General features: G+C 59.1%; 100 protein-coding genes and 1 tRNA gene (1 of these 101 running past the window's edge). 58 read left to right on the forward strand and 43 right to left on the reverse strand.

Annotation, left to right across the window (positions count from 1 at the left end):
* Positions 1 to 406 precede the first annotated feature (406 nt).
* The 3 genes from WG29040_RS00005 to WG29040_RS00015 form a co-directional block, all read right to left on the reverse strand.
* Positions 407 to 2089: an amidohydrolase gene (locus WG29040_RS00005; protein WP_003445976.1), complete on the reverse strand. Its 1683-nt coding sequence runs from the start codon at positions 2087 to 2089 to the stop codon at positions 407 to 409.
* Positions 2090 to 3523 (reverse strand): MFS transporter, encoded by a 1434-nt coding sequence (locus WG29040_RS00010; RefSeq protein WP_003445975.1) that lies wholly within the window; start codon positions 3521 to 3523, stop codon positions 2090 to 2092.
* A 183-nt stretch (positions 3524 to 3706) separates the two neighbouring features.
* The gene (locus WG29040_RS00015; RefSeq protein WP_003445970.1) at positions 3707 to 4597 is read right to left on the reverse strand and encodes a LysR family transcriptional regulator; all 891 of its coding nucleotides are present in this window, start codon (positions 4595 to 4597) and stop codon (positions 3707 to 3709) included.
* 113 nt (positions 4598 to 4710) lie between these two features.
* On the opposite strand from WG29040_RS00015, the gene WG29040_RS00020 reads away from it, so the two are divergent.
* The 5 genes from WG29040_RS00020 to WG29040_RS00040 all read left to right on the forward strand — a co-directional run bounded on the left by WG29040_RS00020 (position 4711) and on the right by WG29040_RS00040 (position 11895).
* Positions 4711 to 6438, forward strand: a complete 1728-nt coding sequence (locus WG29040_RS00020; RefSeq protein WP_010657190.1) for an acyl-CoA dehydrogenase family protein — start codon at positions 4711 to 4713, stop codon at positions 6436 to 6438.
* Between the two features lie 93 nt (positions 6439 to 6531).
* Entirely contained in the window at positions 6532 to 7719 is a 1188-nt protein-coding gene (locus WG29040_RS00025) for a CaiB/BaiF CoA-transferase family protein (RefSeq protein WP_003445966.1), read from the forward strand.
* A gap of 27 nt (positions 7720 to 7746) precedes the next feature.
* Complete coding sequence (locus WG29040_RS00030) at positions 7747 to 9306, forward strand: 3-hydroxyacyl-CoA dehydrogenase (RefSeq protein WP_003445956.1); 1560 nt, start codon at positions 7747 to 7749, stop codon at positions 9304 to 9306.
* Positions 9299 to 10501 (forward strand): 3-oxoadipyl-CoA thiolase, encoded by a 1203-nt coding sequence (locus WG29040_RS00035; protein WP_003445947.1) that lies wholly within the window; start codon positions 9299 to 9301, stop codon positions 10499 to 10501. The genes WG29040_RS00030 and WG29040_RS00035 overlap by 8 nt, the downstream gene beginning before the upstream one ends.
* 68 nt (positions 10502 to 10569) lie before the next feature.
* Positions 10570 to 11895: an OprD family porin gene (locus WG29040_RS00040; RefSeq protein WP_127195321.1), complete on the forward strand. Its 1326-nt coding sequence runs from the start codon at positions 10570 to 10572 to the stop codon at positions 11893 to 11895.
* A gap of 637 nt (positions 11896 to 12532) precedes the next feature.
* Here the strand turns inward: WG29040_RS00040 and WG29040_RS00045 are convergent.
* The 4 genes from WG29040_RS00045 to WG29040_RS00060 all read right to left on the reverse strand — a co-directional run bounded on the left by WG29040_RS00045 (position 12533) and on the right by WG29040_RS00060 (position 17612).
* Positions 12533 to 13894, reverse strand: coding sequence for a cytochrome c (locus WG29040_RS00045; RefSeq protein ID WP_003445938.1), 1362 nt, complete (start codon positions 13892 to 13894; stop codon positions 12533 to 12535).
* A gap of 3 nt (positions 13895 to 13897) precedes the next feature.
* Entirely contained in the window at positions 13898 to 15520 is a 1623-nt protein-coding gene (locus tag WG29040_RS00050) for a GMC family oxidoreductase (RefSeq protein WP_127195322.1), read from the reverse strand.
* Positions 15513 to 16043: a sugar dehydrogenase complex small subunit gene (locus WG29040_RS00055; RefSeq protein ID WP_127195323.1), complete on the reverse strand. Its 531-nt coding sequence runs from the start codon at positions 16041 to 16043 to the stop codon at positions 15513 to 15515. The genes WG29040_RS00050 and WG29040_RS00055 overlap by 8 nt, the downstream gene beginning before the upstream one ends.
* Positions 16044 to 16211: 168 nt before the next feature.
* Positions 16212 to 17612: a PLP-dependent aminotransferase family protein gene (locus tag WG29040_RS00060; protein ID WP_127195324.1), complete on the reverse strand. Its 1401-nt coding sequence runs from the start codon at positions 17610 to 17612 to the stop codon at positions 16212 to 16214.
* Positions 17613 to 17724: 112 nt separating this feature from the next.
* On the opposite strand from WG29040_RS00060, the gene WG29040_RS00065 reads away from it, so the two are divergent.
* Positions 17725 to 18177, forward strand: coding sequence for a carboxymuconolactone decarboxylase family protein (locus WG29040_RS00065; RefSeq protein WP_037001808.1), 453 nt, complete (start codon positions 17725 to 17727; stop codon positions 18175 to 18177).
* Between the two features lie 858 nt (positions 18178 to 19035).
* On the opposite strand, the gene WG29040_RS00070 is transcribed toward WG29040_RS00065, so the two are convergent.
* Both WG29040_RS00070 and alr read right to left on the reverse strand, forming a co-directional pair.
* Entirely contained in the window at positions 19036 to 21138 is a 2103-nt protein-coding gene (locus tag WG29040_RS00070) for a TonB-dependent siderophore receptor (RefSeq protein WP_127195325.1), read from the reverse strand.
* Between the two features lie 252 nt (positions 21139 to 21390).
* Entirely contained in the window at positions 21391 to 22620 is a 1230-nt protein-coding gene (gene alr, locus WG29040_RS00075) for an alanine racemase (RefSeq protein ID WP_177412910.1), read from the reverse strand.
* Positions 22621 to 22799: 179 nt separating this feature from the next.
* On the opposite strand from alr, the gene WG29040_RS00080 reads away from it, so the two are divergent.
* Entirely contained in the window at positions 22800 to 23474 is a 675-nt protein-coding gene (locus WG29040_RS00080; RefSeq protein ID WP_127195327.1) for an MgtC/SapB family protein, read from the forward strand.
* 18 nt (positions 23475 to 23492) lie between these two features.
* Here WG29040_RS00080 and WG29040_RS00085 read toward each other — a convergent pair whose 3' ends face one another.
* Together WG29040_RS00085 and WG29040_RS00090 are read right to left on the reverse strand one after the other, a co-directional pair.
* A complete protein-coding gene (locus WG29040_RS00085; RefSeq protein WP_127195328.1) occupies positions 23493 to 24779 on the reverse strand; it encodes an amidohydrolase in 1287 nt (428 codons plus the stop codon).
* Between the two features lie 211 nt (positions 24780 to 24990).
* A complete protein-coding gene (locus WG29040_RS00090; RefSeq protein WP_003445906.1) occupies positions 24991 to 26364 on the reverse strand; it encodes a PLP-dependent aminotransferase family protein in 1374 nt (457 codons plus the stop codon).
* 125 nt (positions 26365 to 26489) lie between these two features.
* Between WG29040_RS00090 and WG29040_RS00095 the strand changes: the two genes are divergently transcribed.
* The 10 genes from WG29040_RS00095 (at position 26490) to ycaC (ending at position 37945) form a co-directional block, all read left to right on the forward strand.
* Positions 26490 to 27776, forward strand: coding sequence for a hydroxymethylglutaryl-CoA reductase, degradative (locus WG29040_RS00095; RefSeq protein WP_003445902.1), 1287 nt, complete (start codon positions 26490 to 26492; stop codon positions 27774 to 27776).
* Between the two features lie 146 nt (positions 27777 to 27922).
* Positions 27923 to 28381: a hypothetical protein gene (locus WG29040_RS00100; protein WP_003445900.1), complete on the forward strand. Its 459-nt coding sequence runs from the start codon at positions 27923 to 27925 to the stop codon at positions 28379 to 28381.
* Positions 28378 to 29751 (forward strand): tripartite tricarboxylate transporter permease, encoded by a 1374-nt coding sequence (locus tag WG29040_RS00105; RefSeq protein WP_003445898.1) that lies wholly within the window; start codon positions 28378 to 28380, stop codon positions 29749 to 29751. The genes WG29040_RS00100 and WG29040_RS00105 overlap by 4 nt, the downstream gene beginning before the upstream one ends.
* A gap of 229 nt (positions 29752 to 29980) precedes the next feature.
* On the forward strand, positions 29981 to 31018 hold the full coding sequence (locus WG29040_RS00110; protein ID WP_003445896.1) for an isopenicillin N synthase family oxygenase: 1038 nt from the start codon (positions 29981 to 29983) through the stop codon (positions 31016 to 31018).
* 14 nt (positions 31019 to 31032) lie between these two features.
* Positions 31033 to 31854 (forward strand): MetQ/NlpA family ABC transporter substrate-binding protein, encoded by an 822-nt coding sequence (locus WG29040_RS00115; RefSeq protein WP_127195329.1) that lies wholly within the window; start codon positions 31033 to 31035, stop codon positions 31852 to 31854.
* Positions 31851 to 32597: a methionine ABC transporter ATP-binding protein gene (locus tag WG29040_RS00120; protein ID WP_003445891.1), complete on the forward strand. Its 747-nt coding sequence runs from the start codon at positions 31851 to 31853 to the stop codon at positions 32595 to 32597. Before WG29040_RS00115 ends, WG29040_RS00120 begins: the two co-directional genes overlap by 4 nt.
* Positions 32594 to 33259, forward strand: a complete 666-nt coding sequence (locus WG29040_RS00125; RefSeq protein ID WP_003445889.1) for a methionine ABC transporter permease — start codon at positions 32594 to 32596, stop codon at positions 33257 to 33259. Before WG29040_RS00120 ends, WG29040_RS00125 begins: the two co-directional genes overlap by 4 nt.
* A gap of 161 nt (positions 33260 to 33420) precedes the next feature.
* Positions 33421 to 35235 (forward strand): gamma-glutamyltransferase, encoded by a 1815-nt coding sequence (ggt, locus tag WG29040_RS00130; protein ID WP_127195330.1) that lies wholly within the window; start codon positions 33421 to 33423, stop codon positions 35233 to 35235.
* 1022 nt (positions 35236 to 36257) lie between these two features.
* Positions 36258 to 36911, forward strand: coding sequence for a hypothetical protein (locus tag WG29040_RS00135; protein ID WP_010657178.1), 654 nt, complete (start codon positions 36258 to 36260; stop codon positions 36909 to 36911).
* 407 nt (positions 36912 to 37318) lie between these two features.
* The gene (gene ycaC, locus WG29040_RS00140; protein ID WP_003445884.1) at positions 37319 to 37945 is read left to right on the forward strand and encodes an isochorismate family cysteine hydrolase YcaC; all 627 of its coding nucleotides are present in this window, start codon (positions 37319 to 37321) and stop codon (positions 37943 to 37945) included.
* Between the two features lie 93 nt (positions 37946 to 38038).
* On the opposite strand, the gene WG29040_RS00145 is transcribed toward ycaC, so the two are convergent.
* The 3 genes from WG29040_RS00145 to WG29040_RS00155 all read right to left on the reverse strand — a co-directional run bounded on the left by WG29040_RS00145 (position 38039) and on the right by WG29040_RS00155 (position 40292).
* Entirely contained in the window at positions 38039 to 38977 is a 939-nt protein-coding gene (locus WG29040_RS00145) for a transporter (RefSeq protein ID WP_127195331.1), read from the reverse strand.
* A 136-nt stretch (positions 38978 to 39113) separates the two neighbouring features.
* Positions 39114 to 39812: an arsenical resistance protein ArsH gene (gene arsH, locus WG29040_RS00150; RefSeq protein WP_127195332.1), complete on the reverse strand. Its 699-nt coding sequence runs from the start codon at positions 39810 to 39812 to the stop codon at positions 39114 to 39116.
* 9 nt (positions 39813 to 39821) lie between these two features.
* Positions 39822 to 40292 (reverse strand): arsenate reductase ArsC, encoded by a 471-nt coding sequence (locus WG29040_RS00155; protein ID WP_010657175.1) that lies wholly within the window; start codon positions 40290 to 40292, stop codon positions 39822 to 39824.
* 338 nt (positions 40293 to 40630) lie between these two features.
* Here WG29040_RS00155 and WG29040_RS00165 point away from each other — a divergent pair, with 338 nt between their 5' ends.
* Positions 40631 to 40894, forward strand: coding sequence for a hypothetical protein (locus WG29040_RS00165; protein WP_010657174.1), 264 nt, complete (start codon positions 40631 to 40633; stop codon positions 40892 to 40894).
* A gap of 76 nt (positions 40895 to 40970) precedes the next feature.
* Here WG29040_RS00165 and WG29040_RS00170 read toward each other — a convergent pair whose 3' ends face one another.
* The 4 genes from WG29040_RS00170 to WG29040_RS00185 all read right to left on the reverse strand — a co-directional run bounded on the left by WG29040_RS00170 (position 40971) and on the right by WG29040_RS00185 (position 45308).
* Positions 40971 to 43373, reverse strand: a complete 2403-nt coding sequence (locus WG29040_RS00170) for a TonB-dependent receptor (RefSeq protein WP_127195333.1) — start codon at positions 43371 to 43373, stop codon at positions 40971 to 40973.
* A gap of 114 nt (positions 43374 to 43487) precedes the next feature.
* Positions 43488 to 44429: a FecR domain-containing protein gene (locus WG29040_RS00175; RefSeq protein ID WP_127195334.1), complete on the reverse strand. Its 942-nt coding sequence runs from the start codon at positions 44427 to 44429 to the stop codon at positions 43488 to 43490.
* Positions 44429 to 44929 carry a sigma-70 family RNA polymerase sigma factor gene (locus WG29040_RS00180; protein WP_003445866.1) on the reverse strand — a complete coding sequence of 167 codons (501 nt, stop codon included), beginning with the start codon at positions 44927 to 44929 and terminating at the stop codon, positions 44429 to 44431. Before WG29040_RS00180 ends, WG29040_RS00175 begins: the two co-directional genes overlap by 1 nt.
* Positions 44930 to 45221: 292 nt before the next feature.
* Positions 45222 to 45308: transfer RNA gene (locus tag WG29040_RS00185), tRNA-Leu, on the reverse strand.
* 343 nt (positions 45309 to 45651) lie between these two features.
* On the opposite strand from WG29040_RS00185, the gene WG29040_RS00190 reads away from it, so the two are divergent.
* From WG29040_RS00190 to WG29040_RS00200, 3 genes are all read left to right on the forward strand, one after another.
* Complete coding sequence (locus WG29040_RS00190; RefSeq protein WP_003445865.1) at positions 45652 to 46698, forward strand: DMT family transporter; 1047 nt, start codon at positions 45652 to 45654, stop codon at positions 46696 to 46698.
* 69 nt (positions 46699 to 46767) lie between these two features.
* The gene (locus WG29040_RS00195) at positions 46768 to 47355 is read left to right on the forward strand and encodes a DedA family protein (protein WP_003445864.1); all 588 of its coding nucleotides are present in this window, start codon (positions 46768 to 46770) and stop codon (positions 47353 to 47355) included.
* A gap of 231 nt (positions 47356 to 47586) precedes the next feature.
* The gene (locus WG29040_RS00200; protein ID WP_003445863.1) at positions 47587 to 48123 is read left to right on the forward strand and encodes a DUF4174 domain-containing protein; all 537 of its coding nucleotides are present in this window, start codon (positions 47587 to 47589) and stop codon (positions 48121 to 48123) included.
* A gap of 211 nt (positions 48124 to 48334) precedes the next feature.
* On the opposite strand, the gene punR is transcribed toward WG29040_RS00200, so the two are convergent.
* Positions 48335 to 49258 (reverse strand): DNA-binding transcriptional activator PunR, encoded by a 924-nt coding sequence (gene punR, locus WG29040_RS00205; protein WP_003445862.1) that lies wholly within the window; start codon positions 49256 to 49258, stop codon positions 48335 to 48337.
* Positions 49259 to 49375: 117 nt separating this feature from the next.
* Between punR and punC the strand changes: the two genes are divergently transcribed.
* Both punC and WG29040_RS00215 read left to right on the forward strand, forming a co-directional pair.
* Positions 49376 to 50557 carry a purine nucleoside transporter PunC gene (punC, locus tag WG29040_RS00210; protein ID WP_010657170.1) on the forward strand — a complete coding sequence of 394 codons (1182 nt, stop codon included), beginning with the start codon at positions 49376 to 49378 and terminating at the stop codon, positions 50555 to 50557.
* Positions 50558 to 50614: 57 nt separating this feature from the next.
* Complete coding sequence (locus WG29040_RS00215; RefSeq protein WP_003445860.1) at positions 50615 to 51151, forward strand: hypothetical protein; 537 nt, start codon at positions 50615 to 50617, stop codon at positions 51149 to 51151.
* Between the two features lie 90 nt (positions 51152 to 51241).
* Here WG29040_RS00215 and WG29040_RS00220 read toward each other — a convergent pair whose 3' ends face one another.
* Complete coding sequence (locus tag WG29040_RS00220; RefSeq protein ID WP_127195335.1) at positions 51242 to 51937, reverse strand: pirin family protein; 696 nt, start codon at positions 51935 to 51937, stop codon at positions 51242 to 51244.
* Between the two features lie 258 nt (positions 51938 to 52195).
* Here WG29040_RS00220 and WG29040_RS00225 point away from each other — a divergent pair, with 258 nt between their 5' ends.
* Positions 52196 to 54673 (forward strand): UvrD-helicase domain-containing protein, encoded by a 2478-nt coding sequence (locus tag WG29040_RS00225; RefSeq protein WP_127195336.1) that lies wholly within the window; start codon positions 52196 to 52198, stop codon positions 54671 to 54673.
* Positions 54674 to 55138: 465 nt separating this feature from the next.
* Here the strand turns inward: WG29040_RS00225 and WG29040_RS00230 are convergent, their stop codons facing one another.
* On the reverse strand, positions 55139 to 55417 hold the full coding sequence (locus tag WG29040_RS00230; protein WP_003445856.1) for a DUF1652 domain-containing protein: 279 nt from the start codon (positions 55415 to 55417) through the stop codon (positions 55139 to 55141).
* A gap of 258 nt (positions 55418 to 55675) precedes the next feature.
* Here WG29040_RS00230 and WG29040_RS00235 point away from each other — a divergent pair, with 258 nt between their 5' ends.
* The 4 genes from WG29040_RS00235 to WG29040_RS00250 all read left to right on the forward strand — a co-directional run bounded on the left by WG29040_RS00235 (position 55676) and on the right by WG29040_RS00250 (position 59472).
* Entirely contained in the window at positions 55676 to 56494 is an 819-nt protein-coding gene (locus WG29040_RS00235; RefSeq protein WP_003445855.1) for an AraC family transcriptional regulator, read from the forward strand.
* 49 nt (positions 56495 to 56543) lie between these two features.
* Complete coding sequence (locus tag WG29040_RS00240; protein ID WP_127195337.1) at positions 56544 to 57950, forward strand: FAD-binding oxidoreductase; 1407 nt, start codon at positions 56544 to 56546, stop codon at positions 57948 to 57950.
* A gap of 30 nt (positions 57951 to 57980) precedes the next feature.
* Entirely contained in the window at positions 57981 to 58322 is a 342-nt protein-coding gene (locus WG29040_RS00245; protein ID WP_010657167.1) for a cupin domain-containing protein, read from the forward strand.
* 70 nt (positions 58323 to 58392) lie between these two features.
* Positions 58393 to 59472 carry a polyamine ABC transporter substrate-binding protein gene (locus tag WG29040_RS00250; protein WP_003445852.1) on the forward strand — a complete coding sequence of 360 codons (1080 nt, stop codon included), beginning with the start codon at positions 58393 to 58395 and terminating at the stop codon, positions 59470 to 59472.
* On the opposite strand, the gene WG29040_RS00255 is transcribed toward WG29040_RS00250, so the two are convergent.
* From WG29040_RS00255 to WG29040_RS00275, 5 genes are all read right to left on the reverse strand, one after another.
* Entirely contained in the window at positions 59473 to 60447 is a 975-nt protein-coding gene (locus tag WG29040_RS00255; RefSeq protein WP_037001812.1) for an NAD(P)-dependent oxidoreductase, read from the reverse strand.
* 20 nt (positions 60448 to 60467) lie between these two features.
* Entirely contained in the window at positions 60468 to 61763 is a 1296-nt protein-coding gene (locus WG29040_RS00260) for an MFS transporter (protein WP_003445850.1), read from the reverse strand.
* A 64-nt stretch (positions 61764 to 61827) separates the two neighbouring features.
* Positions 61828 to 62781 carry a sugar kinase gene (locus WG29040_RS00265; RefSeq protein ID WP_127195338.1) on the reverse strand — a complete coding sequence of 318 codons (954 nt, stop codon included), beginning with the start codon at positions 62779 to 62781 and terminating at the stop codon, positions 61828 to 61830.
* A complete protein-coding gene (locus WG29040_RS00270) occupies positions 62774 to 63556 on the reverse strand; it encodes a sugar phosphate isomerase/epimerase (protein WP_010657164.1) in 783 nt (260 codons plus the stop codon). The genes WG29040_RS00265 and WG29040_RS00270 overlap by 8 nt, the downstream gene beginning before the upstream one ends.
* Before the next feature lie 82 nt (positions 63557 to 63638).
* Positions 63639 to 64664 (reverse strand): LacI family DNA-binding transcriptional regulator, encoded by a 1026-nt coding sequence (locus WG29040_RS00275; protein ID WP_003445845.1) that lies wholly within the window; start codon positions 64662 to 64664, stop codon positions 63639 to 63641.
* Positions 64665 to 65390: 726 nt separating this feature from the next.
* Between WG29040_RS00275 and WG29040_RS00280 the strand changes: the two genes are divergently transcribed.
* The 8 genes from WG29040_RS00280 (at position 65391) to WG29040_RS00325 (ending at position 76205) form a co-directional block, all read left to right on the forward strand.
* Positions 65391 to 66833 (forward strand): serralysin family metalloprotease, encoded by a 1443-nt coding sequence (locus WG29040_RS00280; protein ID WP_127195339.1) that lies wholly within the window; start codon positions 65391 to 65393, stop codon positions 66831 to 66833.
* Positions 66834 to 66890: 57 nt separating this feature from the next.
* Positions 66891 to 67283, forward strand: a complete 393-nt coding sequence (locus WG29040_RS00285) for an AprI/Inh family metalloprotease inhibitor (protein WP_127195340.1) — start codon at positions 66891 to 66893, stop codon at positions 67281 to 67283.
* 122 nt (positions 67284 to 67405) lie between these two features.
* A complete protein-coding gene (locus WG29040_RS00290) occupies positions 67406 to 69130 on the forward strand; it encodes a type I secretion system permease/ATPase (RefSeq protein ID WP_127195341.1) in 1725 nt (574 codons plus the stop codon).
* The gene (locus WG29040_RS00295; RefSeq protein WP_127195342.1) at positions 69127 to 70449 is read left to right on the forward strand and encodes an HlyD family type I secretion periplasmic adaptor subunit; all 1323 of its coding nucleotides are present in this window, start codon (positions 69127 to 69129) and stop codon (positions 70447 to 70449) included. Before WG29040_RS00290 ends, WG29040_RS00295 begins: the two co-directional genes overlap by 4 nt.
* 13 nt (positions 70450 to 70462) lie before the next feature.
* On the forward strand, positions 70463 to 71812 hold the full coding sequence (locus WG29040_RS00300; protein WP_003445837.1) for a TolC family outer membrane protein: 1350 nt from the start codon (positions 70463 to 70465) through the stop codon (positions 71810 to 71812).
* Positions 71813 to 71828: 16 nt separating this feature from the next.
* On the forward strand, positions 71829 to 73676 hold the full coding sequence (locus WG29040_RS00305) for a polyurethanase (protein WP_127195343.1): 1848 nt from the start codon (positions 71829 to 71831) through the stop codon (positions 73674 to 73676).
* 1264 nt (positions 73677 to 74940) lie between these two features.
* On the forward strand, positions 74941 to 75771 hold the full coding sequence (locus WG29040_RS00320) for an undecaprenyl-diphosphate phosphatase (RefSeq protein WP_003445828.1): 831 nt from the start codon (positions 74941 to 74943) through the stop codon (positions 75769 to 75771).
* A gap of 35 nt (positions 75772 to 75806) precedes the next feature.
* Entirely contained in the window at positions 75807 to 76205 is a 399-nt protein-coding gene (locus WG29040_RS00325) for a DUF1294 domain-containing protein (protein ID WP_003445827.1), read from the forward strand.
* A 4-nt stretch (positions 76206 to 76209) separates the two neighbouring features.
* Here WG29040_RS00325 and WG29040_RS00330 read toward each other — a convergent pair whose 3' ends face one another.
* Positions 76210 to 76554 carry an MmcQ/YjbR family DNA-binding protein gene (locus WG29040_RS00330; RefSeq protein ID WP_127195346.1) on the reverse strand — a complete coding sequence of 115 codons (345 nt, stop codon included), beginning with the start codon at positions 76552 to 76554 and terminating at the stop codon, positions 76210 to 76212.
* A gap of 8 nt (positions 76555 to 76562) precedes the next feature.
* Entirely contained in the window at positions 76563 to 77471 is a 909-nt protein-coding gene (locus tag WG29040_RS00335) for a LysR substrate-binding domain-containing protein (protein WP_003445825.1), read from the reverse strand.
* A 126-nt stretch (positions 77472 to 77597) separates the two neighbouring features.
* Between WG29040_RS00335 and WG29040_RS00340 the strand changes: the two genes are divergently transcribed.
* On the forward strand, positions 77598 to 78209 hold the full coding sequence (locus WG29040_RS00340) for an FMN-dependent NADH-azoreductase (RefSeq protein ID WP_003445824.1): 612 nt from the start codon (positions 77598 to 77600) through the stop codon (positions 78207 to 78209).
* 170 nt (positions 78210 to 78379) lie between these two features.
* On the forward strand, positions 78380 to 79411 hold the full coding sequence (locus tag WG29040_RS00345; protein ID WP_003445823.1) for a hypothetical protein: 1032 nt from the start codon (positions 78380 to 78382) through the stop codon (positions 79409 to 79411).
* Positions 79412 to 79429: 18 nt separating this feature from the next.
* Here the strand turns inward: WG29040_RS00345 and WG29040_RS00350 are convergent, their stop codons facing one another.
* Together WG29040_RS00350 and WG29040_RS00355 are read right to left on the reverse strand one after the other, a co-directional pair.
* Positions 79430 to 80617 (reverse strand): MFS transporter, encoded by a 1188-nt coding sequence (locus tag WG29040_RS00350; protein ID WP_127195347.1) that lies wholly within the window; start codon positions 80615 to 80617, stop codon positions 79430 to 79432.
* 342 nt (positions 80618 to 80959) lie between these two features.
* Positions 80960 to 82546, reverse strand: coding sequence for an ABC-F family ATPase (locus WG29040_RS00355; protein ID WP_003445814.1), 1587 nt, complete (start codon positions 82544 to 82546; stop codon positions 80960 to 80962).
* 610 nt (positions 82547 to 83156) lie between these two features.
* Here WG29040_RS00355 and aroE point away from each other — a divergent pair.
* The 4 genes from aroE to WG29040_RS00380 all read left to right on the forward strand — a co-directional run bounded on the left by aroE (position 83157) and on the right by WG29040_RS00380 (position 87884).
* Entirely contained in the window at positions 83157 to 83972 is an 816-nt protein-coding gene (gene aroE, locus WG29040_RS00365) for a shikimate dehydrogenase (protein WP_127195348.1), read from the forward strand.
* A 56-nt stretch (positions 83973 to 84028) separates the two neighbouring features.
* Complete coding sequence (locus WG29040_RS00370; RefSeq protein ID WP_127195349.1) at positions 84029 to 85465, forward strand: MFS transporter; 1437 nt, start codon at positions 84029 to 84031, stop codon at positions 85463 to 85465.
* Between the two features lie 134 nt (positions 85466 to 85599).
* Positions 85600 to 86295 (forward strand): hypothetical protein, encoded by a 696-nt coding sequence (locus WG29040_RS00375; protein ID WP_127195350.1) that lies wholly within the window; start codon positions 85600 to 85602, stop codon positions 86293 to 86295.
* 332 nt (positions 86296 to 86627) lie between these two features.
* Entirely contained in the window at positions 86628 to 87884 is a 1257-nt protein-coding gene (locus tag WG29040_RS00380; protein WP_003445808.1) for a hypothetical protein, read from the forward strand.
* A 202-nt stretch (positions 87885 to 88086) separates the two neighbouring features.
* On the opposite strand, the gene WG29040_RS00385 is transcribed toward WG29040_RS00380, so the two are convergent.
* A complete protein-coding gene (locus WG29040_RS00385; RefSeq protein ID WP_127195351.1) occupies positions 88087 to 88623 on the reverse strand; it encodes a GNAT family N-acetyltransferase in 537 nt (178 codons plus the stop codon).
* A 156-nt stretch (positions 88624 to 88779) separates the two neighbouring features.
* Between WG29040_RS00385 and WG29040_RS00390 the strand changes: the two genes are divergently transcribed.
* Positions 88780 to 89547, forward strand: a complete 768-nt coding sequence (locus WG29040_RS00390) for a transporter substrate-binding domain-containing protein (protein ID WP_029612844.1) — start codon at positions 88780 to 88782, stop codon at positions 89545 to 89547.
* 97 nt (positions 89548 to 89644) lie between these two features.
* Positions 89645 to 89998, forward strand: coding sequence for a hypothetical protein (locus tag WG29040_RS00395; RefSeq protein WP_127195352.1), 354 nt, complete (start codon positions 89645 to 89647; stop codon positions 89996 to 89998).
* 66 nt (positions 89999 to 90064) lie between these two features.
* Here WG29040_RS00395 and WG29040_RS00400 read toward each other — a convergent pair whose 3' ends face one another.
* Positions 90065 to 90511 (reverse strand): SRPBCC family protein, encoded by a 447-nt coding sequence (locus tag WG29040_RS00400; RefSeq protein WP_127195353.1) that lies wholly within the window; start codon positions 90509 to 90511, stop codon positions 90065 to 90067.
* 207 nt (positions 90512 to 90718) lie between these two features.
* The gene (locus tag WG29040_RS00405; RefSeq protein WP_010657041.1) at positions 90719 to 91648 is read right to left on the reverse strand and encodes a LysR family transcriptional regulator; all 930 of its coding nucleotides are present in this window, start codon (positions 91646 to 91648) and stop codon (positions 90719 to 90721) included.
* A 131-nt stretch (positions 91649 to 91779) separates the two neighbouring features.
* Here WG29040_RS00405 and WG29040_RS00410 point away from each other — a divergent pair, with 131 nt between their 5' ends.
* From WG29040_RS00410 to WG29040_RS00460, 10 genes are all read left to right on the forward strand, one after another.
* Positions 91780 to 92055, forward strand: a complete 276-nt coding sequence (locus WG29040_RS00410; protein ID WP_127195354.1) for a DUF2798 domain-containing protein — start codon at positions 91780 to 91782, stop codon at positions 92053 to 92055.
* Positions 92056 to 92270: 215 nt separating this feature from the next.
* Entirely contained in the window at positions 92271 to 92960 is a 690-nt protein-coding gene (locus WG29040_RS00415; RefSeq protein WP_003445792.1) for a GntR family transcriptional regulator, read from the forward strand.
* 23 nt (positions 92961 to 92983) lie between these two features.
* Positions 92984 to 93661 carry a DUF2848 domain-containing protein gene (locus tag WG29040_RS00420; RefSeq protein WP_127195355.1) on the forward strand — a complete coding sequence of 226 codons (678 nt, stop codon included), beginning with the start codon at positions 92984 to 92986 and terminating at the stop codon, positions 93659 to 93661.
* A 7-nt stretch (positions 93662 to 93668) separates the two neighbouring features.
* Positions 93669 to 95009 carry an amidase gene (locus WG29040_RS00425; protein ID WP_127195356.1) on the forward strand — a complete coding sequence of 447 codons (1341 nt, stop codon included), beginning with the start codon at positions 93669 to 93671 and terminating at the stop codon, positions 95007 to 95009.
* Between the two features lie 177 nt (positions 95010 to 95186).
* Positions 95187 to 96494: an MFS transporter gene (locus tag WG29040_RS00430; protein ID WP_010657038.1), complete on the forward strand. Its 1308-nt coding sequence runs from the start codon at positions 95187 to 95189 to the stop codon at positions 96492 to 96494.
* 245 nt (positions 96495 to 96739) lie between these two features.
* Entirely contained in the window at positions 96740 to 97093 is a 354-nt protein-coding gene (locus WG29040_RS00435; RefSeq protein WP_127195357.1) for a hypothetical protein, read from the forward strand.
* Positions 97094 to 97252: 159 nt separating this feature from the next.
* Complete coding sequence (locus WG29040_RS00440) at positions 97253 to 98290, forward strand: zinc-dependent alcohol dehydrogenase family protein (RefSeq protein WP_003445776.1); 1038 nt, start codon at positions 97253 to 97255, stop codon at positions 98288 to 98290.
* Positions 98291 to 98556: 266 nt separating this feature from the next.
* Positions 98557 to 98871, forward strand: coding sequence for an acid-activated periplasmic chaperone HdeA (gene hdeA / locus WG29040_RS00445; RefSeq protein ID WP_003445774.1), 315 nt, complete (start codon positions 98557 to 98559; stop codon positions 98869 to 98871).
* A gap of 199 nt (positions 98872 to 99070) precedes the next feature.
* Positions 99071 to 99577 (forward strand): hypothetical protein, encoded by a 507-nt coding sequence (locus WG29040_RS00450; RefSeq protein ID WP_003445772.1) that lies wholly within the window; start codon positions 99071 to 99073, stop codon positions 99575 to 99577.
* 422 nt (positions 99578 to 99999) lie between these two features.
* On the forward strand, positions 100000 to 101148 hold the full coding sequence (locus tag WG29040_RS00460; protein WP_003445769.1) for a PQQ-dependent sugar dehydrogenase: 1149 nt from the start codon (positions 100000 to 100002) through the stop codon (positions 101146 to 101148).
* 113 nt (positions 101149 to 101261) lie between these two features.
* Here the strand turns inward: WG29040_RS00460 and eco are convergent, their stop codons facing one another.
* Positions 101262 to 101744 carry a serine protease inhibitor ecotin gene (gene eco, locus WG29040_RS00465; RefSeq protein ID WP_003445767.1) on the reverse strand — a complete coding sequence of 161 codons (483 nt, stop codon included), beginning with the start codon at positions 101742 to 101744 and terminating at the stop codon, positions 101262 to 101264.
* 184 nt (positions 101745 to 101928) lie between these two features.
* On the opposite strand from eco, the gene pgm reads away from it, so the two are divergent.
* Complete coding sequence (gene pgm, locus WG29040_RS00470; RefSeq protein WP_010657036.1) at positions 101929 to 103569, forward strand: phosphoglucomutase (alpha-D-glucose-1,6-bisphosphate-dependent); 1641 nt, start codon at positions 101929 to 101931, stop codon at positions 103567 to 103569.
* Positions 103570 to 103635: 66 nt separating this feature from the next.
* Here pgm and WG29040_RS00475 read toward each other — a convergent pair whose 3' ends face one another.
* The 4 genes from WG29040_RS00475 to WG29040_RS00490 form a co-directional block, all read right to left on the reverse strand.
* Positions 103636 to 105507, reverse strand: coding sequence for a DUF3857 domain-containing transglutaminase family protein (locus WG29040_RS00475; RefSeq protein ID WP_127195358.1), 1872 nt, complete (start codon positions 105505 to 105507; stop codon positions 103636 to 103638).
* Positions 105508 to 105670: 163 nt separating this feature from the next.
* Positions 105671 to 106153: a YbaK/EbsC family protein gene (locus tag WG29040_RS00480; RefSeq protein WP_003445761.1), complete on the reverse strand. Its 483-nt coding sequence runs from the start codon at positions 106151 to 106153 to the stop codon at positions 105671 to 105673.
* 77 nt (positions 106154 to 106230) lie between these two features.
* Positions 106231 to 107241, reverse strand: a complete 1011-nt coding sequence (locus WG29040_RS00485; RefSeq protein ID WP_003445759.1) for an NAD(P)-dependent alcohol dehydrogenase — start codon at positions 107239 to 107241, stop codon at positions 106231 to 106233.
* A gap of 54 nt (positions 107242 to 107295) precedes the next feature.
* The gene (locus tag WG29040_RS00490) at positions 107296 to 107592 is read right to left on the reverse strand and encodes a helix-turn-helix transcriptional regulator (protein ID WP_010657033.1); all 297 of its coding nucleotides are present in this window, start codon (positions 107590 to 107592) and stop codon (positions 107296 to 107298) included.
* Positions 107593 to 107784: 192 nt separating this feature from the next.
* Between WG29040_RS00490 and hemB the strand changes: the two genes are divergently transcribed.
* Together hemB and surE are read left to right on the forward strand one after the other, a co-directional pair.
* Entirely contained in the window at positions 107785 to 108759 is a 975-nt protein-coding gene (gene hemB / locus WG29040_RS00495; protein ID WP_003445756.1) for a porphobilinogen synthase, read from the forward strand.
* Positions 108760 to 108849: 90 nt separating this feature from the next.
* Positions 108850 to 109614 carry a 5'/3'-nucleotidase SurE gene (gene surE, locus WG29040_RS00500; protein ID WP_127195359.1) on the forward strand — a complete coding sequence of 255 codons (765 nt, stop codon included), beginning with the start codon at positions 108850 to 108852 and terminating at the stop codon, positions 109612 to 109614.
* Between the two features lie 8 nt (positions 109615 to 109622).
* Here surE and WG29040_RS00505 read toward each other — a convergent pair whose 3' ends face one another.
* Complete coding sequence (locus WG29040_RS00505) at positions 109623 to 110558, reverse strand: LysR family transcriptional regulator (protein ID WP_003445752.1); 936 nt, start codon at positions 110556 to 110558, stop codon at positions 109623 to 109625.
* A 474-nt stretch (positions 110559 to 111032) separates the two neighbouring features.
* Between WG29040_RS00505 and WG29040_RS00510 the strand changes: the two genes are divergently transcribed.
* On the forward strand, positions 111033 to 112328 hold the full coding sequence (locus WG29040_RS00510) for a Wzz/FepE/Etk N-terminal domain-containing protein (RefSeq protein WP_003445751.1): 1296 nt from the start codon (positions 111033 to 111035) through the stop codon (positions 112326 to 112328).
* Here WG29040_RS00510 and modC read toward each other — a convergent pair.
* From modC to alkB, 4 genes are all read right to left on the reverse strand, one after another.
* Positions 112320 to 113408, reverse strand: a complete 1089-nt coding sequence (modC, locus tag WG29040_RS00515) for a molybdenum ABC transporter ATP-binding protein (protein WP_127195360.1) — start codon at positions 113406 to 113408, stop codon at positions 112320 to 112322. The genes WG29040_RS00510 and modC overlap by 9 nt on opposite strands.
* A gap of 2 nt (positions 113409 to 113410) precedes the next feature.
* Positions 113411 to 114091 carry a molybdate ABC transporter permease subunit gene (gene modB, locus WG29040_RS00520; RefSeq protein WP_003445736.1) on the reverse strand — a complete coding sequence of 227 codons (681 nt, stop codon included), beginning with the start codon at positions 114089 to 114091 and terminating at the stop codon, positions 113411 to 113413.
* Positions 114092 to 114859 carry a molybdate ABC transporter substrate-binding protein gene (gene modA, locus WG29040_RS00525; RefSeq protein ID WP_127195361.1) on the reverse strand — a complete coding sequence of 256 codons (768 nt, stop codon included), beginning with the start codon at positions 114857 to 114859 and terminating at the stop codon, positions 114092 to 114094.
* Positions 114860 to 114980: 121 nt separating this feature from the next.
* A protein-coding gene (gene alkB / locus WG29040_RS00530) for a DNA oxidative demethylase AlkB (protein ID WP_127195362.1) crosses the window boundary here: on the reverse strand, positions 114981 to 115343 show its 3' portion. The gene runs 294 nt beyond the window's last position; the window shows 363 of its 657 coding nt (coding positions 295-657); its start codon lies beyond the right edge, outside the window; its stop codon occupies positions 114981 to 114983.

Here is a 115343-nt window from a genome sequence, read left to right on the forward strand (position 1 = left end):
TTGTGGGAGCTGGCTTGCCAGCGATGCAGACAATTCGACATGACTGCCGGACCGCGGTGCTGCCATCGCGGGCAAGCCCGACTCCCACAAAGGGTGGAGTGGTGCGGCTCCCCGGTACCTGTGGGAGCTGGCTTGCCAGCGATGCAGACAATTCGACATGACTGCCGGCCCGCGGTGCTGCCATCGCGGGCAAGCCCGGCTCCCACAAAGGGTGGAGTGATGCGGCTCCCCGGTACCTGTGGGAGCTGGCTTGCCAGCGATGGCGGTGAGGCCACCGCGGGGTAATCCAGGTTGTGTGCAACGCCCAGGCTTTGTGGGAGCTGGCTTGCCAGCGATGCAGTGATGCCACCGCGAGGTAGTCCAGGTTGTGTGCAACGCCCGGGCTTGGTGGGAGCGGCCAGTAATATCAGTCGTGAGCCTGGTACACGGATTTACCCTCGACGATGGTTTCCAGCACTTTGATGTCCTTGATGTTCATCGGGTCGACTGTCGCAATGTCGTCCGACAGGACCACCAGGTCTGCGTATTTGCCGACCTCAATCGAGCCGCGCTCCTGCTCTTCGAAGTTCTGCCGGGCCGCGTTGATTGTGGTGGCGCGCAGGGCATCGGCCACCGGTACACGCTGCGCGGCACCCAGCACCTTGCCGCCGGTGGTCACCCGGTTCACCGCCGACCAGATCAGGCGCATCGGCTCCATCGGCACGATGGGGGTATCGGTATGGATGGTGTAGCGCAGGCCTCTGTCCTGGGCGGAACGGGCGGGGCTGATGCGCTCCGCGCGGTCCTTGCCGATGAATATATCGCGATGGCGGTCGCCCCAGTAGTAGGTGTGCAGCACGAAGAACGAAGGAATTATATTGAGTCGCTTGACCTCGTCGAGCTGATCTTCGCGCATCATCTGCGAGTGGATGATCACTTGCCGAGCATCCTCCCTCGGGTAGGTTTCCTGGGCCTTGCGATAGGCATAAAGCACATCGTCGATCGCCGCATCGCCATTGGCATGGATCATCATCTGGCGCCCGGATTTGTGCACGGCCAGCACCCGGGCTGCCAGCTCCTCACGGCTGAAACGGGGGAAGCCGCGGTAGGTCAGGTCGTTATTGAACGGGGTGTGGTAATGCTCGCTCAGGTAGCCTGTATAGCCTTGAATTGAACCGTCCGAAAACTCCTTGACTCCGCCGACCTTGATCATGCCGCTGGGCAGCGCAACTTGGTCCACCGCGTCCATGGTTTCCAGGCTGCTCCAGGTCATCACCCGGATAGGCAATTCTTTGGCCTGCACCGCATCTTCAAGCATTTTCAGCAGTGCCGGGGTGGTGCCGGCGCCGTGATTGGCGGTGGTCACGCCGTGGGCGGCATACCACTGGCCGGCAAGACGGATGCCTTCCCGTTGCAGGGGCTCGGTCAGGGCCGGGCGCAGTTTGCCCACCAGGGCCAGGGCCGACTCTTCCAGCACGCCATTGGGCTGGCCGTCGGCATCCTTGCGGATCACCCCGCCCGGCGGGTTGGGGGTACTGGCGGTGATGCCGGCCAGGGCCAGAGCGGCACTGTTGGCGACCGTGAGATGCCCCGAGACATGGGTGATGTAAATCGGCCGGGTGCTGGACACCCGGTCGAGATCGGCACGGGTCGGGTGGCGCTTTTCGGCCAGCAGGGTGTCGTCATAGCCGGCGCCGCTGATCCAGTCCCCGGGGCCGACCTTGGCCTGCTGGGCCTTGAGGCGCGCGACGATATCTTCGATGTTGCGCACATCGCCGATGGGCGGGCTGTTGAGGTCGGCGACAAAGGTCCCGGTGATTTTCGAACTGGCAAAATGACTGTGGGCATCATAGATCCCGGGGATCATGGTCTTGCCGTGCAGATCCACCACCCGGGTGTCGGGCCCGATGTAGCGGGCGAGGGCGTCGGACTCGCCCACCGCGAGGATTTTCCCGTCGCGCACCGCAACGGCCCGGGCCGTACTGTTGTCCTTGTCCACGGTCAGTACATTGGCATTGGTATAGACCACCTGGGCGTCGACTTTGGCCGGATCGGCGCTGGCGTTGACGGTCAGCGTGGCGAGCACTGCAAGCAGATAGTTGGCGTTCATTCAAATCCCCGGTGTATGGGTGGCTGCGATGGGTGTCAGGACATTTTTTGCCCCGGTGTCTGTCGCCGTACGCGGCTGCGACCGGGGTGCCGGGCCGCTATCAAGTGCCAGTTCATCGGCATCGGCCTGCTCGGCCGTCGACAGTTCTGAGGCCGTATGGCCAATACGCTTGAGCAGCATCAGCATGCACACCAGCGAAACCAGGGCGTAGCAGGCCGAGGCAATCGCCACGCCTATGATGCTGCCGGTGGAGTTGAGAATGCCCTGGGCCAGCACCGGGGTCGCACCGCCCACCAGCAATGAGCACAGTTGATAGGAGACCGACAGTCCGCTGTAGCGCACCTTGGTCGGGAAGGCCCGGGCCAGGATGCCGCCCACTGCACCGTAAAACATCGAATGGGGAATGGTCGCCAGGCACATGCCGAGCACGGCGATCCAGTAGATTTTGGTTTCCACCGCGAGGAACATCGCCGGCATCAGCAACAGCTCCGGGATCACCATAAAGGCCACGGCCTTGCGCATGTCGATCTTTGACACCAGCACCGCGCCGAACGGCTGGACCAGGAACTGCACCACCAGAGAAATGATGATCACGCTGAGAAAGGTGCTTTGGGCGTAGCCCAGTTCCTTGGTGGCCCAGGACAGGGCAAAGGTACTCTTGAAGTAAGTGACATGGATGATCGGCAGGACGCCGGCACACAGCAGCACAATCCGCCAGTGGTCGCGCAGCACGGCCACAACGGGCAGTTTGACGGTCTTCTTTTGTTCCATCAGGCGCTTCATGTCATCCGACTCTTCGAGCTTGAGACGAATCACCATGCCGACGATCACCAGTGCTGCGGAGAGCAGGAACGGAATGCGCCAGCCCCAGAGCATGAAGTCCGAGACCGGCAGGGCGCTGAGGGCGAAGAACACGATGGTCGCCAGCAGGTTGCCGGCGGGGGACCCCTGCTGGGCGAAAGCGGCATACAGGATGCCCTTGCCCTTGGGCGCATTCTCGCTGGCTATCAGAATGGCACCGCCCCATTCGCCACCCACCGCGATTCCCTGAATGACCCGCAGCACCACCAGTGCGATCGGGGCCCAGATACCAATTTGCAGATAGGTGGGCAACAGGCCGATGCAGGTGGTGGCCACGCCCATCATCACCAGGGTGATGACCAGGGTGGTCTTGCGCCCGATCTTGTCACCCAGGTGACCGAAGATAATGCCGCCTATGGGGCGCGCGATAAACCCGGCCCACAAAGTAAGAAACGACAGCATGGTGGCGGTGCCGGGGTTCAGGTCGGCGGGAAAGAACACTTTGCCGAACACCAGAGCAGCGGCAATGCCGTAGGCGTAAAAGTCATACCACTCGATGGTCGTACCGATGAACGAGGCCACTCCGGCCTTGCGGGCTCTTTTGTGGGCGGCAACTTCCTGGGTGGCATTCATAGTTTTTTCCTGCTCATTATTATTGGTCTATGTCCTCTCCCGAACACCTGGAGAGGCTTGCACGGCACATCAGCCTCCAGGCGGGCGAGGAGGTCTGATGGCTGGAGCCTATACAGGCAGAATTGAAAAAAATAATGATTAAATTTTATTGTTTGATACGTGATTTCGTATCGTCGAAAGGCTTTAGCGGCAGTTCTGTTGCTGGGCCTTGAACAGCTCCAGCAGGCTTTGTGCCGCCGCCGAGGGCAACGTGGCCTGGCGAATGGCATGAATTTCGGAGTGCGCGCCGCTGCCGTTGATTTGGCAATAGTGCACCCCCTGTTTCCAGGTTGCAGCCAGGGTCTGGGGTACCAGCGCCACGCCCAGGTTGTAGGCCACCATAGACACCACGGTTTGCCAGAGCCGGGTTTCATGGCGGATTCGCGGACTGAAACCGGCGGCCACGCAGTGGGCAATGATCAGGTCGTGATAGTGGGGAGACACGTTGCGCGGGAACAGAATGAAATCTTCGTCCGCAAGGTCCTGCAGATCGATTCGCTCCTGACCCGCCAGCCGGTGCGAGTCGGGGAGGCAGCACAGGAACGGCTCGCGCAGCACCGGCTCGCAGCAGATGCTTTCGGGGAATTTGCTGCGGTGCACGAAGCCGATATCGATCTGCCCGCGCTGCAAGGCCTGGACCTGCTCGGCACTGTTCATTTCCATCAATACGATTTCGGTGTCGGGGTGCTGCTGCTCGAAAATCCTGACCGCCTGTGGCAGGCCGCGATGCAGGATCGAGTTGACGAAGCCGACACTCAGGCGCCCGACAAAACCCTGGGCCGAGCGCCGGGTCAGGTGCCTGGCCTGTTCGGCCCGCAGCAGCAGGTAGCGGGCTTCGTCGAGCAGCACCTGACCGGCATTGGTCAGACTCACTGACTTGTTGTTGCGGTTGAGCAACTGAATGTCGAGCTGGCTTTCGAGCTTTTTGATGTCGAAGCTCAGGGCTGGCTGGGAGATAAACAGGCGGGCGGCGGCTCGGCCAAAATGCAGCTCTTCGGCCACAGCTACAAAGTAACGCAGTTGCTTGAGATCCATGGGGATTGGCCTCGGCTTACGATAATTTTTGGTTATCGTAGTTGATTAACTTTGTATTAGATACTTATCGATGGCGACCCTACTCTTGGACCACAAGAATCAGGAGAACTGCCATGGATACCCAGCCAGACCGCGCCTACGACCCCTTGAATATCCCCGACAGCCGGGGGCTTAACCTGTTCGATTGCGATGCCGGGCTGGCCGCGCTGCTCAAGGTGTATCTGCCAGCCGCGGTCTATGACCACTGGCTGCCGACCTGGCGCAAACTGGGCGCCAGAGCCGGTGGCGAACTGGATCTGCTGGCGCTGTCGGCCGACAAAAATCCGCCGAAACTGTTGCCCCGCACCCGCCGTGGTGAAGACCTGCAAAGCATCCAAAAACACCCGGACTTCGTCGCGCTGGAGCGGGTGGCCTACGCCGAACTGGGCCTGGCTGCCATGAGCCACCGTGAGGACGGCACACTGGCGCTGTCGAAATACGCGCTGACCTACCTGTTTGTACAGGCCGAGTTCGGCCTGTGCTGCCCGGTGAGCATGACCGATTCCCTGACCCGCACCCTGCGCAAGTTCGGCTCCCCGCAACTGCAGGCGCGTTACTTGCCGTCGCTGGTGTCCCAGGATTTCGACAGTCTGTTCCAGGGCGCCATGTTCATGACCGAGCAGGCTGCAGGCTCCGATGTGTCGCGCACTGAAACCCGGGCCCGGCAGATCGATGGCGAGTGGCAGTTGTTCGGGGAAAAGTGGTTTTGCTCCAACCCCGATGCTGACCTGGCCATGGTGCTGGCCCGTCCCGACGATGCGCCATCGGGCATGAAAGGGGTCAGCCTGTTTCTGCTGCCCAAGCTGCGCCCGGACGGCTCGCGCAATGCCTACCGGATTCAACGGCTCAAGGACAAACTTGGCAGCCGCTCCATGGCCAGTGGCGAAATCACCCTTGAGGGCGCCACGGCGTATCTGATCGGGGAGGTCGGGCGCGGGTTCCAGCAGATGGCCGACATGATCAACATGTCGCGTCTGTCCAACGGCGTACGTGCGGCCGGGCTGATGCGCCGGGGTATCAACGAGTCGCTGTACATTGCCCGTAACCGCCGGGCTTTTGGCCGGCACCTGATCGAAATGCCCTTGATGCAGCGCCAGTTGCTGAAAATGATGCTGCCCACCGAACAGGCTCGTTCGATGTTCATGCAAATTGCCACGCTGCTGCCCAAGGCCGATGCCGGCGACGAGGCCGCCCGCAAATGCGTGCGCATCCTCACGCCGCTGATCAAATTCCGCGCTTGCCGCGACGCCCGCCGGGTCACCGGCGATGCCATGGAAGTGCGTGGCGGTGTGGGTTACATCGAAGAATGGAGCGATGCCCGACTGGTACGCGACGCCCACCTGGGTTCGATCTGGGAAGGCACCAGCAATATCGTGGCGCTGGATATCGCCCGTGCCGTGACCCGCGAGCAGGCGCTGGAACCCTTGCAGCTGTTTCTCGCCAACCTGCTGGCCGAAGCGCAGTTGCCTGCGGCCAGCCAGCGTCTGTTCGAGGGCGTGCTGCAACGCACCGTTGCCAGAGTGGCCGAGGTGGCCCATGAGCAACGGGACGAGCAGGTGCGGTTGGCGGGCAGCGCGCTCTATCACATTGCCACGGCGATATTCATGGCCTGGGAAAGCAGCCGGCAGGCGGGTGATTACCGGCGTCTGGCTCTGGCGCACCTGTTGCTGCAACACAAGCTGTTGCCACGGGACCCGCTGAGCCCGGAGCCGGAAATCGAGGCCGGCCTGCTGGCGCGTCTGGCCAATGAAAGCCCGCTGACGCAAGCCGACGCCCTGCAGCTGTTACCCAAAACCCTGTAGGAGCGAGCTTGCTCGCGAGCATTTGGAAATACCGCGCAAAATCTCGTTTCTACAGGAAATCAGATTGAATTCGATATTCATCAGAGCGTATCTATGAGCACTCCCAAAGGGGCCCTCGACGGCCTCAAAGTGATCGACCTCAGCCGCGTACTGGGCGGCCCTTATTGTTCTCAGGCGCTGGCCGACCATGGCGCCGAGGTAATCAAGCTGGAACCCTTGAGCGGCGATGAAACCCGCGGCTGGGGCCCGCCGTTCGAGGGTGACGACGCGTCCTATTTCCGCGGGGTCAATCGCAACAAGCAGGGGATTGCAGTGGACTTGTCCCGCCCCGAAGGCATCGGGTTGCTGATGCAATTGCTGGAGGACGCCGATGTCCTGATCGAGAACTTCAAACCCGGTACCCTCAAGCGCTGGGGAATTGATTACGCCGATGTCCTGAGCCAGCGCTTTCCCGGGCTGATCCACTGCGCGATCTCCGGTTTTGGCGGCGACGGCCCGCTGGGCGGCCTGCCAGGTTACGACGCAGTGATCCAGGCCATGGCCGGGCTGATGAGTGTCAACGGCGAAGCCGATGGCGGCCCGTTGCGCATTGGGCTGCCTATCGTCGACATGGTCACCGGGCTCAATGCGCTGGCGGGGGTGCTGCTGGCGCTCAATGAACGTCATCGCAGCGGTTTGGGCCAGTCGCTGGACATCACCCTTTACGACTGCGGTGTGTCATTGCTGCACCCCCATGTGCCGAACTATCTGGCGGCCGGCAAGGTTCCGCAGCGTACCGGCAATGCCCACCCCAATATCGCGCCCTATGACAGTTACCGCACCGCCAGCGAGCCGATTTTTCTGGCCGTGGGCAACGATCGGCAGTTTGCCAGACTGTGCGAACAACTGGGCGCCGGGGACTTGCCACAAGACCCGCGTTTTATCGACAACGGCGCCCGTTCGGTGCACCGCGAGGCCTTGAAACAGGCGCTGGAAAAGCTCCTGGCCCGGCACGACGGGGCGACGCTGGCGCCGCAGCTGATCCAGCTCGGTGTGCCCTGCGGCTCCATTGCCACCATCGACACCGTGGTTGCGCACCCGCACACCTTGCATCGCGGTCTGCTGGTGGAGATCGGTGACTATCGCGGCATTGGTTCGCCAGTGAAGCTCTCGCGTACCCCGGCCACCTATCGCAGCGCGCCTCCGGCCCTGGGGCAGGACACCCGCCAGGTGTTGCAGGGCATGGGGCTGGACGCGCAGATGATCGAAAAACTTTATGCCGCGGGCATTGTGCGCGGCTGATTCCTTACCAATACCGGAGTCCTGCGCATGCAATTACAACAACCCATCGGTCTGGTCGGCACGGGCGCCATGGGCCAGGGCATTGCTCAGGTCATGGCTCAAGCCGGGTTGAAGGTATCGCTGTTCGATACGCGCCCGGGTGCTGCCACCAACGCCCGGGAACAACTGGCGTCGACCTTCGCCATGCTCCGGCAAAAAGGCCGGATCACCCCCCAGGCGGCCAGCGCGGCGCTGGATCGGGTACAGGTGGTCAACAGCCTGCAGGAACTGGACGATTGCCAGGTGGTAATCGAGGCCATAGTCGAGGACCTGGAAGCCAAGCAGCAGCTGTTCCGGCAACTGGATGCGCTGCTCGATCCGGCGACACTGCTGGCAAGCAACACCTCGTCTCTGTCGATCACGGCAATTGCTTCGGTCTGCGCGCATCCGCAGCGGGTGGCTGGGCTGCACTTCTTTAATCCGGTGCCCCTGATGCGCATCGTCGAAGTGATTGGCGGTATCGCCACCGCGCCGCAGGTGATTGATCAGTTACAGGCGCTGGTGCGCCATGTCGGCCACTGTCCGGCGATCTGCAAGGACTCGCCGGGCTTTATCGTTAACCACGCCGGACGGGCATTCGGTACCGAAGCGCTGCGTATTCTCAGTGAAGGGGTGGCGCCGCCGGGCCTGATTGATGCGGTGCTGAGGGTCGGCGCCGGGTTCGCGATGGGGCCGTTCGAATTGCTCGACCTGATTGGCCTGGATGTCAGCCTGCCGGTGATGGAATCGGTATATCGCCAGTTTTATCAGGAACCGCGCTACCGGCCCCATCCGCTGTTGCACCAGATGCTGGCGGGCGGGCACCTGGGGCGCAAGAGCGGGCAGGGCTTTTATCGTTACCAGGGCAAGGCGGGTGCGCCACGCTTTGCCCAGCCGGTACCGGACTGCAAGCAGATCCCGCCCGTGTGGGTGGCAGGTGATGATGAAACCGGCAAAATCCGGCTGCTGAGGTTGCTCGAGCAACTGGGGGCCAGGATCGAGCATGGTCCGCAGCCATCTGCCGAGGCCCTGTGCCTGCTGGCGCCCCTGGGTGATGACTGCACCGAGTCGGCCCTGCGCCATGGCACCGATCCGGCGCGCACGGTGGCGGTCGACACCTTGCTGGAACTGGATAACCTGCGATGCCTGATGCCCACTCCGGTGACCCGGGTCGATATGCAACACGTCGCCCACGCCCTGTTCAGTGCCGATGGCGCCACGGTGGTGGTAATCGGTGACAGCTGCGGTTTTATCCTGCAGCGCACCCTGGCTTGCATCGTCAATCTGGGTTGCGACATCGCCCAGCAGGGCATTGCCTCGGTGGCTGACATTGATGGCGCGGTGCGCCTGGGTCTTGGTTATCCGCAGGGGCCACTGGCCTGGGGCGACCTGCTGGGCGTCGGGCGGGTGCTGCAGATTTTGCAGCGCATGCATGCCTTGACCGGCGACCCGCGTTATCGCCCCAGCGGCTGGTTGCGGCGCCGGGCGCGACTGGGAATCGCGCTGTGCCAGACGGAAAACCCGCTGCCCGCAGCCCACCTTGTTCAGCAGGAGATAAATCATGCTTGAGGCTTATGTTTACAGCGGTTTGCGAACGCCTTTTGGCCGCCATGGCGGCAGCCTGTCGGCGGTGCGCCCGGATGATCTGGTGGGTGAGCTGCTGGCCCGTCTGGTGCAGACCTCGGGCCTGCCCGTGCAAGCACTGGAAGACGTGATTCTGGGCTGCACTAACCAGGCCGGCGAGGACAGCCGCAACCTGGCGCGCAATGCTTTGCTCAGTGCCGGCTTGCCCATGACGGTGCCGGGGCAGACGGTCAACCGCCTGTGCGCCAGTGGTCTGTCGGCAGTGATCGATGCCGCCCGGGCCATTACCTGTGGTGAGGGTCGCTGGTATCTGGCGGGCGGGGTAGAGAGCATGTCTCGGGCGCCACTGGTTATTTCCAAAGCCGAGACTGCGTTCAGTCGCAGCCAGGAGATCGCGGACAGCACCATCGGTGCCCGTTTCGCCAACCCCCGGCTGGTACAGCGTTATGGCAATGACAGCATGCCGCAGACCGGCGACAACCTTGCCCGGCTGTACGACATCAGCCGCGAGGAGGCCGACCGCTTCGCCGCCGGCTCCCAGTCCCGTTATCAGGCGGCTTTGCTGGCAGGGGTGCTGGACGACGAAATCATGGCTGTAGACGTGCCTTCTGCGCGCAAGGGTGAGTCCCGTCAGGTAAGTGTCGACGAGCATCCACGGGCCCAGTCCGACTTCTCTGCGTTATCGCGGCTCAAGCCCCTGTTTGAGGGCGGGGTGGTCACTGCAGGCAACGCTTCGGGAATCAACGACGGCGCGGCCGCTCTGGTGCTGGGCAACCGAGAGATTGGCCTTGCCCATGGCGTGGCGCCGATGGCGCGGATTCTGTCCTCGGCGGTGGTCGGGGTAGAGCCACGGATCATGGGGATTGGTCCGCACCAGGCGATAGTGGTGGCGTTGCAGCGGGCCGGTATCGGCCTGGAGCAAGTCGATCTGATCGAAATCAATGAAGCCTTCGCGCCACAGGTGCTGGGGTGCCTCAAGGCCCTGGAACTGAGTTTCGACGACCCTCGGGTCAACCCCAACGGCGGGGCAATTGCCATGGGCCATCCGCTGGGCGCATCGGGTGCGCGGCTGGTACTGAGTGCCTGCCGTACCTTGCAGCGTCAGCAACAGCGTTATGCGGTGGTCAGCCTGTGCGTAGGTGTCGGCCAAGGCGTGGCGATGGTGATCGAGCGCGTGTGATTTTTTCGCAATACCCTCGAACCTAAAATAAAAACAGGGCGTGTAACCGCCCAAGGGAAAACTTTGCCATGAATACACCTTCACCCCTGTCCTGCCTGGTTCTGGGGACCTTGAGCTGTGCGGTCGGCCAGGCCGCACACGCCGACTTTGTCAGCGACAGTCATGCCAGCCTGGGCTTGCGCAATCTGTACTTCAGCCATGACTTTCGCGACCAGCGCGGACCGTCCGGGCAGGCTAAAACCGAGGAGTGGGCCCAGGGTTTCATGCTCAATTTCACCTCGGGGTTAACCCGGGGGACCCTGGGGTTTGGCGTGGATGCCCTGGTGCTGCAAGGCCTGACCCTGGACAGCGGTGCAGGCAGGCATCGCGGCAGCAGCATGATCCCGGACGATGGCCAGGGGGTTGCCAGTGACTGGAGCCGTCTGGGCCTGACCGGCAAGGTGCGGCTGGGGCAAACCGAAGCCCGGGTGGGTACTCTGCAGCCCAAATTGCCGGTACTGGTGGCCAACGACGGCCGTCTGTTGCCGCAAACCTTTGAAGGTGTACAGCTCACCAGCCATGACCTCGACAACCTGACCCTTACGGCCGGGCGTATTGAACAGGCCACCGGGCGCGGTTCAAGTGACCGCACCGGGCTGGCCGTGGCGGGCGGAACGCGCCAGAGCAATGACTTTGTGTTTGCCGGCGCCGATTACAAGGCCGGCCGCGATCTGCTCCTGCAGTACTACGCGGCCAACCTGGAGAACTACTACACCCAGCAGTTTTTCGGCTTGCAGCATACCTGGGCACTGGGTGAAGGGCAGTCGATCAAGACCGACCTGCGTTACTTCGACACCGGGTCGAGCGGGGCGAACGGCAGCGGCGGTGGTCGTTCTGACGGCTATCGGGTGGGGGGCTATACCCGCGATGGCAGAGGTGAAATCGACAACCGCACCTGGAGTGCGATGTTCACCTGGAACCTGGGTGGCCATGGGTTGACCGGTGGTTATCAAAGCGTTTCGGATGCCAGCAACTTCGTGCAGCTCAATCAGGGCTCATTGCCCGACAAGGGCGCGGGAGGTGCGAGCCTGTACCTGTTTACCGATCGCTTGCTGACCAGTTTCAACCGGGCCGGTGAGAACACCTGGTTCGGGCAGTACGCCTATGATTTTTCCACTGTTGGTGTCCCGGGTTTACGGGCGTCGATGGTCTACCTCAAGGGCGACGGGATCCGCACCGTTTCAGGGGATGAGCACAAGGAATGGGAACGCGATCTGTTGCTCGATTACGTGATCCAGGAGGGGACGTTCAAAGGGCTGGGGCTCGGGGCGCGGTATGCAACATTGCGTTCGCAGGCGGCCCCCGATCAGGACCAGACCCGATTGATTCTCAGCTATAGCCTAGCGTTGTTCTGAACGTAGGCGCGAGCTTTGAGGGAGCGGCCAGTAACCTGTAGGAGCGAGCTTGCTCGCGAGCTCTTTGTTGCGGTGTTGAAAAGCTCGCGAGCAAGCTCGCTCCTACAGGTTGTATACAACGCCCGGGCTTTGTGGGAGCTGGCTTGCCAGCGATGCAGACAATTCGACATGACTGCCGGACCGCGGTGCTGCCATCGCGGGCAAGCCCGACTCCCACAAAGGGTGGAGTGGTGCGGCTCCCCGGTACCTGTGGGAGCTGGCTTGCCAGCGATGCAGACAATTCGGCATGACTGCCGGACCGCGGTGCTGCCATCGCGGGCAAGCCCGGCTCCCACAAAGGGTGGAGTGGTGTGGCTCCCCGGTACCTGTGGGAGCTGGCTTGCCAGCGAAGCAGACAATTCGACATGACTGCCGGACCGCGGTGCTGCCATCGCGGGCAAGCCCGGCTCCCACAAAGGGTGGAGTGGTGCGGCTCCCCGGTACCTGTGGGAGCTGGCTTGCCAGCGATGCAGACAATTCGACATGACTGCCGGACCGCGGTGCTGCCATCGCGGGCAAGCCCGGCTCCCACAAAGGGTGATCTGTGGGAGCTGGCTTGCCAGCGATGGCGGTTAGGCCATCGCGAACAAGTTTGGGCTTAACCCCGGCGTTTGCGACGTGCTCGCCATACCAGCAGCAGGATCAAAACAATGACGCCGGCGGCAATCGCGCCCTGGGCCAGTGCGGCCAGGTGCGAGACGGGGCCGCCTGCGCGGGTTTGCTTGACCTGGGCGGCGCTGACTTTGACCTGCGGGTTGCCGTAATGCTCGGTCAGCCAGGTGGCCAGTGTCGCTACCTGCTGGTCACTCAGGGTCTTGGCGAAACCTTGCATGCGGATGTCCTGACCGTCAGCGCCACGTTTCACGCCTTCCAGAATCACCATGACCAGGTTGGCCGGATTACTGCGTCCGACCGCCGTGTTGTGCAGCAACGAGGGCAGGGCGCCTTCAAAGCTGCCCTGGGCCTGGGCCTGGTGACAGGAACTGCAGTAGGCATCGTAGATCTGCGCGCCGGTCATTTTGTCGCCATCAGCCGGCAACTCTACGCCACGGATGCTGTTCAGCTCGTCGGTGGCTTGGCCAAGGGCATACACCGGTTTGCTGTCAGCCGGGTTGTGCTGAGCAGGCAGGGCCTTGAGGTAAACGGCAATGGCCTTGAGGTCGCTGTCGTTCATGTACTGCAGGCTGTGATCCACCGCTTCGGCCATCGGCCCGGCAGCTTGTGCCTTGCCCCGGGCTTCGCCGGTTTTCAGGTACGCCACCAGCTGCGCGTTGTCCCAGCCACCGATACCGCTGTTGAGGTCGGAGGTGATGTTCGGCGCGTGCCAGGTCCCTACATCACCACCGGCCAGCTCTTTGGACGAAACTTCGGCCATCAGCAGATTGCGCGGGGTGTGGCAGGTGCTGCAGTGGGTCAGGCCCTGAACCAGGTAGGCGCCACGGTTCCACTCGGGGTCGCGGCCGGTATCGGCAACGAAGGTGCTGTTGTCGAGAAACAACAGGTTCCACGCCGCCATGGACAGGCGAATGTTGAACGGAAACGGCAGCTCGGTGGCTTTGGTCGGGCTGTCCACCGGCTCCACGGCGTTCATGAAGTAGGCGTACATATCCTTGATGTCTTCATCGCTGACTTTGGCGTAAGCGGTGTAAGGCATGGCGGGATAAAGATGCTGGCCGTCGGCACGCACACCCTTGCGCAGGGCATCGCTGAACTGCTCCAGGCTGTAGTTGCCGATACCCGCCGTTTTCGACGGGGTGATGTTGGTGGCGATGATTTCGCCGATCGGCGTAGGCAGCGCCAGACCGCCGGCAAAGGGTTTGCCACCGGGCACGCTGTGGCAGGCGACGCAGTCACCGGCGGTGGACAGGTACTGGCCACGTTTGATCTGTGCGTCATCGGCAGCATTGACGTTGAGTGCCAGCAGCATCAGCGCGCTAAGGGAAACAAGATTCCAGTTCATGGCTCAACCCCGTCCCTGTTCAGTGGCAATGATCCGGTTCGGCAGGATGTGTTGCGCAGTGCGCAAGGTCAGTGCCGCAGCGGTCAGGGTCGAGTTCATGGTGGCGGAGGTCGGCATCACCCCGGTGCTGCAAATGAACAGGTTGTCGTGGTCGTGGGTACGGCCATAGCTGTCACAGACCGAAGTCTTCGGGTCGATGCCCATGCTCATGGTGCCGGTGATGTGCTGGTTGTTGGCAAAGCTGCCTTCGGCGCTGTAGCGCAGATTGGTCCCGCCCATCATTTCGGCAATCCGGGCGAAGTCTTTGTGGGACCGCGCTGCACCCTTGCGGGTGTATTCGTCGATGGCGTAGTTGACCTTGGGTTTTGGCAGCCCCAGCTTGTCTTTCTGGTCGCTCAGGCTGATGCGGTTCTCAGGGTTGGGCAGTACTTCCAACACGTCCTTGAGGCTCATTTCAAAGGCGGCGCGGTGACGCAACTGCTTCTCGAATTCGGCACCGTAGACCCCGGCCGTGATCAGCGCGTCAGTGGCGCTGTTGACCCGGGAAATATTGGTGAAATCCAGGCGATACGGGGCGTGCTCAGAGCGGAACTCGCCATCGCGCATGGTATTGATCGAGCTCGGGCTTTGCGGGCCGCGACCCAGCCACAGTTCTTCATCGGCATCGAAGGTCAGCGAGGTGCTCGGGTGGTCCATCAGGTTGCGACCCACCATGCCCGAGCTGTTGGCCAGGCCGTTGGGGTACTTGTCGCTGGCAGACATCAGCAGCAGTTTCGGGCTTTCGATGCCGTTGGCCGCGAGGATGAAAGTCTTGCCGGTGACTCGGTGCGACTGTTTGTCCGCGTCGAAGTAGTGCACGGCCACGATATGGCCCTTGTCATCATGTTCGATGCGGTAAACCACGGCGTTGACCTGCAGTTGGGCGCCTGCGTCCACTGCGGTCTGGATCGCGATGCCGCCATGGTATTGCGCGTCAATTGGGCAGATCGGCTGGCAGCTGTTGTTGCCACAGCAGGCCGGGCGACCGTCATAGGTGCGGCTGTTACGGGCCGTGGTGTTACCCACTACCGGGAACGCCGGGGCCAGGCGTTCGCGGATGCGGCGCATGGCGTAGGGTTCGGTCACGGGCTCCATCGGGAACGGCTGGCTGCGGGGTGAACCAGTGTTTTCGGCGCCTGACACGCCCCAGATCTCTTCCGCTTGCTGATAGAAAGGGTCGAGTTCTTCGTAGCTCATGGGCCAGTCGACGCCCAGGTTGTAGAGGGTCTTGATCCGCATGTCGCCGGGTACCAGGCGCCATGCCTGTGCTGCCCAGTGCCAGGTGGTGCCGCCGACGCCACGGATGTATTCGGCCGGGTACGGGTAAGGGCCGCCCTGGACCAGATAACCGTTGTCAGTGGGCTTGTAGATCGGGTGTGGGGCAATGTCGCTACAGGTGTAGGGCGACATCCAGTCACTTTTACGTGTCGAGTTGCGGAACGCGGCCACCACACGCCCGCGATCGATAGGACCGCCGGCTTCGAGAATCAGTACCGAAGCGCCTTGCTTGAGCAGGTGAGTGGCAGCCATGGCGCCGCAGATACCCGAGCCGATGATGACGATGTCCGCGGACAGTTGATCAGACATTGTTCACCTCTTTTTTCAATTCGACTGTCGGGTTGCGAGCCCAGCTTCCATAAGCGCCATAGGCATAGGTCGGTGGCTTGAGCACGTCAGCCACGATCTGCGCATTGAGTGCATGCTCGTACGCCAGGCAACGGGCCTGGGCGCCGCTGCCGACTACGCCCATGAACCAGGCCATGGCCACTTTGCGCGGCACGCTGGCCAGGGAGGATTTTTCGTCGTCCAGGGTCTTTTGCAGTTGCATGGGATCAATCTGGCGTTGATTGATCAGTGCCAGCAGCTCTTTGGCCGCCTGGGGAAAACCGGGGTCTTGTTCAACCAGGGCGTTGTACAGCATGCCGGCCAGCACCGGATCGAGGCTTTGACGCCCGGCGATGATCGCTGACAGCGCCACAAAGGCACCCTGTTCTGGCGTGTCGACCGTTTCGGCCAGGGCGAAGGGAATCAGGGACGCGGTATAAGCAGTCAAGAGCCCTTGCAGCAGCACGCGCCGCGTAGGCTTCTTCAGTTCATTCAGGCAATTCATGGTATTTCCTGTCGTGGCAGGTTTTCGTTATAGGAGTGAAGCTTGCGCAATCAGCGAAGTGATGGCGCGGGGGGACGCTGGCGGTGGTTAGTCGCCAGCGGTAGGGGGAGGCAAGAATAACAAATGTTTAGCTAACTATCTTTAATTCTTTCAGTGCCCTGGCCGCTGCTACATAAGTGCCAGAATGCGCTGGCCCAGGGCTTCGGCGCTGGCTTGTGACGGGATGTTGGCAAAGCCGAGCAGAAGAGCCGACTGAGGTGTGCTCTGCAGGCTCCATTCGCTCAGTGCTTCGGCGAACAGGCCGTGCTGGCGCATGCGCTGTACCAGTAACCGGTCTGGTTGCGGATCTGCCAGGCGCAGGATCAGATGCATGCCTCCGGGGTTGGCATCAATCCGGATGTGTTCGCCCAGCACTTTGCTCAGCCCGCTCACGGCCATGGCCCGGCGTTCGCCATAGAGTTTGCGCATGCGCTGGATATGCCGGGCAAAGTGACCCTGGCTCATAAAGGCCGCGACGATGGCCTGGGTCAGTGGCGGGCAACCGCTGCGAAAAACCTGGCTGATGCTTTCGAAACGCTGGATTTGCGCTTCGGGTACCACCAGATAGGCCAGGCGTAGCCCGGGGAACAGCACTTTGCTGAAGGTGCCGCTGTAAATCACCCGGCCATCGCGGTCCAGGCTTTTGAGTGCCGGCAGCGGGCGACTGCTGTAGCGGTACTCGCCGTCGTAATCGTCTTCGACAATCCAGGCCTGTTGCCGGCTGGCCCATGCCAGCAATTGCAGGCGGCGCGGCAGTGCCAGGGATACACACAGCGGGCTTTGATGGGCCGGCGTGACAATGGCCGCCCGGTATCCCTGGCCCATGTCGTCGGGCAGGGCCATGCCGTCCTGATCCACAGCGGCGGGGACCGCTTGTATATCCAAGGCTTCGAGCAACTGCCGAGTGGGCGGATACCCCGGGTCTTCCACCAGCACCAGCTCCCCCGGTTTGAGTAAGGCATGGGCGATCAGCGACAGGCTGTCCCGATAGCCGGAGGTGATGAACACCTGGGACGGCGTGCAGCTAATCCCGCGGGCAACCTGCAAGTAACCGGCAATGGCGGTGCGCAACGATTCCAGGCCCTGGTCCGAAGGCAGGGCCATGTCCTCGATGGTGGCGCTGCGCACGCACCGAGCACTGATCTGGGCCCAGGTTTTTCGCGGGAAAACGTCCAGCGCCGGCAGGCCCATTTGAAAGGGCATGATTGCCGTTTGCCGGGGCAGGGCCGGGCTGGCGGCGGCAAGGGCAGGTAGCGGTCCGGGATTGAGGCTGATCCCCGGTGTCACGACTGTGCCTGCCTGACCTCGCGCCTGCAGATAGCCTTCGCCGGTCAGCAGTGAATACGCGCTGTCCACAGTGCCTCTGGCCAGGCCCAACTCCTTGGCCAGAGCCCGTGCTGCGGGTACCCGTTCACCGGGTTTCAGCGAGCCGCTGGCAATGGCCGTGCGCAAATGCTCATAAAGTTGACGGTAGATGGGTTCGCTGGAGCCCGGGTCCAGGGGGGAAATGCGCGGCGCGGTGGTTTTCATGGTCTGCCTGAAGGAATCATGGCCTATGGATAAAGACGATTCTTGGCTCTTTTGGGCAGGGCCAAGAATCGGCACTATGGCCCCACCTAATGTGCCACTGCAAGGACAGTTCATGAGTCAGCGTATCGATTACTCCAAGGCGTCACCGGAGGGCAACCGGGCATTTGCCAATGTCTATGCCTGTGTGCAAAACAGCAGCCTGCCCAAAGCCCTGATCGACCTGGTGTATCTGCGGGTTTCACAAATAAACGGCTGTGCCTACTGCATCGATCTCCACTCGCGGGATTTGCTCAAGCACGGCATGGCCGTGGAAAAACTGGTGCTGGTGCCAGTGTGGCAGGAAGGGGGGGAGTTGTTCAGCGCACGGGAACGGGTTGCATTGAGATGGGCTGAAAGCGTCACCCGGGTCGAGCAAACCGGCGTTGGCGATGCGGACTATGAACGGGCAACCGCCGAATTCAGCGACCAGGAACTGGCAGACCTGACCTATGCCATCGGCCTGATGAATGCCTTCAACCGCTTCGGTGTGGCCTTTCGCATGACCCCGGCAGCGGCCCGGGGTTGATGCCATCGCTGGCAAGCCAGCTCCCACAGGAGAAGGGATGCCTTCCATTAGTGGCAAGCCAGCTTCCACAGGAAGAGGGATGTCTTCCATCAGTGGCAAGCCAGTTCCCACAGGAGGATGGATGTCTTCCATCGCTGGCGAGCCAGCTCCTACAGGAAGAGGGATGCCTTCCATCAGTGGCAAGCCAGCTCCTACAGGAAAAGGGATGCCTTCCACCAGTGGCAAGCCAGCTTCCACAGGAAGAGGGATGCCTTCCATCAGTGGCAAGCCAGCTTCCACAGGAAGAGGATGCCTTCCATCAGTGGCAAGCCAGCTTCCACAGGAGAGGGATGCCTTCCACCAGTGGCAAGCCAGCTTCCACAGGAAGAGGGATGCCTTCCATCAGTGGCAAGCCAGCTTCTACAGGAGAGGGATGCCTTCCATCAGTGGCAACCAGCTCCCACAGGAAGAGGGATGCCTTCCATCGCTGGCAAGCCAGCTTCCACAGGAAGAGGGATGCCTTCCATCGCTGGCAAGCCAGCTCCTACAGGAAGAGGGATGCCTTCCATCGCTGGCAAGCCAGCTTCCACAGGAAGAGGGATGCCTTCCATCGCTGGCAAGCCAGCTCCTACAGGAAGAGGGATGCCTTCCATCAGTGGCAAGCCAGCATCCACAGGAGAGGGATACCTTCCATCGCTGGCAACCAGCTCCTACAGGAAGAGGGATGTCTTCCATCAGTGGCAAGCCAGTTCCCACAGGAGGATGGATGTCTTCCATCGCTGGCAAGCCAGCTCCTACAGGAAGAGGGATGCCTTCCACCAGTGAGAACTGGCTTGTGTGGGAGCCGGCTTGCCGGCGATGGGGTCGGCCAGGCCTTTCTTAGAACTTCCAGCTGACCGACGCCGTCACGTTGCGCGGATCGCCATAGTTGCTTTGGCCGTAGCGCACGCTTTGCAGGTACTTGCGGTTGGTGAGGTTGTCCAGGTTGAGCTGGGTGCTCCAGTGTGCATCGATGTCGTAGCTGGCCATCAGGCCCACCAGCGCGTAGGCCGCCTGGTTGGCCGCCGGGGCATCGTCGTTCTCGATTTTGCTTTGCCATTTCAGGCTGCCACCCACCTTGACCTTCGGCGCCATCGGCAGTTTGTAGGTCATGGATGAGGTCAGGGCATTGCGCGGGATGAATTTGCGCCCGCGGTCATTGTCGGCATCGGTGATGTACACATAGGTGTAGCCGCCGCTGATTTGCAGGCCCGGCGCCAGTTCCCCGGACGCCTCAAGCTCTATCCCGTCGCTCTTGTAGGACATGCCGTCATACAGATACCCGCCCAGCGCCGGATTAAAGCCGGCATAGGTGGCCACGTTGTCCTGCCTGGTGTGGAATACCGCCGCGCTGACATCCAGTTTGTTATCCAGCAAATGGCCCTTGATGCCCGCTTCGTAACTCTTGCCTTGCAGCGGGTCGATCACTTTGCCCTGGGTGTTGAGGTAGTACTGGGGATTGAATATCTCGGTGTAGCTGGCATACAGCGAGTATTGCTCGGTCAGGTCGTAAACCACGCCCGCATAGGGCGTGACCTTGCCATGGATGCTCACATCCCGGGCCGAGCCGTAGTTCTCGCCGTCGCTGTCGGCGCTGAGCATGCGCGCCCCGATGATCAGGTGCAGATCGTCGGTCAGGCTCAAACGTGTGCCGGCATAGACACTTTTCTGCCGGTCGGTGTAGTTCGAGGTATCAGCGGCATTGGCGATGTTGTAGGTGGGCTTGGGAATTACCCCGTTGAGGGCATCTTGCAGCGAGACGTCGGTGTAGTACGACGAGGAGCCATACAGCGAGGTCTCCTGGGTGCGCGAGCGGGCCACGTTGGCGCCGAAGGTCAGTTGGTGTTCACGACCGCCGAGGGTAAAAGGCCCGCTGAAGGAAATGTCGCCATCCAGCTCGCGGGTCTTGTCCTTGTAGTTGGAGGCAAGACCGGTGAACCCGGTGGCCGAGCCGCTGTTGCCATACACGTAGAACATGTCGGTGTCTTCGCGGTGCTCCATGGCGGTCAGGGTCAGCGTCGACTTCCAGTCATTGGCGAAGCTGTGTTGCCACTCGGCAAAGGCGCGGGTGGTATGCACGTCCCAGTACACCCAGGGTTGGGCGATGCTGGAACGGGTGCTGCTGTAGTGCAGCGCCTTGCCGCTGGCATCGGTCAGCGGCAGCGCGCCCCAGCTGGCGCCGTTGGCATTGCTCTTCTGGTCTTCGATGCCCAGGGTCAGGGTGTCGCTATCGCTCAGGTCGAAGGCCAGCAGGCCGCTGAAAATATTCTTCTCCCGGGAGTAGCGGTCGAGGTAGGAATTGCCCGTCTCGTTGGCATAAATCACCCGTCCACGGACATTTCCCGAGTCGGTCAGCGGCCCTGAGACATCGAGGTCGACGCGGCGCTTGTCCCAGGACCCGGCACTGACACTGACCTTGGCTTCGGTGTCATAGGTGGGGCGCTTGCGCACAAAGTTGACCGTGGCCGAGGGGTTGCCGCTGCCGGTCATCAGGCCGTTGGCGCCGTGCAAAATGTCCACTTGCTCATAGGGCGCCATGTCGATATCGCCCACCAGCACCCCGCCGTTCAACGGCATACCCATGCCGTCGTACTGAAAGTTGGTGATGTCGAAGCCGCGGGCAGTGAAGTAAGTACGATCGGTCTCGATCTTCTGCACGTTGACCCCCGGGGTGCTGCCCAGCACGTCGCGGATACTGTTGAGTTTGAAGTCATCCAGTTGCTCGCGCTTGATGCTGGTCACGCCTTGAGGGGTTTGCCCGGCGCTGAGGTTCAGGCGGGTGGTGCTGGCATTCGGCCTGGCCTGATAACCCTGCGGTGCGTCTTCACCGTCGCCGGTGATGCTCGTGGTGGGCAGGTCCAGGGTGTCGGCAACGGCACTGTTGAGAATGCCCAGGGCGATCAGGGTGAGGGCTGACGTGGGCAGGGTGAACATTTTGCGCATGATCTGCGAATACTCCGGGCATGGAACTGCGTAAACGAGAATGGGTTACAAATTTTTACATTCTCGCAAATAACAATCAATGCCATTTACCAATCTTTACGATTCGCGTTTACCGGAGGGGCGGTCATGCTGCGGTCTACCCAACGGTAGGAGCGAGCTTGCCTCGCGAGCTTTTTGTACGTGGCGCATAAATCGCCAAGAGCTCGCGAGGCAAGCTCGCTCCTACAGGTTCAGGGTTCAGGGTTCAGGTTGTTATTGGTCGATCAGGATCTTCGGGTTGGAGTTGCCCCATACGGTGTACAGGTCGGCCAGCAGCGCGCCGTTGATGTCTTCGACCTCTGCCTGGCTGATTTGCGCCTTGCCCTGTTGGCCGAACAGCACCACTTCATCACCGCTTTTCACGTCCGGGGCATCGGTGACGTCAACCATAAGGGTGTTCATCGATACCTTGCCCACCACCGGCACGCGGTGGCCGTTGATCAGCACAATGCCTTTGTTGGTGAACGCACGACGGTAACCGTCGGAGTAACCGACTGTGATGTTGGCCAGTTTCGAGTCACGACCCAGGGTGTAGGTGCGGTCGTAACCGACGGTATTGCCCTTGGGGTAGCTATTGACCGAGGCCACGTGGGACTTGAATTGCATCACCCGTTTGTAATCTGTGTGGGACGGTACGGTGTCACCGAACAGCGCGCCGCCGGGGCGGACCATGTCCAGATGCGACTCCGGCACTTCCAGGGTGGCGAACGAGTTGGCCGCGTGCAGGGTGATTTTGCTGCGATCGAGCCCGGCGACGTTCATCAGCCACTGCGCCTGCTGGTTGAAAGCCTTGAGCCCGGCGCGCACGTCATCGGCATCCTCGACGGCGAAGTGGGTCATGATCGCCCGTATTTCAAGGTTCGGCACTTTGGTGATGGCCACCGCGTCACGGCGCCCCTGGGCGGTGGTCATTTCCACGCCGTTACGGCTCATGCCGCTGGAGTTCAACCCCAGATGGACCACCAGCGGGCGACCGTGTTGCTCGGCAATCAGGCTGGCCCTGACCGCGAAGTCGAGGTTGCCCACCAGTTCTTCCATGTTGTACGGCAGCGCTGCTTCCAGCTCGCTGAGGGCGGCGGTGCGTACGCGGATCAACTGGCCCTTGAAGCCGCTTTCGCGCACCACACGGGCTTCTTCGTTGCTGGCAACCCCGACACAGGGAACGCCCATGGCAATCACCGACGGCATCAGCAGACCGATACCGTGACCGTAGGCATCGGCCTTGAGCACGGCGCAGATTTTCGACTTGCCATCCAGAGTGGCTTGCAGCACCCGGATATTGTTTTCAAAGGCAGCCTTGTTGATTTCGACCCAGGTATTGCTGTCCTGGGTACTGACCTGTGCCACACCATCGGTCATCGTCAGGGGCGGGGCGGCGAAGGCCGGGTTTTGCAGCAGAGCCATACCCAGAGAGAGGGCGAGCAGGGTGCGAGTGAAGGGCATCATCAGCGTTTCCATACTTTATTTTTAGGGAGGTAATAGGGCGGGGCGATACTAGATTTGACGCTGGCTAAAGTCACTCCCCTGGCCGCGGATCTGTCTCATTGTGTCGTGATGCCGATGATCTGTGGCCGATCCCCAAAGCTTGGCTATGCTCGAAAGTTTGCGGGGGGACGCGGGCGATGATTTCAGATCCGGAGATGTGTTTACGTTTGTTATTGGCGGCCTTGCTGGGCTGTCTGATCGGGCTGCAACGGGAGCATCTGTTCTGGTCCGCAGGGTTGCGTACCCACATGCTGGTGTGTACCGGCGCCTGCCTGTTCATGATGGTCTCGGCCTTTGGTTTCCAGCAGGCCCTGACCATGCCCGGTACCCAGCTGGACCCTTCGCGGATCGCGGCACAGGTGGTGACCGGCATCGGCTTTTTGGGTGCGGGCTCAATTTTGCAGCGTGGTGCCGTGATCAGGGGCCTGAACACCGCGGCCAGCTTGTGGGCAGTGGCCGCCATTGGCCTGGCGGTGGGTGGCGGGCTGTATACCTTGTCGGTAGCGGCCGCAGCCTTGATCCTGGCGATTCTGGCAATTCTCGGGCCGCTGGAGCGCAAGTACCGCGATTACCTGAAGGTGCATGTGGTCAGGCTGGTGGCGCCGACCGCTACGCTGACAATGAGCCGGCTCAAGGAGGTACTGGGTGCCCGGGCCGATAACATCAAGCATCTGGTGACTGAGCGGGGGCCGGTGCATGACACGGAAATCGTCACCATCGAGTTCAGGAACACGTCCCGGCTGGAGTACAACGCCATCGTCAACGACATCCTCGGCATACCGCAGGTTACTGAAGAGCAGTCTGTTCAGTAGCCTGCGGTTTTGCAGCGGTCACGACTTGCTGTTGGCTCGCCCCGGATAATTGAGCACGAACTGCACGTGCGCCTTTACCCCTGTGGCCAGGGTCGCGTCATCGGCGGTGAAGTAGGGGCTGTGATTGTTGGGGGCCGAGGCCATGTCCTGGTCTGCGGGAGTGGCCCCCAGAAACACGAACAGCCCCGGGACCTTTTGCGCGTAATACGAGAAGTCTTCGCTGGGCGACAGCGAGGCGGGCAGCCGCTCAACCTTGCCCGGTGCTGCCAGCTCCAGTGCCGGCACCATGGCCTCGGTCAGGCCCGGGTTGTTGACGGTTACCGGGGTATGGTTGAGCAGCAACAGATCGCCCCGGGTCTCATAGGCACTGGCAATGCCCTGAACCAGTGGCGGCATTTTTTTCAGGATGGTGTCGCGGATCGCCGGGCTGTTGCTGCGAATGGTCCCGGTGAGCTCGACTGACTGCGGGATGATGTTGCTGGCCGAGCCGCCATTGATGGTTCCGACACTGACCACGGCCATGCCCTGGCTCAGATCCGCACGGCGGCTCACCAAGGTCTGCAGACCACCAATGACGGCGCTGCTGGCAACAATCGGATCGGCTCCGCTCCAGGGTGCCGAGCCATGGGTTTGTTGACCGTTGAGGGTAATGCGGAACTGATCGCTGCTGTTAAGCACCGTGCCGGCCTTGTAGTACAGGTGCCCGGTGGGGTAGCCCGCCATAACGTGAACCCCAAATATGGCTTCAACCTTGGGCGCGTCCAGTGCGCCGTCACGGATCATGGCCTGGGCACCGATCAGCGTATCGGTCTGCGAGTCATCCACATCGGCGGCACCTTCTTCGGCCGGCTGGAACAGGAACACCACGGTACCGGCCACCTGGTCCCGATGCTCGGCCAGTACCCTGGCGGCACCCAACAGCATGGCGGTATGGGTGTCATGACCACAGGCATGCATCACCGGCACGGTTTTGCCCAGGCGTATGCCGGTGGCTTTACTGGCATAGGGCAGGTCGTTCATTTCCTTGACGGGCAGCGCGTCCATATCGGCACGCAGTGCAACCACCGGCCCGGGGAGGCCGCCCTTGAGCACACCGACCACACCTGTTTTACCGACCTGGGTCCGCACTTCGATCCCCAGCGCCTTGAGCCGATCGGCCACCAGCGCAGCGGTTTTAACCTCCATATTGCCCAGTTCGGGGTTCTGGTGAATGGTGTGGCGCAGATCGATGACGTCCTGGTTGACCGAGGCAACCGCCGGGTCAACCCAGCTCAGGTCGGCGGCCTGGGTGGTGGTGGCAGTCATTGCGCTGATCAATGCAAGGTATAAGAGGCCAGGTGGTAGCGGCATGGGCATGCTGTTCACTTCTTGTTGTTGTGGATCCGCTCAGGGTATGTGGTTGCCCTGACGGGTTCAAAGGCAGCCGGCCGATAGTGTTCGATTACCGGGCATTGGCGCCGGGCCACCATCGTTGCCATCGCGGGTTAACTCGCTCCTGCAGGGGCCGCGATGTTGCTCAGGTGTCTTTGAATACGGCCATCAGCAAGGGGTCATTCAGGTACGCCACATTGAGCCGGGTCCAGGGGTTGATCCGCGACTGCTCGGGGGAAAAGATGTGCCCCGGGGCGATCATGAAACCCTTGGGCAGCAGCTGCCGGGTCAGCTCCCGGGCATCGTCGATGTGCTTGAACCTGGCCCACAGGTAGAGGCTCTGCTCCGGACGGCAGAATACTTCGGCGCCGATCTCGTCGAGCATCTGCAGGCCGGCCGCCGTCGCAGCCTTGAGCCGCTCCTGCAGGCGGATCAGATGCCGCAGGAAATGCCCCTCGGTCAAAATCACATCCACCGTGCGCTCGCAGAACTCCGATGAGCTGGTATGCAACAGCATCTTCAGGTCACCCAGTTCGTCTATCAGTTCCTTGCTGCCGGCGATGAAACCGACCCTGAGCGCCGCCGAGACCGATTTCGAAAAGCTGCCCACATACAGCGAGTGCCTGAGCTGATCCAGTGCCGATACCTTGATGGCCGAAGCCGGCTTGAAGTCGGCCAGTGCATCGTCATCCACCAGAATCAAGTTGTGCGCCTGGGCCAGTTGCACCAGGCGATGGGCGATGCCTGGCGAGATATCGGAGCCGGTGGGGTTGTGCCCCACCGATTGAATGAAGAACAGCCTGGGCTTGTGCAGGCGCAGATGCTGCTCCAGCACTTCGATGTCCGGCCCTTCGGCTCGCCGCGGTACCGACAGCATGCGCGCACCTTGCAGTTGCAGCTTGCCGAACAGCGGGTAGTAGCCGGGGTCTTCCACCAGCACCGTATCGCCGGGGGCAATGAAGCGCCGGATGATCAGGTCCAGTGCGTGATTGGCGCCATGGGTGGTGACGATTTGCCGGGGTGTGGCGTTAATCGAATAGCTGGCCAGTTTCTGCACCAGATGCTGGCGCAAGCCGGCATTGCCCAGGCGGTTGCCATAGCGAAACAGCGTGCTGACGCCGGTGCGCATGATCTGTCGGGTGAATTTGTCCAGGCGCATATCCATCAGCCATTCCACCGGCGGGAAGCCCTCACCCAGGGGCGAATGCCCCGGCTCGCGGACAAATTGCTGGCGCATCAGCCAGACGGTGTCCATGGCCCTGGCGTAGGGCAAGGGTTCGTCGGCTTCGTGGCTGGCAAGCGCCCCCTGACGCACGAAAAATCCCTGCCCGTGGCGGGCTTCGACCAGCCCCTGGGACGCCAGCGATTCGTAGGCATTGATTACCGTGTTTTTCGAATGGCCGAACAGGCGCATGCATTCGCGCAGCGACGGCAACCGATCCCCTGCGCGATAGGTTCCATTGCCGATTTGCTCGCACAACGAAGCAGCCAGTTGCTGGGGGAGTGTCAGGCGCGTCATGGTCCGGAGTCCCTGAAATCAGAGGAGGGTACAGCTTGGGTACTGTTTGTCCGAACTGTACCTTTTACCCGGGGCCAAGGCGAATTAGGGTGCAGGTCAAACAATAAAGACCACAGGATTTGTTTATGAGCCTTGATTCGCGCCTTCCGATGTTCCGCAGCATGACCCCGTCCGCGCGTCTGGGGCACTTGCAAGAGGTGCTCAAACTGAGCGCCGAGGACGTTGCCCTGCTCAGCGATGCGGGTGCACTGGCGCTGGAAGTCGCCGACGGGATGATCGAAAACGTCATAGGGACCTTTGAACTGCCCTACGCGGTTGCCAGCAATTTCCAGATCAATGGCCGCGATGTGATAGTGCCGATGGTGGTGGAAGAACCTTCGGTGGTGGCTGCGGCGTCCTTCATGGCGAAACTGGCGCGCGAGGCCGGGGGCTTTCAGACTTCAAGTTCGCTACCGCTGATGCGGGCCCAGGTACAGATTGTCGAGGTTCCGGACCCGTACAACGCCCGGCTGAGTCTGATGCGGCGCAAGGACGAAATCATCGAGCTGGCCAACCGCAAGGATCAGTTGCTCAACAGGCTCGGCGGCGGTTGCCGCGATATCGAGGTGCATACCTTCGCCCAAAGCCCGCGCGGGCCGATGCTGGTTGCCCACTTGATCGTCGATGTACGCGATGCCATGGGCGCCAACACCGTGAACACCATGGCCGAGGCCGTGGCTCCGTTGATGGAAGAGATCACCGGCGGCAAGGTGCGGCTGCGGATTCTTTCCAACCTCGCCGACCTGCGTCTGGCCCGGGCCCAGATCCGCGTGGCACCGCAGTTGCTGACCACGGCTTCGTTCAAGGGCGAGGACGTGATTGAGGGCATTCTCGATGCCTACAATTTTGCGGTGGTTGACCCTTACCGCGCCGCCACCCACAACAAAGGCATCATGAACGGGATCGACCCGCTGATCGTTGCCACGGGCAATGACTGGCGGGCGGTGGAGGCGGGTGCCCACGCTTATGCCTGTCGCAATGGTCATTACGGCTCCCTGACCACCTGGGAAAAAGACACCGCAGGCAATCTGGTGGGCACCCTGGAAATGCCCATGCCTGTGGGCCTGGTGGGCGGCGCCACCAAAACCCATCCGCTGGCCCAACTATCGTTGCGCATCCTGGGGGTGAAGACTGCCCAGGAACTGGCCGAAATTGCCGTGGCCGTAGGCCTGGCGCAAAACCTCGGCGCATTGCGGGCGCTGTCTACCGAAGGCATTCAACGTGGACATATGGCCTTGCACGCCCGCAACATCGCCCTGTCTGCGGGGGCCCGTGGCGAAGAGGTGAGCTGGCTGGTGGCACAAATGGTCGAGGCCGGTGATGTGCGTGCCGACCATGCGGCCACCTTGCTCAAACACAAGCGCGGGCTGTAGGACTGCCCCGCCAACCCTGTAGGAGCGAGCTCTTGGTCGCCGGGTTGAAAAAGCTCGCGAGCAAGCTTGCTCCTACAGACAAGATGGCCCCTGCCGGGGTAGGCGCCATCTCTTCATCTCCATAACAATAAAAGTGGGAGAACTCTTTGAAACCCGAACTCTACGAAGTATGGGGCGACACGGTCGATGCCCGTCACCTGGTGTACGCCATTGGCATTGGCGCAGTGGTCAGCCTCAGCGCATTTTTCGTCGCCCAGCACTTTCTGCTGATGTGGGTGGAGTCGGCGCAGATGGCACGGGCCTACGCCATGCTGGTGGGCATCCTCGGCTGTCTGGCAGGCGGGGCCATCAGTGCCACCCTGTTTAAACCCAAGCGCCATGTGGTGGAGCATCAGGCTGACCCGGCATGGCGCGCGCAAGTGCTGGTGGAATTGCAGAACGAGTTCGGCGACCTCGGGCGGCTCGCTGACTTGCCGCCAGAAACCGTGGCCGAGCTTCGGGAAATGGACCTCTACGATCTGTTCGCCAACTATGAAAAGGACCTGGCTGCAGCCCCGGTCGCTGATGCGGCCAGTGGCCTGAGTGTCAGTGGGAGCCGGTCATGATCGCGCCCTTGCTGGAGCAGATTGTTATCGCCCTGGGCATGGGCATTTTGGGCGCGGTGATTTTTGCCGGTATCGGGCTGATTTCCGGCAGCGATGAAACCACGACCCTGGCCCCTTTGACCCTGCTGGTGGTGTTGCTCGGAGTTCCGGCCCCCGGCGTGCTGACCTTTTTTCTCGCCGGCGCCGTGGCCAAACACATGACCCACGCCGTGCCCACTGCACTGCTGGGTATCCCCGGCGACACCCTGGCCACACCGCTGATGCGCGAAGCCAACCTGTTGCGCAAGCTCGGGGTGCCGCATATCGCCTTGCGCAAGATGATCTCGGGGGCGGTGATCGCCGCCTTGATCGCGGTGCCGATGGCCGTGTTGTTCGCGGTGATGCTGGCGCCGTTCGGCGATGCCATCAAGCGCAGTGCACCGTGGATTTTCCTGGCGGCGGCCATCGCCATTGCCTGGTTTTCCAAGGGCCGGCTGGCGGCCGTACTGGCCTTGATTCCCTTTGTGCTGATCATCCTCGGTTTGCAAGCCCTCACCGGGCAATTCGGGGTCAAGCTCAGCGTCAGTTACTTTCTGGGCATTGCCATAGGCCCGTTGATCGCGGCCCTGTTCGCCTTGCTTGCACCTGACGAGCGCCGCAGCATGCGTCGCAGCGAAGTGCGCACTTTCTCCCTGTCACCGGATGTCAAAAGCGCCGGTGGCTACTTCCCCAATCCGTTGAAGGTGCTCGACAGCCAGCAAAGCCGCTGGACCGCCATCACCGCGGTAATTTCCAGCGCCACCTTTGTCTTCAGCCCGGTGGCCATGACCGTGATTCTGGGAGAACTGGTCGGCTCCAGAATCAAGCATGTCTACCATCGCCTGACCACGGTGATCACTGCGCGCAACGGGGTGACGGAGTCGACCTACATCGCCGAAGCGCTGATCCCGCTGATTGCCTTCGGGCTGCCCCTCAGCCCGGTGGCGGCGGGCCCGGCAGCACCGCTGTTCAATGCACCGCCACGCTTTACTGTGGACTCGGCCACCGGTGAGGTGCACAACCTGCACACGCTGCTCAGCACCTGGGAGTTTTTCGGCTACGGCATGCTGGCGGTGATCGTTGCGATTCTGATCGCCTATCCATTCACCATGAACTACGCCTACCGTGCGGCTTCCTGGGTCACGCGCAAGATCAGCCACGAGGCGGTAATCGCCACCTTTGTGGGGCTGATACTGGTGATCGGCATTTGGGAAGGCGGCTTGCTGGGGCTGCTGGTGATCGTCACCGTGGGGCTGCTGGGCGGGTTCCTCTCGCGTTTTCTGGGCTTCAACATCGGTGTGCAGTTCATGGGCTACTACACCGCCGTACTGACCGTGCCGGCGCTGCTATGACTCTGTAGAAGCGAGCTTGCTCGCGAGCTCCTGGTCTTGAAATAGCTCGCTCCTACAGGTTGGAAGGGCAAAAAATCATAAATTCGAAAAGCCCCGCCCGGGGCTTTTTTTATGCCTAAGGTAATGCGAATAAGTTATTGGCTGACTCTTTTTAAGATCGTTTAGCTTTAAGTTATCGCCGGTTACAAACCGCTAAACGTCTTTTTGTTGATTCTTGGGGGAGTAAGCCATGCCGTATACACGGGACATTAGCGCCTTGCCGATTCTGGATCTGTCTTTGCTGGACGGTAGTGCGCTCCAGCGTCAGGGGTTTCTTGACGATCTGCGCCATGCCGCGCGGGATGTCGGTTTTTTCTATCTGACCGGGCATGGCATCGACAGCGGGTTGTTGCAGCAGGTACAGGCCAGCGCCCGGCAATTTTTTGCCTTGCCGGAGAGCGAAAAAACCGCGGTGGGCATGATCAATTCACCGCACTTTCGCGGCTACAACCGCGCCGCTTCCGAGATCACCCGGGGTCAGCCCGATCTGCGTGAGCAGTTCGATGTGGGCGCCGAAAGAGCAGTGCTGCCCAGCGCTGACAACAGCCCCTGGTGGGCTCGCCTGCAAGGCCCTAACCAGTGGCCGGCGGCGCTGCCCGAACTGAAACCGTTGCTGCTTGACTGGCAGCAAGCCATGACCGGCATGTCACTGCGGTTGCTGCGGGCCTTTGCCGAGGCGTTGTCGCTGCCGCAGGACGCTTTCGACCGCTTGTACGGCGATAAGCCCAATGAGCATGTCAAGTTGATGCGCTATCCGGGACAGGCGCCAGAGCAAAGCAATCAGGGGGTGGGGGCGCACAAGGATTCGGGCTTCCTCAGCTTTCTGCTGCAGGACCGCCAGGGCGGTCTGCAAGTGGAGATTGAAGAGGGGCGCTGGATCGATGCACTGCCGCTGGACAACACCCTGGTGGTGAATATCGGTGAGCTGCTGGAGTTGGCCACCAACGGCTATCTGCGTGCCACGGTGCACCGGGTGGTGTCACCGCCCGTGGGCAGTGAGCGGCTGTCGATTGCATTCTTCCTCGGCGCGCAACTGGATGCCGTGGTGCCGCTGTATCCATTGCCCACGGTATTGCTGCGTGAGGCGCGGGGACCGGTCAGCGATCCGGATAACCCGTTGTTCCGTGATGTGGGCTGGAACTATCTCAAGGGCCGCCTGCGCTCGCACCCTGATGTTGCCCGGCGCTACTACGCCGACGCCCTGATTCCCAACGCGCTGAGCGCTTGATTAAGGACTGCACCATGTTCAAAAAAACTGGCTTGACCCTGGCTGTGCTTGGCGCGTTGCTGACTTCCTTCGGTGCCCTGGCCCAGGAACCGTTGCGGGTGGCGGTGGACCCGGTACCCCATGCGCAAATCCTGGCGTATGTACAAAAAATCGATCCGCAGTTGAATCTGAAGGTGATCGAGATCCCCAATGGGGTGAACTCCAATGAGCTGCTGGCCCATGGTGAGGTGGATGCCAACTATTTTCAGCATCTGCCGTATCTGAAAACCCAGGAGCAGGCCCTCGGGCAAAAATTTGTGGTGGCCGCCACGGTGCATATCGAGCCACTGGGGATTTATTCCCATCGTCACAAGACCTTCGCCGAGGTACCGCAACAAGGTACGGTCGCCGTGCCTAACAACGTCACCAACCTCAGTCGCTCACTGTACCTGTTGCAGGACAACGGGCTGATCAAGCTCAAGTCCGGTTTCAATGACCCGGCCACCGATCAGGCGACGCTCAAGGACATTGCCGAAAACCCGAAACAGCTGAAGATTCTGGAAATCGAATCGCCGCAGATTCCCCGCGCCCTGGATGATGTGGACCTGGCGGTGATCAACGGCAACTACGCGCTGGAAGCAGGCCTGGTGCCGGCCAAGGATGCGCTGGGGCTGGAGAAAGCCGAGGGTAACCCCTACGCCAATATTCTGGTGACCGTCCCGAAACTGCAGGACGACCCGCGAATCAGACAACTGGCCAAAGACCTGACTTCCCCAGAGGTTGCCAAGTACATCAACGACACTTTCTCGGGCTCGGTGCTTGCGGTCGCGGTCGCGGTCCCGGACAGCAAGCCATGATTGTCGTCGAGCAGTTGAGCAAAACCTACGCGCCCGGGCAGCCGCCGGCGCTGGATCAGGTGTCGCTGAGCATTGCCGATGGCGCGATTTTCGGGATTCTCGGGCGTAGCGGGGCGGGCAAGTCGACGTTGCTGCGGTGTCTCAATCTGCTCGAACGCCCCAGCTCCGGGCGCATTCTGCTGGATGGTGCTGACCTGACGGCCCTGTCTGACGCTGAACTGCGCCGCCAGCGTCAGCGCATCGGCATGATTTTTCAGGGTTTCAATCTGCTGCACTCACGCAATGTCTTCGACAACGTGGCCGTGCCCCTGGAGATTGCCCGGGTGAGTAAAGAGCAGCGCCACAGCCGGGTCCGCGAGCTGCTGGATCTGGTGGGCCTGAGCGACAAGGCACAGGCGTTTCCATCGCAGCTGTCCGGCGGGCAAAAACAGCGGGTCGGTATTGCCCGGGCCCTGGCTGGACGCCCGGCTTACATCCTGTCGGATGAAGCCACCAGCGCTCTGGACCCGGAAACCACGGATTCGATTCTGCAATTGCTGCGCAATATCAACCGGCAATTGGGGGTGACCATCGTGTTGATCACCCACGAACTGGAGGTGGTCAAGGCCATTTGCGACAGCGCAGTGTCCCTGGCCGCCGGACGCATAGTGGAGAGCGGCAGCCTGGTGCAGTTGCAGGCTGACCCGTCGTCAAAACTGGGGCGTTTACTGGCTCCGGGTCTGCAAGTGGTGAGGGCAGGATGAAAACGGACTGGCATGACATTCTTCAATTGTTGCTCACCGCCACTGGCGAAACCCTGTACATGGTGCTGCTGGCTGCACTCTTCACCGTGCTGATCGGCCTGCCGCTGGGGGTGCTGCTGTTCATCAGCCGTCGCGACGGGTTGTTTCCCTTGCCACGGCTTAACCGGGTGCTGGGGGCGGTGATCAACCTGGGGCGCTCGTTGCCCTTTGTGGTGCTGCTGATTGCCCTGATTCCGCTGACCCGGTTGCTGGTGGGCACCACCCTGGGCAGCACGGCTGCGGTGGTGCCGATCACCATCGGGGCCTTTCCGTTTTTTGCCCGGATTGTCGAAAACGCGCTGGATGAAGTGGACAAGGGCCGGATCGAAGCAATCCTGGCGATGGGCGGCCACATTGGCCATGTGATTTTCAAGGTGCTATTGCCCGAAGCGCTGCCGGCCTTGTTGGCGGGCATTACCCTGACCCTGGTGATGCTGATCGGCTTTTCATCCATGGCCGGGGTCATTGGTGGTGGCGGCCTGGGTGACCTGGCGATCCGTTATGGCTATCAGCGCTTCAATAATCAGGTGATGGTGGCCACGGTGGTGGTGCTGGTGATTCTGGTACAGAGCGTGCAAAGCCTGGGTGACGGGCTGGTGCGGTCACTGGCCCATCGGCGCTGAAGGATCGAGGGCAGGCAGTCTCAGGCCATAATTTTTTCTTTGCCAGGCTGGCGATGTGATGCAGGATCACGTCCAGCCGTACCTCTCAAGTCGCGACTTTTGAGGGTTTGCGTTCAGGCCGTTGGGCCGCGCATTACCAAGCAAGGAAGAAGGAAGCCCTTTTGACCATTACCCTGTGTGCTAAAAAAAATAATCTTTATGTGATTGGTTTGTCGGCTCTGGCCCTCTTGATCGGGGGGTGCCGCAGCGAGAATCCGGGGCTTGAAAAAACCTCCGGATTGCCGCCCGCCCCCGAGATTGCCTCTGGTTATCGCAACGATATGGTTCCTGTGCATGCGGCGCGTCATATGGCTGCGGCAGCGAACCCGCTGGCAACCGCGGCGGGTCAGCAGATGCTGCGCAAAGGCGGGTCTGCGATCGACGCGGCCATTGCCATGCAGGCGGTACTGACCCTGGTTGAACCCCAGGCCAGCGGCATCGGCGGCGGTGCTTTCATCATGTATTGGGACGGACACAAAGTGCAGGCCTTCGATGGCCGGGAAACGGCACCGGCCGGCGCCGACGGGCGCATGTTCCTCAATCCGGCCGGCCAGCCGATGGCCTTTGCCGACGCCCAGATCGGTGGGCTGTCGGTGGGCGTGCCTGGAGTGCTGAGGGCGCTGGAAATGGCCCATGCCCAACATGGCAAATTGCCCTGGAATGAGCTGTTCCAGCCTGCGATCCAATTGGCCAGAGACGGTTTTCCGGTGTCTCCCCGTTTGCACGCGCAAATCGCCTCTGACAAGTTCATCGCCCAGTCGCCGGCACTGGCCAAATACCTGCTCACGGCCCAGGGTCAGCCCTTGCCGGTGGGCACGTTGCTGAAGAATCCGGAACTGGCACTAACCCTCCAGGCCATTGCCGATCGGGGCGTGGATGCGTTCTATCAGGGCGCCGTTGCACAAGGGATGGTTGATCAGGTCAACGCCCATCCCAACCCGGGTTCGTTGTCGTTAGCCGATATCAGTGGCTACCGGGCCAAAGAGCGTCACCCGGTATGTGGTGATTACAAACAGTGGCGTGTGTGCGGCATGCCGCCGCCTTCTTCCGGTGGCGTTGCCGTGTTGCAGACACTGGGCATTCTTGATGCCTTGCAACGCAAATCTGCCGCCCTGGACCTGGCCACCATGCCTCCTGTTGGTCTGCAGCCGACGGCCACTGCAGTGCACCTGATGGCAGAGGCCGAGCGTCTGGCCTATGCCGACCGTGCGCAGTACCTGGCGGACAGCGACTTCGTTCCGGTGAACGTTAAAGGCCTGACCGACAGAGCCTATCTGGAGGCCAGGGCGACCCTGATCGGTGACAAGAGCATGGGCCGTGCGCAAGCCGGTACACCACCGGGAATCAACCTCGCGCTGGCGCCTGATCGCTCGCCGCTGCGCATTTCGACTTCGCAAATAGCGGCTGTCGACGATCAGGGGGGCGCCATTTCGATGACCACCTCGGTTGAATCGGCGTTTGGTTCACATGTCATGAGCAACGGCTTCATTCTCAACAACCAGCTCACTGACTTTTCCTTTGTTGCGGATGAAAACGGCAAACCGGTTGCCAACCGTATCGAGCCGGGCAAGCGACCACGTTCTTCAATGGCGCCGACCCTGGTGTTTGATCGCAACACCGGCGCCCTGGTTGCCACCATTGGTTCCCCTGGCGGTTCGCAGATCATCGAATACGTGAACAAGGCGGTGGTGGGGCTTGTGGACTGGAAGCTCAACCCGCAGGACGCCATCGGGCTGCCCAACTTTGGCAGTCGCAATGTGGGCACCGAGGTCGAGGCCGGACGAGTCAGCCCGGCACTGATACAGCAGTTGAAAGATCGCGGGCATGAGGTGTCCGCCATCGAAATGACCAGCGGGACCCAGATCATCGTTCGTGATCAGAACGGCTGGGCCGCCGGTGCCGATCCCCGCCGCGAAGGGACAGCATTGGGCGATTGAGGCTGGTGACTGACACACCGCCATCGCCGGCATACCACCCACTCCACTGTAGGAGCGAGCTTGCCTCGCGATGACGCAATGTCAGCGCCGGGTGTATTGACTGACCCACCGCCATCGCTGGCAAGCCAGCTCCCACAGAGGAGGGGTGATAGCAGCATTTGTAGGAGCGAGCTTGCCTCGCGATGGCGTAATGTCATTGCCGGGTGTATTGACTGACCCACCGCCATCGCTGGCAAGCCAGCTCCCACAGAGGAGGGTCGATAGCAGCATTTGTAGGAGCGAGCTTGCCTCGCGATGACGCAATGTCAGCGCCGGATGTATTGACTGACCCACTGCCATCGCTGGCAAGCCAGCTCCCACAGAGGAGGGGCGATAGCGGCATTTGTGGGAGCGAGCTTGCTCGCGATGGCGCAATGTCATTGCCGGATATATTGACTGACCCACCGCCATCGCTGGCAAGCCAGCTCCCACAGAGGAGGGGCGATAGCAGCATTTGTAGGAGCGAGCTTGCCTCGCGATGGCGTAATGTCAGCGCCGGATGTATTGACTGACCCACCGCCATCGCTGGCAAGCCAGCTCCCACAGAGGAGGGGCGATAGCAGCATTTGTAGGAGCGAGCTTGCCTCGCGATGGCGCAATGTCATTGCCGGATGTATTGACTGACCCACCGCCATCGCTGGCAAGCCAGCTCCCACAGGTTGGTCGCGGCATGCGGCACCATGGCCACCTGCACAAAGCCACGACTGCCTCATAAACCCGGGGTCAATGAACTGGGGGGGGATTGGGTAATTTGCCAAGGCTTCCAGGTCTGCATCGGAGTGCGATCTGCCGGACGACATTCAGATTACACTCCGATGCGACCTCCCGTGAGGGATCGGGCAGTTAGCGACAGGCTGTCGTTGGCGCTGGTTGTTCTATGGGAACCTTCATATCTGATTGAAGCTTGATTGCAATGATCTGCACTGTTTTCTACAGGTTTATTTGCATGCAGGGATGGCGTAGTTAACGGAGTAGGCATAACGATGATTGTGGTTGTTGAAGGTATCAGCGCCAGCGGGAAAACCACCTGGTGCGCCCAGCATGGAGGGCAGCATGTCATCCCTGAAAACGGCCGTTTTGAGAACGAGCCGGACCGGATAAAAGATCCAGCCGGTGCAGCGGCTTTTTGGGCAGAGCGAAACGTGGATCGCTGGCAAACGGCGCTGGCCATGGAGGCCGCTTATTCATGGGCGGTGTGTGACAGTGACCCCCTCAAGCTCCACTACATTTGGACTCTTTGGCAGATCGGCGAGGCGAGCGAACACGACTGGCGAATAGAGCTGGAGGCCACAAGAGAAACGATCGCCCAAGGACGTATCGGCTTTGCTGACTGTTACATTGTCGGTCCCATAGATCCTCGGCTCGCACGCGAGCGAGCCAGGTCCGACACCACCCGCCGCCGGAGCAAGTTCGAGCTGCACGTGCGCCTCCAGCAAGCTCTGCTTGGCTGGTACTCAGCTATGGATGAAGTGCTCCCCGGCAGAGTGCGATTCGGGTTTCCTACACAAATGCCCACCGTGAAAAGCCTTGATGGAAGATATGCGGTGGCGGCCTTTGATCAAATGATCGCACTGCTTCCGCGATCCGGTTTGTTGTTCCAGGCACCCATCAGCAGCACATCATGTTCAGTGCAGTAGCCGCAGAGTTGTGGTTGCCCATGCACCGGGCAATATCAGTGCGAAAAGGTTCAGGCGATGGGGCGACTGACTCATTAGGCATGCTTGCTTGCGGGATCACCTTTTGCAGGTGAGTCGCAGAAAGATAGCCCAGGTTTTGAGCATGTAACCCATGCACGCAGGCCTCTGGCCGACTGCAGCCAGTCACTATGGCTTGCAATCGTCCAGATGCTGGCGAGTAGGCTAAGGTTCACACGCGCGATGACTCGTTATCAGCTGCCGCCCGAGCGCTACATCGGAGTTCGGGAGGTGGTCAGGCATCACGAAGAGCTGGACTCCAAGGGTACGCAAGACACTAACGTACTCACAGGAAACTAACTTTACCGTGGAGGCTGCCTTGGCTTTCACAGTGGTCTAGGAGAAATCGAATGTCTGTCAAATACAAACGTCTGGACAAAGATCAAGCTGCCGTATTGTTAGTCGATCATCAAACAGGCCTGCTGTCTCTGGTGCGTGATATTGACCCCGACAAGTTCAAAAACAACGTATTGGCATTGGCCGATCTTGCCAAGTACTTCAACCTTCCTACGATTCTGACAACCAGTTTCGAAGACGGTCCCAATGGCCCGTTAGTCCCTGAGTTAAAGGCAATTTTCCCTGATGCGCCTTACATCGCCCGTCCAGGGCAGATAAATGCCTGGGATAACGAAGACTTTGTAAAAGCAATCAAGGCTACAGGTAAAAAACAGCTGATTATTGCTGGGGTTGTTACCGAAGTGTGCGTCGCGTTCCCGGCACTTTCTGCGCTGGAGGCAGGCTTTGACGTGTTTGTGGTCACAGATGCTTCCGGAACATTCAACGAAATCACCCGGCACTCGGCATGGGATCGTATGTCCAGCTCTGGTGCCCAATTGATGACCTGGTTCGGTCTGGCTTGTGAGCTACATCGAGACTGGCGCAATGATGTGGAAGGACTGGGGGCGTTGTTTTCAAACCACATTCCTGACTACAGGAACCTGATCACTAGCTATACCAAGCTCACCACAGCCAAGTAAATCAATCGTCAGTGGGTTCCAATGGGCCCACTGACGCCAGATACTCAGAATCGCCAAGCCAACCGCCCCGAAGCAGACAGTTACGCAACACGATTAACCAGGCAAAGGTATGGCCAAAGATAACCAGGTGTTCCAGCCCTCCGGACGGTTCTTTGCATCAAACTCGTAGTAGCCTTTGAGGTTGACGTACCAGAGGTCTTTGCCAACCTTGAAGAAATGCCCGGCCTGAGGCCCTACGGCGCTGACTTTTGATTTGAAGTCGCCCAGGGTGGCACCGCTGCCGCTATCCCCTGTGATCTGATTGAAGAAGTAGCCAACCACGCCCAACTGAGTCTGGCTTGTGATGAAGTGCGAAGCACTCCAATCCAGGTGGGCGTCGATGCCATTTTTATAATGGGTGTCCGGGTTCTTCCAGTTGTAGGTCATGCCCGCCACAACGGAAAACTCGTTGGTTTTGTCGAAGTAGGTGTAACCACCGCCGGCGTCCAGCGCGGCATGGCCGAGCCCGATGTTCACCAGGCGGTCAGGGTCATAGGCACCGACCGGCAGGTTACCCATGCTGTACGCCATGAGATTGTGCACGCCATGGTTCCACTTCAGGGTACCCAACAAGTAAACGTCGCTTGCACCCTTTAAACTGTCGTCCGTGCCACCGGAAAAACTTTTGCCACGGGGGCCGCTCAATGTTGCATCAACGCTGGCTTCGGACCTTCCAACGGCGGCTACCATCGAGATCGCCGCTTGAGCCCCGAGCAACGGCTCGGCGAATGTGTAGGTGGGACTGGCAAATAACAAATCAGCTTTCGCATCCAGCCCAAGAGTGGTTCGGCCGCCCCTGGGAAATGGCTTGCTGCCGCCATCGCTGGCGTTAACGTGGTAATAGACCAGTGGCAGGCTCCAGCCCGGGGCAGTGGGCGCCGCCGCTAGTGTGCCGAATTGGCCCGGTAGCCAGAAACTGATGCCACCGTCATCAGCGTGGGCGGTGCAAGCAGTAAGTAGGGCAATAAAGCCAATCAGTCTGTTTGTTGTCATCAGGGGGCTCTTTCAGGCGAACGATGATGATTCTTACGAGTAGAGCAATCGAGTCAGAAACGCACTGAGAAGTAGCGTAGGCCAATTTGCGTTTTTCGCCGCTGGCTTGCGTGAAGGGCCGCAACTGGCCGACCTCTTAGATTGAGCGCTGGTTGACCCTGGCCATCAACTGCTCGGCCGACTCCTTACGCTCTGAATAGCGATCCACCAGAAACTCCTGTCGGTCGCGAAGCAGTACGGTAAATTTCACCAGCTCTTCCATCACGTCGACAACGCGGTCATAAAAAGGCGAAGGTTTCATCCGCCCCTCTTCGTCGAACTCCATGTAGGCCTTAGGTACCGAGGACTGATTGGGGATAGTGAACATACGCATCCAGCGCCCCAATACGCGCAGTTGATTGACCACGTTGAACGACTGCGAGCCTCCACACACTTGCATCACCGCCAGGGTTTTGCCCTGGGTGGGGCGAACTGCGCCGAGCTCCAGCGGAACCCAGTCGATCTGCGCCTTGAACACTGCCGACATCGCGCCGTGGCGTTCCGGAGAACACCAAACCTGGCCTTCCGACCACAACACCAGATCACGCAACTCCTGCACCTTGGGATGATCCACCGGGGCGTCATCAGGCAACGGCAACCCCGATGGGTTGAAGATGCGTGTTTCAGCACCAAAGTGCTCAAGCAAGCGCGCGGCTTCCTCCACGAGCAAGCGGCTGAAGGAGCGTTCGCGGGTCGACCCGTAGAGCAACAAGATGCGTGGTTTGTGCGATGCCGGCGTAGAAGGCCGAGAGCCGTCGAACAGAGTCAGGTCCAGATTGGGCAGATGTTCAGACATACATTTTCCTTAAAGCACGCCGATCCGATCGAGCTCGGTTTTGAGCTCGTCGCGGCTGAGGCGGTTGAGGGGCAGTTCGAGAAAGGCTTTGCAGCGTCGTTCGATATGCGCCAGCGTGGCGCGGAAGGCAGCATCAATCGCAAATTCATCACCCGTCACTTCGGACGGATCTTCCAGACCCCAATGGGACTTCAGTGCCGGGCCGAAATACACCGGGCAGCTTTCGCCTGCGGCTTTGTCGCAGACGCTGATCACGATATCCGGCGGGTGGCCTTCGAAGGCGTCGTTACCTTTGCTGTACAAACCGTCGATCGAGATGCCGGCCTGCTGCAAGGTAGAAAGGCTGCGAGGCAGCACTTGGCCCTTGGGCAAACTCCCGGAGCTCACTGCCTCGAAACCCTGCGGTGCCAGGTGATTGAACAGGGCTTCTGAAAGAATGCTGCGGCAGCTGTTGGCCGTGCACATGAACAGGATTCGCATGGGTTTATCCTTCCGCTTCAGGCGGACGTCAGAGGCTGAGGCGCCGAGCCAGGGCACAAAGGGTGATCGACTAAACCGGGAAGGTCAGCAGAGCACCGCCCTTGAAGTCATTACTTCAAGGCTCGAAACATATGGATAAACGAATATATGCATTTCCATATATTATGGCAATACATGAATGTATGCGCCTGCGCATCTCCAGAGCTTGAGCGTCCATTTTGGTCGAACCCACACCTTCAGGAATGGCTGCTGTTGAGCAGGTATTAACGCATCAACGTTGGCCAGGATGGCGCGGCCTATCGGCAGGCGCTGTACGCCCGGGCGCTCAAGGTGTTGGCGTGAAGATCGATGCGGCGAAGTGGGGCGGGGTGCAGTTGATCATCCTGGCCCTGATGGCTGGCAGCGCGTGGGCCGCATGGGCATGGCAGGCCAACGCTTATGAACGGCGACTGGCCGCCAAGGACGCCGCCCTCCAAACAGAGCGCACAAATCTGGCCAACGCCGCGTTAGTGCCGGGCGAGCAGGGCAAGCGCTTTGCCCTTGAGCAGTGGCTGGCAGCCCGTGACCAAGCACGTTACGCAATGAGCTTGCAAGGTGTCTAGAGAATACGGGGCGGTTCAGCGTCCGGATGACAACACCTGCCCAAGCAGGATGTTGTCATTCTCAGAAGTGCGTAGCTTACATGCTCCACTTCATGGTCACGGCCACGTTACGCGGGTCGCCGAAGATGTTTGCGCCCGCCGGGTTACTGATGCTCTGGTAGTAATGCTTGTCGAACACGTTGTTCAGGTTGGCTTGCACCTTGAGTTTTTTGTTCACGTTGTAGCCGGTCATCAGGTCGACGATGCTGTAGCCGCCCTGAGATACGCCGTAGGTTGTGTATGTGCTGCTCTGGCTGCGGAATGAACCGCCGATCGACCATTTTTCGAGATCGCCCGGCAATTGATAGGTGGTGGACAGCTTAAGCAGGTTGTATGGCGTGTCGCTGTCGAAGCGACCGCTGCCGCCCTTGACGTTCTTGGCGCCGGCATAGGTGTAGCCCGCCGAGGCCTGCCAGCCAAGGGCAAGCATGCCTTGCAGTTCAAGGTCAACGCCTTTGGTTTCCACTTCGCCGGAGGCCACGGAGCAGGAAGCAACACCCTCGGCACAGGCATCAAGCCCTTGGGCGAGGTTCTCCTGGTTCAGTTGGAAGTAGGCCAGGCTGGCGTTCAACGCACCGTCAAAGTACTCGCCCTTGATCCCGATTTCGCGGTTGGTGCCGGTGACCGGCGGCAGCAGGCTGCCCTGGAAGTCCACGTTCGCTTGCGGCTGGAAGATTCTGGTCCAGCTGGTGTACACCGAGTAGGTATCGTTGATGTCGTAGATCAAGCCGGCGTAGGGGGTGTATTCCCGCGTCGCCTTGTAGTCGGCGCCGAATGTGTAATCGCCGGAAATAGTGTTCTGTTCGTATTCGTACCAGTCCAGGCGTGAACCGAGGATCAGTTTTAGGTCGTCGCGCAGATGGAAGCGTACGGTGGCGTAAGTGCTGTATTGATCGACCTTGCCCTTGCGTGACCAGTTGTAGTTGATAGCCGGTTTCTCTACGCCGTGATAGTCGAAGTTTGATGGATCGAGCACGATATTCGGGTCGTTGAGGAAACCACCGCCGGGGCCATCGTCGGTTTTATCATTTCGATAACTGCCACCGAGCACCAGTTCGTGGGTCGCACCAAGCAGGGTGAAGGGGCCGGAAACGTAGCCGTCGACGCTTTTTTGCGTGTGCTGGTAGGTGTAGCGGCCCACGTTCAGGTTCAACTGATCTGCACTGGGATCCAGTCGATAGAAACTGGTGCCCAGCATGTCCAGGTCGCCTCGCAGCCACGTGGTATTGAGGCGCAGTTTCCAGTCGTTGTCGAAGCGGTGCTCAATTTCGGCAAATGCGCTGGTGTTTTTCTTGTTCCAGTAGGTCCAGTTCGGGCTCATGCGCGTCGAACGGGATATTGGCAGGAACGTGCCATCGGCACGGGTCGGAATGCCTGACCAGTCGGCCCCCGGGTTGTCCTCACGGTTGTAATACGCTCCGAGGGTCAGGGTAGTGGCTTCACTCAGGTCAAACTCGGTGATGCCGTACAACAACTGGCGCTTGCTGCTGTAGCCATCGGTAAAGCTGTCTTTGTCCTGGAAGGCACCGACTACGCGGCCCCTGATCGAACCGCTGGAATTGAGGGCACTGCTGGCATCGATTTCGGTGCGATAGTTGTCCCATGAACCGGCACCCAGGGTGACAGAAACTTGCGGCTCGACAGTGGGCCGTTTGCGGATCAGGTTAAGGGTGCCGGACGGGTTGCCGGCACCGAGCATCAGGCCCGACGCACCGCGCACAACTTCAACCCGGTCGAACATCGCCAGGGTCGAGGTGCCAAGGGTGTCGCTATCATACGCGACTGGCAGTCCGTCGATCATAATGTTGTCGATGGCAGAACCGCGGGAATAGAACTCAGGGCGCTCACCACCGGTTTTGCGCATGGTCAGGCCTGGGGTGTATGTCGAAATGTCCTCCAGAGACTGCATGTTCTGGTCATCCATGCGTTGGCGAGTGATTACCGTGACCGATTGCGGCGTCTCGCGCATGGAGGCCGCCAGTTTGGTCGCGGTACTCATGGAGCTGGTAGTGTAGGAACCGGTGTTTTCGCTGACTGAGCCCAGGGCCTGGCCGGAGATGGTTGTAGCGCCCAATTGCAGCTCATCACTCTTGGGCACGGGCACCAGCACATAAGCACCATTAGCCTGGCGTTGAGCCTGCAAGCCACTGCCCGCGAGCAAGCGTGCCAGGCCTTCGTCGGTGCTATAAGTGCCGCTCAATCCCGGTGTGGTCATGCCTTGGGTCTGCTCGGCGTTGAACGACAGCGTGACATTGGCCGCTGTCGCGAACAGGCTCAACGCCGCGCCGAGCGAGCCCGCATTGATTTGGTAAGTGTGGGTCTGGTTTTGCGCCAGCGCATGGGTTGGCGCCAGGCTCAAGGCCGAAAATACACCAAGCGCCACAGCCAGGTGAACGGCATGCGCAAGCGGCCGGGCGGCGTTGAGGGTGAATCGTGACATACAGGTTTCCTTCCGTTGGCAGGGCAGGCAAGCAGTCGTAAACGCTGCTTTCTGTACATGGCCGAACGAAAATAGGAATCGGCAACCCGGGATGGGAATAATTCGCAAAAAACTTCAGGCCGCTTCGACACTGGCCCAGTAACGCGTCACGAAACGTACGCTGACCGGCAGGGATTGGCTGAGGTTTTCCAGAATGGTATCGGTGTCGTCGATACGGAATGCACCACTCAACCGCAGGCTGGCAACGGACGGGGCACAGCGCAGCACGCCGCGACGGTAACGGCTGAGCTCGGCGATAAAATCCCCCAGGCGCCACTCGATGACAGTCAACATGCCTTGGCTCCAGGCACCGACACCTGCCGGGGAGGGGGTCACGGCGCTGATCTGGTCGCGGTCGAAGTGGGCCTGCTGGCCGGCATTCAGGCACTGAACCCGTGAAGGATGATTCAGAGGGCGTAGCTCTACCGCCTTATCCAGCACGCACACATCGGTGAACGTCGGCCCGCAACGCACGACAAAACGCGTGCCCAGGGCACGCACCGAGCCTTGGGGGGCTTCGACTATAAACGGGCGACTATCGCTGGCTGTGTCTACCAGGATTTCGCCGCGGTGCAGGCGGATCAGACGCAAGTCGGCGCTGAAGGCAATGTCTACGGCGCTGTCGGTATTGAGGTCCAGTTGGCTACCGTCGTCCAGACGCATGTGCCGACGCTGGCCGGTGGCGGTGCGTTGGTCGGCAAGCATCGCCTGGTAGGGCAGATGCTCGGTGGCCAGCCAGCCACTGCCGCCCACGGCGAGCAACAGTCCAAGGGTCTTGAGCACAGCGCGGCGGCGGGCCTTTACCCCGGCCAGCGTCGGCAGTGACACGTCTGCGGGCAACCGAGCCCATTGGCTTTGCAGTTTTTCTACCCGTGCCCACGCTCGCGCGTGCTGTGGGTTGGCGGCCAGCCAGTGGCGCCAGGCCTGTTGATCGGCCTCTGTGGGCGGCATGCTGTTAAGGCGCACATACCAGGTGGCTGCGGCTTCGAGGGTGAGCAGATCCAGGGGCGCAGCCATCAGTCTTCCGTAAGCAGCAGGCAATGGGTCATTGCGCGGATCACGTGTTTCTTGACGGTGGTCACCGACACGCCCAGGCGTTCGCCAGTGGCCACATAACTCAGGCCTTCCAATTGCACGGCGAGGAATATCTGCCGCGTACGCTCGCCCAGGCCATCAAGCATGGTGTCGATGGCTACCAGGGTTTCGAGAATCATCAGGCGTGTTTCAGGTGAGATATCCAGCGGTTCCGAGCGCAGGGCCAGGACTTCGAGGTAAGCCTGCTCCAAGGCGCGGCGACGGAATTTGTCGATCATCAGTGCCCGGGCGATAGCGCTCAGGTAGGTGCGCGGTTCGCGAATCTGTTCGACGTCGCGGGAGGTCAGCAGACGCACAAAGGTATCCTGGGCCAGGTCTGCTGCATCGGCGGCGTTGCCCATGCGGGCGCGCAACCAGCTTTTGAGCCAGCCGTTATGTTCGCTGTACATTAGATGCAGGGCATAATAATCGGGAGCAGGCATGAGAGGACAAACCAATAGCAACAATTGATAATGATTAGCATTATCCTTGTTGCTCCAGATTTGCGCAATGTCGGTGCTAATGGAACGCCAAGCAGGCTCCAGACCACGGCTTTAAAAGGCTTCCAGCTCTGATTGCAAATCCGTTGTAGTGGACATGAGTTATTTCGGGTTTGTGTTCATTCGGCAGGACGCCAGGGGAGGGGTAAAAAAGGAATTGCGCAGCGGTTTGAATTTTTGCGGTGCAAAAACAAAGGGCCTGCACGAAGAATCTCATGCAAGCCCTTGATTTGTTTGGTGCCCGAAGCCGGAATCGAACCGGCACGTCCTTTCGAACGGGGGATTTTAAGTCCCATGCGTCTACCAATTTCGCCATTCGGGCGGTAGCGCTATAAAGCGGGTCAGGAAGGAAGGTGCTTCGGGATCAAAGTACTCAAGAGCCTGCGTGACAGGTGGACGAATATATAGAGCCTGCACCGATGAGGCAAGTTGGTTAGTGCTGATTGAGTGAGTTTTTTTTGCTCCTTGGCTTAATAAAACCGTCGAAAAATCATAGGGCTAGGTAACCAGTGGGGGTTTGAGGGGGGATATGGCTCGTCCATTGCCAGAAAGCCGTGGGTACCAAGGGGTAATGCCAAGTGCTGCCGCTGGCTGCTGCTGATTCAGGTCGCGTTGCCTGCGCGCTGGTCTAGGCTGCTTGCACGACTGAAACAGAAGTGGATGTGATGAATACAAGTGTGATTTATGCCTTGGCGGCGGCGGCGCTGTTCGGGGCCAGTACCCCGCTGGCCAAGTTGCTGGGCACAGAAATCCCGCCAGTGCTGTTGGCCGGGCTGTTGTATCTGGGCAGCGGCACAGGCCTGGTGTTGCTGCGTTTGCTTCGCGATCGGGGCTGGAAAAGGTCCGGGCTGAGTGTCAGCGAATGGCCGTGGTTGGTCGGGGCGGTTGTGTTCGGCGGGATTCTTGGCCCGGTCGCACTGATGGTGGGGCTGACTCTGACCAGTGCCGCCACGGCGTCATTGATGCTCAATCTGGAACCCGTGCTGACTGCCGTGCTGGCGTGGGTAGTGTTCAAGGAAAATGCAGACCGCAGGATTGTCGTGGGGATGCTGGCAATTATTGCCGGTGGCATTGTTTTGTCGTGGCCGTCCGGCCAGGCAGCGGGTGTCGCGCAATCCTGGCTTGGGCCCTTGGCCGTGGCGTTTGCCTGTTTGTGCTGGGCGGTGGACAACAATCTGACACGCAAGGTATCGGCTTGCGATGCGCTCTTTATTGCCGGGGTAAAAGGGTTGTTTGCAGGGCTGGTCAACTGCGCGATCGGATTGACCCTGGGGGCCAAAATCCCGCCTCTGGTGGCGCTGACGCCCACTTTATTGATCGGCTTTCTGGGCTATGGCGTGAGCCTGGTGCTGTTTGTGCTGGCCTTGCGCGGACTGGGTGCGGCGCGCACGGGGGCGTACTTCTCGACCGCGCCTTTTCTGGGCGCTGCGATTGCAATTGTGCTGCTGGGGGAATCAGTCTCGCTGCTGTTCTGGCTGGCCGCCGCGTTTATGCTGTTCGGGGTCTGGCTGCACCTCACCGAGCGGCACGAGCATATGCATCAACACCAGCCGCTGCAGCACACCCATCGCCATACCCACGATGAGCACCATCAGCATGAGCATGCCGAGGATGTACCGCCGGGTGCCGCCCACAGCCATGGGCATGTGCATTCTCCCGTTCGGCATAGCCATCCGCACTTTCCGGATATTCACCACAGGCACCGGCACTGACTGGCTGCGTGTTAGATTGCGCCGGCTGGATGCAGCAATACTCTCTTCCAATGGAGCTACAGAGTGCACATGTTTGAACACATCGATTTCAACTACTTGCTGGCGACCTATGGTTACCTGGCCATCTTTATCGGCTGTTTGCTGGAAGGTGAAACCATCCTGATTCTGGGGGGCATGGCAGCCCATCAACATGTGCTCAAGCTGTTGCCGGTCATTATGTATGCGAGTCTGGCCGGGATGCTGGGTGACCAGTTGCTGTTCTGGACCGGTCGCTACTTCGGTGCCCGGCTGTTGCCCAAACTGCACAAGCATCAAGCCGCCATCGAGCGGGTGACGCAGTTGATCAACAAGTACCCTACGGCGTCGATTTTCTCCGTGCGCTTTCTGTATGGCATGCGTCTGGTGGGGCCGATGGTCATTGGTGCAAGCCAGGTTTCACCGGTCAAGTTTACCTGCATCAACCTGGTGGGCGCGGCGGTATGGGCGACGCTGTTCGCCAGCGGCGGGTACTGGGCCGGAGAGTTTCTCGAGGGCTTGCTGGGGGATCTCAAACCCTATCGTTTGCCGATTGCCCTGGGCGTTATCGTATTGATGGTGGTGGTCGCCCTGGTGCGTCACTTTAGGGCGAAAAACCGGTCGCCGGCCAAATCGCTTTGAGCCTTGGGGCGCCAGGTTTCTGGTTGCCGGGCATGGCTTGTGATGAGCATTTCGCCATGGGCGACAGATCCGGATGCTGTTGCAAAAAACAGGCTTGAAAGGCAAAGTCCGGGTACCCGGTTGCGTGATCAAGCCCGTGGCCTACGCTTTGAATGACAAGCTCAACGCCACGGGTTTCAAGGTATTGGCAGCACACCCACGAACCCGGTCCGCTAATAAAAGGAGTTCTGGATGTTTATCCGTTTATTGATCCTTACCGGCCTGCTGGTGACTGGCATGGCGCAGGCTGTTGAAGTTCCAAGCCCCCTTGAACAGGATCGCGGCAAATTTCGCCCATTGATCATCGTCGCTCGTACAGAAGTCGATCCAACCCTGACCACACTCAAGCAAGCGCTGGCCGATCCGGCCAATCAGAAGGGCTTCGAAGAGCGCAACATGGTGCTCTATACGATTGTTGGCATTACCGGCAAACGTGATGGCAAAGACCTTGAACCCCAGAGCACGATGTCGCTGATTCGCGGACTCAAGCCGGGGATGATTATCGACAAGGCCAAAGTGATTCTGATTGGCAAGGATGGCGAAAAGAAGCTCGAAACCGAGGGTGATGCAAACCTCGCTGAGTTGTTCAAAACCGTAGACGCCTTGCCCGCTGCCGAAAACCAGATTCAGGCCCAGGCCGAGGTGGTGACGCCGGATAAAACAGCGCCGGCCGGCAAGCCGGGCAAGGCTGCAAAACCGGTCAAGGCTCCTGCACAGCTGGATGATTGAGGCCTGTTAAATCAGGGCCAAAAAAAGGCCCGCTGAGGGGAGCGGGCCAAATGGGATTCACAAAAGGAGTGGATCCAATCTAGGCCAGTCGATGTGAAAGTGGCGTGAAAAGCATGTATGCAAAACGCAATTAATTCTCAATTTATGACGATTTCAGATCCGGCCTGCACGGCCCTGATGATGGCCCGGGCTCAGCCCCCGGCCTGTTCGTTCATGACTCCTCAGCGCCCGCATCATTAAGCCATTCCTGGCTCAGGGTGGGCGTGTCCCCCAAATATTCCAGCAACCAGTTCATCGCCGGAGAATGATTGTTCTGTACCCAGGCTAAGCATGAGGGGCTGGCCGGGAAAGGGCGTTGCAGATGCAGTGCCTGCAATCGGCCTTGCTCGATCAGGGGCTGGGCCAGGTGGGCAGGCACCATGCCCACGCACAGTCCATCGCTAAGGCAGGCCAGCCCCGTAGTCCAGTCGGGCACCATCATCCGGCGCTGGTTATCCAGGGTCCAGGTGTCACGTTTGGGCAGGTTGCGCGAGGTATCGTCCATGCACAGTGAAGGGTAGGGGCGCAGTTGCTCATCGCCGAGCAAGCCGTCAACCCGGGCCAGTGGATGCTGCGGGCTGACCACGCACAGCCAGTGCAGAAAGCCCATGTCGCGAAAGGCAAAACTGCCTGCCACCGGCACTGCCCTGGTGGCGCCGATGACCAGGTCGGTACGCCCATCCACCAGCGCATCCCACACTCCGTTGTATACCTCGTACTGAACAATCAGCTCCACATCGGGAAAGTGCCGATAAAAGTCGATCACCATTTGCCGGCAGCGCGGGTGTTTGATGATCGAGTCCACGCTCACCCGCAACTGGCCGCTCCAGCCATTGGCGACCTGTTGGCACAGGCGCCGGGTGCCGAGCATTTTCTTCATCACATCACGGGCTTCTTTGACAAACACCTGTCCGGCCGGGGTCAGCTCGACATCGCGATGGCGACGCACAAACAGGGGTACGGCCAGCCACTGCTCCAGTTGGCGCACTGTGTAGCTGATGGCCGAAGGCACACGGTGCAGCTCCTGGGCGGCACCGCTGAAGCTGCCGTGGCGGGCGACGGCATCGATTACGTCCAGCGAGTATTCAGACCACATGGCTTGCCTTCAAAATTATTGATGTCATTAGGCAATTATTATCGCTTCACAAGCAAATGTGCAGATGGATAATGCACGCCAGTCAACAAATTGTTTGATGGCAAGTTTTGGAAGCCCATGAAAAACTCTTTTGGTTTTACCTGTTACCTCGCGGGGCTCAGCATGCTGGGCTACCTGGCCATGGATATGTACTTGCCGGCCTTCGGCACGTTGCGCAGCGAGCTGGGGCTGTCTTCCGGCGCGGTTGGCGCCAGTCTCAGCATCTTTCTGGCCGGTTTTGCCTTTGGCCAATTGCTCTGGGGACCGCTGTCTGACCGTCTGGGTCGCAAGCCGGTGCTGCTGGCGGGGCTGTCGATGTTTGCCCTGGGGTGCCTGGGGATGTTGTGGGTCGATAACAGTGTGTTGCTCCTGAGCCTGCGGTTTATCCAGGCGATCGGCATCTGCGCGGCGGCTGTGACCTGGCAAGCATTGGTAATCGATCGCTTCCCGGCCGATAAAGCCAATCGGGTATTTGCCAGCATCATGCCGTTGATGGCCTTGTCGCCTGCGCTGGCACCGCTGTTGGGGGCTGTGGTGCTGAGCCATTTGGGCTGGCAGGCGATTTTCAGTGTGTTGCTCGGTTTGGCGGTGCTGTTGATAGTGCCGACCCTGTTGCTCAAAGAAAAAGCCCGCGCCCCGGCAACAATCGTCACCTCTAAAGTGAGCTATTGGCAGCTGCTGCGCTCGCCCGGTTTCAGCGGCAACGTGATGATCTTTGCCGCCTGCTCGGCCAGTTTCTTTGCCTGGTTGACGGCTTCTCCTTTCATCCTTGGCGATATGGGCTACAGCCCCAGTGATATCGGCTTGAGCTACGCGTTTCCGACCCTGGCCTTCATGATCGGCGGTTACAGCTGCCGCAGTGCCTTGCAGCGGATCAAGGGCCACACGCTATTGCCGTGGCTGTTGCTGGCGTATTGCATCAGCATGGTGGGCCTGTACTGCGTTGCCACAATGACCGAGCCGACCTTGACCACGTTGCTTATCCCGTTTTGTTTGATGGCATTGGTCAACGGCGCGAGCTACCCCATCGTCGTGGCCCATGCTCTGATGCCGTTTTCGGAAAATTCGGGCAAGGCCGCCGCTTTGCAAAACACCCTGCAACTGGGTCTGTGTTTTCTCGGTAGCCTGCTGGTGTCGGGTTTTATCACCGAGCCCCTGCAGATCACCGTTGAGGTGATGTTGGCCACGGCTCCCCTGGCTGTGTTGGGGTATCTGATCCAGCGCCGCAAATCACCTGCAGCGAGCTGTGTCACAGGCTGAACTTTGTAATGGACGGCTCTATCCAACAGTGTTCGAGACATTGCCCGGGCGCTGCGGATGAGCAAAATAATTACGTCGCACAGTGAGTTACAGATTCAGAGCGAGCACGATGCCAAAATGTTCGGCTCGCCCAAGGACCGGCTGGATTTCTACCGGCGTGAAATCCAGTACGAGACCAGCATCCTGTCCCACCGCACCGATGCGTATCTGGCGGCCCAGTCATTTCTGGTGATCGCCTTTGCATCCTGCATGGCTAACCTCAACCCGGAGTGGGGCAAGTTTTTCACCCTCACAGTACCGCCCATGCTGGCGGTGCTCGGGATACTGATCTCACTTAATGCGTGGCCGGGGATCCGGGCGGCCTACGACATCATCGATCACTGGCACTTCAAACAGAGCGAACTGCTCAGCAGTCAGCCGGTCATGGGCATGGCCTACGATGAATCACCGTTGTTTTGCGAGATGGAGTCCACCCACAAGGGGTATAAAAAATCCTTGATGTTTTCCGTGCGCTCGCCTTGGTTGTTCGCCTGTTTCTGGCTGGTGCTGGGTGCATTTTCTCTCTACATCCAGATCGACAATCCCCTGAGCTGAAGCCTGTCGCCGGCACGGCCGGCGCAAGCGTGCAGGCTATAAAAAAGGCCGGACACCCCTGAAGGTGCCGGCCTTTTTTCAAGTCATCAATCAGGCGATATCCACCAGCACGATCTCGCTGTCTTCAATGGCCGTGACTCGCAACCGGGTCTCATCAACCACGGCCACTCCATCCCGGGCGCCGGCGCGCAAGCCGTTGACTTCAATCATCCCGGTGGCAGGCACCAGATACGCCCGGCGGCCGCTGTCCAGTGCATACTCCGCTGTTTCCCCGGCCTTCAGGTTGGCCGCCACCAGGCGTGCATCGGCGCGGATGCGCAAGCTTTGGTCATCGCCGTCCTTGCCACTGGCCAGGGTTACAAAGCCTTCGCGCCGGCCTTTGGGGAAGGGTCTGGCGCCCCAGGCCGGTGCGTCACCTTGCTGATTGGGAATGATCCAGATCTGGAAGATTTTGCTCGGCGTCGACTCCATGTTGTATTCGCTGTGGGCAATCCCGGTGCCTGCGCTCATGACTTGCACATCGCCGGCTTCAGTCCGGCCTTTGTTGCCCAGGTTGTCTTCATGGCTGATGGCGCCTTCGCGGACATAGGTGATGATCTCCATGTCGCGGTGGGGGTGTTTCGGGAAACCTGTACCGGGGGCAATCACATCGTCGTTCCACACCCGCAGGTTGCCCCAGTTCATTCGGGTCGGATCGTAGTATTCGGCGAACGAAAAGTGATGGTGAGCGTCCAGCCAGCCGTGGTTTGCGCCGCCCAGGGTGTTGAAGGGTCTGAGTTCAAGCATGATGCTTCTCCTGTTCAGGTGGCCCGTGCGCTGTGGACGGTTACCCGGTTGCTGATGGGGTGATTTTCCATCAAGAACATATCGATAAAAAGCTGAAAATATGCTTTAAAACTATCTATTTGTTAGATGTATTTTTCCGTCAACACATCCGTGCCTACTTTCATAAAATGCTCTAAAGAGCTGATTCTCCTAGATATCTTGGCGCAATGCAGCGACCATAGCCCATCCGCCCGGACAGCCTCACACCCTGGAGTCAGCGTGCCGCAACACATTCCCGATTTGCCCGAAGAACTCGCCCCTCTAACCCGATTACCCTTGCTCAAGCGCCTGGCCGCCAGACTCTTTGGCAGCGGCCTGAACCATTTACGTGCGCAACATGCCGCCTCCTGGTTGCAGGGTCAGGCCGACGGGTTTCGCAGCGGGCACAGCGCCGGGGTGGATTATGGCTTTGAAGAAGGGCATGCCGAGGGGCTGGAACAAGGCCGGCAAGTATTGTTCATCAGTGATACCCGCCCGCAGGTGCTGCGTGCGCCGGGCATCGACGACAACCTGTTCGATGACTGGCGCCTGCCGCTGACCGCCGAGCTGAAAAAGCAGATCAAGGCCGATGTTGCGGCGATCCTGCCCGAACAGGCACAGCCCAGTGCCGCCCAGTGGAAGATGATCCTCAGCGATACACCTTCGACCTCGGTGGTTGCCGGGGCCGGGGCTGGCAAGTCGACATCGCTGGTGCTGCGTATTCTGCTGCTCAGCCATTACCTGGGTTTTGAACTCGGTTCGATGACGGTGGTGACCTTCACCCGCGAGTCGCGCAAGGACTTCATCAGCAAACTGCAATCCATTTTTGCCTTGTGGGGCCGCACCCTGAGCCTCAAGGAAGCGCGGGATGTGGTGCGCACTTTCCATTCACGGATCTTGCCCATGGTCCGCAGCTTACCCGGCTACAGCCAGTTGCAGGCATTCGAGACCCTGAGCACGCGCACTTTGCTCAATGACGATGACAGCGACAGCAACCCGTTTGATCTGCGGATCAATGATGCCCAGCGCCAGCAACTGAATGCCTGCTATCACGGGCTTTACACCCGGGATCAGCGTTTTCGCGAGACCCTGGCACCCCTCTGCCGGCATGCCCTGCAACTCAAGGAGCTGGAACGCGATCACCCGGATGTGCAAAAACGCATGGCAGTGACCGAGCTGGCCGCCAAGCGCGACGAAGAGTTGTGTGACACCCTCGAAGACCTGTGGTTTGCCGCGGGCGCCTGGCCGATCCAGGGCATTGAGCCGAGCCGGGAAACCGTACAAATCAATGGTGCGCAGTTCCATTGCCACGGGTATGTGCCGCAACTGGATGCGTGGGTGGTGCTCGGGTTTGATCCGCGGGAAAACCCGCAAATCTGCAGGCCGGGGGCCAAGTTGAGCGTGCGCGCCGAATGGGCAGTAAAGCGCACTCTGTTTCGAGCTTTTTGCAGTAAGCCTTTGATTTGGCTGGAAAGCTATGATGCTGCAAAGCGTGTTATTACCTCGCTGGCGGGTGATGCCAGTGCGGGTCCGGGTTTTGATTACAAGCTCAAGGGCGAACTGAGTTCGGCGCCGTTGCTGGACTGTTTTGTCGCGGCTGCCAGCTTTATAGAGAACCTGGGGCTGGACGTTGCCGCGGCCGTGGGGGACATGGCATTTGCCGCCGATGATCCGGACCGATTTTTCTTCGAGGCCCTGAGCCTTTACTGGCGCGCGCTGGAAGATCACTTGCTGGCACAGTCGCCGCCGGTGATGACCTATAACCGCATGTTTTCGCTGTTCGGCGAGAACACCCCACAAAACTTCAAATTGCTGAGCCATGAGCAACTGCGCCCGCTGTCGCATTTGATGATCGATGAGTTCCAGGACGTTTCGCCGCAAATCGTTTCCTGGTTAAGGGCCAGCCTGCGGGAAATCCGCAGTCGAGGCCCGGCGATGCATGTCGGGCGTGGTGCCCAGCGTTCATCGTTACTCTGTGTGGGTGATGACTGGCAGTCGATCTATGGCTGGCGCGGCAGTTCGCCCAAGTACTTCATGGAGTTCAACAAGGAATTCCCGTCGCCCGCCACCACCCGGGTGATGCTCAGCGACAACTTTCGTAGCCATCAGCACATCATCGATGCTGCCGAGCATATCGTGCGTGCAGCACCTTCGATTGCCGGCAAACGGGCCAAAGCCAGTGGCGAGCCCAAGGTGCCAGTACCGGTGAATGTATTGAGCCGCGATGACCAGGCTTTGGCAGCGCGGTTGATTGAACATTACAACGCTGGGGATAGCGTCTTAATGTTGTATCGAAAAAGCAGCGATAAGTTATTGATTGAGAAGGATATTCAGTCGGTAGTTAATGTGGATTCTAGGTTGGCGCCTGAAGACCGTCGGCTCAAGCAACTGACCTATCACAGCTCCAAGGGCTTGCAGGCTGACGCGGTGTTCCTGTTGGGTGACTGTCAGCACCTGACGTCTTCGCCGTATAAAAACCAGGTCTATCGCATGGCGGGCCTGGGCAAGGATGGTGACCCGGACCCTTACGATACGGCGCAGAAGGATGAAATCCTGCGCCTGGCCTATGTGGGCATTACCCGGGCGGTGACGCATTGTTACTGGTATCTGGAAAACCCGGATGCCCAGGGTCCGAACATCCCCAGGGCCTCAGACCGCATCCCTCGGGGCAAGGTATTCTTTGAGGATCTGCGCAAGGTATCTGAGCCCGCCGGATAGACCTTTTGCAGGAACTGGCTTGCAGATTTATGGGCCGGTGAGATTTATTGTGGGAGCTGGCAAGCCCACTCCCAAAGAGTCATGCACCGGTCAGATTTCTTGTGGGAGCTGGCTTGCCAGCGATTCAGGCGGCAAGGTCAGGCGGGTAGACCGGGTCGATGCCATCGCGGGCAAGCCCACTCCCACAGGTGGCAAGTGCCACTCTGATTTACTGTAGGAGCAGGCTTGCCCACTCCCACAGAGTCATGTGCCGGTGAGATTTATTGTGGGAGCTGGCTTGCCAGCGATTCAGGCGGCAAGGTCAGGTGGGTAGACCGGGTCGATGCCATCGCGGGCAAGCCCACTCCTACAGGTGGCAGGTGCCACTCAGATTTACTGCAGGAGCTGGCAAGCCCACCCCCAAAAAGTCATGCACCGGTCAGATTTCTTGTGGGAGCTGGCTTGCCAGCGATGCAGGCGGCGCGGTCAGGCCTGCGCCTGCCAGGTCATCGGCGGGACGAAGCTTTCGAGTTCGTCTTCCACCGCCTGGATGATATTGCTCACCTGACCCGGGGTCATGGTGGTTGCGCAGGGGATGCCGGCGATGGCGATCAGGGTTTCGCCACTGGCACGATCAAACAGGCGGGCAACCAGGCTTCCCGGCGCATCCATGGTCGCCTCGAAACCCATTGGATGAAAATGCCAGCGCATCAGCTGGCAGGCATTGGGGAAGGTAACCTTGTGCATGTCGCGTGTTTTGTTCATGGAGCACTTCCTTTTGCTCTGAATTTAAACAGCCAGAGAACAATCTCCGGCAGATGTTTTAGCGAGTGTTTCGTGTTTAAACCTATCATCCATATTCTGTGGCGCTAAGCCTTTTGTTACATACCGATAGACTGTTTAATCCGGTTTTGATGCACATCAAGCCCTGAAGCGTTTTTTTAGCCGTTTACCCCTGCACCTGGCCATTGCTGCCAACGCACAAACTCGGCACTCTCTGCTCTTTTTGCCTACGAGCGTTCCATGTCAGACCCCGATGACGGCCCCGAACAGACCCGCGCTACCGGTCAGACCGTGATGCGTTACCACTTGTGCTGGAAGCACCGAGACCTGGACGGGGTGATGGCGCTTTATCACCCGGACGTGTGCTATCACGATTTTTTTCAGAATCGGGTCATGGCCCTCGACGAACTGCGCGAGTACGTGCGTCTGTCCATGCCAAGGGAGCCGGATGAAGCGCTGGAGCATAGCGATCGTATCCGTCTGGATGGCAATACGGCGTTCATTCAATATCGCATGACCCTGCGTGGCAGCCAGGGGCTGGTGTCATTCCGAGCCAGTGAGGCGATTACGGTGCGCGACGGGCTGATCTGGCGGGTCAATGAGTACGCATCCCTGGTCCATGAAACCGCGATCAATCCGGCGCTCAAACCCTCATTGAGACCGGCCGTCAGCCGTCTTGGGCTCTCGGCGCGGCAATTGAGTTTCATGGCCCGGGACCTGCAAAGCTACTTCGAGCGCCAACAACCCTATCTCGACCCTGAGCTCGATCTGCAGCAAGTGGCCAGTGCCTGCGGCTATACACGTAACCAGATGTCGTATTTGCTCAACCAGGTATTGGGACAAAGCTTTTACCGCTATGTGAATCAGGCACGGCTGCGGCATGTACTGGCGGCAATGGATGCTGCGGTGTCGCCGGTCAAAGTCGATGAGGTGGCGTTCTCGGCCGGGTTCAATTCGATCTCGGCGTTCTACAGCTGTTTTCGCCAGCACACCGGCCAGTCACCCAAGGCTTACGCCAGACAAATTTCTTTGCGGGCACGCGCGCAAGACTTTTCCTGACGCCAGGAGGTAGGGTCGACCCATTCTTTGAAGCAGTGTGGAGTCGGTGATGCCAGCATGGCGCTCAATCAGTTTATGGATGGACCAGCTCGGGGATGAGCTTGCTCCCCGACCGGCGCTCGAACACGACCTGGATGTCGATGTGGCCATCATCGGCGCCGGTTACACCGGGCTCTGGACCGCGTACTACCTCAAGCGCCATGCGCCGCAACTGAGCATTGCCATTGTTGAAGCGCAAACGGCGGGCTTTGGCGCCTCCGGTCGCAACGGCGGCTGGCTGATGGGCAATTTGCTGGGCGAGGACCGGTTGCTGGCGGGCTTGTCTGCCGAGCAGCGTCGGGCCTCCTTCGATTTGCTGCACGGCATACCTGATGAAGTAAAAAACGTCATCGATCGTGAAGGCATCGACTGCGATTACCGCAAAGGGGGCGCTTTGTATTGCGCGGCCCGTTACCCCGAGCAAGAAGCCAGTCTGCGCAGTTATCTGGCCAGCCTCTACGCCCAGGGCTTGAACGAATCCGACTACCGCTGGCTGAGCCCGGGCGAACTGGCGCAACAGATCCGCGTCGCCAGGCCCTATGGCGGCATCTTCACTCCCCATGTTGCAACCATTCACCCGGCCAGACTGGTACGCGGCCTGGCCCGCGCCGTTGAGCGCATGGGGGTGCAGATATTCGAGCAAAGCCCGGTCACGCAATGGCAGTCGGGCCAGGTGGTCACAGCCAAAGCCCGGGTGCGCAGCCGCTGGGTGGTGCCGGCCGTGGAAGGCTACGCCAATACCTTGCCAACCCTGGGCCGCTATCAACTGCCGGTACAGAGCCTGCTGGTGGCCACAGAGCCTTTGTCCCAGGCCGTGTGGGACGAGATCGGTCTGTCCCGGGGCCAGGCCTTCAGCGAGAGCAGCCGTCAGGTCACTTACGGCCAGCGCACGGTGGATAACCGCCTGGTGTTCGGTGCGCGGGGCGGTTATCAGTTTGGCGGACGCCTGCGAGGCAATTTCGACCTCAGCGAAAGCGAAATTGAACTGCGCCGTTATTTGTTTGGCGAACTGTTCCCGCAGCTTAAAGACGTGCGTATCAGTCATGCCTGGGGCGGCAATCTGGGCATGTCGCGGCGGTTTCAGCCACACATGCTCTGTGATCGCCAGCAAGGCATCGCCCTGGCCGGCGGGTATGGCGGCGAAGGGGTAGGCGCCAGTCATCTGGGCGGCCGCACCCTGGCCGACCTGATTTTGCAACGCGACACCCTCGAGGTGACACAGCCCTGGGTGTTGACCGAAGGCGGACTCGCTGCGCTCAAGGCCTGGGAGCCGGAGCCCTGCCGCTGGCTGGGTTACAACGCAATTATCCGCAGCTTCGTCTACGAAGACCAAACCCTGGCCAACCCCCACAGCTCGCCCTTGCGTCGGCGCCTGGCCAGCCGCGTGGCCGGGTTTATGGAAGGTTTCATGCAGTAATTAAACGTCGTCTTGATCAGGAAGCATTTCATGAGCATCACTCAATTCAAAAACACGGCCCTGGTACCGCTACAAGAGTCCTTCCCGGTGGCCGTGCCGCTGGGTACGCCGGTGGCTATCACCTCGGTCACCTGTGTCGAGCGTAACGACGGGGTCGAAACCGGCATCTGGGAATGCACGCCGGGTCGCTGGCGCCGACAGATTGTGGCGCAAGAGTTTTGTCACTTCATTCAAGGGCGCTGCACCTTCACTCCGGATGACGGAGAAACCCTGACCATAGAAGCAGGGGATGCACTGATGTTGCCTGCCAACAGCACCGGCATCTGGGACATTCAGGAGACCGTGCGCAAGACCTATGTCCTGATCCTGTAAGCCTTTGCTCACTTAAAACTGCCGATACCTGCCTATAAAAAAGCTGCCAGAACATGCAAGGAATCGAATCATGATCCGTATGACCCTGTTGCCCCTGATGTTGGCCGGGACTTTGTGTCAGGCCGCCGAGACCGTGAAGGTCTATAACTGGTCCGACTACATCGCACCCGACACGATGAAGAACTTTTCCCGTGATTCCGGAGTTGCGTTTACCTACGACCTGTTTGACAGCAACGAGACCCTGGACGGCAGGTTGATGACCGGCAATTCCGGGTATGACGTGGTGTTTCCATCCAACCACTTTATGGCCCGGCAGATTCAGGGCGGGGCCCTGAAAAAGCTCGACAGAAGCCAGTTGCCCAACTGGAAAAACCTCAACCCGGTGCTGCTCAAGGCGCTGGAGGTCAACGATCCGGGGAACCAGCATGGTTTTCCGTACCTGTGGGGCAGTACCGGTATCGGCTACAACGTGGCCAAGGTCAAAGCGGTACTGGGCGAGAATGCCCCGGTGGATTCCTGGGACCTGATTTTCAAGCCTGAAAACATGGAAAAGCTCAGTAAATGCGGGGTCGCGATACTGGACAACGGTCCGGAAGTGCTGCCCGCGGCGCTGAATTACCTGGGCTTGCCCCATCACAGCAAGAACCCGCAGGACTACAAAAAAGCCGAAGCGCTGCTGATGAAAGTACGGCCCTATATCAGCTACTTTCACTCGTCCAAGTACACCAGCGACCTGGCCAACGGCAATATTTGTGTGGCGGTAGGCTTTTCGGGAGACATTCTGCAGGCCGAAACCCGGGCCAAAGAGGCCAGTAACGGGGTGGATATCGGTTATTCGATACCTAAGGAAGGTGCGGCGATCTGGTTTGATATGGTGGCCATGCCCGTCGACGCGCCGGACGAGAAGGCCGCTTACAGCTTCATGAACTACTTGCTGCGCCCAGACGTGATGGCCGGTATCACCAACTATGTGCATTACGCCAATGGCAACGAACAGGCCGATGCCTTGGTCAGCCCCGAGATCAAGGCTGACACCAAGGTCTATCCAACGGCGGCGATGATGGACAAGCTGTTTGCCCTCCAGGCCATGCCGTTGAATATCGACCGCATCCGCACGCGGCTATGGACCAAAATCAAGGCCGGTGAATGATCAGCCCAGTGCTTGTGGGTTAACCAGGTTGGCCGGGCGTTCACCGGCCAGTGCCGCCAGCAGATTATCGACCGCACAGCGGGCCATGGCTTCGCGGGTTTCGTGGGTGGCCGAACCTATGTGGGGGGTGGCCACCACGTTATCCAGCTGCCGTAGCGGCGAGGTCAGCTCCAGCGGTTCGCGCTCGAACACATCCAGCCCGGCTGCGCGAATCTGGCCCTCTTGCAAGGCCTGAATCAGTGCCGCTTCGTCCACCACCTTGCCCCGGGAGATATTGATAAAGATGCTCTCGGGGCGCATCAGGGCAAATTGCTCTGCGCCAATCAAGCCTTCGGTTTGCGCGGTCAGGGGCAGGGTCAGGCAGATAAAGTCGGCTTGCTGCAACAGTTCATCGAGGCTGCGGTACTGCGCGTTGAAGCGTGCCTCTACTGCAGGTTTTGGCGAATTGCTGTGGTAGATCACCGGCATGCCGAAGCCAAAGTGGCCGCGCTGGGCCAGGGCTTCGCCGATGCGGCCCATGCCAATGATGCCCAGGGTTTTGCCATGCACGTCGGTGCCGAACTGCTCGGGGCCGACGTTTTTTTGCCACTGGCCATTGCGCACCAGGTTGGCCAGCTCCACCACGCGCCGGGCGCTGGCCAGAATCAGGGCGAAACCGGTGTCGGCCGTGGTTTCGGTGAGCACGTCGGGGGTGTTGGTGAGCAGGACTTTGCGCTCGGTCAGATAGTCGATGTCGTAGTTATCAACCCCCACCGAAACGCTGGCCACGGCCTCCAGTGCCGGTGCCAGATCCAGCAGCTGCGCATCCAGCCTGAGGCTGGCCCCCAGCAATCCCTGGGCCTGGGGCAGGGCCGCCCGCAGTTGCTCCAGGCCCTGGGCATCAAGGCGCTTGATCAGGGTGACATTGACCTGATCTTCCAGGCGTTGCATCAGGGGCGCGGACAGTTCTTTGTACAGCACGACATTCTTTTTCAAGGTATTCACCGACGTTGAAATCAAGAGTGGGCCAGACCCTGCGTAGCCAATTGCTTGGGCGCAGGGGTGTCATTGACCGTGGGTTTGAGCATCAGGGTCAGCAGCACGGAAATCATCAGCGCGCCGCTCATCAACAGGAAGGAAGCTCCCGGTGAACCGGTCTCGCTGTTCAGGTATCCGACCAGATAGGAGCCGGCAAACGAACCCAGGGCCCCCATGCTGTTAATCAGCGCCATGGCGCCCCCGGCCACGTTGGACGGCAGTATTTCCGGGATGATGGCGAAAAACGGACCGTAGGGTGCATACATGCAGGCACCGGCAATCACCAGCAGGCTGTAGGACCACCAGAAGTGTTCCGCACCCAGCACGTAGGAGCCGTAGAAGGCGATGGAGGCGATCAGCAGCGGCGGCCAGACGAAGCGTTTGCGTTTTTGCAGTTTGTCCGAGCCCCACGACACCACGAGCATCGCGATCACTGCAGCCAGATAGGGCAGGGCCGAGAGCCAGCCGGCCTCGATCATGTCCATCTGCGCGCCGTGTTTGAGAATCGACGGCAGCCACAGGACAAAACCGTACACCCCGATGCTCCAGCAGAAGAACTGCAAGGACAGCAGGATCACTTTTGGCGAGCGGAAGGCCGCAGCGTAGTTTTTTACCGGTTTCATTCCGACCTGTTCGGCATCCAGCGCGCTTTGCAGGTCGTGTTTCTCTTGAGTGCTGAGCCATTTGGCTTCGCTTGGACGGTCATCGGCCAGGCGCCACCAGATAAACGCCCAGAGCACAGCAGGCAGGCCCTCGACGATAAACATCCAGCGCCAGCTGTAATGCTGCACCAGGTAGCCCGAGACCACCGACATCCAGAGCATGGTGACCGGGTTGCCGAGAATCAGGAAGGTGTTGGCGCGCGAGCGTTCGGCACGGGTGAACCAGTGGCACAGGTACACCAGCATTGCCGGCATGACTGCGGCTTCAACCACTCCGAGCATGAAGCGAATGGCAATCAGGCTGTAGGCGTTGGACACCACGCCGGTCAGGGTCGCCAGGCTGCCCCAGAGGATCAGGCTGACGAATATCAGTTTCTTGACGCTGTTTTTCTGCGCATAAATCGCCCCCGGGACCTGGAAGAAGAAATACCCGAGGAAGAACAGGGCGCCGAGCAACGACGACAGCCCGGGAGTGATGTTGAGGTCTTCGGCCATGCCGGAGGCCGCAGCGAACCCGTAGTTAGCCCGGTCCAGGTAGGCCAGGCTGTAGGTGATAAATACGATCGGCATGATGTACCACCAACGACGGGCGGCGAGTTTTAACGAGTGCATGGTGGTGCTCCTGAGCTTGTTTTTTTTGTCGCAGCAGGTAACGGGTGCAGCAAAATCACGGTGTTTATTCGGGCGCAGTCTGCGCGTTGTGGTGCGTCAGTTCGGCCCGGGTCGGTAGCCCTTCCATATCGCCACGGCTTTGCACGGCACGGCTGCCAACCCAGTTGCCACGCTGCACGGCTTCGGCAAAGTCGAGGTTTTCCAGCAAGGCACTGATGACGCCCACAGCAAAGCCATCGCCGGCGCCAACGGTGTCGATCACCTGGGCAACCGGTACGGCGGGCACGAATTGTTCAAGCTCGGCGGTGCGCCAGTAAGCGCCCTTGGCTCCCAGCTTGATGATCACCGCTTCTGCCCCTTGGTCGAGGTAGAACGCAGCGATGTCGCCCGGATCGTCGTAGCCAGTCAGTAACCGCCCCTCGCTCAGCCCTGGCAGTACCCAGTCGGCGTGGGCGGCGAGGGCGTTGATGTCGCGAATCATTTGCTGCTCGCTGGCCCATAGCGACGGTCGCAGGTTGGGATCGAACGACACGCTGTTGCCGGCTTTGCGCATGGACTTCATCAGCTCAAAGGACAATTCATTGCAACTGGCCGAGAGGGCTGGAGGAATGCCGGTGGCGTGCAAATGGCGGGCATCGAGCAATTGCGGGGTAATGGCGTCGAGGCCCAGATGACTGGCGGCCGAACCGCGGCGGAAATACTCCACTTGCGGATCGCTGCCGTCATCTACCCGTGACTTGAGTTGAAAGCCGGTGGGGTACTGCGGGTCGATGGCCACGTGCTGGCAGTCCAGCCCTTCGGCTTGCAGGGTGTTGCGCACGAAACGGCCGAGGGAATCGTTGCCTACGCGGCTCAGCCATTTAACATTGAAACCCAGGCGTGCCAGGCCGATGGCGACGTTGCTGTCGGCCCCGGCAATGCGTTTGTGAAACAGCTCGACCTGGTCCAGATCGCCGCAGTGTTCAGCCACCCACATGGCCATGGTTTCGCCAAACGACAACACATCAAACTTAGACATGGCTCAGCTCCTGTTGCTGTTGGCTCAGTTTGGCCAGTACCGCGACATGCTCTTTGGTCAGCCGGTCGAGGTCGCTGCCCTGCAGCGGATATTCGACGGCGCGGGTCAGGCCATGGGGCATGTGGGTCATCAGTTGCTGCCACATTTGCAGGTCGGTGGCGGTTGGCGCTATGGCAATCAGCTTGCCGTCCGGGCGCCGGGCCACACCTTTGCAGTGCAGGTAGCTGACGTAACGGCCGAGCAGGCGGGCGGCGGTGCCGGCTGACTGGTCCTGCCACTGCCAGTTACCAATGTCGAAGGTCATGCTGATCGGGGCCTGCTGTTGATCGACCTTGTCGAAGAAACGCTGCATCGGCTCGATCCGCCCGCCCTGGGACGTCTGGTCGTTTTCTACCAGCAATTTCACGGACTGCTGGTTCAGGCAGGCAGCCAGGTTTTGCAGATCGCAGTGTTCGGTGAAATAGCCCAGTGAGACTTTCAGCCATTTCGCACCGAAGGCATGGGCCCGCTGCAGGGTGGCGATCAATTGTGGATTGGGGCGCGACTGCCCGGCTTCCCACAGCTCCATTGGCGAAGAGAACACGCACTCAAGTCCGTGCTGCTGCACGGCCTGGCTGAAGGCTACCGGGTCTTCGCCGGTGAGCAATTCTTCCCGCAGCTCGATGCGGGTTGCACCGGCATTGGCCAGTACCTCGATGAAGCTGTGTTGTCCGCGCTGGCGAACCAGGTCGGCGCCGTAGCTCGACAGGCTGATGGATACGGGAAATGTGGTCATTGTCATTAATCTCTGAAACCGGTTTCATTTTGTTGTTAGGAAGTGCGGCAGGCTTAAACAGGCAAGCGGCGGCAATAAAGCGTCAGGTAGCAGGGCGTTGGGTGGAGCCGCGCTTGATCAGGCTTGCAGCAAAATCCAGGACCCGGGCGGGTGCCTTGTCGCCCTTGAGGCGTCTGAGCAGGCAGTCAAAAGCGCTGGCGCCAATCTGTTGCGTGGGTTGGGCGAGGGCTGTGATACCGCTGCCGACCAGAGGGAACCATTCCAGGTCATCCAGGGCGATCAGGCCGGCATCCTCGAACAAGCGACAGTTCAACTCGCGCAAGATATGGGTGCAGGCCAGCGCGGCCACGCCATTGGCACAAAACAGTGCCTTGGGGCCGTTGCCGGGGGTTTGCAGGAAGGACTGGATGTCGGCCCGCAGTTGCGTACCGGTTTGCACCACGGCACCACGCAGTGCCGGGCGTGCAGCCAGTTGCGTGGTGAAGCTGTGAATGCGCTCGATCCGTGAGCTGGTGCCATCGACGGGCTCGCTGACCAGCAACAGATCGCGGTAGCCCTGTTGCTCAAGGTGATCAAGGGCAATGCGCACGGCATGGGCGTTATCGAGGCCGACCAGATCGGTTTGCAGTTGCTCGACCTTGCGATCGATCAGGACGATGGGCATTTCCTGATGCAGCTGTTGCAGGGCCACAGGATCATGGCCGAGGGTGTTAAGGATCAGGCCTTCGATATTGTAAGAGCGCAGGGCAGCGAGATGCTGGCGCTCCTGTTCATCGTTGCGGTCGGTGTTGCACACCACCAGGTTGTAACCGTGCTGCCGGCAGGCGGTTTCGACCCCATGCATCACTGCAATCGAGTAGGGGTTGCGGATATCGGCCACCAGCATGCCGATCAGCCGGGTGCGTCCGCGTTTCAAGCCGCGGGCCATTTGATTGGGCCGGTAGCCCAGCTCGTTGATTGCCCGTTCGATACGCTGGCTGATGGCTTCGGACAGCAAGGCGCGGTCTTCGCCGATAAAACGCGACACGCTGGCCTTGGATACACCGGCAAGTCGGGCAACATCAAGCATGGTCACGCGGGTGCGCTGGGCGGCAGAAAAACTGTTCACGGCCTGAAACCTTTTATTTGAGTTATCGCAGGCGATTTCGCGTGAGGGCGCTGAAACCGGTTTCAGGAAAACTCAAATCACCGGTTCGAGTCAAGTGCCGTTTGTAATATCGGTGCCCTGGACCAGGGTTACAGGGAGCGATTTTGCCTCGCGATGCAGGCGATGGGGTATACCTGCAGGATCGCGCTGATGCCATCGCGGGCAAGCCCGCTCCCACAGTGCTGGGGTGTGGGTGTGGGTATGGGGTGTCTGCTGTAGGAGCGAGCTTGCCTCGCGATGCAGGCGACGGGGTATACCTGCAGGATCGCGCTGATGCCATCGCGGGCAAGCCCGCTCCCACAAGTGTGGAATGTGGGGTGCCTGCTGTATTTTGGTTAATTAAAAACCCTATATAAAGACGAACTGGCGACAGGTTTATTTAAATAAAAAAGTGCTGACCGGTCAGTCATGTTGCAAAAGGCCATTATCAACAAAATCGCTATTGTTATTCCTCAAGTGAATATGATGATTCTAATATTCGATGACTGAAAAAAATATTTCCCGGGGTGTTCAATGTTTGCTGTTGTTTATCCGGCTCTGGAGTTTTGATGGCAAAAAAACACTGGACTAAATATTTCGACTTGTGTCAGTTTCGCCCGGCCATAAACGGCGAGTGATAGGACGATCTCGCCATGGGGTCGTCGTGGTCTGTCAAAATTTTCTACTGTTAAACAAGGAAATGTTTACATGTCGAAACTTAAAGAGAAAGCGTTACTGTCGGTTGGCCAGAGTCAGGCCGCAATCAGCAGCAGTTCCGCTTTTACCCAGATTGATAACTTCAGTCACTTCTATGACCGCGGCGATCATCTGGTCAACGGCAAGCCTTCGTTGACCACCGATCAGGCGGCTGATCAGCTGACGCGTTCCGGTACCAGTTGGCATGACCTTAACGGCGACGGTGTGATCAACCTCAGCTACAGCTTCCTCACGGCGCCACCTGTGGGCTATGCCACCCGTGGCCTGGGCACGTTCGGCCAATTCTCGGCGCTGCAAAAGGAACAGGCCAAGCTGTCGCTGGAATCCTGGGCCGACGTGGCCAAAGTGACCTTCACCGAAGGGCCGGCTGCCCGTGGCGATGACGGCCATATGACCTTCGCCAATTTCAGTGCCAGCAATGGCGGCGCGGCCTTTGCCTACCTGCCAAACAGCGCCCGCAAAGGCGAGTCGTGGTATCTGATCAACAAGGACTATGAGGTCAACAAGACACCGGGCGAGGGCAACTACGGCCGTCAAACCCTGACCCATGAAATCGGGCACACTCTGGGGTTGTCGCACCCGGGTGACTACAACGCGGGTAATGGCAACCCCACCTATCGCGATGCGGTCTATGGCGAAGACACCCGTGCCTACAGCGTGATGAGCTACTGGAGTGAAAGTAAAACCGGTCAGCACTTCACCAACAGCGGTGAAGGTGCCTACGCATCAGCACCGCAGATGGATGATATTGCAGCCATCCAGAAGCTGTACGGTGCCAACCTGCAAACCCGTGCCGAGGACACCGTCTATGGCTTCAACTCCACGGCGGACCGTGATCACTACAGCGCAACTTCAGCCAGCGACAAGCTGATTTTCTCGGTGTGGGATGGCGGCGGCAACGACACCCTGGACTTCTCGGGTTTCAGCCAGAACCAGAAGATCAACCTCACTGCCGGTTCGTTCTCCGACGTCGGTGGCATGACCGGTAACGTCTCGATTGCCCAGGGCGTAATTATCGAAAACGCCATTGGCGGCGCGGGCAACGACCTGTTGATCGGTAACAGCGCCGATAACGTGCTCAAGGGCGGTGCCGGTAACGACATCATCTACGGCGCCGGTGGTGCCGACACCTTGTGGGGCGGCACAGGGGCCGATGTGTTTGTGTTCGCAGCGGTGTCAGACTCAGCGCCGCAGGCAGCCAATATCATCATGGACTTCCAGTCCGGTATCGACAAAATTGACGTCTCGGCCATCAGCAACCTGGCCGCTCTGAATTTTGTCGATACCTTCACCGGCCATGCCGGTGAAGCGATCGTCAGCTACGACCAGGCCAGTAATCTGGGGCACTTTGCCGTCGACTTCAGCGGTCACGCTGTGGCCGATTTCCTGGTGAACACCGTGGGCCAAATGGCAACGTACGACATCGTCGTTTAAGTCAGCCGCTGGATGGGCAGCGCGCAAGCGCTGCCTTTTGCCTGGAATTCCACACCCATGCACCACACGCGAAGAGCATTCAGGTTTTTCAAGGCAACGGGCTATGTCGCCGCATTGCTGACCTTCACCATAGAGAGCGCCATGGCCAATTCCCTGTTGTTACTGAGCCCCGCGCAACTGGCGGGCAGTTGGACCTTTTACCCCCAGGATGACGTCACACAGGCCTGTCAGGTGCAACTGGTTGCCGACAAAACCTTCAGCCCTGAAATCAAATGTCTTGAAGTCTGGCTGGGGCAAGCGCCCGTGAGCTGGTCTGCGACCCCGGACGGGATATTTCTGATGGGCAAGGACGGCACGGATCTGGTGCATATGGATCGTATTGAACCCGGTCTTTATGAAGCGCAACTGGCGGGGAGCAAAGTTCTGATGATGAAACGGTTGCCTGAATAAACCGGGCACAAGCATTTATTTAAAATCGTAAAGCGCTGCGTGGGCAGATCAGTGGCTGGTTTAATCTGCGTAGCAGTTTTACGTATTTGGGTACTACCTGATTTATTCATCAAGGAAGATGCATGAAGCGGCTGAACAATACGCCTGTCGCACCGTTAATACATGCGCTGGCTGACTATAAAAGTATTTTGATCAGCGTCGGCTGTTTTACGGCCTTGATCAATATATTGATGCTGGTGCCGTCCATTTATATGTTGCAGGTGTATGACCGGGTTTTGTCTTCGCAAAACACCACGACGCTGGCCATGTTGTCATTAATGGTCGTGGGGTTTTTTATCTTTATCGGGATGCTTGAAACGGTCCGTAGTTTTATTGTTATCCGCATCGGTAGTCAGTTGGAGCGCCGCTTCAACCAACAGGTGTACCGGGCGGCATTCGAACGCAACCTGCTCAACGGTCAGGCCCAGGCCGGCCAGGCGCTGGGTGATCTGACCCTGATTCGTCAATTTGTCACTGGCCCTGCGCTGTTTGCGTTCTTCGATGCGCCGTGGTTTCCGATTTATCTGTTTGTGATCTATGGGTTCAATCTCTGGCTTGGGGTGCTGGCCACGGCCGGTGCCGTGCTGTTGATTGGCCTGGCGTGCATCAACGAACTCATGACCCGCCAGTCTCTGGCCCGGGCCAGCGTCTACTCCCAGCAATCCAGCCAACTGGCCAGCAGCCATCTGCACAACGCCGAGACCATTCAGGCAATGGGCATGCTGAGTGTGTTGCGCAAGCGCTGGTTCAACCTGCATTCTCGGTTTCTGGCTGAACAGAACAAGGCCAGTGACACCGGGGCCGTGATCGGCTCCATCAGCAAAACCTTGCGTTTATGCCTGCAATCGCTGGTGCTCGGCCTGGGCGCCTGGCTGGTGATTGAGGGCCAGATGAGCGCCGGGATGATGATTGCCGGTTCCATCCTGATGGGCCGGGTATTGAGCCCCATCGATCAGTTGATTGGCGTGTGGAAACAATGGAGTTCGGCACGACTTGCCTACCAGCGACTGGACAGCCTGCTTTGCCAGCATCCGGTCACCCAGGACAACATGACATTGCCTGTGCCCAAGGGGCAGGTGAGCTTCGAGCAGGTCAGTGCCGCGCCGCCGGGCAAGCGGCTGGCGACCTTGCAGCAGGTCAGTTTCAGCCTCAACCCCGGGGAAGTGCTGGGCGTGCTGGGAGCTTCCGGTTCCGGCAAGTCGACGCTGGCCCGGGTGCTGGTGGGTGTATGGCCAACGCTGGCCGGCACCGTGCGCCTGGACGCTGCCGATATCCATCAGTGGAATCGCGACCAGCTCGGCCCCCACCTCGGTTATTTGCCCCAGGACATCGAGCTGTTCAGTGGCAGCATTGCCGAAAACATCGCGCGTTTCCGCGAGGCCGATGCGCAGCTAGTGGTTGAAGCGGCGCGCCAGGCCGGGGTGCACGAAATGATCCTGCGCCTGCCCCAGGGGTACGACACGCTGCTGGGGGATGCAGGCAGTGGTCTGTCCGGCGGTCAGAAACAACGGGTGGCGCTGGCCCGGGCCTTGTATGGCAGCCCCTGCCTGGTGGTGCTGGACGAACCCAATTCCAATCTCGATACGGTGGGCGATGCAGCGCTGAGCCGTGCCATTGCCCAACTCAAGGCTGACGGGCGCACGGTGGTGCTGGTGACCCATCGTTCCTCATCGTTGGCCCAGACCGACAAATTGCTGGTCCTCAATGAAGGCCGGACCCAGGCGTTCGGGCCCACGGCCGAGGTGCTCAAGGCATTGGCCGGTGCCCAGAAACCCACCAGCCTAAACCGCCAGAGTGCAGGCGCATGAGCAAGGACGCTCCGATCATGAGTGATAACCATCAGCCAGCACGGGGTGCAGGCTTTTACGTACGAATGGGCTGGGTCCTGACCATCGTCGGTGCGGGCAGTTTCTTTCTGTGGGCCAGCCTGGCGCCGCTGGACGAGGGGCTTGCCGTGCAAGGCACGGTGGTGGTGTCGGGCAAGCGCAAGGCCGTGCAGTCATTGGGGGCCGGGGTGGTGACTCAGATTCTGGTGCACGAAGGGCAGGCGGTGCATCAGGGGCAACCGTTGTTTCAACTGGACCCCACCCAGGTCGAGGCCGATGTGCAATCGCTGCGCGCGCAATACCGCATGGCCCGGGCCAGCGTGGCCCGCTGGCAAAGCGAGCGCGACAACTTGCAGCGGGTGAATTTCGGCCCCGAGTTGAGTCTCGATCCCGACCCGCGACTGGCCCTGGTGCTCGAAGGTCAGCAGCAATTGTTCAGCAGCCGTCGGGAGTCCTTTGCCCGCGAGCAGGCGGGGCTCAAGGCCAGCATTGAAGGGGCTGCGCAGCAGCTGTCGGGCATGCGCCGGGCACGGGGAGATCAATTGGCCCAGGCCGACTCCTTGCGTCAACAGTTGAGCAATCTGCGACCGCTGGCAGAAAACGGCTACATCCCGCGTAACCGCTTGCTGGAGTACGAACGGCAGCTGTCGCAGATTCAGCAGGATCTTGCGCAAAACAGCGGCGAAAGCGGACGCATCGAGCAGGGCATTCTGGAGTCACGGCTCAAGCTGGCGCAGCACATTGATGAGTACCAGAAGGAGGTCCGCAGCCAGTTGGCCGATGCCCGGCTCAAAAGCCTGACCCTGGAGCAGCAACTGGCGTCGGCCAGCTTTGATCTGCAACACAGTGAAATCACTGCACCGGCGGATGGCATTGCGGTCAACCTGGGGGTGCATACCGAGGGCGCCGTGGTGCGGGCAGGGGAAACCTTGCTGGAAATTGTGCCCCAGGACGCACGTCTGGAGGTGGAAGGGCGTCTGCCGGTGAACCTGGTGGACCGGGTGGGTAGCGCACTGGCGGTGGACATTCTGTTTACCGCGTTCAATCAGAGCACTACGCCGCGGGTATCGGGTGAAGTCAGCCTGGTGTCGGCCGACCAGATGCTCGACGAGAAAACCGGCATGCCGTACTACGTGCTGCGCAGTACGGTCAGTGACCAGGCGCTGGAAAAGCTCAACGGACTGGTGATCAAACCCGGGATGCCGGCCGAGATGTTTGTGCGCACCGGCGAACGCTCGCTGCTCAACTACTTGTTCAAACCGCTGCTGGATCGCGCAGGTTCTGCGTTGACTGAGCGATAGGATGCTGCGACCGATGAAAACAGTTTTTAAAGTGAGCCTGGCTGCTGCGCTGTGGTTAAGCCTGGGTGCCAGCGCCCAGGCGATGGGACCTTTTGAGGTATACGAACAGGCGCTGCGCAATGATCCGACCTTTCTCGGGGCCATGAAGGAGCGCGACGCGGGGCTGGAAAACCGGATTATTGGCCGCGCCGGCCTGCTACCCAGGTTGTCCTATAGCTACAACAAGGGGCGCAACAACTCCCAGGCCACTTATTTGAACGAACGCGGTAACACCCATGAGGACCGCAACTACAACAGCTATGGCTCGACCTTTATGGTGCAGCAGCCACTGATCGACTACGAGGCCTACGCCAACTACCGCAAAGGTGTGGCCCAGGCCCTGTTTGCCGATGAAAGTTTTCGCAGCAAGAGTCAGGAGTTGTTGGTGCGTGTGCTGACGCACTACACCCAGGCCCTGTTTGCCCAGGATCAGATCGATATCGCCCGCGCCAAGAAAAAAGCCTACGAACAGCAGTTCCGGCAAAACCAGCAGATGTTTCAACAGGGCGAGGGCACCCGCACCGACATCCTTGAAGCCGAGTCGCGCTACGAACTGGCCACGGCCGAGGAGATCCAGGCCATTGATGAGCAGGACGCCGCCTTGCGCGAGCTGGGGGCGTTGATTGGCACTGAGTCGGTGAGCATCGAGCAGTTGCAGCCGCTGGCGGCGGCCTTCAACCCGTTACCGCTGGAGCCGGCCAACTTCGCCACCTGGCATGCCATGGCCCTGGCCAACAACCCGGAGCTGGCGTCGCAACGCGAGGCACTGGAGGTGGCGCGCTATGAGGTCGAGCGCAACCGCGCCGGCCATCTGCCCAAACTCAATGCCTATGCCAGCGTGCGCAAGATGGAGTCCGACAGCGGCAACACCTATAACCAGCGCTATGACACCAACACCATCGGCATTGAAGTCAGCCTGCCGCTCTATTCAGGGGGCGGCGTGTCGGCGTCGGTGCGTCAGGCCGGCAGCAATCTGGCCCGGGTGGAATATGAACTGGAAGGTAAAACCCGGGAAACCCTGATCGAACTGAGGCGCCAGTTCAACGCCTGTCTGTCGGGGGGGAACAAGTTGCGTGCCTATCAAAAAGCCCTGACCTCGGCGCAAGCGCTGGTGGTCTCTACCCGGCAAAGCATTCTGGGGGGCGAGCGGGTCAATCTTGATGCCTTGAACGCCGAGCAACAGCTCTACACCACGCGCCGGGATCTGGCACAAACCCGCTACGACTATTTATTGGCGTGGACCAAATTGCACTTTTACGCCGGCACGCTGGGCGAGCAGGATCTGGCACGGGTCGATGAGGCCTTTGTGCGTCCGTTTGATTAATCAGGAGAGTAAAACCATGGCAGTTTTTGACTACAAGGATGTAGGGTCAAACGTGTCTGCGGCACTGTTTAAAGATGCATTGGCGATCACGCTTTATAGCTACCACAACCTCGATAATGGCTTTGCCGTGGGCTACCAGAAAAATGGCATGGGTACCGGTCTGCCCGCCACCCTGGTCAAGGCCGTGCTTGGTGGCGTGGATTCTCAGGGGGTGGTGCCGGGTATCCCGTGGAACCCGGACTCGGAAAAACTGGCCCGGGAAGCGGTGGAAAAAGCCGGCTGGAGCCCCATCAGCGCGCAGCAGCTGGGTTATGCAGGCAAAGTCGATCAGCGCGGGACATTTTTCGGTGAAAAGCCGGGCTATGACAGCGCCCAAGTGGAGATCCTCGGCAAGTACGACGCCGATGGGCAACTGACCGCTATCGGTATCGGTTTTCGCGGCACCAGCGGGCCACGGGAATCCTTGATTAGTGATTCCATCGGTGATGCCATCAGTGATTTGCTGGCCGCCATCGGGCCTGCCGATTACGCCAAAAATTACACCGGCAACGCCTTTGACAGCTTATTGGGCAAGGTCGCTGCCTTTGCCGGCAGCCAGGGCCTGGCAGGCAAGGATGTGCTGGTTAGCGGCCATAGCCTGGGCGGGCTGGCCGTCAATAGCCTGGCTGACTTGAGTGGCGATCATTGGTCAGGGTTTTATCGTGATGCCAGCTACATTGCCTTTGCCTCGCCGACGCAAAGTACCGTTACCTCCAATGTGCTGAATATCGGCTATGAGAACGATCCGGTGTTCCGCGCCCTCAACGGGTCGGACTTCAGCCTGTCATCCCTGGGAGTGCATGACGCCAATCAAGCGTCTGCCACCAACAACATTGTGAGTTTCAACGATCACTACGCATCTGTGGCGTGGAACCTGATGCCGTTTTCCATCGCCAATGTCTCGACCTGGGTCACTCACTTGCCCAGCGGCTACGAAAGCGGGATGAACCGTATTCTTGATTCGGCCTTCTATGACCTGACGCACAAGGACTCGACCATCGTGGTGGCCAACCTGTCCAACCCGGCGCGGGAAAATAACTGGGTACAGGATCTGAACCGCAACGCCGAGAAGCACACGGGCACTACCTTGATCATAGGCAGTGAGGGTAACGACCTGATCCGGGGCGGGCGCGGCAATGACTTTCTCGAAGGTCGCGATGGCAATGACAGCTTTCGCGACAGCGGTGGTTACAACATCATTCTGGGGGGCAAGGGGGTCAATACTCTGGACCTGCAGCAGTCCCTGAACCGGGTAGATGTAGTCAATGACGGACAGGGCACTTTGTATGTGCGCGACAACCATGGCGGTATCACCCTTGCCCGGGATATCAGCCTGTTAGTCAGCGATGAGCCCGGCTGGCTGGGGCTGAGCAAGGCGGTCAGCCATCGGGTTGCAGATGACGGTCTATGGGCCGGCAATAGCCGCACGGACTACACCCATTCGGTGAACGCAGGGCCGGGCGACAGCACCCTCAAGGCCGGTGATCACGGTGACTGGCTGCTGGGTCAGGGCGGCAACGATCATTTGCTTGGATCGGCGGGTAATGATGTGTTTATCGGTGGCGCTGGTGATGACCTGCTGGAATCGGTGGGTGGTAGCAATACCTTTGTCTTCAACGGGCATTTCGGCAACGACACCTTGCTGGGCTACCAGCCCGCCGACCGCCTGGTTTTCCTGGGCGTGGAGGGTGGTCATGAGGCCGATTACCGGGCCCATGCCAGTGTGTCCGGGAATGACACCGTGCTGAGTTTTGGCAGTGACTCGGTGACCTTGGTCGGTGTGGGACTGGCCTCGCTGGTGGGTAGCGATATCGTTATCGCCTAGGGCCGAGCCTGCTCCCGGTAGCAGCCACACAGGTACATATCCGTTTTATGTATCACGGCTTTTTACGGGTTTCGCCCTTACGGCGAGTCCCTTTTGGCAAACGCCCCAAAAGGAACCAAAAGGTCTGTGCCCTACCATACGGCCGAGCTCGCCTAGGCTCGCCCGGTGCCCTCACTCCGGCGCTGTTGTGGGCATCCGCGTCGTTCCGGCTATCGAGTGACGGGAGGGGCATCGCCTTTAAAAGCAAAAAGCAAAACAGCGCTTACAAGGTAGTTTTTGATCTGCTTTTGATCTGCTTTTGATCTGCTTTTGATCTGCTTTTGATCTTGATCTACTGGCCCCTTCGGGAGGCCGAGAGGAGGTTCTGCGTAGTGGTCCTCCCGGCATGGATGCCGGGAGAGCCGTGTTGGGCCATGGATGGCCCGTCACGGCGTGGCCACGGAGCGGGGCCGGAGCGAGGGAACCTGAGCGCAGCGAAGGCCGTACGCTGGGGCAAGGCCTTTTTGCTTACTTTTGTGGTGGTCGACACTCGGCTGTTTGACAAAAGTGAGCCGCCGTAAGGGCGGAACCCGTAGAGAGCCGTGATACATCAAACGGATATGTACACGGTATTCCAGTTGCTTGAACTAGGTACATATCCGTTCAATGCGCAACGGCGATTTACGGGTTTCGCCCTTACGGCGAGTCCCTTTTGGCAAACGCCCCAAAAGGAACCAAAAGGTCTGTGCCCTACCATACGGCCGAGCTCGCCTAGGCTCGCCCGGTTCCCTCACTCCGGCACTGTTGTGGGGGCACGCCGTGACGGGCCATCCATGGCCCGGCACGGCTGGCTCGGCGTCCTGCCTCGCCACCCCCACAACAGCACCTGCGTTCGGCCTCCTGTGATGGGCATCCGCGTCGTTCCGGCTATCGAGTGACGGGAGGGGCAAACGCCCGTAGCACCTCACCCTCGACCCACCTGACACACCGAGGGAAAGGTTTTACGACGACACGCCGCCGATCGCAGCCTCGCAAAGCTTGTCAGCTCCTACTGGATCGTTTTGATCTGGCCCCCCTCTCGATGTCATAGCAGCCAAACTGGAACGCGTCTGATAGGATCTCGGCCGGAATTCCAACGCCGGATATTTATTGATTTCCGACAGTTATTTCACATCACCTTGGTGAAAATGACACGGCTGTAACCCACCCCCGCGGCAGCGGTTGCACTCACATCTCGATTTTTGACTAATCCGCTCTGCAAGACGCAGGGCCTTATGGGGGAACGATGGATCTTTGGACTGCCGCACAGGCGTTGATACTGGGTGTAGTAGAAGGCCTTACGGAATTCTTGCCGATCTCGAGTACCGGCCACCAAATCATTGTGGCGGACTTGCTGAACTTCGGCGGCGAACGCGCCATGGCGTTCAATATCATTATTCAGCTGGGTGCGATTCTGGCCGTGGTCTGGGAATTTCGCCGCAAGATCATCGACGTTGTCGTCGGTCTGCCAACTCAACCACAAGCCCGGCGCTTTACTGTCAACCTGATCATCGCGGTAATGCCGGCGGTGGTGCTGGGGGTGATTTTTGCCGACGTGATTCATGAGTACCTGTTCAACCCCATTACTGTGGCCACGGCATTGGTGGTAGGCGGTGTGATCATGCTCTGGGCCGAACGTCGCCAGCATGTGATCCGTGCTGAAACCGTAGACGACATGACCTGGAAAGACGCAGTGAAAATCGGTTTTGCGCAATGTCTGGCCATGATCCCCGGCACGTCGCGTTCGGGTTCCACAATTATCGGCGGCCTGCTGTTTGGCCTGTCGCGCAAGGCGGCTACCGAGTTCTCGTTCTTCCTGGCAATGCCGACCATGGTCGGTGCGGCGGTGTATTCGGGTTACAAATACCGTCACCTGTTCCAGCCGGACGATTTGCCGGTGTTCGCGATTGGTTTTGTGACCTCGTTTATCTTCGCGATGATCGCAGTACGGGCCTTGCTCAAGTTCATTTCGAACCATAGTTATGCCGCGTTCGCCTGGTACCGGATTGCATTCGGTCTGCTGATTCTGGCGACCTGGCAGTTTGGCTGGATCAACTGGTCGGCAGCTTCTGCGTGAGAAAAACGGCGAAGGAAGGTGCGGGCCATGGAGGGATGCCCGATAAAAACGGCGCGCCGATTCGTGGCCTGAAGATCAAGCTGCTGGTGTTTGTAGCAGTCTGCGCGTTGCCCCTGGGCGGTTCGGTGAGTCTGTTGCTCACCGGCATCAGCCGCGTACCGTTACTGGTCTATGGCCTGGCAAGCTGCCTGGCGTTTGCTCTGTACTGGTACGACAAGCAACAGGCCAAAGCCGGTCAGTGGCGCACCCCGGAGAAGGTCTTGCACGGGGTAGAGTTGCTGGGCGGCTGGCCCGGGGCGCTGGTGGCGCAACAGCTGTTTCGCCATAAAACCCGCAAACTCTCCTATCAGCTGTGGTTCTGGCTGATCGTGGCCGTGCATCAGGCGCTGTGGATTGATGTGCTGTTCCTGAAGCTGACCTTCGCGGATCTGTAAGCCATCAGAGGAGCAAGCCGATCTGCCGTTTTTTCGGCAGTTTGTCGACCACCAACTGGTGGGAGCGGCGCAGCAGGTCTTGTAACTCTGCGGCGCCCATGGGGTAGGGCGCCTGCATATTGATCCAGTACGCCCGCGCCAGATACGGTGACGGGCGTATCCCCGGGCGGTCCACGTAGCCCAGGAACAAGTCTTTCTCGACCTTGAACGACAGCCCGTTGCTGTTGAGGTTGAACAGGGCAAACATCTTGCTCTGGTCGATGTAGAACACCTCGACCCCGCCCCATTTCACATCCTCCTTGACCCCGGGCAAGCTGCGGCAGAAGTCGGCTACCTGTTGCTTGGTCATGGCCTGGTTCATAGCAATTTGTCTCCACAACGGTTGAACGTTTCGGCCAGGTGATCGATCCAGGCCCGCACGGCCGGCATCACCCCGCGTCGATGGGGGTATACGGCATGCAGCCAGCCGCCGGGCAGTGACCACTTGGGCAGTAGCTGTACCAGCTGGCCACTTTGCAGTTCCTGTTCGCAATACATCATGGGCAGCACGGTAAAACCAAGACCGGACAGTGCGCAGGCTTTGCGTACCACAAAATCATCAATGCCAAGCCGTGCTTCCAGTACCAGGTCGCTGGCTTTGCCCTGTTCATCGAGCATCCGCAGATGGACCATGCGGTCAGCTTCAAGTGCGCCCAGCAGTGGCACGTTTTTCAGGTCGTCAGGACTATTGATCGGCCACTGGCGGGCAAATTCCGGGCTGGCAACCATTACCGTCTGGGCCTGACGTAAGCGGCGGGTGACCAGCAACGGGTCTTCATCCCCCAGCTCGCGCACGCGCAAGGCCACATCAATGCCCTCGGTGATCAGGTCGACGCGCCGGTTGAGCAAAATCACTTCCAGCTGTACGTGTGGGTAGGCACTCAGAAAAGAGCTGATGACTCCGGGCATGAATTCATGGGCCAGCCCCACCGGGCAGGACACCCGCAAGCGCCCCCGCGGCTCGCTGGACATGCTGGCGACAGCCTCGTCTGCCATCTCGGCCTGCAGCAACATGGCCTGGCAATGGCTCAGGTAGCGCTCGCCGACGGCGGTCAGCTTCAACTGACGCGTGGTGCGCTGCAGCAGGCGCGCCCCGAGACGTTCCTCAAGTTCGGCCACACGTCGCGACAAACGCGATTTTGGAATGCCGAGCAAACGGCCGGCAGCAGCGAAACCACCGGCTTCGACCACCTTGGCAAAGTAATAGAGATCGTTAAGGTCTTGCATGGCTGGGCTCACTGTCCTACAGGTAGGACGAACTATCGCATGTTGGCAGCCTTATCGTCGATTACTTTCATTGGTAGCATCTACCTCACTTGATCGCCCAGTGGCGGTCCTCACTTGGAGATCACCATGAAACTATTGCATATCGATTCGAGCATTCTGGGCGACAACTCGGCTTCGCGTCAGTTGAGCCGCGAAGTGGTCAAGGCCTGGCAAGCGGCAGAGCCAGGGGTTGAAGTGAGTTATCGTGACCTGGCCAGCGAGGCCATTAATCACTTCTCGGCAGCGACTCTGGTGGCCGCCGGTACCCCGGCCGAATTGCGCGATGCGGCGCAAAAGCACGAAGCCGAGTTGAGCGCTGCAACCCTGGCACAATTTCTGGAAGCGGACGCAGTGGTGATTGCTGCTCCGATGTACAACTTCACCATTCCAACTCAGCTCAAGGCCTGGATCGACCGGATCGCAGTGGCCGGCCAGACGTTCCGCTACACCGAAGCCGGCCCCCAGGGCCTGTGCGGCAACAAGAAAGTCATCGTGGTTTCGACTTCCGGCGGCATGCACGCCGGGCAAGCCACTGGCGCAGCCCACGACGATTATCTGAAGGTGCTGTTGGGCTTTCTGGGGATCACCGATGTTGAGTTCGTACGGGCCCATGGCCTTGCCTATGGTGATGAAGTTCGCAGCAAAGCCATGAACGATGCACAGGCGCAAATTAAGCAGGATCTGTTCAGCGCGGCGTAAGTTATCTAAATCGTTACACCTACTAAACTCTGTATTCTGGGCGCTTGAAGTGGCCAGGGTACGGAGTTTTTTACGTCTGGCCTTAGCCTCTGGCTCGGGTTATGCAAAGCCTCTGGATCAAGGTCCTGGCAGCGCTGGCATTAACCGGGCGTCATTCAAGGTGAGCATCGATGATGCGTCTGTGGGCAGTACTGGTTTTGTTGTTGGCAACTTGCCCCGTCATGGCGCAGGCCGAGCCCGCGGTGCACTGGAGTGCTGGTTTTCATCGCCTGAGTTTTCTCGATCCGCTGGATGAACAGCCGATGCATGCCATTGCCTTTTATCCGTCCACTGATGCCGAAGGCATAAGCAAAATCGGCGGTTATGAGATCGAGGCCACCGAAGAGGCCAAAATCGCCATGGGCCATTACCCGCTGCTGCTGTTGTCCCATGGCAACACGGGGACGCCGCTGGCCCTGCACGATCTGGCTACATCGCTGGCGCGCAAGGGGTTTGTGGTGGTGGCGGTACTGCACCCCGGAGATAACTATAAGGACCATAGCCGTTTGGGCACCTTGAGTAATCTTTACGGCCGCCCGATGCAGATTTCGGCGGCCATCAGCGCTGTGCTGGCCGACCCCGAACTCTCGGCCTATGTGCATGACGATGAGGTGGGAGTCATCGGTTATTCCGCAGGCGGCGAAACGGCTCTGATCCTGGCCGGAGCCCAGCCCGATCTGGACCGCCTGCGCCGTTACTGTCAGGAACGCCCGGATGATCATGATGCGTGCACCACCAAGGGCGAGTTGACCGCCGACCGCGATGATCTGGTGCCGGTAGCCGATCCACGGGTGCGTGCACTGTTATTGATGGCGCCGTTGAGCCTGATGTTCGGGCGTGAAACCCTGGCGCAAGTGCATGTGCCCGTGCTGCTCTACAGCGGCGATAACGACAAGCTGGTGTACCCCGATAAAAACGCCGATGCCCTGGCGCGCAAACTGCCGGTGGAGCCTGAGTTCAAGGTGATCCCCGGTGCCGGGCATTTTGTGTTCATGGCGCCCTGTACCGATGCACAAAAGGCGGTAATGCCCGGTTTGTGTACGGATGCCCTGGGGGTCGATCGCGAGAATGTCCATCGCGATCTGATTTACGAGGCCGGGCGGTTTTTCAGCAAAACCCTGGGCTCATCGCCAACCACGAGTACGGTCGCAACAGGTCCGTAAGGGCTGTTGGTCGAGGCGCTAGCGGGCTTTGCGCAGGGATAGCCCGACCGTCAGGGTCAAGCCCAGCACACTCAAAAGTGCTGCACTGAAAAAGATCCATGGGTAGCCCATGTTCAAGGCAATGGCGCCCATGATCGGCCCGGCAATGGCCAGCGCCAGATCGAAGAACACGGCATAGGCGCTTAACCCCGCGCCGCGGCTGGAGAGGGGCACCTGTTTGACGGCTTCTACGCCAAGGGCCGGGTACACCAGGGACAGGCCAAACCCCGCCAGCCCCGCACCCGCAAGGGCATAGCCGGTTGAGGGGGCCAGCCACAGCAATCCAAGACCGACGGTTTCGATGGTCATGCAGGCGATCGCCACGCTGTAGCCGCCAAAGCGATTGATGCTGTTAGTGAATAACAGCCGCGCCAGGATAAAGCACACACCGAATACCGACAGGCAATAGGCTGCGCCGAACCAGCCGCGGTCGATATAAAACAGGGTGATGAATGTGGTGAGGGTGCCATAGCCAATGGAGGCCAGAGTCAGGCTGATGCCGTACGGGGCAATCAGGCTGAACACTGACCAGAAGGGCAGTGGGACGCCGCGAACCACCGGGATCGAAGGCTTGTTGCGTATCAGCAGCAGTGCCAGCACCGCCAGCACTAGCAGGGCGATGCCCAGGCTGAGGAAGCCAAGGCGGTCAATCATCACCACCCCCAGCGGCGCACCTATGGCAATGGCGCCGTAGGAAGCGATGCCGTTCCAGCCGATTGCCCGGGCAGTGTGCTCGGCGCCAACCTGGCCAATACCCCAGACAATAGTGCCGACACCTATCAGTCCCTGGGCGATGCCCAGGAAAATCCGCCCGACAATCAAGACCCCCAGGCTCAGCAATGGCCAGTCCTGGAGCATCACTGCCAGCAACGTCAGAGCGCCACTGATGGCGATTCCGGTCAGGCCATAAACGATGGCGGGCTTGGTCCCGCGGCTGTCCACCAGACGTCCGGCCCCGGGTCGGCTGAGTAAGGTGGCCAGGTACTGCGACGCTATGGCCAGGCCTGCAACCACGGCGCTGAAACCCAGCTGGTCATGGACATAGCCCGGTAATACGGCAATCGGCAGGCCGATGCAGATGAAGGCGATGAAGGTGTAGAACACGATTGACAGAATTTGCAGCGTGACCGACAGCGAGCTCGCGGGGGAGGGATGTTGCGCAGGCATAAGCAGAGTGTCCGGCTGTCAGTCGTAGACCGGCATCATGGCGTGGCCCCGGGACAAAAGAAAGCAGGCTAACGATATTCGTGGTCTGGCAGAAACGAAAAACCCCGTCAGCGGGCGCAATGCCGGTCACGTAAACGACTGCTGTCTCAACGGTGGGAGCGAGCTTGTATCGCGATGTGCTCGAGGGTGCTGTGTTCAATCTGTAACACGCATTCTCGTTAACAATCATCGCGAGACAAGCTCGCTCCTGCAAAGGCAGGGTTTACTTATGTGAACAGCATTGCGTCAGTGTGACGGGGTTTTCGTGATGACGCTTTGTTCAGCGATGCGCAGTGTCCGATATCAGAACACAACGCCCTGGCTGCGCAGGTAGTCATCGTAAGTACCGCTGAAGTCGATCACGCCGCTTGGGCTCAGCTCGATAATACGAGTGGCCAGCGAGGATACGAATTCACGGTCATGGCTGACGAAGACCAGGGTGCCAGGGTAGTTCTCGAGCGCCAGGTTCAGTGCTTCGATGGATTCCATGTCAAGGTGGTTGGTCGGTTCGTCCATGATCAACACGTTCGGCTTTTGCAGGATCAGCTTGCCGAACAGCATGCGACCTTGCTCACCACCGGAAATCACTTTCACCGACTTGAGGATGTCATCGTTTGAGAACAGCATGCGGCCCAGAGTGCCACGTACCATTTGCTCGCCCTGGGTCCACTGGCCCATCCAGTCGAACAGGGTGTAGTCGTCTTCGAAGTCGTGGGCGTGATCCTGGGCGTAGTAGCCCAGTTCTGCCGCTTCAGTCCACTTGACCGTACCTGCATCCGGCGTCAGTTCATTGACCAGGGTGCGCAACAGTGTGGTTTTGCCGATACCGTTCGGACCAATGATCGCTACGCGCTCACCGGCTTCAACGGTAAAGCTGAAGTCCTTGAACAGGGTCTTGCCGTCGAAGCCCTTGGCCATATTCTCGACGATGACCGCCTGGCGGTGCAGCTTTTTGTTCTGTTCGAAACGAATGAACGGGCTGACACGGCTCGAAGGCTTGACCTCGGCCAGGGTGATCTTGTCGATCTGCTTGGCACGGGAGCTGGCTTGCTTGGATTTCGAGGCGTTGGCCGAGAAACGGCTGACGAACGATTGCAGCTCGTTGATCTGGGCCTTTTTCTTGGCGTTTTCCGACAGCAGTTGCTCGCGCGACTGGGTCGCAACCGTCATGTACTCGTCATAGTTGCCCGGGAACAGGCGCAGCTCGCCGTAGTCAAGGTCAGCCATGTGGGTACAGACACTGTTCAGGAAGTGCCGGTCGTGGGAGATGATGATCATCAGGCTGTTGCGCTGGGTCAGAATGTTTTCCAGCCAGCGGATGGTGTTGATATCCAGGTGGTTGGTCGGTTCGTCGAGCAGCAGTACTTCAGGATCGGAAAACAGTGCCTGCGCCAGCAATACCCGCAACTTCCAGCCTGGCGACACTTCGCTCATCGGGCCGTTGTGTTGCTCGATACCGATACCCAGGCCCAGCAGCAATTCGCCGGCACGGGATTCAGCGGTGTAGCCGTCCATTTCGGCGAACTCGGTTTCGAGTTCGGCCACGGCCATACCGTCTTCTTCGGTCATTTCCGGCAGGGAATAGATGCGGTCGCGCTCAGCCTTGACCTTCCACAGCTCTTCGTGGCCCATGATCACGGTATCGATCACGGTAAATTCTTCGTAGGCGAACTGGTCCTGACGCAATTTACCCAGACGTACGTTCGGCTCCAGCATGACCTGACCGCCGGACGGCTCAAGGTCTCCGCCGAGGATTTTCATGAAGGTGGACTTGCCGCAACCGTTGGCACCGATCAAACCATAACGGTTACCGGCGCTGAATTTTACGGATACGTTCTCGAATAGCGGCTTTGCGCCGAACTGCATCGTGATGTTAGCTGTGGAGATCAATTACTTTACCTATCAATGGGTTGCGGGCCGCGCATTTGGCGCTTGGGCCATTCCTGGGGCATTTTGGAGCTTATCCATCTCTCCCCAGTCGCCGCTTGAGTTCAACCAGCGGGCATAAGTCGAGAGCAGCATCTGGACGCTGTGTCCAAGCTGTTGGGCAATAAAGGCGGGATTCATGCCAGACATTACGCATATTGTCGCATAAGTATGACGGTAGTTGTACGGCGGGCGATAACGGGTCTTCAGCTTCTCTGGCGCCGGCCTCCCATTGTTTGTGCCGGTCCCGGGGGCTGGCGGACGTACTGGCCCGCCCTGGCGGCTGGTTTTCCTGCGTCAAATCGCGCTCCGGCGCCCATATCCAGAACCGGCCAGAACGCCTGCGGGATTTGCTCCCGGAGGGTGACGGTTTTTTGGTGATAACAGGCGGTGATCACGGCATCAACATAAACGATTGGCGTCCCGGGGAGGTAGCGGTTGAAAGTGGCGGCATTGACCCCACTCATCGATCCAGGGAAGGAGATGGACATGATCGACAGCTTTCGCCGCCAGTCCCTGTTCGTCGAGGGTGGCTTGAATCACGTCGTCTGACTCCCACGCCAAGGACTCTGCTATGCCTCAATCCCTGCCAACGCTGTGCGGCTCTATCATGGGGTCGCCGTTTTCACTCTCGGCAAAGATCCACAACGCGGCCTATGCGGCCCTGGGGCTGGACTACACCTTTGTCTGTTTTGGCGTCGAAGACCCGGTTGCTGCCGTGGCGGCCATTCGCGCTCTGGGGGTGCGCGGCATGAATGTCTCCATGCCCTACAAAACTGCGGTGATGCCTCATCTGGATGCCATCGACGAGTCGGCCCGGGTGATTGGCGCGGTCAACACCATAAACAATGTCGACGGGGTGCTCACCGGCTACAACACCGACTACCTGGGGGCGATTCGCGCGTTGCAGGAGGTTACCGGTCTGCGGGACAAACGTATCGCCGTGATCGGTGCCGGCGGCGCCGCCCGTGCGGTGGTCTTCGGCTGCTTGCAAGCGGCGGCCCGGGTCACGCTGTTCAACCGCACTGCCGAACGCGGTACTGCCCTGGCCGAGGATCTGGGGGCCCGATGGGGGGGCAGCGTCGAGGCATTCACGGCCAGCAACTTCGATATCGTGATCAATGCCACCTCGGTGGGCTTCAAGCAGCCGGACAGCAACCCGCTGGACGGGCGCCTGGCCAGCCATCTGATTGTCATGGATGTGGCGTTCATGCCGGTGCATACCGCACTGCTGCAGCAAGCCAAAGCCCTGGGCTGCACGACCGTGGCCGGCACCCGGATGCTGGTCCATCAAGCCTGTCGGCAAATCGAGCTGTACACCGCAAAAGAAGCGCCCCTCGACATCATGGAGCAGGCCATGCTTCAGGAAATACAGCGGTTGAACTTGTAACCAGCCCCACCACCGGTCAATAACAAGATGCCGTAAAGGCACCTGGAGGTCCCCCTATGTCTCTCGATAACGCCCCATGCGACAGCGCCTTGATCCCCGACGGCCAGGCGCGCAAGCAAGACCTGAACCGTGCCGCCTGGGCCTGCTCCCTGGGCAGTGCCCTGGAGTACTACGACTTTGCGCTGTATACCCTGGCTTCGGCGCTGATCTTCGGGCCGTTGTTCTTTCCTGAGCAGACCCGGGCCATGAGCCTGATCGCCAGTTTCGGCACCTATTTCCTGGGCTTTGCCGTACGGCCCCTGGGCGGCGTGCTGTTCGGCATGATCGGCGACCGCGTCGGGCGCAAGTTCGTGCTGACGTCGACGGTGCTGCTGATGGGCGTTTCCAGCACCCTGATCGGAGCCCTGCCAAGTTTCCATCAGGTCGGTTATCTGGCACCGGCACTGCTGGTGATTCTGCGTCTGCTTCAAGGGCTGGGCGCAGGCGCCGAACAGGCCGGTGCGGCGGTGATGATGACCGAATACGCACCCCGGGGCCGGCGCGGTTTCTATGCCGCCTTGCCGTTCCTTGGCATCCAGCTGGGCACCATCCTCGCGGCAGTGGTGTATTTCCTGGTGGTCAGCGGCAATGACGATGTCATCGAGAGCGGGCTGTGGCGCGTGCCGTTCTTCAGCAGTGTGGTGATCGTGGCGCTGGGGCTGTACATGCGTCTGTCTCTCAAGGAGTCGCCGACCTTCATCCGCCTCAAGGCGCTCAAGCGCGTCAGCGTCAACCCGCTGAAAAGTGCGATGAAACACTCCCGGCCCAGCTTGCTGATCGGTATCGGCCTGCGCCTGGGGGAAAACGGCGGTTCATCGATTTACCAGGCCCTGGCTGTGAGCTACATCGTTGGCGTGGTAGGTCTGCAAGGGCCGGTGGGCGTGCTGACACTTATCTGCGCCGCCAGTCTCGGCGCGCTCACCGTACCGGTTGCCGGCATGCTCAGCGACCGGTTCGGGCGCGTGGTGGTTTACCGGGCCTTCGCCCTGCTGCAACTGGCCCTGGCCTTCCCGGTATGGTGGGTGCTGAGCCTGGGCAACGTGGTGGCGAGCATCATCGCCATCTCCATCGCGCTGGGCATCGGCACATGGGGTATGTTCGGCACCCAGGCGGCACTGATGCCTGAACTGTTCGGCTCGCGCCACCGCTACATGGGGGTGTCGATCGCCCGGGAAGCCTCGGCAGTGATTGCAGGGGGGATTGCGCCGCTGATCGGTGCCGGTCTTATCGCCCTGGTCGTGGCCAGCCATGACGGCGACGCCAGCGCCGGGGTCGGTGCCTGGCTGCCGATTGCCTGCTATCTGACCCTGCTCACACTGATCACCCTCTATACAACCTTCAAGACCCCGGAAACCCTCAATCGCGACCTGGACGAGCCCCGTGATGCCTGGGAAATTGCCCACCCTGCAACAGCGCCGGCAAACGGCTCCAGCACCGCGACAGGTACTGCCTGATCCGCGCTGGCCAGGCTGCCTGTTACCCCGGGCAGCCCTGGCTGGCAGCTCACAGATGCTGACCGCGCAGGATGCTAGAGTCTCCAGTTCGGGAGTCTGGTTAAACCGGACCACCTTCGAGTCCTGGAGTCAGCATGCGCAATCTGGATTTCAGTTCCTGGGAGGGCATCCTCTCAACGCTTGCAGGATTAGTCCTGATCACCGTTATCGGGGTCGGGATTCGTCTGCTGGCTATGCATACGATCCAGCAACGGCGGGAGCGGGAAAACCGTCAGATCAATGAACGTTTGCGTACCCTCATCGCGGCCTACAAAACCCTGGGTGGCTCCTTCACCGGAAATCTTGAGGTTGATCCCACTCATCTGCGGGATTTGCGCCGCAGGACTGCGACTGCCAACACCAGCCCGGATCAGGCTGCCGAGAGCGTGACCCTGACCCAAGCTGTTGCCGTGCAGGGCAATGGCGACCGCTCAAGGCGGGTACGCGATGCGGTTGAAGCGGCGCTGTCCGATATCATTCTGCTGGGTACCGAGGAGCAGGTCCGGATGGCGGCAGTAGCAGCCACGGAGCTGGTGGCAGGGCGTCCCATTCATACCGCCGAACTGGTTACCTCGCTTCGTGACTTCATTCGCGCCGTGCTTGATCTTGATCCCGTACCCGCCGAGCTTTCGATTCCAAAGCAGGGGCCGGTTCGCCCGTCTTCTTCAGGTGGCGGCAAAGGTGATAAGGGCGACTCCAGAAGTGCTGGCAAGGGCGGGGGAGCCGGGGGCGATGGTGCAGGGGGTGGCAGTGCGTCGCACAGCGATTCCTGGCAAGAGCCGCATCATTGAAAGTGGCACATATTCCTTTACTGCAATGATCCGTGGCACAGGGGCGTTATATTCGGCTGGCAAGCCTGTTCAAGGCAGTTTGTAGAGCACAACTACTTTACGAGTTGGTTTTCGCATATTTAACCGGGCATGTGTAATACCTCCATGACTGTCTTTGTAGATGCGCTGTGGACAAGGTGAGAGGGCTGCGCCACGGGTATGTTATCGGGATACTGCAGGACGTCTGACTCTTCAGGCGCCACCCGTCTGCCGGTGCAGTTAATAGCAAATGCGCTGTCTCGAGAGTTGATCTTTTAAACATTGCCCGGTCACCGCTCTTCAGGATAATCGCTATGAGTGAAGTTGAAGTACAAGATGTAAAGGCCTCTGGCTGGAACCAGTTGTCTTATTTTAAAGTGTTTGTAAATAATGACAGTCACTTGCAAAATTCGCGCTACCCGCTTCTTAATAATGGCAATCAACAATTACTTGTCACTGTGCGTCTGGCGGCCAAGGACGCATCGGGGAACTTCGTAACTGTAACGCCAGCGGATCTGGCCACCATCCGACTGATTGATTACGGCACTTCGGAAATCATCTATTTGGGTGAACAACTGCATCCATGGTGTACCACATTCACTAACCTGGGCTATGCGTGGGATCGGGGTTTCCTTGACTCCATTCGCAGCTTGCGGCTGGAGCAGCCCAAGCTGTTCGAACAGGCTGCTATTGACCCGCCTACCTTGGATCAAGCCCTTGAGGGCGTACCGCTGCAGCCCCATGAGCAAGCGCAGCCAGGGTTGGAGTTGCACACGCAAAACCAGGCGCTCAGTCAACCCAGGGCCGACTACCAGACTGTCCAGTTTTATGTGCGAACCACGGCAACTACCTTGCGTCGACTGGCCGTTCGTATCAATAACAGTGACGGTACCGTATTTCGTACCAACTACAGTGAAGTGGGTGACGATACGGGAGAAGGTGATAAGCGCGGAAAATTCAATTCATCGTTTGAAGTCGAACCACTTACCTTTCCGCGCTTGCCATCGGAAAACTACGGCGATCGCCTCGCCAACGGCTATTTGAAAGATACCCCGATTGGCCATGGAGATTTTGCCGGAAAATTTCGTGCATTTGAACATCATGTCAATATTCGAATGCCCAACGGTCGCAGCCTGCCCATTAAAACGATAACCAATTACTCCTCTCAAAACGGCGTTGTCTGGGCGGCCCATGGCAGCGGAAAGTCCAAATGCACCGTCACCTACTTTGGCTTGCCTGGAAGTCAAGTGACCAGGTTGACGAACAAGCCCGAGTATATCGGCATTATGAGAAACGGCCTGAGCAGGGAGTACACAGGTGTGTGGCTAACTTATTTAGGCCGACACATGGGCATTGAAGGTAAAATAAAATACCCTCGCGAGGGTGAAGTGGTGATTGGACAAGTCATTATGGAGGAGAACTTTTATTTCTACCAATCGGTGACTAACAATATAGAAGTGCCAAACCGAATGACCCACGATTTCAGCGTCATTGATATTTATGGTACATCGCACAACCTTCGGGTCGGGCTGATTCCTGCCTTCAATTACCTGACGCTGGAACGCCGTTAGTTAACAGCTGACCACTGAAGGTGCGGATCGCCAAAAATCGATCTGCACTGGCGTGCGTCCAGTCGATACACACAAACGCTCAAGCCCTGGTTATCCAGGGCTTTTTATTGGGCAACAGGACATGACGACGCAAGAGACGACAGTGGCCCAGGTTCAGTGTTGCCGTTGCAGTTTACCTGGCGTCAGCCTCGGCCTGATCAGGTCAGTCCGTATTCAAGCGCGCATACAGGTCGAAGTTGCGTGGTGTTGCGCGGACCATGCGCAATGACCTCAACCTTCCTTCGAACTCGAATCCGCTGTTTATCAGCACCTGGGCTGAGCCGGGGTTGGTATCAAGCACAGTGCCTTGTACGCGCACCCATCCGTACTTTAAAAAGGACCATTGGGTTACCGCTGTACAGACAGCGCTGGCAATGCCTTTGCCCCAGAATTGCGGCGCAAGATCATAAGCCACTTCGGCCGTACGGTTCACTTGCGATATTGAATGAAAGCCAATGGTTCCAATCAGCTCGCCATTCAGTTCGTCAGTGATGGCCAGCCGTCTTGTGGAGGTGGCAAGAGTTGAGTCCATCTCGTCGAACATGGGTAACAGGTCTTGCTCTGAGCTCAGGTTCCAGCTGGTATGTTGAACAACCGCTTGTTGTGAAAGGTATGCGTACCATTGCGGTATATCTGTCCTTTCCAGCTGGCGAAGCGAAACACCCGGGTATTGGACGGCAGGCGCCCTGGTAATTCTCATGTGCAGGGTCCGTTATCAGAACAGAAAATTGCTTGGGGCTCAGGCTACGCTCCGGGCAGTATGTGGCGTTACTGGTATTACATTCAGCTATGCGGTCCTGTGCGGCACAACCACCGCGGCCTTACAAAAACAATTCAAAAAACCAGGTAGAGAACAATGAATAGAAGGTTTTATGGGTGTGTGATCCTGCTATCACTGCTAGGCGCTCAGAGCGCGGTCGCCAGAAGTTGGCAGGAGATCAAGCAAAGCGGCGAGCTGCGGGTCGGCGTTCCTGGCGATTATGCTCCGCTGGCGTTTCACGACAAACAAGGTGATCTGGCCGGTTTTGATATTGATATGGCTAAGGCCCTTGGTCATGAACAGCAACTCAATGTCAGATTTGTGCTCAGCAGCTGGCCAACACTGTCTGCAGATCTGGCAGCAGACAAGTTCGATATCGCAATGGGCGGGATTACCGATACACCGGCCAGAAAAAGCCAGTTCGGGCTCTCTGCACCGGTGGTCAAAAATGGCAAGATCGCCATGACGCAGTGTGACAAAGTCGCTCAGTTTGCGTCATTGGACGCGATTGATCGCAAGGGCGTGCGGGTGACTGTCAACCCCGGTGGTACCAATCAGGAGTACGTCGACAAACATATCAAGGATGCCCAGATCGTCCGAGCCCAGGACAATATCGCCAGCTTGCAGGGGATTCGTAGTGGTCAGGCCGACATCATGTTTACCGACCTGATTGAAGGGGATTATTACCAGAGCCAGGAACCCGGTGTGTTCTGTGTTTCCACTCGCCAGATTCTGCCCGGAACCGCCAGCGATAAAGTTTATATGATGCACAAGGACAACCAGCATTTGCTGGATGCGGTGAATGCATTGTTGTCCGGTGAATCCAGAAACAGGCTGATCACTCAATGGAAAATGTCGGAGTAGCCATGAAGGCTGCCGCACAGACGCAGGCTGTGACGTTTGTCAGGACACAACGAGCAGGCAGCGCCTGGCGTATATAAAAACTACAGAAGGTCTTCGAATGTTCTCAACATTTGCAGTGCAGAGGCTTAGCGTCGGCTCGATCTACAAACTGTTTTTTATCGGGCTGGTCATTTCACTCGGGATCATCGGACTAGTCAGCGGGATCCTGGCTGTATTCGGTTTCGATACGGTCAACTGGAACGGGGAGCCTGTGCACGGGGTTGCCGGGATTATCGTAGGGCCCTTGGTTGGCCTGTTCCTGGCGCTGTTGTTCGGCACCCTTCTAGGCAGCGCTTGCGTGTGCGGTCTGTGGCTGTATTCGAAGTTTCGGCCTCTTACCCTGAGCGGTAAAAGCCTGGCTCAAGCAGCCAAAGATACTGCGGGGCCTGTCAGCCCGGGCAAGCCGCTGTAACTGTTATTGCCGTGCCGCCTGTCTGTGGAAACGATCGGCAAACAGGCGGCACGGGACTGCATTGAGTCACTCGGCAATTTCACTTTCGACCAGCCTGGCGAGCTGTATGAGCGAGTCCTGCCAGCCAAGGTAACAGGCCTCTGGCGGGATGACCCCGGGTATGCCTTCTTGAACCACGCTCAATTCGGTCCCGCAGGAAACCGCCCGCAGGGCTACCGTTGTGTGCATGACGCCCGGCAGGTTTGGATCATCGAAGCTGTCGCTGTAGCGAATCAGTTCATGGGGTACCAGTTCCAGGTATTGCCCGCCGAACGAGTGAGTTTCGCCCGTGCTGAAATTGCTGAACGACATTTTGTAACCACCCCCCACTGTCGCATCCATGTGCTGGACCTTGCCGGTGTAGCCGTAGGGTGGCAGCCATCTGGCCAGGGCATCGGCTTCCAGGAAGGCCCGATAGACACGTTCGGGCGGGGCTTTGATGACGCGATGAAGTCGAACGGTATGTGTGGACATGATGACTCCTCAGATCAGTGGCGGGCCTTCAGACATGCACAGGTTCAGGTACTCAGCGGTCTGGCTTGTCATCACTGGGCCCGAGCGGGTGGATGTCTTGCCAGATGCTGTTTTTTGATAGCACCGAAACCCGCAGGCGTAAAGGCCGCTGCTTTGCCATGCCCATGGCTGGCCTGCGGCACAAGGGCGCGCGGATCACGGCATGGCTCAAAGGTTTGCCTGCGGCCAGCGCTGTTCCAGGTGTGCACTCAAGTAATCGATAAAGGCTTTTACCTTAGGCGTCATGGCGCTGCGGTCCTGGACACAGACGTAAATATCCAGCGGTTCGGTAGCGGACTCCCTTGGCCCATGACTGCTCTCAAGCAGGGGCACCAGTTGCCCGGACTCGATAAAGGGCGCCGCCACGAACTCCGCCAGCCGGGCTATGCCAGCACCATGGGCAGCCATTTGGGCCAGGGTGTCAATGTCGTCGCTCATGGCGGTCACATTGAGCGCCGCATAGTAATGTCCTGAGTCGCGAATAAATCCCCAGCGCAGGAAGCGGCCGTCCAGCGGGTAGCGAAAGCCCAGGCATGCATGCTGCTGGAGTTGCTCCGGCGAATCCGGCCGACCGGCCCGTTCAAGATAGGAGGGGGCGGCGCAAACGATAAAGGGCACTGAGACAATCTTGCGCGCGATAATTCCTTCCTCCAGTTGCGGCTTGATCCTCAGGCTCAGATCAATCCCGGCTTGAATATGATTGATCTTGCTATCGCTGGTGTTGAGCTCAAGGGTCAGGCGCGGGTGGCGGGCCGCGAAGCCTGCAACCAGCGGGGCCAGCACATGGCGCCCGAATGCAGCGGTAGAGGCAATGCACAGCCGGCCCTGAAGTTCGGCATGGGGCTCACTGATTGCCGATTGGGCGGCCTCCAGGTCTGCAACGATACGCTGCACTTTGGCGTAGTAGATGGCTCCGCTTTCGGTTAATGCCATGCTGCGCGTAGTGCGCTGCAGCAGGCGGGTGCCCAGGTGCTCCTCAAGGCGATTGAGGGTCTGGCTGACGGCTGCGGCACTGAGCCCCAGGTTTTTCGCCGCTCCCACGATGGAGCCTGTTTCAACCACCTTGGTAAAGCTGGCGATGGCCGCAAGAAGATTCATGGCTAATCCTGAAAGAAGGGCTATTCGTAAGTTTTACTTTATAAAGTAAGCGGAAATTACCGTCTAGTTGCGCACTTTTGTTCTTGATATGGTGCGTTTCCCCAAAGAAACCGTGTTTAAAAGGGCTGGACATGAATTCAAAGACTTCTGCAAATATCCGTTTTTACAATCGATTGAAGCTCTCGGCCGCCATGGCTCCCTATGTATTTGCGTTCTATATGGCGGCAATCATGGCCTTTCTCATGTCATTGGTGATCACGGCGGCCAACTCCGGGATTAATGAGGATTATCTAAGCAATGCCCTGGGCGCCTATCGATTGGCCATGCCGGTGGCATTCCTGTGCATTCTTGTGGTTCGCCCCATTGTGATCAGGTTAGTGGCTGTCACCGTCCAACGGCATCCCTAGGGATGCTTGCCCTGCATGGCGCACAAAAAAAGCGCGTGCGCGCACTAAATCGGGCAAATAAGTAACAAGTTACATTCCCCGGAGCCTCCCTTCGCTCATCCTTGTTTCCCCCGATCCCTTGTAAACCGGCGTTTTCAGTCACTGCGCAGAGTCTGGCACAGGCTTTGCTTAGTCTGATATTCATCTGATATATCAGATGAATATCAGGAGTGAAAATGCCGAAATCCATTGATGTTTCCAGCCATCAGCAGTCCACGCCGCCGCTCATCAAGAGCGCCGCCCAACTGCGGGAGCTGGCGTATGCGCAAATAAAGCAGCGAATCATCAGCTGCGAGTTCCGCCCTGGCGACGCCATCAACGAGGCGCAACTGGCAGCGCTGCTGGGGCTTGGCCGAACGCCGATCCACCAGGCGCTGCATCGCCTTGAAGTAGAAGGCATGGTCACGATCATGCCGCGCAAGGGGGTGATGGTGACCGCGCTGTCACTTAACGATGTGCTGGATATGATCGAGGTGCGTGTTTCCAACGAGCAGCTGTGTATCAAGCTGGCGGTGGAACGTGCCCACGACACTGATATCAAGGCCATGCGCGACATTCTTGAGCGCACCCCTCAATTGCTGGCGGACCACGACGTGACCGGGCTCATGACGCTGGATCTGCAATTTCATATGTCGATTTCAGCCGCCGCACACAATCGCGTCCTGGCTGAACTGCTGCGCAACCTGCACGAAAAGCAGGCCCGTTTCTGGTACCTGACGCTGTCGGAAAACCACCACAGCCAGCGCATCTATGACGAGCACATGCACATTCTCGAGGCGGTGGAACAGCGAGACGGCGATGCCGCTGTCGCGGCGATCCATCACCACATCGACGACTTCCGTCGCGCCATCATGCGCACCCTTTAATTATCGATCCGGAGCACTCTTTCATGACTCAATTGACTTTCCACGTCGTCGGCCAAGGTGAGCACCAGGCCAGCATCAAGCATTTGATCATTGCCGGCTGGGCAGGGCGTAACAGTGAAGCGGTGGAACACCATATTGCCGAACTGGAAGCTCTTGGCGTGCGCCGTCCTACGCAGATCCCGTGTTTCTACCGGGTTTCGGCCAGCCTGCTGAACACCGCGCAGAGCATCCAGGTGCCGGGCAAGGACTCTTCCGGCGAGACCGAGTTTGTATTGATTCCAAGTGAGGAGGGGCTGTTGATCGGCCTGGGCTCGGATCACACCGATCGCAAGGTTGAAAGCTACGACGTCACGGTGTCGAAACAGATGTGCGACAAGCCGATTGCGCAGCAGGTCTGGCGCTTTGCCGAAGTTGAGGCGCATTGGGATCAACTGGTAATGCGTACCTGGCGGGTGCGTGATGGCGAACGTGCGCTGTATCAGCAAGGCCCGGTGACCAATTTGCTGGCGCCGCAAACCCTGTTGGAAAAACTCAATAGCGCCGGCGCATTGCCAGCGGATACCGCGATGTTCTGCGGCACCCAATCGGTGATTGGCGAACTGGGTTATGGCGAAGCCTTTGAAATGGAATTGTTCGACCCCGTCCTTAACCGCAGCCTGCGTCACCAGTACGGTGTCGAGTCGCTGCCTGTGGCGGAGTGAACAGACAATGAAAGATATTGCACAGCTCGCCCAGGACCTGGCTGAGGGCCGTACCACCAGCGAGGCGCTGGTCAAACAGGCATTGGCCCGCATTGAGGCACATCGCGAGGCAGGCGGAGTGGCCTATATCAGCGTTGATGCCCGCAGCGCCTTGCTGGCGGCCCGTGCCAGCGACCTGGCGCGGTCTTCGGGCTATGTGCCGTCGACCCTGGCCGGCCTGCCGGTTTCGATCAAGGACCTGTTCGATGTGGCCGGGCAGATCACGGCCAGCGGCTCCAGCCTGCTGGCCGAGGCACCGGCGGCCAGTCGCGATGCAGTGGTCGTGGAGCGGTTGAGAGCGGCGGGGGCTATTGTGCTGGGTCGAACCAATATGAGTGAGTTTGCATTTTCCGGTCTCGGACTGAATCCTCACTACGGCACACCGCTGACCCCATGTGCAGAACAGCGCATTGCCGGTGGCTCCAGCTCCGGCGCCGCGGTCAGTGTGGCGCTCGAGATGGCGGTCGCGGGGCTGGGCACCGATACCGGCGGCTCGATCAGGATTCCGGCGGCCTTCTGCAATCTGACCGGGTTCAAACCCAGTGCCAGTCGCGTCCCGCTAACCGGTACCTTCCCCCTGGCGCCGAGCCTGGATTCCATTGGCGCTCTGACCCGCAGTGTCGCCGACAGCATCCTGCTGGACCGGATTCTCTCGGGGGAGCAACTCGCTACCCCCATGCCGTCCCTGGCCGGTCTGCGTCTGGCGGTGACCCGGGATTTCGTCCTCGATCAGCTGGATGAGACCGTGGCTGTGGCTTTCGAACGCAGTTTGGGCCTGCTCGCCGAGGCCGGGGCCAGCATCCGCTGGTTTGATTTTCCCGAGCTGCACCAATTGCCCCGTATCAACGCTGCCGGCGGACTGACTGCCGCCGAAGCCTGGCACGGCCATCGCCAGTGGCTGGAAGGCGACGACGCACAGCAGTACGACGCCCGTGTCGCCCAGCGCATTCGGCGCGGTGCGGCCATTGGTGCAGCTGATTACCTGGATACCCAGGCCGAACGCCAGCGCTTGATTGCCATCGCCCGGGAGCGTCTGGGCGATGCCGATGCCTGGCTGATGCCCAGTGTCGCCGTGGTACCGCCGAAGCTGGCAGACCTTGCCACGGACGAAAGCTTTTTCGCCGCCAATGGCCTGGTGCTGCGCAATACCAGTGTGATCAATTTTCTCGACGGTTGCGCCTTGAGTTTGCCCTGTCAGCTGGCTGAAGAGTTGCCGGTGGGGCTATCAATCGCGGGACTGCACGGGCAGGACGCACGGGTGCTGCAAGTGTCGCGCGCGGTTGAGGCTCTGTTGCGGGGAGTCGCCTGATGCCTTGCCCGTAACTGGAGGGCAGGCCCGGCCTGCCTGATTTTTAATACTGCTTTGCTCCCGGAACGCCACGGCCAACCACCGTGCGCCGACGCTCGCCTGGAAATCGGCAGCGGCGGCTCACTGCGCAACGTATTGACGAGATGACTTATGAACCGAAGCAACCCAAGTACAACAATGGCTTCAGAGCTTGACCTCGACCCGGTAGCGGCCGAAGTCAGTGCTGTCTATCGAAAGATCGCCTGGCGCCTGTTGCCGTTTTTAGTGTTTCTCTTCGTGCTGGCCTGGATCGACCGGGTGAATGTCGGCTTCGCCAAACTCTCCATGTTGCAGGACCTGGGCTTCAGTGAGGCGGTCTACGGCCTGGGAGCGGGGATTTTCTTTATCGGCTACTTCTTTTTTGAAGTTCCGAGCAATCTGCTTCTGGAAAAAATCGGTGCCCGCCGCACCCTGGCGCGCATCACCATCATGTGGGGCCTGACGTCCATTGCCATGGCCTATGTTGAAAGTGCCTGGTCCTTCTATGTGTTGCGGTTTTTGCTGGGGGCCTTTGAAGCGGGTTTCTTTCCGGGTGTGGTGTTGTACCTCACTTACTGGTTTCCAGCGGCCCAGCGGGCCAAGATCAACGGCATGTTCATGACCTCTTTCGCAATTGCCGGGGTCGTCGGCGGGCCACTGGCCGGTTTCATCATGAGTCGCATGGTGGGTGTCGGCAGTCTGGCCAACTGGCAATGGCTGTTTATCCTGGAAGGTATTCCGTCGGTTATCGCCGGCTTCCTGGTGCTGCGCTATCTTCCGGAAAAACCGGCGAATGCCAAGTGGCTGACGGCGGCACAGCGCAAAATGGTGTCCGCTACCATTGCCCGCGAGGACAGCGCGCCGGGTAAACACAGCGACCTGCGGACTCTGTTGCGTTATCCCAAATTGTGGTTGTGTGCACTGGTCTACTTCTGCCTGGTGAGCGGTAACGCAACCATTGCGTTCTGGACTCCATCGGTCATCAAGTCCCTGGGTGTGAATGACACCATGAACATCGGGCTGCTTTCCTCAATCCCTTTTATTTTGGGGACTGTGGCGATGCTGTGGAACGGCTTCCATTCTGACAAGAGCGCCGAGCGCCGCATCCATTGCGCCATGGCTGCGATCCTGGCGGGGCTGGGATTGATCTGCACTGGCCTGTTTATCGGTAACGCAGTACTGGCACTTATCGCCTTGACCGTTGCAGCCATGGGCATTCTTGCGGCTTTTCCGGTGTTCTGGTCAATTCCGGGTGCATTTCTGGCAGGTACTGCAGCAGCAGGGGGCATCGCCCTGATCAACTGCATCGGCAATCTGGCAGGGTTCGTCGCGCCTTATATGATCGGCTGGCTTAAAACCCAGACCGGTAGCCTGGCGGCAGGCCTGTATATGGTGGCCGGTTTTGAAATATTGGCGGGGGTGTTACTGCTGCTGTTTTTCAAAGGTATAAAAGTCAGTAAAGTTTAATGTTACTTAATGGCAGAGCAGGCCATGGATAAGGGCGGTGAATATTTAAAAACTGTCACCGAGTATTCAACTTCCGGTGCCACTGCATGCCTTTTTCGAAGCCGCGACTCGCCCGAATAATATTATCCGGGCGAGTCGCCACTGCTCAGTTCATGGCGCAGGGTCGCTGCCTGATACCGGCGGTGCTCCGATACTGCTAGGCTGCCGGGGTCAGGCACGGCATGGAGCCGTTTCAAGGATTGAATATGCAGATCAAGAACAAGTGTCACTTTGCCCTCATCAGTATGGTTTTCGCCGCCGCTACCCTGACGGGCTGCGCCCATAGCCCACCCTTCAGCGGCCAGTCGGTCACTGACCCCGTCCTGCGCAAGGATGTGCTGGTGAATGTGCAGGGCCTGTTCTCGGCAATGACCCACTGCAGGTCCATCAGCAATGTGGACACCACGATTGCCAGTGTTGAGCAATCGCCCACCGGGTCAATCAGCAAAGCGGTTGAAACCTGGCAGGTGTCCGGCTGTGGCACCAGCAAGACTTACAAGATTGAACTCAGGTCCGACGCCAGGGGCGAAACCGATTTCTCGGTGTCGTCCAAAGGCTAGAGGCGACAGACCGCATGCTTAACCCGGGGCTTTATGACCTGCGGCAAGGGTGTATGGAGAAAAGGCTGCTTAACTGCATCGAACGACTTTGGGGGCTGGCGCTTGAGTCACATCAACGCCAGTTGCTGTTGTTTTTTGATCTGACTAAGGAAAGCCCATATGAAAGCGCTCACCTATCAGGGGCCAGGCGCAAAAGCCTGGTCTGATATCGCCAAACCGGTCATCGACAAGCCGACCGATGCCATAGTCCGTATTTTGCACACCACTATCTGTGGTACCGATCTGCACATCCTCAAGGGCGACGTACCCGAGGTCACCAAAGGTACGGTGCTGGGCCATGAAGGGGTCGGAGTGGTCGAGGCCGTAGGGCCGGCAATTCGCAACTTCAAGCCCGGTGATCATGTGCTGATTTCATGCATCACCTCATGCGGCAGTTGCCCCAACTGCCGGCGGCAGATGTACTCCCATTGCGCTGACGGCGGCTGGATTCTGGGCCATACGATTGACGGTACCCAGGCCGAATATGTGCGTATTCCCCATGCCGACAACAGCCTGTACCCGGTGCCCGCCGGCGCGGATGAAGAAGCGCTGGTGATGCTCAGCGACATTTTGCCTACCGGCTTCGAGATCGGCGTGCTCGCCGGCAAGGTCAAGCCGGGTGACAGTGTGGTGATAGTCGGGGCGGGCCCTGTGGGCATGGCCGCCTTGCTGACGGCGCAATTTTACTCGCCCGCCTTGCTGATCATGGTTGATGGCGACACCAATCGTCTTGAAGTTGCGCAGCGTTTTGGCGCTACCCATGTGATTGATATCAACACGCAGAATGCCGTTGAACGCATCTTCGAGTTGACCCAGGGGGTAGGGGTGGATGTGGCGATTGAGGCGGTGGGCATCCCGGCATCCTTCGATACCTGCCAGTCGGTTGTAGCCCCTGGAGGCAGCATTGCCAACGTGGGGGTGCATGGCAAAAGTGTTGAGCTGCACCTGGAAAAACTCTGGATCCAGAACGTCACCATTTCGACCGGGCTGGTCAATACCAACACCACGCCCATGCTCATGAAAACGGTGCAGTCCGGCAAGGTAGATGCCGGCCAGCTGATTACCCACCGATTCGCACTCAACGACATTCTTCAGGCTTATGAGGTGTTCGGCAATGCGGCAAAGGAGAAGGCAATGAAGGTCATTCTTTCTCAATAAACGGCCCGCCATAGCCAATTCAGCAGGCATTCTTACCCAGTGTCGGGAGCCTGCGAAACTTGAACCTTAGTTGCTGAAGGTACTGAACGGATAACGTGATATCCGTTCAGGTTTAGTGTGTCTTTTAAATGTAAAACCCTGGTGTTTCAGGCGCTAAAAGAATAAATAAGTTGTAGTGATTTTTTGACAGCTAATGCATTCACTACTATGTTCTTGGCGGCAGGTAGAAACACATCAACTCTTTTTGATAATAGGGAAATATTCATATGAAGAAGCACATTCTGCTGTTGAGCGCTGTCAGTCTTGTCGCACTGTCGGGCCTGGCACAAGCTGATGCCAAGCAGCCTGTTGCGCAATGGACGTGCGCGGATTTCCTGGCGGTTGATGAAACCTATCAGCCGATCGCCGTTGGTCTGGGTGAAGCAGTGAACAAGAAAGGCCAGGTTGAGGATGCTGTTCTGGACGTGGACGGCGTTGCCAAAATCACCCCGCTGGTAATCACTGCCTGCAAGGAAACGCCGAAAGAATCCTTCGTACAAAAAATCAAGTCCGAGTGGGCCAAAGTCAAAAAAGACGTGTAATGCGCCAGGCCTGTACTTCACAAGAGTACAGGCTTACCCCCTCTGTTCCTGCCTGAGCCCGTTCGTGGCGAAAAACCTTTTCCAGCCTTGTGAATTTCTCGCCCCATCTATCCTCTACATCAAAAGCAGGGCTGCCTTGGCGGTCTGAAGGCCGTAGTAGACTAGGTTCGCGTTATTTTTAATTGGCGGGGGGTAACTTATGTTAATCAGGTCACTGGCCGAACTTGATCGCATTCGTGACGAGTGCAAATCCATGGTCACCAAACGCTCGGCCGTATCGGCAGGCGCCGCGGCCATCCCTATTCCCGGGCTCGACATAGGCACTGATGTGGCGTTGCTGGTGGAAATGCTGCCGGCGATCAACAGCAAGTTCGGACTGACCCCGCAGCAGATCGAGCGGCTGGACTCGCGGTCCAGGCGCCTGATTGTGGTGGCGGTTTCCGGGATCGGCAGTGAAGTCATCGGCAAATTCATCAGCCGGACACTGGTCATGTCCTTGGTACGCAAGATGGGCACCAAGGTGGCGACCAAGTCGGTGATCCGCTTCGTGCCGTTTGTGGGGCAGGCGGTCGCCGCAACCATCAGTTTTGGGGTGATGAAAATGGTCGGCAACGGCCATATCGAGGATTGCTATCAGGTCTGCCGTCAGGCGTTGCTGGAGGAGGCCCGGGAATCAGTGGTCATCGAGATCGGTCCTGAAGACTGAGCCTGCCAGTGAACGGCCCCGCACAGGAGCCATGAGATGAACAAACCATGGGGGCGAAGATGAATATTATCCGGTCCAGCTATCTATGCTTGCTCCTGGGGGCTGTACTTGTCGCCCAGGCGCAGGCCGGCACCTCTTTGACTTCAGAGTCCGGGCGGGTGGCGCAAAACACCCTGAGCCCCAATTCTGCGCCTGCAGACAATACGCTGCGACGCATCAATCCCAACAGCCGACAGGGCACGATCCCCGCAACGCCAGCGGTACGAAGCCCGTCGACGGCCCCAGTGGTACGCCAGCCGTCCATTGAGAACGGGCAAATCGGCAATGGCTACCCGCGTAGCCAGCCCCCACCCCGGACCATCAAGCCAACGGCGCCATCGCTTCAGCCGCGGGACAATCGTTAATCGAACAAGGATCAGCCAATGTTGAGAAAAACCCTGGCCACGCTGTGCGCCACCTCGCTGCTCAATGTGGCTGTCATGGCCCATGCCGATGCCCAACGCACCTTTGCCTCCGAGTCCGGAACAGTCACTGCAACGCCAGTTGTCGAAGGCCTTGTACATCCCTGGGCCCTGGCCTTTCTCCCGGAAAAGCAGGGCATGCTGGTTACCGAACTTCCGGGCAACCTGCGGGTGGTGAGCCCGTCCGGCAAACTTTCTGCCCCGCTATCCGGTGTTCCCCAGGTATGGGCCAAAGGGCAGGGCGGCCTGCTGGATGTGGTGCTGTCGCCGAGTTTTGTCGAGGATCGCCTGGTGTACCTGTCCTACGCCGAAGGGGGTGGTGAGGACGGCAAAGCGGGGACCACGGTTGGACGCGGGCGCTTGTCGGATGATCTGACCAAACTCAGCAACTTTGAGGTGATCTTTCGTCAGGAGCCCAAACTGTCAACCGGCAACCATTTCGGCTCACGTCTGGTGTTTGACCGTGATGGCTATTTATTTATTGCCCTTGGCGAAAATAATCAGCGACCGACTGCCCAGGACCTCGACAAGCTGCAGGGCAAAGTGGTGCGCATATACCCTGACGGTCGAATCCCGCCCGACAACCCTTTTGTGGGCCAGCAAGGGGTACGCCCGGAAATCTGGTCATTTGGCCATCGCAATCAGCAGGGTGCCACCCTGAACCCCTGGACCGGGACACTCTGGAGCCATGAGCATGGCCCCAAAGGCGGCGACGAAATCAACCTGATCGAGCGCGGCAAGAACTATGGCTGGCCACTGGCGACCCATGGCATTGACTATTCTTCGCAGCCCATCTCTGAAGCCGGGGGCAAAACAGCCGAAGGAACCACAGGCCCCCATCATGTGTGGGAGAAGTCTCCGGGCATTAGCGGGATGGCGTTCTACGATGGGGAGCGCTTCAAGCCCTGGCAGCACAACCTGTTTATCGGCGCGCTGGCCGATAAAGACCTGATCCGGCTACAGCTTGATGGTGACAAGGTGGTGCATGAAGAGCGCTTGTTGGGCGGTCTGAACGCGCGTATCCGGGACGTGCGCCAGGGCCCGGACGGTTATTTGTATGTCTTGACCGATGAAAGCAACGGCGCGTTGTATCGCGTCGGCTTGCAATAGTCAGCAGAGCCATAGTCGCTGGCGAGGAACGAAGGCTGCGATCGAGCCCGCAGGGCTCGCGCATTTAAAGATGCCTGTCGCAGCCGTCGCTCCCTGCCAGGGTTATTGATTGTTTACTCGCTGACCGCCTGCTTGATCTGCTTGGAGGCCGACCAGATCCGGTAACGCACTTCTATGTCCTTGGGCACGTAGACCACGATCGGCAACTTGCTGTTATAGCGCAGCATGAAGCCATCGCCGACCACGGGGACAAATTCGGGGTGCGACTTGCCTTCAGGGCAGGCCATCATCGTGCTCATCGGCCCGCTGACCTTGTTCAGGCGATACATCGGATAGCCCCAGCCCTTGAGGGTTTTTTCTTCCAGCTTGCCGCCCAGACGCTGCTGGTTGCAGTCCACCTGCAGGGTCTTGCCGGCAATGATCTGGACTTTGTAGTCGTCCTCATTCTTTTGCTTGGGCAGGTGAATGACTTGTCGGCTATAGCCCGCTTCGGCTTTAGGGTAGGGCGCCACATCCTCAAGTTTGGCGGCGTTGGCGACGCTGCACAGCGTACTCAGCGAAAGGGCCAGGGCCGCGCTGATCAAGAGTGGTTTCATGCTGCTTCCTTATTTCAGAACAGAAAAATGTCGTTCAGGTGAATCTATGGGCTGTATCTGACAACTAAAAGGCTATTTAAGTGCAAAACAGGTGCACTTGCAGGGATAGATTGCTTCGCGCCAGTGTCGAACTGCCAGTAAACTGCCTTTTTTCCTCTGAATCATTTATTTCCCGAGGTTTTGCATGACTCTCAGTCCTCTTGCGGGCAAACCGGCTCCTGCGAAATTGCTGGTCGATATTGCGCGACTGGTGACCGCTTATTACACCGGTCAACCTGATGCAGCGATCGCCACCCAGCGTGTGGCCTTTGGTACTTCCGGTCACCGCGGCAGTTCGTTTGAGCTGAGTTTCAATGAGTGGCATGTATTGGCCATCAGCCAGGCCATTTGCCTGTACCGGCAGATGAAAGGCATCAATGGTCCGCTGTTTGTCGGCATCGACACCCATGCACTGTCGACGCCTGCTGGTGCCAGTGCGCTGGAAGTGTTTGCCGCCAATGGCGTCGAAACCATGATCGCCGCCAATGACGAATACACCCCGACGCCGGCCATTTCCCACGCCATTATTTGCTACAACCGCGGTCGGACTTCAGGCCTGGCCGATGGTGTGGTTATTACACCATCGCACAACCCGCCTGAAAGCGGCGGTTTCAAGTACAACCCGCCTAACGGCGGCCCGGCCGATACCGATGTCACCAAGTGGATCGAGGCCAAGGCCAACGAGTTACTGGCAGCCAGGCTGGCGGGTGTCAAACGCATCAGCTACGAACAGGCCTTGAAGGCCGGCACCACCCATCGTCACGACTACCTGAATACCTATGTCGCCGATCTGAAGAACGTGATCGACATGGATACCCTGCGCGGCGCCAACCTGCGTCTTGGCGTGGACCCATTGGGCGGCGCGGGCGTGAACTACTGGCCGGCGATCGGCGAGCACTACGGCTTGAACCTGGAAGTGGTGAACACCTCGGTAGATCCAACCTTCCGCTTCATGTGTGTGGACTGGGACGGGCGCATCCGCATGGACCCGTCCTCCAGCTATGCCATGCAGGGGTTGATTGGCCTTAAAGAGCGTTTCGACGTGGCTTTTGCCTGCGACCCCGACCATGACCGCCACGGCATTGTTACCCCTTCAGGCGGTCTGTTGGCCCCCAACAACTACCTGGCAGTGTCCATCGACTATCTGTTCCAGAACCGTCCGCACTGGCGTGCAGACGCAGCCGTTGGCAAGACCGTTGTCAGCAGCGGGCTGATTGACCGCGTTGCTGCCCGTCTGGGCCGCCGCCTGTACGAAGTGCCGGTGGGCTTCAAATGGTTTGCCGATGGCCTGTTTGAAGGCTCGCTGGGCTTTGGTGGCGAAGAAAGCGCCGGGGCTTCATTCCTGCGCCTGGACGGCAGTGTCTGGTCGACAGACAAGGACGGCCTGATTCCTTCGCTGCTGGCCGCAGAAATGACGGCCCGTACCGGTCGTGATCCTTCGCAGCTGTATCAGCAAATGACCGAAGACCTGGGCCTGCCGTTCTCGACCCGGGTCGATGCCAAGGCTACCCCGCAACAGAAAGCCCTGCTTGGCAAGCTGTCGCCGGAGCAAGTCAAATCCACAAGCCTGGCCGGCGAAGACATTACCGGGATTCTCAGTCATGCGCCCGGTAACGATCAGGCAATTGGCGGACTCAAGGTGATGACTAAAAACGGCTGGTTTGCGGCACGCCCTTCTGGCACTGAAGACATTTACAAAATCTACGCCGAGAGCTTTATCGGTGACGAGCACCTGAGCCGTCTGGTAGAAGAAGCCCAGGTGTTGGTGGATACCGCGATCGCCTGATTGCGGACTCAAAAAAAGCCTGGCCCCCGCAAGAGGGCCAGGCTTTTTTGCAGCTGTTTGATTAACTCAGGCCGCGGTTTGCAGTGTCACCACTTGCTGCATCTGATCGTTGCAGTTTCTGGCTTCCTTGAGCATTGCTTCGAAAGGGCCGCTCATGATGTCGTCATGGCTCAGCCAGCGTTGCTTTTGTGTCAGGCGGTACTGGTAGCGGTAATGGCCCTCGACCTGTTTGCCATTGAGGTCCATGTCGAACCAGGGCGAACGAACGGTGCAGCTCTTGATGTTCTGCGCAACCTGTAGCCCTGACAGGGTGATCTCGTAGTCCATGGTTTCAGGATCTTCCAGATACAAATCGGCCTTTTGCCCGGTGCGGCGGTAATTGACCAAATCATCCCAGCGTTCAGTCATGAAGGCGGGCTGGTACACGCTTTGGCCCGAGAGTGTCTTCAATGGGCGCAGGTCGGTCAGTTCGGCCTTGACCTGATACTTGTGGGGTACCACAAACCCGGTGGCTGAGCGTGTAATCGTGCAATCGGTCTGTTCCTTGCTGAACCGGTCGCAAAGGTCCTGGTCGGTACCAGAAATACCCGACTGGTTATCGGCCACACTCAGTCTCATCAGGCGCATCTGGCTCATTTCGATGTCGGCGCTGGTGCGCGCGGTGCCATCAGGGTTGAAGTGTTCCTGTTTCCGTACCAGGGTGCTGACAACAGGTTCTTCTTGCGGGATATGTTCCCGGCGAACTGCGCCTTGCGGGTCTATCACCAGTGCCCAGCGATCCTGAATATCCGGCATGGAGCGCCCCGGCGAGAACACCGGATTGGTCGGGTCGAGCCACCAGACTTTACCGTTGACCCGCGCCCGTACGATGGCGTGGTTGGGTGCTGAGGTGCCCGGCAGCAACAACCCCAGGCTCATGTTGCCACGGCTGACCCAGGTGGTCTGCGCGTCGATGCCGCTTGCGTTGAGCATGGCTGTGAGCAGTACCGCCAGGTCTTTGCAGTCGCCATAGCCGCGGTCTTCGATTTCAGCGAGGGTGAAAGGCACATAGCCCCGATCGCTGGCTCGCCAGTCGCCCAGATAACGATAGTTATCGTGGATATGCTGCATCAGGCCCGATACCTGTTGCTCCGGCGGCAAGCCTTTAAGGCCGGCCACTGCCCTGGCACTGATGGCAGGCAGTCTGGCTGCGGTAATTTCGGTGTAGCGCCGGGCAAAATCGCCGAAGTAATCCTGCAAGCTGCTCGAACTGCCCAGTTCAACCCTTGGCAGCTGGCGAATATAAGCGTTGCCGGCTTCATTGACATAATTCACGAAGCGCGGTGCCTTCTGTTCAATGACCAGGCTTTTGTTGTCGGCCGACGGAGTAAAGCTGAAGTCTTCCATCATTTCGCTGCGCCACACGATTGGCTTTTCAGCGCTGAAGCTGTTTTTAAAACGGTCCATACGCACCGCATTGGGGGGGAACATCAGCACATAGTGAAACTCATGACTCAGCGGCTTGGCTGCTATGTGTTCGCGCAGGGTATAGCTCACCATCGTGCCGATTCGCAGGTTGGGGAAGGCGATCGAGGTTTGCTTCAAGCGTAAAAAACCCTGGTCCGGGTTCGGTGCCATTCGGGTGTCGATTTGTGTGTCAGCCAGTGCCACTGGTTTGGCGCCCGGTTGGGTCGATTCGGCCTTGATTATTTCCAGGCGGTCAGACTCCGGGAAGCTGAAGTCGATACGCGAAATCATTTCGCGACCGTTATTGGTGAGGATGGTGTAGCTATAGGTTGAGGTGCAGTCGTAGCTGGTGTCCGCGTTGAAGTGACAGGATCTGTCCGATTCACCGGCCAGAGCGGCCTCGGATACGGGTTGAAAGGCCGCTGAAGCGGGCAGGGTGAAAATCCCCAGGGTGGCGCAAATCAAGGATTTGCTGAAAGAAAAGCGGTGCATGGGCGCCTCAATTAGTCCTTTAAAAAAGCACCCGGCCACGCATTTGTTGGTTTATTGAAGCCGAGGCAGGGTGCAGATGAAGTGGATAATGATAATCGATAGCATCCATATTTTCCATATGCACAGCCGCCATGCGCCCCTGTAAGCCCTGTAATAGAGCGGTTTAAACGGTCTCTTCGGTTTGGCTGGCCTGGCAGACATCGACCCATTGGGCATTGACCAGTTCGGCCATTCGGTCGGGGCTGATACGCACAGCGGTGTGGGTAGCGCCGGCTGCAGGCATCACTTCAGTGAAGGCTTTAAGGGAAATGTCGCAATATACCGCCAGATCGGTCGCCAGCCCGAACGGGCAAACGCCGCCAACGGGGTGACTGGTCAGGGCCACGACAGTATCGGCATCAAGCATCTTGGCTTTGCTGCCCAGGGCATTCTTGATTTTTTTGTTATCGATACGCGCATCGCCACGGGCAACCAGCAGCACATTGCGTTCACCGACACGAAAGGCCAGGGTCTTGGCGATCTGGCCGGGCTCAACGCCGTGGGCTTGGGCAGCCAGAGCTACGGTAGCGGTACTGGTGGCCAGCTCAATGATGTGCAGGTCGGGTGCTTTGGCGAGGAAAAATGCGCGGACAGATTCAAGACTCATCAGGCTTAGCTCTCTGGGTAAATGCCTGAATCTAGAGAAGCCGGTGACGCACTGTCAATGCGCCACCGGTGATGGGGTCAGATGTCCAGCACGATCTTGCCAAAATGCTGGTTGGTTTCCTGGTACTTGAACGCCTCGACAATCTCGCTCAGCGGGAAGTGCCGGTCGATGACCGGGCGCATGCCGCTGGCATTGATCGCCCGTACCATGTCCTGTTGCTGGCTGCGGCTTCCTACCAGTACCCCTTGCAGACGCACTTGCTTGATCAGTGCCGGGACAAAGTTCATGGCGCCGCTGGTGCCGCTCAAAATACCGATGATCGAGATATGCCCGGCCACGCGAATGGCGATCATCGACTGTTCAAGGGTCTCCGGACCGCCGACTTCGATGATGTGGTCCACCCCGCGACCGCCGGTGAGCGCACGGGCCGTCTCGCCCCAGGCAGTGTCCTTGCGGTAGTTGATGACGTGGTCAGCGCCCAGTGCTTTGAGACGCTCGAGTTTTTCATCGCTGGAAGAGGTCGCGATCACGGTGGCGCCGGCCATTTTGGCGAATTGCAGGGCGAAAATCGAAACCCCGCCCGTGCCCTGGACCAGCACCGTGTCGCCGGGCTTGAGCGAGTCATCGGCCATCAAGGCGCGCCATGCGGTCAGACCTGCGGTGGTCAGGGTAGAGGCCTGGGCGTGGCTGTAGCCGGTGGGGGCGAGGGTAAACGAGGTGGCCTTGGCTGTGACTTGCTCACGGGCATAACCATCGATGCCATCACCGGGTACGCTGACAAAGCCCTCAACCAGCGGGGTGCCGTCGATCCACTCCGGGAAGAAAGTGCTGACCACCGAATCGCCGACCTTGAACTCGCTGACCGCACTGCCGACGGCAATCACTTCACCGGCGCCATCCGCCATGGGAATACGTTTTTGACTCGGTCCCCACATGCCGCTTACCACGGCGAAGTCGTGATAGTTCAGGGAGTTGGCATGTAAACGTACAGTGATTTCACCACTGTCAGGTGCGCGTGCTTCGCTGCTGCCAACGACCACATTTGGATAACCGCCGCCGGGTTCAACGAAGATAGTTTTAATGCTCACGGGATGTCCTCAAGTTTTCACATTACGCAAAATAACGAAATGATCGGTTAAAAATTACAACTCGACTTTCAGCCTAGCCGCAAAGTCATCTATCGCCTGCTCATTGCGCCGGTAGTACGTCCACTTGCCGATGCGTGTGGTGAGGACAAAGCCTGCACGCTGCAAAATGGCCAGGTGCGCCGAAGCAGTGGAAGGGGAAAGACCGGCCTTGTGCTGCAAATGGGTCACGCACACGCCGATTGCAGGATCGCCATGGTCCTGGCGCGGGAAATTGCTGAGCGGGTCTTTGAGCCACTCCATCATTTGCATGCGAGTGTCATTACCCAGGGCTTTGAGCTGTTCAAGAATCATGGTCGGCGATGTTACGCTTTTTTACGAAATGTACAACCGGAGCCTATGCGCCATGGTTGCAGTCACTGCCTGCGACAACAGGCCGCAGGCCGGCCGGATGTTTTGCAATTGCAGGGTCAATCCTGTATTTGTTGCGCCATTGAGCCTTGGCCAAGGCTCGTCTGTCTATGAACCTGCCCATCAGGAACCATGATGCCTAACCAGTTCCCTTCTGTTCGTCCCCGCCGCCTGCGCCGCTCGCAAACCCTGCGCGACATGTTTCAGGAAACCGAATTCAGCCTTAACGACCTGGTGCTGCCGATTTTTGTCGAAGAAGAAATCGACGACTTCGTACCTATCACCAGCATGCCGGGTGTGATGCGTATTCCCGAGTCCAAACTGGCCGGCGAAATCGAACGCTATGCCCGTGCAGGGATCAAGTCGGTGATGGCATTTGGCGTGTCGCACCATCTGGATGCCACAGGTAGCGATTCATGGCGTGAAGACGGTCTGGTGTCGCGCATGGCCCGTATCTGCAAGGATACCGCCCCGGAAATGATCGTGATGAGTGACACCTGCTTCTGCGAGTACACCTCCCACGGTCATTGCGGTGTGATGCACGATCATGGCGTGGACAATGATGCGACCCTGATCAATCTGGGCAAGCAGGCCGTTGCCGCCGCTGCGGCAGGCGCTGATTTCATCTCGCCTTCTGCGGCCATGGATGGTCAGGTTCAGGCCATCCGCAGCGCGCTGGATGCTGCCGGGTTTATTGACACTTCGATCATGGCGTACTCCACCAAGTTCGCTTCGGCACTCTATGGTCCTTTCCGTGAGGCAGGTGGCAGCGCGTTGAAAGGCGATCGCAAGTCGTACCAGATGAACCCGATGAATCGTCGCGAAGCGATTCGCGAGTCGCTGCTGGACGAGCAGGAGGGTGCCGACGTGTTGATGGTCAAGCCCGCCGGCGCGTACCTGGACATCATTCGTGACGTCCGTGAAGCCTCGCGTCTACCTCTGGCGGCGTATCAGGTCAGCGGCGAGTACGCGATGATCAAGTTCGGCGCCCTGGCCGGAGCCATCGACGAAGCGCGGGTGGTTCGTGAAAGCCTGGGCTCGATCAAGCGGGCCGGCGCAGACATGATTCTGACCTACTTTGCGATGGATCTGGCATTGCAGGGCATCTAGCAGGAGCGTCGAGCGGCAAGTTGCGAGCCGGGCAATCCGGGCTTTTGCCTTGCCGTTCTGGGCGACTCCCCAACAACAAGGAGTTCAGGAATGACGGTCGCTCGACTGCAACGAATTTTGATTACCAATGATGACGGGATCGACGCCCCGGGTCTTGAGGCCCTTGAGGCTGTGGCTCGGGAACTGGCAGACGAAGTCTGGGTGGTCGCCCCGGACCATGACCAGAGCGGTATTTCCACCGCCATCAGCATCCATCACCCGTTGCGGGTGACTGCCCGTGGCGAGCGGCGTTTTTCTGTGTCCGGAACCCCGGCCGACTGTGTTGCGATGGCCTTGCAGCAGTTGATGGACAGCCCGCCGCAGCTATTGCTGTCCGGCATCAACAAAGGCGCCAATCTGGGGGTCGAAACCCTGTACTCCGGCACGGTGGGAGCGGCGATGACCGGCCTGTTGCTGGGCATCCCCTCCATTGCCCTGAGCCAGTACTTTACCCGTCGCGACTCGGTGCGCTGGGACACGGCCCGCACACTGGCGCCCGGGGTGATTCGCCAGTTGCTGGGCAAGGGCTGGGAGCAATCAGCGTGCCTGAACATCAACTTCCCGGACGTTGCGCCCGAGCAGGCCGGCCCCGTACAGATCACCCGCCAGGGCCATGGCCGTATGGACGGGGTGAGTGTGAACGAGCGCACGGACTTTCGCGAGTCCAGCTATTACTGGCTCAGTATTACCCGCCACCAGCACCCCGAAGCCGCCGATACAGAAACCCGGGTTGTCACCCAGGGCGGGATTTCGGTGACCCCACTGCAGTTCGATCGCACCGCCCAGGCCTTGCGCGAGCAACTGCAGCAAGGGTAAGTCTGACGCTATGCCCAATGCGCCGGGTCATCGACGATGGCCTGGTGCTGATCAAGCACCTTCGGAATTTCCTGCTTGAGAAACTCGACCCAGGTTTTGACCTTGGCATCCAGAAAGCGTCGCGAGGGGTAAAGCGCGTAGATGCTTTTTTCGTGCAACCGGTATTGAGGCAACAGGCGCACCAGCGCACCGCGCTGATAGGAACCGACCGCCACGTAATCCGGCAACAGGCAAACCCCGAGTCCGGCTTCGGCGGCCTGGGCCATCGCTTCAGCAACGTTGACCTGAAACACGCTGCCGGGGCGAATCGACTGTTCACCCTGATCATCGCGGAAGGTCCAGCTGTCGGTAAACAGCGGGTCAACCAGATGCAGGCAGCGGTGCTGGTTGAGGTCGTCGGGAGTCTTGGGCGTGCCCTGGCTTTGCAGGTAGGACGGTGCGGCGCTGATGACGCTGAAGATACTCCCCAGTTGCTGGCCGATCATTTCCGAGTCGGGCAGGTTGGCCGATAACGTGATCACCACGTCATGGCCTTCTTCAAGCAAGTCGGGTTGACGTTGAGACAGGGTCAGATCGACATCGACCTGCGGGTACAGCTGCGAATAACGGGCCACCAGTGGCGCCAGGAGCTGGATCCCCAGCCCGGTGGTGGACTGTACGCGTAAATGGCCGCGGGGAATCAGATGGGCACCGGCCGCTTCGGCATTTGCGTCCTCTATTTCGCCAAGAATCATTCGGCAGCGCTCAAGATAGCGCGCACCTACCTCCGTCAATGCCAGCCGCCGTGTGCTGCGCTGCAGCAGCCTGGCTTGCAGCGAGGATTCAAGTTCAGACAGCAAGCGCGAGGTTTGCGCTGTGGAATAGCCCAGCGCCTGAGCCGCAGCGGTAAAACTGCCTGTCTCGACCACACGGACAAACACCCGCATTGCCTGATAAATATCCATGCTGATTATTACCTCACACGTAATCGTGCTTTTTTGTGGCGGCAATAATTACACAGACCGTGAAAATATTCCGCCATCTGATAGCGCTACCCAAGGGCGCGTACAGGCAGTAATGGCTGCGGGCTGGATGCCCTGAAGCATGGCGGTGGGCGCAGGTGCGTCAGCAGTGGGACTGCTGCGATAGCGGGTAGAAAAGCAGTTGGCCAGGATCAGTATGATATTTCGTCGTAGGAGAAATCTGAAAATTAGCAGTAGCACATTATTGGAAGTGTGAAGTAAGTAATTTAATCGAAAAAAACGACAGCCAGTCTCTAGATAAACCTTGATTTCATTCTGGTATGTAGTTGATTCTAAAGCAGAGGGATCTTTTCTCTTAATAGGCTGTCAGACACTACGCTTATTTTTAAGGCGCAGTTAAGCGTTAATTGTCAAGAGGTGAACTCGCCAAGGAGTTCAGTTCACAGGGCGTATACTTTGAAAAAAACCGAGCAGCAGCGAACAGGCAACTCAAGCGCAGAGATCGATCTGTTGGACCTGTTTCATTCGTTCTGGCAGCAAAAAAAGTTGATCGCGGGAGCCATGGGCGCTGCCGGTTGTATTGCCCTGGGCTACGTCCTGTTGGCGCAGCCTGTCTATCAGGCCAGTTCCCTGTTGCGTCCTGCGGCCATCAACGAGCTTGATGCGCTTAACCGTTCGGATGTCTACACGCTTCCCCCTCGAGACGCGTTGCTCAAGATCGGTTCGGCACTGGAGTCCTACGACACTCGCTACAGTTACTTCCGCTCCCATGAAGAGTTGTTCAAGCCGCTGGCACGCAAAGGCCGTACGCTTGAGCAAAGTTTTGAGATTTTCAATCGTGATGCGATCACTCTGATCCAGCCCGATCCGAAGCAAGCGGCTTCATTGAGCCCGTATATCAAACTGGAAATTACCTATCCGGATACGCTCAATGGCGTTGAGATCCTCAACGGTTTTGTTGAATACGCTATCAATAGCCAGCGTGAGCAAATCAGTGCCGACCTGAAAGTCATCATCAATAACCGGCTCAGGGAGCTGGACGGAAAGATCAATGCTGCACGTTCAGCCTACCAGTCCGATAAAGAGGGTGAGATTGCTGCGCTGACCGAGTCAGACAAGGTCAAGTCGGCAAAACTCAAGGACGAATTAAAGGCCTTGCGCTTGCAGCTCAGAGCCGAACGCGATTCACGCATTGCGCAGTTGAACGAAGCCATTGCCATCGCCACCTCATTGGGTATCAGCCGTCCGACCACTCCCTCGTCGATGGGTGATGTGGCTCAAGGCGGGTCCTCCAATCTCATGCGCACTGAAATCACTTCACAGGCTACGCCGCTGTACTTCATGGGTACTCAGGCGCTGCAAGCAGAGCGCGCAGCCTTGCTCAAGCGCACCTCTGATGATTTTACGGACAAAAGAGTTTCGGAGATCGGCAAGGAACTGCAGCTGCTTGAGACCAACCGTCAGGTCGAAATGCTCGGCAGGCGTACCAACGAAGACCTGTTCCTGAAAAACATCGATCCGTTGCGCGCAGAAGTGGCACGTCTGGGCAATTTGAAAACCGATATGAGCCAACTTGGGCTGGTCAGTATTGACCGCCTGGCGCAAGCCCCGATTGATCCGATCAAGCCGAAAAAGGCCTTGATCATCGGACTGGGTCTGGCAGTGGGGCTGTTACTGGGGCTGACCATTGCAACGGCGCGATACCTCATGCAACGCCGCCGTGAACCTTGGCAGGGCAATCACTCAGACTAATACCGCTACCGATTTAACCTGTATCCAGAGGTTTTGCCCCGGATGCAGGTTTAACTGGTCACGGGAGTAGCGGGTGATACGGGCCAGCATTGCACAGCCATCCACATCCAGCCGCACCAGAACATGGGCCTGATTATCAGCCCCGGTTTCGCTGATGACGGTGGCCTGCAGGCTGTTGAGAATGCTGCTGTGCTCACTGGGATCCAGGCTCAGGCTGATGTCGCGGGCCTGTACCTTGAGCCGCAACGTCTGGCCGACTGCCAGCGGCCCATGGGCAACTCTCAGGTGTTGCGTGCTGCCTGGCAGTTGCAGGGTCAGCAGGTTGTAGTGCGCATCATAAGCAGCGACCCTGCCTTCGATCACCACCCCGGCGTCGTCATCCCGAGCAAGGGGTAGATCAAGCCTGGCCAGGGTTTCACCGATCGGACCACTGGCAAGCGCCTTGCCTTCACTGAGCAACACCATATGGTCAGCCAGACGTGCAACTTCGTCCTGGGAGTGACTCACGTAGAGCACCGGAATATCCAGCTCGGCGTGCAGACGTTGCAGATAGGGCAGGATTTCACGCTTGCGCTGGCTGTCCAGAGCCGCCAGCGGCTCGTCCATCAGCAATAGCTTCGGGCTTGTCAGTAGCGCCCGGGCGATACCGACCCGCTGGCGTTCGCCGCCGGACAAATTATTGGGCGTGCGCTGCAGCAGGTGGGTAATGCCCAGCAATTCGGTGGCATGGGCCAGGTCCACCCGCCGCTCATTGCGCGCAATGCGCCGCAGTCCGAACTCCAGATTGGCCAGCACCGACAGGTGCGGGAACAGGCTGGCTTCCTGAAAGATGTAACCCAGTGCGCGTTTATGTACCGGTACGAACAGATTGCTCTGGGTGTCCTGCCAGACTTCATCATTGATTTGCACAAAGGCCTGGCCGGCACGTTCAAGTCCGGCTATGCAGCGCAAGCAGGTAGTTTTCCCCGAGCCGGAATGGCCATAGAGTGCCGTCACCCCCTTGCCGGGCAGTTGCAGGTCCAGGTCCAGGTCAAATCCCGGGTAACTGAGTTGCAGCCGGACATTTATCTGCGAGGTCATGCTCAACTCCAGCTTGCTTGAGATTTGCGGCTCGAGTACAGCGCCAGTAACACCAAAAACGAAAACACCAGCATTGCGCCAGCCAGCCAGTGTGCCTGTGCATACTCCAGGGCTTCGACGTGATCGTAGATCTGTACTGAAACCACCCGGGTTTTCTCGGGAATGTTGCCGCCAATCATCAAGACCACGCCAAATTCACCCACGGTGTGGGCAAAGCCCAAAATTGCAGCAGTGATAAAACCAGGTCGCGCCAGGGGCAGGACCACGCTAAAGAAGGTATCCCACGGATTGGCGCGCAAGGTGGCAGCCACCTCCAGTGGCCTGGGGCCAATGGCCGTAAATGCGTTCTGCAAAGGCTGTACGACAAAGGGCATGGAGTAGATGACCGAGCCTATCACCAGGCCTGCGAAGCTGAAGGTCAGGGTGCCAAGGCCGATGGCCTGGGTGAACTGGCCCACATAACCATGGGGCCCCATCGCCAGTAGCAGATAGAAACCGATCACGGTGGGTGGCAACACCAGAGGCAGGGCGACAATTGCCCCGATCGGTCCCCGTAACCGTGACCGGGTATGGGCCAGCCACAGTGCAATGGGAGTGCCGATCAGAAGCAAAATGACCGTGGTCAGTGACGCCAGTTTCAGGGTCAGCCAGATTGCGGCGAAGTCAGCACTCGAGAGCGTCATTTACAGTTGATAACCGTAGGATTTGATAATGGCCTCGGCTTTCGGTCCTTTCAGGTACTCGGTCAGGGCCTTGGCGGCGGGGTTGTTCTCGCCTTTCTTGAGAATCACTGCGTCTTGCTTGATCGGATCATGCATGGTCTCGGGGATGATCCACGCAGAGCCATGACTGACTTTGCCGTCTTTAAAGATTTGCGACAGGGCGACAAAACCCAGCTCGGCATTACCTGTGGACACGAACTGATAAGCCTGGGTGATGTTCTGGCCTTCAACAATCTTGTCCTTGACCTTGTCGGTCAGGCCCAGTTTAGCCAGCACTTGTGTTGCTGCCAGGCCGTAAGGTGCCGCTTTCGGGTTGGCAATGGACAAATGCTTGAACTGGTTTTTTTCCAGCACCTTGCCGGCATCATCGACATAGCCGTCCTTGGCAGACCACAAGGCCAGAGTGCCAATGGCATAGGTGAAACGGGAGCCAGGAACTATGTCGCCTTCTTTTTCGAGTTTCTCGGGGGTGCTGTCATCGGCCGCCAGAAAAACTTCGAACGGAGCACCGTTTTTAATCTGGGTATAGAACTGTCCGGTGGCGCCATACGCGGCAATCAACTTGTGCCCGGTGTCTTTTTCAAAATCGCTGGCAATAGCCTGAATCGGTGCGGTGAAGTTGGCTGCCACCGCCACCTGCACTTCATCGGCCTGGGCGCCGGTGACAGCGAGACACCCGATCAGTGCAGCAAGTGCGCCGGGGGTAAAGGATCGAACGCGTACATTCATGACGAAACTCCGTTAGAGGCGAGGGCGGCCCATCTTTATTGAGTTGTATCGGGCGCTAGGAAGATAAACGGTATATAAAAAAATACATAGCGTTTTGCTGTCTGGCGCAGTGCCCCGTGACTCAGCCTGCCTTGCGCAGAGTGATATTTATGCGTTGTTCTCCCAATACCGGGTGCTGCCCCGGCTGGATTGGCAGCACACCGTGGTAGCGCAGGCGGTCAACGCCACCCCAGACAACGATGTCACCATGAAATAAGGAAATGCGTTGTGCCGGGTCGCTGCGCTCAAAGCCGCCAAACTGAAAAACAGCCGGCAACCCCAAAGAGATCGAGACAATGGGCGCTTCAAGGGAGCGTTCGTTTTTGTCCTGATGCAGAGACATTTTTGCCCCGGGGACGTAGCAATTGATCAGGCAGGCATCGGGGACGAAATGTTCAAAGCCTGCTGCGCCTGCGGCCGCTTCGGCCAGCGCGAGGAAGGTGTC

It is taken from the genome of Pseudomonas sp. PAMC 29040 (genome assembly GCF_003994535.1).
Taxonomy (GTDB): domain Bacteria; phylum Pseudomonadota; class Gammaproteobacteria; order Pseudomonadales; family Pseudomonadaceae; genus Aquipseudomonas; species Aquipseudomonas paraversuta.

Coding starts and splice junctions, on each gene's coding strand:
- WG29040_RS00385 (WP_127195351.1), bottom strand. CDS start 88,623: ATGAGAATTACCAGGGCGCCTGCCGTCCAATACCCGGGTGTTTCGCTT.
- WG29040_RS00400 (WP_127195353.1), bottom strand. CDS start 90,511: ATGTCCACACATACCGTTCGACTTCATCGCGTCATCAAAGCCCCGCCC.
- WG29040_RS00405 (WP_010657041.1), bottom strand. CDS start 91,648: ATGAATCTTCTTGCGGCCATCGCCAGCTTTACCAAGGTGGTTGAAACA.
- WG29040_RS00290 (WP_127195341.1), top strand. CDS start 67,406: ATGAAGCGGCTGAACAATACGCCTGTCGCACCGTTAATACATGCGCTG.
- WG29040_RS00145 (WP_127195331.1), bottom strand. CDS start 38,977: ATGACAACAAACAGACTGATTGGCTTTATTGCCCTACTTACTGCTTGC.
- WG29040_RS00295 (WP_127195342.1), top strand. CDS start 69,127: ATGAGCAAGGACGCTCCGATCATGAGTGATAACCATCAGCCAGCACGG.
- WG29040_RS00270 (WP_010657164.1), bottom strand. CDS start 63,556: ATGACCACATTTCCCGTATCCATCAGCCTGTCGAGCTACGGCGCCGAC.
- WG29040_RS00245 (WP_010657167.1), top strand. CDS start 57,981: ATGAGCATCACTCAATTCAAAAACACGGCCCTGGTACCGCTACAAGAG.
- WG29040_RS00200 (WP_003445863.1), top strand. CDS start 47,587: ATGTTTATCCGTTTATTGATCCTTACCGGCCTGCTGGTGACTGGCATG.
- hdeA (WP_003445774.1), top strand. CDS start 98,557: ATGAAGAAGCACATTCTGCTGTTGAGCGCTGTCAGTCTTGTCGCACTG.
- aroE (WP_127195348.1), top strand. CDS start 83,157: ATGCCTCAATCCCTGCCAACGCTGTGCGGCTCTATCATGGGGTCGCCG.
- WG29040_RS00215 (WP_003445860.1), top strand. CDS start 50,615: ATGAGCAAAATAATTACGTCGCACAGTGAGTTACAGATTCAGAGCGAG.
- WG29040_RS00380 (WP_003445808.1), top strand. CDS start 86,628: ATGAGTGAAGTTGAAGTACAAGATGTAAAGGCCTCTGGCTGGAACCAG.
- WG29040_RS00475 (WP_127195358.1), bottom strand. CDS start 105,507: ATGCACCGCTTTTCTTTCAGCAAATCCTTGATTTGCGCCACCCTGGGG.
- WG29040_RS00065 (WP_037001808.1), top strand. CDS start 17,725: ATGAGTCAGCGTATCGATTACTCCAAGGCGTCACCGGAGGGCAACCGG.
- WG29040_RS00305 (WP_127195343.1), top strand. CDS start 71,829: ATGGCAGTTTTTGACTACAAGGATGTAGGGTCAAACGTGTCTGCGGCA.
- WG29040_RS00230 (WP_003445856.1), bottom strand. CDS start 55,417: ATGAACAAAACACGCGACATGCACAAGGTTACCTTCCCCAATGCCTGC.
- eco (WP_003445767.1), bottom strand. CDS start 101,744: ATGAAACCACTCTTGATCAGCGCGGCCCTGGCCCTTTCGCTGAGTACG.
- modC (WP_127195360.1), bottom strand. CDS start 113,408: ATGACCTCGCAGATAAATGTCCGGCTGCAACTCAGTTACCCGGGATTT.
- WG29040_RS00505 (WP_003445752.1), bottom strand. CDS start 110,558: ATGGATATTTATCAGGCAATGCGGGTGTTTGTCCGTGTGGTCGAGACA.
- WG29040_RS00280 (WP_127195339.1), top strand. CDS start 65,391: ATGTCGAAACTTAAAGAGAAAGCGTTACTGTCGGTTGGCCAGAGTCAG.
- WG29040_RS00480 (WP_003445761.1), bottom strand. CDS start 106,153: ATGAGTCTTGAATCTGTCCGCGCATTTTTCCTCGCCAAAGCACCCGAC.
- WG29040_RS00040 (WP_127195321.1), top strand. CDS start 10,570: ATGAATACACCTTCACCCCTGTCCTGCCTGGTTCTGGGGACCTTGAGC.
- pgm (WP_010657036.1), top strand. CDS start 101,929: ATGACTCTCAGTCCTCTTGCGGGCAAACCGGCTCCTGCGAAATTGCTG.
- modB (WP_003445736.1), bottom strand. CDS start 114,091: ATGACGCTCTCGAGTGCTGACTTCGCCGCAATCTGGCTGACCCTGAAA.
- WG29040_RS00010 (WP_003445975.1), bottom strand. CDS start 3,523: ATGAATGCCACCCAGGAAGTTGCCGCCCACAAAAGAGCCCGCAAGGCC.
- WG29040_RS00370 (WP_127195349.1), top strand. CDS start 84,029: ATGTCTCTCGATAACGCCCCATGCGACAGCGCCTTGATCCCCGACGGC.
- WG29040_RS00435 (WP_127195357.1), top strand. CDS start 96,740: ATGCAGATCAAGAACAAGTGTCACTTTGCCCTCATCAGTATGGTTTTC.
- WG29040_RS00080 (WP_127195327.1), top strand. CDS start 22,800: ATGATTTCAGATCCGGAGATGTGTTTACGTTTGTTATTGGCGGCCTTG.
- WG29040_RS00240 (WP_127195337.1), top strand. CDS start 56,544: ATGCCAGCATGGCGCTCAATCAGTTTATGGATGGACCAGCTCGGGGAT.
- WG29040_RS00415 (WP_003445792.1), top strand. CDS start 92,271: ATGCCGAAATCCATTGATGTTTCCAGCCATCAGCAGTCCACGCCGCCG.
- WG29040_RS00220 (WP_127195335.1), bottom strand. CDS start 51,937: ATGCTTGAACTCAGACCCTTCAACACCCTGGGCGGCGCAAACCACGGC.
- WG29040_RS00155 (WP_010657175.1), bottom strand. CDS start 40,292: ATGCGAATCCTGTTCATGTGCACGGCCAACAGCTGCCGCAGCATTCTT.
- WG29040_RS00330 (WP_127195346.1), bottom strand. CDS start 76,554: ATGACCAAGCAACAGGTAGCCGACTTCTGCCGCAGCTTGCCCGGGGTC.
- WG29040_RS00440 (WP_003445776.1), top strand. CDS start 97,253: ATGAAAGCGCTCACCTATCAGGGGCCAGGCGCAAAAGCCTGGTCTGAT.
- WG29040_RS00070 (WP_127195325.1), bottom strand. CDS start 21,138: ATGCGCAAAATGTTCACCCTGCCCACGTCAGCCCTCACCCTGATCGCC.
- WG29040_RS00300 (WP_003445837.1), top strand. CDS start 70,463: ATGAAAACAGTTTTTAAAGTGAGCCTGGCTGCTGCGCTGTGGTTAAGC.
- WG29040_RS00345 (WP_003445823.1), top strand. CDS start 78,380: ATGATGCGTCTGTGGGCAGTACTGGTTTTGTTGTTGGCAACTTGCCCC.
- WG29040_RS00015 (WP_003445970.1), bottom strand. CDS start 4,597: ATGGATCTCAAGCAACTGCGTTACTTTGTAGCTGTGGCCGAAGAGCTG.
- WG29040_RS00175 (WP_127195334.1), bottom strand. CDS start 44,429: ATGGCTGCGCCCCTGGATCTGCTCACCCTCGAAGCCGCAGCCACCTGG.
- WG29040_RS00390 (WP_029612844.1), top strand. CDS start 88,780: ATGAATAGAAGGTTTTATGGGTGTGTGATCCTGCTATCACTGCTAGGC.
- surE (WP_127195359.1), top strand. CDS start 108,850: ATGACGGTCGCTCGACTGCAACGAATTTTGATTACCAATGATGACGGG.
- WG29040_RS00125 (WP_003445889.1), top strand. CDS start 32,594: ATGAAAACGGACTGGCATGACATTCTTCAATTGTTGCTCACCGCCACT.
- WG29040_RS00045 (WP_003445938.1), bottom strand. CDS start 13,894: ATGAACTGGAATCTTGTTTCCCTTAGCGCGCTGATGCTGCTGGCACTC.
- WG29040_RS00325 (WP_003445827.1), top strand. CDS start 75,807: ATGCCCGATAAAAACGGCGCGCCGATTCGTGGCCTGAAGATCAAGCTG.
- punC (WP_010657170.1), top strand. CDS start 49,376: ATGAAAAACTCTTTTGGTTTTACCTGTTACCTCGCGGGGCTCAGCATG.
- WG29040_RS00025 (WP_003445966.1), top strand. CDS start 6,532: ATGAGCACTCCCAAAGGGGCCCTCGACGGCCTCAAAGTGATCGACCTC.
- WG29040_RS00090 (WP_003445906.1), bottom strand. CDS start 26,364: ATGACGCGCCTGACACTCCCCCAGCAACTGGCTGCTTCGTTGTGCGAG.
- WG29040_RS00285 (WP_127195340.1), top strand. CDS start 66,891: ATGCACCACACGCGAAGAGCATTCAGGTTTTTCAAGGCAACGGGCTAT.
- WG29040_RS00265 (WP_127195338.1), bottom strand. CDS start 62,781: ATGTCTAAGTTTGATGTGTTGTCGTTTGGCGAAACCATGGCCATGTGG.
- WG29040_RS00060 (WP_127195324.1), bottom strand. CDS start 17,612: ATGAAAACCACCGCGCCGCGCATTTCCCCCCTGGACCCGGGCTCCAGC.
- WG29040_RS00135 (WP_010657178.1), top strand. CDS start 36,258: ATGATTGTGGTTGTTGAAGGTATCAGCGCCAGCGGGAAAACCACCTGG.
- WG29040_RS00430 (WP_010657038.1), top strand. CDS start 95,187: ATGGCTTCAGAGCTTGACCTCGACCCGGTAGCGGCCGAAGTCAGTGCT.
- WG29040_RS00115 (WP_127195329.1), top strand. CDS start 31,033: ATGTTCAAAAAAACTGGCTTGACCCTGGCTGTGCTTGGCGCGTTGCTG.
- WG29040_RS00450 (WP_003445772.1), top strand. CDS start 99,071: ATGTTAATCAGGTCACTGGCCGAACTTGATCGCATTCGTGACGAGTGC.
- WG29040_RS00120 (WP_003445891.1), top strand. CDS start 31,851: ATGATTGTCGTCGAGCAGTTGAGCAAAACCTACGCGCCCGGGCAGCCG.
- WG29040_RS00095 (WP_003445902.1), top strand. CDS start 26,490: ATGAGCCTTGATTCGCGCCTTCCGATGTTCCGCAGCATGACCCCGTCC.
- WG29040_RS00335 (WP_003445825.1), bottom strand. CDS start 77,471: ATGCAAGACCTTAACGATCTCTATTACTTTGCCAAGGTGGTCGAAGCC.
- WG29040_RS00395 (WP_127195352.1), top strand. CDS start 89,645: ATGTTCTCAACATTTGCAGTGCAGAGGCTTAGCGTCGGCTCGATCTAC.
- WG29040_RS00035 (WP_003445947.1), top strand. CDS start 9,299: ATGCTTGAGGCTTATGTTTACAGCGGTTTGCGAACGCCTTTTGGCCGC.
- WG29040_RS00235 (WP_003445855.1), top strand. CDS start 55,676: ATGTCAGACCCCGATGACGGCCCCGAACAGACCCGCGCTACCGGTCAG.
- WG29040_RS00085 (WP_127195328.1), bottom strand. CDS start 24,779: ATGACTGCCACCACCACCCAGGCCGCCGACCTGAGCTGGGTTGACCCG.
- WG29040_RS00340 (WP_003445824.1), top strand. CDS start 77,598: ATGAAACTATTGCATATCGATTCGAGCATTCTGGGCGACAACTCGGCT.
- WG29040_RS00425 (WP_127195356.1), top strand. CDS start 93,669: ATGAAAGATATTGCACAGCTCGCCCAGGACCTGGCTGAGGGCCGTACC.
- WG29040_RS00460 (WP_003445769.1), top strand. CDS start 100,000: ATGTTGAGAAAAACCCTGGCCACGCTGTGCGCCACCTCGCTGCTCAAT.
- alr (WP_177412910.1), bottom strand. CDS start 22,620: ATGCCCTTCACTCGCACCCTGCTCGCCCTCTCTCTGGGTATGGCTCTG.
- WG29040_RS00110 (WP_003445896.1), top strand. CDS start 29,981: ATGCCGTATACACGGGACATTAGCGCCTTGCCGATTCTGGATCTGTCT.
- WG29040_RS00180 (WP_003445866.1), bottom strand. CDS start 44,929: ATGCCTGCTCCCGATTATTATGCCCTGCATCTAATGTACAGCGAACAT.
- WG29040_RS00250 (WP_003445852.1), top strand. CDS start 58,393: ATGATCCGTATGACCCTGTTGCCCCTGATGTTGGCCGGGACTTTGTGT.
- WG29040_RS00050 (WP_127195322.1), bottom strand. CDS start 15,520: ATGTCTGATCAACTGTCCGCGGACATCGTCATCATCGGCTCGGGTATC.
- arsH (WP_127195332.1), bottom strand. CDS start 39,812: ATGTCTGAACATCTGCCCAATCTGGACCTGACTCTGTTCGACGGCTCT.
- WG29040_RS00020 (WP_010657190.1), top strand. CDS start 4,711: ATGGATACCCAGCCAGACCGCGCCTACGACCCCTTGAATATCCCCGAC.
- WG29040_RS00490 (WP_010657033.1), bottom strand. CDS start 107,592: ATGATTCTTGAACAGCTCAAAGCCCTGGGTAATGACACTCGCATGCAA.
- WG29040_RS00260 (WP_003445850.1), bottom strand. CDS start 61,763: ATGCACTCGTTAAAACTCGCCGCCCGTCGTTGGTGGTACATCATGCCG.
- WG29040_RS00375 (WP_127195350.1), top strand. CDS start 85,600: ATGCGCAATCTGGATTTCAGTTCCTGGGAGGGCATCCTCTCAACGCTT.
- WG29040_RS00420 (WP_127195355.1), top strand. CDS start 92,984: ATGACTCAATTGACTTTCCACGTCGTCGGCCAAGGTGAGCACCAGGCC.
- modA (WP_127195361.1), bottom strand. CDS start 114,859: ATGAATGTACGCGTTCGATCCTTTACCCCCGGCGCACTTGCTGCACTG.
- WG29040_RS00410 (WP_127195354.1), top strand. CDS start 91,780: ATGAATTCAAAGACTTCTGCAAATATCCGTTTTTACAATCGATTGAAG.
- WG29040_RS00350 (WP_127195347.1), bottom strand. CDS start 80,617: ATGCCTGCGCAACATCCCTCCCCCGCGAGCTCGCTGTCGGTCACGCTG.
- WG29040_RS00030 (WP_003445956.1), top strand. CDS start 7,747: ATGCAATTACAACAACCCATCGGTCTGGTCGGCACGGGCGCCATGGGC.
- ycaC (WP_003445884.1), top strand. CDS start 37,319: ATGTCTGTCAAATACAAACGTCTGGACAAAGATCAAGCTGCCGTATTG.
- WG29040_RS00055 (WP_127195323.1), bottom strand. CDS start 16,043: ATGAATTGCCTGAATGAACTGAAGAAGCCTACGCGGCGCGTGCTGCTG.
- WG29040_RS00195 (WP_003445864.1), top strand. CDS start 46,768: ATGTTTGAACACATCGATTTCAACTACTTGCTGGCGACCTATGGTTAC.
- WG29040_RS00320 (WP_003445828.1), top strand. CDS start 74,941: ATGGATCTTTGGACTGCCGCACAGGCGTTGATACTGGGTGTAGTAGAA.
- WG29040_RS00105 (WP_003445898.1), top strand. CDS start 28,378: ATGATCGCGCCCTTGCTGGAGCAGATTGTTATCGCCCTGGGCATGGGC.
- hemB (WP_003445756.1), top strand. CDS start 107,785: ATGCCTAACCAGTTCCCTTCTGTTCGTCCCCGCCGCCTGCGCCGCTCG.
- WG29040_RS00190 (WP_003445865.1), top strand. CDS start 45,652: ATGAATACAAGTGTGATTTATGCCTTGGCGGCGGCGGCGCTGTTCGGG.
- punR (WP_003445862.1), bottom strand. CDS start 49,258: ATGTGGTCTGAATACTCGCTGGACGTAATCGATGCCGTCGCCCGCCAC.
- WG29040_RS00005 (WP_003445976.1), bottom strand. CDS start 2,089: ATGAACGCCAACTATCTGCTTGCAGTGCTCGCCACGCTGACCGTCAAC.
- WG29040_RS00170 (WP_127195333.1), bottom strand. CDS start 43,373: ATGTCACGATTCACCCTCAACGCCGCCCGGCCGCTTGCGCATGCCGTT.